Raw genomic sequence first — 115,343 nt, forward strand, 5'->3', positions numbered from 1 at the left:
CGGGATTCACTGACAGCTAGAACAGCACCTATCTCCTTGAGATTTAGTTCTTCGTTATAGTACAGAGAAAGTACCATTTGTTCACGCTCAGGCAAAGCTGAAATTGCATTGGCCAGGGAATCCTGGAAATGCGCTTCCTGTACTTCACCCAAGGGTCCGGAATTGGTTTTATCCGGTAATTCAAAGGCTGAGTCCTCTTGACTGGTCAACTCATCAAAGCTGAACAGACGTGAGCCAGCCGTATCAGCCAAGTATTGGTGATATTCCTGTAGGGATACCCCCATTTCTTCAGCTATTTCCTGCTCTTGCGGCTCTCGGCCGGTACGGGCTTCGATAGCCTTGATCGCATCGGCCACGCGCCGACTATTGCGATGCACCGACCTGGGCGCCCAATCGTGGCGGCGCACTTCATCAAGCATGGCTCCACGAATACGGATGGATGCAAAGGTTTCAAAGCTTGCACCTTTTTCTGCATCAAAGTTTCTTGAAGCTTCAATGAGCCCCATACTGCCGGATTGCATAAGATCATCCAGCTGGACACTTGCCGGTAGGCGTGCCAGTAAATGGTAGGCAATACGTCTGACCAAAGCAGAGTATTTCTCAAGCAAACGGGCATCAGCCAGTTGCTGATTACGTGAGTACAGATCAAGACCCTTGGCAGCAGTCATTTTTCAGCCTGTCTAACCATCATGTTCTTCACTTCGCTCCACATCTCGGGCAAAGCGCCCGACCAGGGTTGAAGGTGTTGCCAGACGAACATCATCTGGTATTTTTTGTCCATTGGTGGTGTAGCTGACCGGTAAGCGCTTTTCAAGAACCAAACCCAAGACTTCGCCAATATTGACGGCCTCATCCAGCTTGGTCAAAACACACCCATTCAAGCCTGCATCCCGATAAGCCTCATAGGTATCAAGCAATACCCTGGACTGGCTAATCGCTGGCAAAACGATAAAACGCCTTATCCTAGCCTGAGCAGAAGCCAACAAACCCAGCTGGCTTTGCAGGTTAGGATCACGCACATTTAGGCCTGCCGTATCAATCAGGATCAACTTTTTATTGCGTAGCGATTTAAGTGTTAAATCCAAGGCATTGTTTTCATCAACGACACGCACGCTAACGCCGAGAATCCTTCCAAAGGTCCGTAGCTGCTCATAGGCAGCAATCCGGTAGCAGTCCGTTGTCACCAGGGCCAAGTCATCAGCACCATGCTTAAGCACGTAGCGCGCAGCCAGCTTACCTAGCGTGGTTGTTTTACCGACGCCTGTTGGGCCGACCAGGGCGACAACCCCACCCTTATCAATAAACTCTTCATCCAGGGTTTGTAGTTCATTTTCCAGGCGCTTAAGCACCAACTGCCAAGCACTTTGGCTGTCCAGATCACCATTCAAGGGGATCAGCTTCATCAGCTTGGCAACATAACTTTGACTAAACCCAGCCTCCAAAAGACGATTACGAACCAGAGCTTCGGTAGGATTTTTCACGCCATCTTTTTCGCGCAACTGTTCTTTCAGTAAATCTCTCAGGCCCTGGATTTCAGACTGCATCGCCTTGATAGCTAACTCTTCAGCATTGGTACTGGTATTCTTTTTGTTGCTCGCTGTCGGCCAGCTATCTTCAGAAGTATAGTGAGTTGCCGCTTCGCGATCACTGTGTCCTTCTTCATTCAAGCCCCACTGGCGTAAACGGGCTTTTTTCTGGAAGGCATTTTCAGTCATGCCTGTATCGAAACGAGCACCCGAAAGAATACGTTGTCTTGCTTCATCCAACTCCTGCTGAAGCGCATCGCCCTGATCAGCCTGCTTAAGCGCTGCCGAGAAGTCTTTAGGCGTTTCATCACCCTCATAATCCAGCGCACAAACGATTTCTACACCGTTATCAACCTTACGATTGGAAACAATAACAGCATCCGCACCCAACTCTTCACGAACTAGACGCATCGCCTGACGGGAGTCTGCCCCGAAAAAGCGCTTTACCCGCATTTTAGAAACCCCTTGGTTTGCACGCTACTTATTGTCCTATGGTTGCTACGATGGTGATTTGTTTATTATCGGGTATTTCCTGGTAAGAAAGCACATGCACATTTTGAATACCATAGCGCACGAATCGAGCCATTACTGGCCTGACCGGTGCTGCTGTTACCAGCACCGCTGGGTTACCCTGCATTTCCTGCTGCTGCGCCACTTCACTCAGTGACTGCTGCAGTTTTTCAGCCATGGCTGGCTCAAGAATAAGCTGATCCGACTCGCCACCCTGTTGCGCAGCCTGCTGAACACTCTTCAACAGCAGTTGCTCCAGTTCCGGCTCCAAAGTTATAACCGCCAAGTGGTCGCTGGGCCCTGTAATAGCCTGAACAATTGAGCGCGACAGCGCAACCCTAACAGCCGTGGTTAATTGAATGGGATCACGTGTGGTGTGAGCCGCCTCAACCAGCGCCTGGGCAATTGACCTGAAATCCTTAACCGGCACTTGCTCGATCAGCAGGTTTTGCAAAACCTTCAACAGCACCGACAGGCTCACACTGTCGGGTATCAATTGCTCAGATAGTTTGGGCGCTGTTTCTCCCAACATATCGAGCATCTTCTGCACATCGTCATGGCCGATCAGCTCATGTGCGTAATCATGCATAATCTGGTTGAGCTGGGTGGCAATAACCGTACTCGCATCGACTACCGTATAACCCAGTGTTTGAGCCTCTTCCCGCTGATTGGGGTTAATCCAGACAGCTTCCAGACCAAAAGCAGGATCTCGTCCCTTAATGCCATTAATGGGCCCATAAACCTGACCAGGGTTAATCGCCATCTCCCTTTCCGGATGAACTTCTGCCTCACCTATCGTAACCCCTTTCAGGATAATGCGATAACTATTGGGTGTAAGATCCAAATTGTCTCGAATATGCACTGAAGGCATTAAAAATCCAAGATCCTGGGAGAGCTTTTTGCGAATTCCCTTAATTCTTCCCAAAAGCTGGCCACCCTGGGTTTTATCAACCAGAGGTATCAGGCGGTAACCTACCTCTAAGCCTAAGAGATCAACAGGCGCAACATCCTGCCAATTCAATTCTTTTTGATCAACCACATCCGGATCAGGGGTCATAGGCATCTGAGTCGCCGCCTGTTCGGCAGCCAGGGACTCCTGCATCTGCTTTTGCTGAATCCGGTGGATCATATAAGCACCACCACCTGCCACACTGGCCAGGCCCAGAAAGGCAACGTGTGGCATGCCGGGCACCAAACCCATAATTACCATAATGGTGGCAGCCACAGCCAAGGCTTTCGGCGTGCCAAACATCTGGGTGGAAACCTGGGTGGATATATTCTGTGAGGAGTTAACCCGCGTAACCATAATCGCGGCAGCAACTGAAAGCATCAAAGAAGGAATCTGCGCTACCAGACCATCACCAATGGTCAAGAGTACGTAGCGCTCGGATGCCGTCGCAAAAGGCAGGCCATGCTGAAGCATCCCGATCAGCAAACCACCGACCATATTGATGACCAGAATCATAATGCCCGCCACCGCATCACCACGGACAAATTTACTGGCACCGTCCATAGAGCCGTAGAAATCTGCTTCAGAAGCGATTTCTTCACGCCGCTTTTTAGCTTCTTCCTGATCAATCAAACCGGCGTTGAGATCGGCATCAATTGCCATCTGCTTACCGGGCATGGCATCCAGCGTAAAGCGTGCACTTACTTCAGAAATACGTCCCGCACCCTTGGTAATAACCACAAAGTTGATGATCATCAGGATCAGGAAGACGATCAAACCAACAACATAGTTACCGCCAATCAGTACCGAGCCAAAGGATTCAATGACCTTACCCGCTGCATCACCACCTTCGTGACCGTTAAGCAGTACGATACGCGTTGAAGCAACGTTCAAAGCCAAGCGCAGCAGCGTGGCAACCAGAAGAATGGTCGGAAAAACTGCAAAGTCCAGTGGCCTCAATGAATAAACAGCGACCAGCAGGATAACGATGGCAAAGGCAATGTTAAAGGTGAAGAAGACATCCAGCAGGAAAACTGGCATAGGCAGAGTCATCATGCCCAAAAGCGAGAGCAGCAATAAAGGAATTGCTATCTGGCTTTGCATGATGCTGCGAAATGCACCTTGAAACTGGGTTCGATCCATTTATCACCTGGTAATTATTAATGCCTTGGGGCCTCAGGGGCACCGACGCAGAAGTATGCCAAGTTCTCCCGGTGAAATAAACTCAAGGTGCTTGCCTTCCTGTGGATAATTGTAATCAATCTGCTTCTGGGTCCAGCTCTTTGGGAACTTTAATAGCAGGCAGCTTGCCTGGCTTCTTGGCTTTACCTGCCTGATACTGTTTCATCTGATAAACCCACGCCAGTACCTGGGCAACAGCCATATACAGCTGCTGAGGTATTTCGCTACCAATTTCAGTAGAGAAGTAGACCGCCCTTGCCAGAGGTGGCATCTGCACAACAGGTATCTCGTAGTAATCGGCGATTTCCCTGATCTTGGCTGCAACCTGTTCCTTGCCCTTGGCCAATACCAAGGGAGCCGAATTCCCCTCTTCATCATACTTTAGAGCCACAGCATAGTGAGTCGGGTTGGTAATCACCACGTCAGCACCTGGAACATCTGACATCATGCGGCGCTGGGCCATTTCCATTTGCATACGTCGAATACGACTTTTTACTTCCGGCTTACCTTCAGTGTTTTTATGCTCATCCTTGACCTCCTGGCGCGTCATTTTTAGCTTCTCACGGTGCTGGTGCAACTGCCAGGGCACATCCAATAACACCACAATAATTAAGGATAGGCTAATTGCCAAAAAAGACCAGATAACCAGGTAGCTACCCTTAGCAATGGCAGGCTCCAGAGCCATGGCACCCAGGGTTGCAAACTCGGCGCTCAGTCCATAAATGATTATAAACGCGGTGACACCCACTAACAGGACTTTAGCGACTGATTTAACAAATTCCATTAACGAATTCTTAGAGAAAATCTTCTTGATCCCGGCTATAGGGTCAAGTTTACTAAATTTAGGCTTTAGGGCCTTGGCAGTGAGGTTCCAGCCACCCACCATCACCTGAGAAATAGCCCCAGCAAAGAAGAGAACGATTAAAAAAGGTAAAAGAGTGCCCAGAGCATACCAAACCGAAGCACCAAAATGCTTGAACATGGCATCATGAGTTATGACATCTTCACGGGTCAGCTCAAAATTATAGGCAAAGATATCCAAGGCTTGGTTCGCCATCCAACTACCAAACACTAGCAACGCCATACCAGCTGAAAGAAGAATCACCGCCGTACTCAATTCTTTCGAGCGGGCCACTTCACCATCACGACGTGATTCTTCTTTACGTTTCGACGTGGGTTCTTCTGTTTTTTCCTGACCGTCCTGATTTTCTGCCATGCCTAAAGCTCCAGCCAGATCCGCATCAAATCAAAGATTTCACGCGCCATACGATCAAAATGAAAAAGATACTCGCTGCTCCAGATCCATAGCTCAATTAAGCCGATAATCATCATGGTTGGAAAACCGATTACAAAGATATTCAGCTGAGGAGAAGCACGGGTAATTACACCTAGAGCCACATTAACAACCAGCTTGGCAATAATAATAGGCAAAGCCATTAGCAAAGCGCCAGCAAAGAGCCAACCACCCTGAATAGCAATCAGCCAGGCATGATCCCTTGTAAAACCTTCAGTACTGACCGGAATCACAGTAAAACTTTCTGCCAGGGTATAGATCACAACCAGGTGCCCACCTACAGCAAGGAACACCAGGTTGGTCATGATCAAGGTGTACTGGCTGAGCACAGTAACATTAATACCACTGGACGGGTCCGCCATTTGGGCCATCCCCATACCTATTTGCATGGCCACCAGTTGGCCAAAAACCACGAAAACCTGAAACAGCAGCTGAACAATAAATCCCAGGCTGGCACCGATCAGAATCTGCTGGGCAACCAGTATCCAGGTTTGCGGGGACAAGCCATCCATCACCGGCATAGGTGGCAACAGAGGCATCAGCATCAAAGTTAGCGCGAAGGCCAGGAGAATTCGGATGGGCGCAGGTACCATATTGGCACTGAAAATAGGTGCCGCCATAAAAAAGGCACCAACACGGAAAAAAGGCCAGAGAAAAGTCCCTATCCAGGCTGTGAGTTCGGCACCTGTCAAAGGCATCAGGCTAACCTATCAAGTAGGGGATATCATTGGCTAGACGCTGAAAGAACTCCATCAGCATACGTAGTATCATTGGACCAGCAACAATCAAGGCCAAAAGTGTTGCCATTAAGCGCGGCAAAAAACTCAGAGTTTGCTCATTAATTTGCGTTGCGGCCTGAAAAATCGCAACCACCAAACCAGCCAGCAAGCTCGGCACCACGGCAATAGCAACGATGGTAATAACAATAAACAGAGCCTCTCGCAGCAAGTCTACGGCAATTTCTGGGGTCATAGCTGCCTCCCGGAATCGCTAATAACCATAACTAGCCGCCAGAGTTCCCATTATCAGGGTCCATCCATCCACGAGCACAAACAACATGATCTTAAAGGGCAGGGAAATGATAATCGGCGACAACATCATCATACCCATAGCCATCAAGATACTGGCAACCACCATATCCAGAATCAGAAAGGGTATAAACAGCATAAAGCCTATCTGAAAGGCTGTTTTCAGCTCACTGGTCATAAAAGCTGGCACCAAAACCACAAAGGGAATGTCGGCTTCTGATTCAAAAACCTCATAACCACCGATGCGGGCGAACATATCCAAGTCCGTTTCCCGGGTTTGCGCGAGCATAAATTCAGTTAGAGGCGCCTTAGCCAGCTCAACCGCTTCCAAAGGGGTGACTTCTTCAGCTAAATAAGGCTGCAAAGCCTCAGCGTTCACCCTTTCCCAAACAGGTGTCATGATAAAAAAGGTCAAAAACAGGGCCAAACCGATGACGATTTGATTGGATGGTGTTTGCTGTAAGCCGAGAGCCTGCCTGAGAATTGCTAAAACAACAATTACTCGGGTAAAGCTGGTCATCATAATCAACATTGCTGGCAGGAAAGTCAGCGCCGTCATTATGGCCAGGACTTGGATGGTCACCGAATAGGTTTCACCGCCCTCATCATTTGGCTGAACTCTCAGTGCTTCAAAAGCGGGAAGCTGGCTGGCTCCCGCATCCAGAGAAAGAAATAACAGCCCCAGCAGGGTAAGTAGAACCCTAGCCCTCATGCTTATTATCCTTGTTGACGTTACCGGAGAAGCCGCCCTTCTTCCACTGATTAAGCAGCTGTGAAAAGCCAGCCTGCCCTTGGCGACTAGCTATATCCAAGGGTTTATCCAATTCATGCAAACAGTTAATTTGGTTAGCGGTAACACCTAGCAATAGCTGCTGTTCGCCAACCTGAACCAACAGTAACCGCTCCCGGTTACTCAAAGGCAGTACAGCCAACACCTTCAAGGCGTTATGGTGACTACCACCTGGCACCAAACGCATGCGCTTGGCCAGCCAGGCTAAAAACAGCATAAGTCCAATAACCACCAGCAGGCCGAGTGTGACCTGAAGCATTGCTGATCCCGTTGCTGTGCCCAGCTGCCGACGCTCAACCTCTGCTAAAAGCGGGCTGCTTAGAAATGCAAAAGGCAGGCAGTAATAAACTGCCCGCCCTAAAAACACCAAGCTTCGCTTACACAGCCTTATCATGGGTTATCTTAACCGCTTAATACGTTCCGACGGGCTGACAACATCCGTTAGACGTATACCAAACTTTTCATTGACCATAACAACTTCGCCGTGAGCAATCAGCGTACCATTCACTTTTACGTCCAAGGGCTCACCAGCCAAACGGTCGAGCTCAATAACCGAGCCTTGGTTTAACTGTAACAGGTTACGTATAGCGATTTCCGTGTTGCCGACTTCCATGGCAATGGTCACGGGAATGTCCATGATCACTTCTAGATTGGGATTGTCGCCCTCAAAGCCAGCTGAATCATCTTCCAGATATTCAAGGGGTGCTGACTGAATATCATCTTCGGTCAGTTCTTCTTCACCGGCTTCAGAAGCGGCCTGCTCTTCCAGGGCGGCACCCCAGTCGTCATCAGCAGAGCCAGCATCATCGCTTGCTGACTGCTCTTCCATAGCTGTTGCCCAGTCGTCGTCAGCTGAAGCCTCATCGTCCAGCGCTGCGGCCCAGTCTTCGTTTTCTTCTGCAGGGTTTTCGTTGTTTTCTTCGTCGCTCATGATTCTTTCCCTTAACAATTACAGCAGACAGGCAGTACGTCTAGCGCACCAACCTGACCTGCTCTTTGATTTTGAGCGCCAGATTTTCACCTGAGCGTCCCATTTTACATTTATAGACAGGCACACCATTAGCCTGCAAAGTAACGTAATCGGGCAAATCAACAGGAATAATATCACCTGCTTCCAGATTAACGATATCACCGAGAGTCAGGTCCTTGTCTACCACCTTCACATTCAAGGGTATTTTGGCTTCCATGATGTCGGCTCTCAGCGCCCTTACCCAGCGCTCATCAATATCATCAACATCCGACTGAACACCAGAATCCAATTCTTCCCTAACCGGCTCTATCATGGAATAGGGAATGGTAATGTGCAAATCACCACCACCGCCATCCAGCTCGATATGGAAGGTGCTGACAACAACAACTTCACTGGGACTGACAATGTTGGCCATCGCTGGGTTAACTTCAAACCCGATGTATTCAAAGTTTAACGGCAAAACAGTGGCCCAGGCTTCTTTTAAATCAATAAAAACCTGTTCCAGGACTTTTTGAACAATTCGAATTTCTGTAGGCGTAAATTCACGTCCTTCGATCTTGGCATGGCGACCATCACCCCCAAAGAAGTTGTCCACCAGCTTGAACACCAGCTTGGCATCCATGACGAACAAAGACGTACCCCTTAAGGGTCTGATCTTTACCAGGTTGAGACTGGTTGGCACATAAAGAGTGTGCACATACTCGCCAAACTTCATGATTTGCACGCCTCCAGAAGCCACATGAGCACTGCGGCGCAGGAGGTTAAAAAGACTAATGCGGGTATAGCGAGCAAAACGCTCATTAATCATTTCAAGCGTTGGCATGCGACCACGAACAATGCGGTCCTGGCTGGTTATGTCATAGCTCTGAACATCACCAGCATTTGCATCACCGTCCGCAGGATCAGGCAGGTCATCGTCATCCACGCCGTGAAGTAGAAGATCAATTTCGTCCTGGGATAGCAGATCCTGAACTGCCATAAGTGACCACCTTAAACTGTCAGTTATTATCTTCTGCTAGCAGCAGTTACTGGAGTACAAAGTCTGTAATCAGCACTTCGTCTATTCTTACACCATCCCGGCTCACTATATCCTGAACAACTTCTGCTGCACTGATTTGCAGTTGAAGCTTACCCTCAGGTGTTTGCAGGGTTTGGTAATCTTGACCGGTGAAAAGGCGGTTCAAGTTATTCTTGATGCGCGGCATATGGGTTTCTATCGACCGAGTGACATCACGACTATCGCCCTTGATAGCCAGAGAGACCTGCAGAAAACGCTGCCGGCGGTCAGAAGAAACCAAGGGAGTTACAAAGGCATCTTCAAAAATATAATAAGAAGCAGTATTCAGCTGGACTTCAGAACGCCCCAGCCCGGTTCTTCTTTCCCCATCTTCATCAGAGTCCCGGTCGAGAAAATAAAGGGTAGCACCAACTGCAAGAGCCAAAAGAATGGCAGCCCCTACAACCGCGCCACCAATCAAAAGCAGTTTTTTGTTCTTGCCGCCTTCATTATCATCTGCCATGCATCTTCTCCGTTTAACTAGGCGTAATAGTCTATCAGACCCAAGGGCTCTTCAAAGTAAGCAATTTTTTCAGCATCCTCTGTTTCTGTTGAGGCCAAGCCCTGCCCCCCACCTGTTCCTTGCTCATCACCCTGCTGATCATCACCCATCGACTCTTCAGAAACCGAGGCATCTACCAGGGACAACCCCTGCTCTTCCAGCATTTCTCTCAAGCGAGGCAAAGCATTTTCCAGCAGATCCCTGGCCTGGGCATTGGGTGACTGCAAAATAACAGAAGCCTGATCACCCTGCATACGAATTTGTATTCTCAAGTTACCTAAATCAGGGGGATCCAGGCGCATTTCCGCCACCTGCATACCTCGCCCTTGCATCATGGTAATACGATTTGATAAGGCTTCTGCATTGGCCTGGGCCGTCGCCTGTGCCATGGAAGGCATAGTTGGCATACTGGCCGCCATTCGTGCTGCTGTCGGCTGGGCGGTAACCGTATTACCCAACCCCTGGCTCGCTGCCTGGATCAGTTGCTGCATGGATTCTCCGCCACCCCGATTGACTGAGGATGAAGAAAGATCGCCTCGGCTCAAGCGGGAAACCAGCGCTTCCAGTCGTTCCTGGCGCTTATTCTGTAGCTCTTCACGGCCTCCGGAAAAATCCCGGCCTTGCTCCTGACTACGCTGACTGGTTTCCTGCAAGCTGATTTCCGGGCGACCAGCTGTTGATCGCTGGTCTGTCGAATTCCCCGCCAACATTTCCAGTTTTAAGCCAGAAGCATCAGAACGCAAAGCACTGATCTGGCGAACATCAACACCCGCTTGTTGGATACTGGCCAACAATTGCTGAACACCCGCATAGAGGTCTTCCAAATCCTTACCCAGATTGCTTGCCAGGTATTCAAGATGCTGCTGTAAATCTTCTGGGAGAAGCTTTTCAAGGCTGGCCAGGTCACCATCAAGAAGTGCCTGTTTCAGTTTTTCCAAATCTTCATCGGATAAACCCTGCAGCCACTGGCTGACATCCTTAAGCAGCTTATCCGCCTGCTCATCACTCAAAGAGGCAAGCAGTTCACTGGTTTTTTCAGGCAGCGGCAATTTTTCGCCACCCTGCGGCAGTTCTTTTCCGTCCAGGCCATCTTTATCCCTAACTGTTCGAGAGTTTGAGGGCTGCTCAGATGAACGTGCATCGGCTACCTGCTGCTTTTCGTTGGTTTTTGAAGTAGATTTCGAAGCAGCCGCTTGCTCATCGGACTTTCTGCGCACATCCAGGCGTTGCTGGGCGCTGTCTCGCTGCTCTTTTGATCGAGTGGCTTCTGAAGACTGCTGATGACGAGTGCCTTGTAGCTGTTTTTCAAAGTCCTGTTTGGATGCTGAAGGAGCAGAGGGCGACTTGTTGAAATCAGCCGGCCTGCTAGGTTGGGTGTCCAGAAAAATATGTAAATTTGCTGGTGAATTCATTGGCTAAGCTCTCGCTGGATGCTAGCCCTGTTTTAATCAAAGGGCAGTCTCGTTCTTGGGTTGCCCTAAAACCATGCAGAAACTGTGCCAGGCTTAAGAATTTCTTGCGTAGCGTGTACTGGTGAACTCATCAGCAAGCTTTTGCTCTTTACGCTCAGCCTCGCGCTCTTCTTCACGGCGCGCCGATTCAATAATCGATTCCAGGCCCTTTACTCTTGCTCGTGTTTTGATCCAGTGTTCCGTCACCTGGTCTTTTTGCCGCTGCAACAACTCTATCTGCTCCTGCTGCTGGATTTGTGCATGCTCCAAGCGCTGGACAAAAGCCTGGTAGCGAAGCACCGCCTGAATATCCATACGTCGGCCCGGCTCATCGCCACAGCGCATCAATTGCAGGTATTCCTTCTCATAGCCTTTCAGCTGTTCTTTGGTTTGCGCTTCCTGCTCAATTTTTTGATTCAAATAACCCAGTGCGCGGCTAGCCTCTTCTGCCTTGCCTTCCGCCAAGCGCAATACAGGTTGCAGACGTTTTTGACGACTCATCACCTTCTCCTAAGCGCCAGTAACTATTGAGAGCGGTTCGTCCTCATGGCTTTGGCCAAGAGCTCAAGACGCTGACTACTGGTCAGAAAATCTTGCTGCTGGTCCAGTGGTTGCTGCAAAAACTCTTTCATGGCGGGCATCAAGCCAATCGCCAAGTCAATTTCCGGATCACTACCCCGAGTATAGGCCCCGACATTAATCAGATCCTTATTTTGTTCATAGCGCGCCATTAGCTGCTTGAAGCGATACACCCGAGCCAAGTGCTCTGGAGTCACTATCTGCGGCATGGCACGACTGATAGAGGCCTCAATATCAATGGCCGGATAATGGCCTTCTTCAGCAAGGCGTCTGGACAGGACGATATGCCCGTCCAAAATCGCCCTGGCCGCATCAGCTATAGGGTCCTGCTGGTCATCACCTTCTGTCAGCACGGTATAAAAGGCGGTAATGGATCCCTTGCCTTTGGCAGCATTACCCGTACGCTCAACCAACTGGGGAATACGTGCAAAAACGGAAGGCGGATAGCCTTTGGTTGCCGGAGGTTCACCCACGGCCAATGAAATTTCACGCTGGGCTTGAGCGTAGCGGGTTAATGAATCCATCAACAAGAGCACATTCTTGCCCTTGTCCCGGTAGTATTCCGCAATACTATGAGTAATTTGTGCAGCTCTAAGACGCATCAGGGGAGCATCATCCGCTGGCGAAGCAACAACAACAGAGCGCGCCATGCCTTCAGGTCCCAGAATCTGCTCAATAAATTCCTTAACCTCCCGGCCCCTTTCACCCACCAAACCCACCACGGTAATGTCGGCCTTGGTAAAGCGGGTCATCATACCCAGAAGAACCGACTTACCCACACCACTGCCTGCAAAAAGACCCAGGCGTTGGCCCTGACCCACTGTTAGCATGGCATTAATAGCCCCCACACCCACATCCAAGGGCGTATCGATCGGGTGGCGTTCCAGAGGGTTGATCACCTTGCCATTAAGGTTGGTTTCTCCTTCAGATGCCAGTGCACCCTTGCCATCCAGAGGCCGCCCATAGCCATCAAGCACCCGACCCAGCAAGCCAAAGCCAACCGGAACCTGAAGGGCACGCTTATTAGGGGTAACTCTGGCTCCCGGCCTTAAGCCCTCAGCACTCTTTAAGGGCATCAGATAAATACGCTCAGCTGCAAAGCCGACAACCTCAGCTTCAACAGGTGTCCCGGAAACACTTTCAATATAACAATAAGAGCCCACCGGCAGGTTGCAGCCTACAGCTTCCAGGGTGAGGCCCACCATGCGTACCAGACGGCCTTCGACCAGGGGCTCATCAGGGCGCAATTGCTGCTGGTAGGATTTAAGACGCTCAGCAAGACTGGAATCAACCATATTTGCCACCCTGGTCATCATCAGTTGAAGCGTCTTGTGGACTGTCTTCGTCTTCTTCGAATTTCAGCAATTCATCCAAGGCTTCTTCAGGATTTCCAGCGGTGGATTCATCCGTTTCAGCCTCTTCAGTACCAGCGTTAGCATCTTCGTCCTGAAAATCCTTTTCCCAGGTGCTTTCCATAACTGCATCAGGATCATCCAGATAGCGCACTTCGTGGACAGATTCAGGAGCCCAAACCTTCTCCTGTTCGGATTCAGGTTCTGGGTTTGGATGTTCTGGGTTTTGCGGTGCTGAAGCGGATGCTTCCTGATTTTCACCCAAGAGCTGCTCAAAAAAGTCATCCTCATCTTCATCAGTCAAGGGTGGCTCAGCTTCAGGCACTGCTTCCTCTTGGTCGACAGTGTTCGCAACTTCCTCAGGAAAGTCTTCGTGCTCTGAAACGTCTTCGTCAGCCAGAGGCTCTTCAGGTGCTGGGGCCGGATCTTGATTCTCTTCCGGCTCAGGGCTTTCATCGGGCTCGGCAGAGGCAGCTTCCTCTTGATTTAACTCTGGAGCCTGGCTTGGTTTGGCAGGAGTAGGCTCTGTGGGTTGCGGCTCCTCGGCTTCAGCTGGAGCTTCGTCTGAAGCCTCGTCCAGGGGTGGTAGATGCCGAGGAGCAGAACCGCGTTGCAAACTAACCTTGGCCACAGGTTCAGTTGGTTTTTGCTCAGCCAGTTCCGGCGCTTTATATTCTTGATGCGGGTAGTCTTCGGGGTCAACACCACCTGCATCCTCTTCAGCATCGGGTGCTCCGGCTTCAACCTCAGGTTCCTGTTCAGGCTCAGGTTCGGGCTGGGTAGGTTCCTGCAGGGGTGCGGCTTCAGGTTCAGCCAAAACATCCCTGGAAAGGGGTGAAAAATCCTGATCAACTTGCTGATAACCCGCATCTAAAAGTGAATCGATAACCTTTTTGTAACGGTTTTCCAGCGTGCAGTCCACCAAACTCTGTAGTGTCTCGACACGCACACCACCGGGAGTAATCTTCGGGTCTGTGACCAAACGATAATCCTCCAGCAGTTCATGCCGGATAGCTTCGACTAGGGGGAGGTCTTCAGGATTAATAAAAATACGCAGGCGTTCATGACCTGACGGTAAGGCAGCAACAGCTTCACGGAGCACTTCACCCAAAAAGTCCCGGTCGATACTGATTTCGCGTCTTAAAAGTGCACGACTGATCAGATCAACCAGTGACAGCAAACCTGCTTCGACATCCTGATCCAGGGCGTTGATGGGCCCTTGCAGCTGTTGAATCAAGCTTTGCAGGCGGGCCAGTTGTTGGTCAATTTCATGCTGTGCCTGCTCTAAACCCTGCTGATAGCCAGCTTCAAGGCCTGCCTGCTGACCTTGAGCTTCACCTTCCTGATAACCTTGAGCACGGCCTTCTGCTGTGCCTGCCGCCTGTCCCTCAGAAAAACCTGCAGCATAGCCTTCGCTGCGAGCCTCTTCACGAATCGCTTGAATTTCTTCTTCAGTCGGTGGGCTAGGTGCCTTTTCTTCCGCTTCGCCTTGCTCTTCTTCTTTAAGCTCATCAAGACGTTGGGCGATGCGCTTACGAACACCGGTGAGATCCGGCATTTCCCAGCGCTCAAAAGGCACCTTCTCATTGGCAGGAATGCGTTTTCTATGGGGCACAAGACGTCCTCAAATTCAAAGGCCGGACTGCCTGCAGCCAACTGCAGTCCCAAAGGGTTTCCTTATAGCATTTCGTCGCCGCCAGATGCCAAATTGATCGTGCCATCTTCTGCCAAGCGTCGAGCAACACCCAGAATTTCTTTCTGAGACGACTCAACTTCACTGACACGGACAGGGCCCTGGGCTTCCAGGTCGTCACGCAGCAATTCGGCGGCACGTTTAGACATATTCTTAAAGATTTTCTCCTGAACCCGAGTTTCGGCACCCTTGAGGGCAAGGGTCAGGGTTTCTGGCTTCACTTCACGCAGCAAGGTCTGTAGATCACGGTCATCCAGGTCAGCCAGGTTGTCAAAGACAAACATGAGGTCTTCAATTTCTTCACCCAAGGCTTCATCAACTTCCTTGATCGCATCCATCAGATCACCTTCAATGGAGCTGTCCAGGTTGTTCATGATATTGGCAACCACCTTAACACCACCCATGCTGGTAGTTTGCGTACCACCCGAGCCAGAGAACTGTTTTTCAAGGATATCATTCAATTCCTGCAGGGCTTGGGGCTGAACTGACTCCAAAGCAGCAACACGCAGGGTGACATCCAAACGGACCTTGGGGTCAAAGAAGCGCAGAATTTCAGCGCCCTGATCAGGGTCCAAATAAGAAAGTACAATGGCCTGAATCTGGGGGTGTTCAAAACGGATAATATCCGCAACAGCACGGGGCTCCATCCATTTCAGCGTGTCCAGACCCGTGGTATTGCCACCCAGCAGAATACGGTCAATCAAACCATTGGCTTTGTCTTCACCCAGGGCTTCGCTCAGCATGCGGCGGATATAGCTGTCCGCACCCACGCCCAGACCTGTCTGCTCACCGACATCTTCAAGAAAGTCGCCCAGCACTTCTTCAACCTGAGCACGACTGACATTCTGCAATTGAGACATCGCCAGACCGATTTTCTGCACTTCTTTAGGACCCATATGCTTGAGTACTTGTGCAGCATCTGTCTCACCCAGAGACATCAGCAGGATAGCCGCCCGTTCCAGCGAGGTCAGGTTTTCAGCATAGAGATCTTCTTCACTCATCACTCACTACCCAATGACGGACTACTTGGGCCACACGGCCAGGGTTCTCAGCAATTAATGCACGTATCGCATTCAGCTGGCGTTCATAAAGGTCACTTGGTGGTGCCAACAGAGGATCGTCGGAAGCACTCAAGGTAACTTGATCATCGGGCAAGCCGCCATCCAGGGGTGCCAGATCATCCATATCTGCATCTTCAAGATCCTTATCGGACTTGGTTGCCAGATTGCGCAGAATAGGTCTAAGCACACCAAAAATAAGGATCAGGATAAAGAGGCCAGCCAAGGCCTGCTTGGCAACATCCCAGAACCAGGGCTGCTCCCAGAAGGGCAGTTCTGGCATTTCATCCAATTCACTTTCCACAAAGGGAGAGTTGATAACGCTAACACTATCTCCCCGAGCGGCGCTGTAGCCTACAGCATTGCGAACCAAAGTCGTGATTCGCTCAATTTCATTTTCATTCCAGGGTTGACGCTCAGCCTGGCCGGTCTCTGGATTACGTTGGATCAGGTCATCAATCACTACCGCAACGGTCATACGGGCGATTCGGCCCGCATCATTACGCGAATAGCTCAGAGTTCTATCCAGCTCAAAGTTGCGGGTTGCCTGAGAGCGGCGATTACTAGTACCACCCGCGCCCTGACCACCACCTTCAGCCTGCTCAGGTGCAAAACCATCCTGAGGCGGTTGATTGGAAAGTGCTCCGGGAATACCCAGAGGTCCAAAGTCACCAACCCGCTCTTCATCAACTGTCTGCTCACTGCGGATCGCCGGCATATCCGGGTTAAACTGCTCAGAGCTTTGCTCTACCTGAGTAAAATCAACATCAACTGAAACCGCCGTCTGGAAACGCCCAGGTCCGGCAATGGGCTCCAGTATGGAGCGAATACGCTCATTCACCCTTTGTTCAACAAGGCGTGTATGCTCCAACTGACGTGCCATCGCCTTGTCACTTTCACTCTCTTCCCGCTGGGAGAGCAGGTTGCCGCGCTGATCAACAATAGTGACATCTTCGAGTGACATCTGAGGCACACTGGAAGCAACCAGACTCATCATTGCCCTGGCTTGAGAAGGATCCAGACTTCGGCCCGGAGTCAGGCTCAAAAAAACCGAAGCGGAAGGTTTGCGCTGATCGCGCATGAATACAGACTGTCGAGGAACCGCCAGGTGAACTCGGGCCTGACGAACACTATCTAAGCTGGATATGGTTCGAGCCAACTCACCTTCAATACTACGTAGATAACGGGCGTTTTCCATGAACTGGCTGGTGCCCAAGCCTTGATCCCGCTCAAGCAACTCGTAACCAACGGTATTGGGTTGGCTAATGTCTGCGCCAGCAATCTTCATTCGCGCTTGATGAATGTCGGCCTCCCTGACCAGCAGAGCGCCAGACGAGGTATCGATCCGATAACCGATGCGGTTTTGTTCAAGAATTTCAACAATAGCAGAAGAGTCCACCTCATTAAGGCTGGACATAAGTGGACGATAGCTATCAGACTGAGACCAGAGAACTACTGCAAAACCCAAAGCAATACTTGCTGCAAAACCAACCAAAAGCGCCATTTGGCGAAGAACATCCAGCTGGTTGAAATTAGAAAGCAAGGCCTCTGCCTTACTGCCACTTTTCAACAACCCGGACTTGCCTTGCTTTTCCCTATCAGCAGCTGGATTGGTGGTAGCACTGCTGGCTTCTGACTTGCTGGATTCGGGTAGTTGTTTTTCTGCCCCGTCATCAGCAGCCACATTGGCAGGCGCATTTTCCATTCAATAACCCCAGTTAATTCCACCCTGAACCGCTCAGGCTCAGATAGGCATCCGCATAATTTCTTGATAAGCACCGACCAACCGGTTTCTTACCTGTGTCATGGCCTCAAAAGACACACTCGACTTCTGGGCAGCAATCATCACATTGGTGATATCCACATTGGGATCACCTAGCTCATAGCGGGTTCTTAGGTCATTTGCCGCTTTCTGGTGTCCGTTAACATTATCTACTGCCTGCTTCAGTAAGCTGGAAAAAGAGGGAACCTCTTTGATATCGGCCGGTTTCTCAACACCCGCAACTCCCGCACCTTCCTGTAGCCCTTTAACCAAAGGGGCACGCTGGGCAAAAGCCGCAGATGCAAAGCTCGAATCTACACCTTGCTGACTGGCCCGTATCTGGGACAGAACACTTGAAATATCAGCGCGCTCAACCATGTCAGGACACCCTCAAATTTATATTTTGTTTAGATGCATTTTTTATGAAAGAATTGAAATGCATCATTTGACATATTTTTGACCTGCTAAGTGCAGGAAAACAATAAGTTAGCCAATTTTAGCCGTCAGTTGACCTACTCTACCTAATTGATAACTCTATGACTACTCCATCATCCTATAATTTAGCTTGAAATACTGCTACTAAATGTTTCAGCAGGTCATTCTGCACTACACTTAATTAAACCAAGCAGCAGTCTCAGTCTTCCTGAAGAAGCCCTAGCTCACGCATTTTAGCCAATTTATAGCGTAGCGTACGTGGACTGATACCCAAGCGCTCAGCAGTTTCTTTTTTACGTCCACCTTCCTGTTCAAGTACATCCAGAATCATTTGAAATTCCTGCTCTTTCAAATCCTCTTTCAAGGCTTCTGTAGTGGTGGCGCGATTATTTTGAGGCTTGGTCTCAAGAACTGCAGCAGGCTCAACAGGGTTATTCCCTTCTATAATAATACTATTCGCTGTCACTTGCTTGCCAGTTGCCATGATTAACGCCCGCTGCATGACATTTTCCAATTCGCGAACATTGCCCGGCCAACTATGTTGCAAAAGCAGGCTCTCGGCCTCCTGACTCAAATCAGGGACCTGATTCACACCCATACGCTGGGCATGCTTGACCATCAGCGCTTTAGCCAGAGGCAGGATATCGCCCTTGCGTTCACGCAGTGGAGGCCAGGCCAGAGGGAAAACATTTAACCGATAATACAAGTCTTCACGAAAACTACCCTGTTGAATACTTTCTTTAAGATTTCTGTTACTTGTTGCCAGAACCCGCACATTCAGCTTCAAGGTTTTACGTGAACCCAAACGCTCAACTTCCTGTTCTTGCAATACCCTAAGCAGCTTGGCTTGAAGCTCCAGAGGCATTTCTGAAACCTCATCAAGCAGAAGTGTGCCCCCATCAGCCTGTTCAAATTTGCCCGGCGTACTGGCATTAGCGCCGGTAAAGGCCCCTTTTTCATAACCAAAAAGAGTAGCTTCCAGCAGGCTTTCAGGAATGGCTGCACAATTGATGGCCACAAAGGGTTTCTTGGCACGCGGGGAATGTAAATGCAGATAGCGCGCCAAAACCTCCTTACCTGTGCCTGATTCGCCGCCAATCATAACGGAAGCATCACTCTTGGCAACACGGCCTGCCAGTTGCAACAGCTCTTTACTGGCAGGGTCCTCAACCAGTGGACCCTCATTGGCAGTTGCAGCCAGCGAATTGACTTCCAGCAAGGGCCTAACCAACTTGACCAGCAGATCCGGCTCAAAAGGCTTAACCAGGTAATCCACAGCACCCTGACGCATGGCTTCAACAGCCTGGCTAACCGAGCCATAGGCAGTCATCAGGATAACCGGCAAGCCTGGATGCTTTTGTCCCAGCTCATCAAGGAGCTGATAACCATCCATAACCGGCATACTGACATCAGAAACCACAACCTTAACGCTTTCTTTTTCCAGCAGTTTGAGGGCATCTCTTCCATTAACAGCGGAGAGATAATCCCAACCCTCAAGGTCTAGGGTATCTTCCAGGGCTTCTCTTAAATCCGCATCATCTTCAACAATCAAAACCTGTGGCATTGACAGTTCTCCAGAACATCTCAGAACCTTCAAGGTTCAGCATTTGCATCCATGGGTAAGGCAATCCAGGCGCGGGTGCCTTCGCCTGGGCGTGATTGCAGCCAAAATTGTCCTTGGTGAGCCTTAACGACGGCCTGAACGATTGCCAGACCCAAGCCGGTACCCTGGGATTTGGTGGTATAAAAGGGTTCCTGCGCTCGATCCACCTGCTCTTGATGAATACCTGGCCCTTCATCGGCCACACAAAGCAGCAGGTGCATGCCCTGATGCCCAGGCAAGTCAGCAACCGTTTCTAAATGCAGGGCAATAGCAGGTGGTGGATCACTGGCTTCAACGGCATTATTAATCAGATTAAGTACAGCGCCAACCAATGAATCCAAGCTGACAACCAACTCACTGGGGGTCAGCCGAAGCTGCCAGTCAAAATGCAGCTGATGCTTTTCAATAACCGGCTGAACAGCTTCCTGCAACGAACCAGCCAGCTCCTCGACGGCCAGCCTTCTTGCCATTCGGGTTTCCCCTTTGGCAAAGATCAGCATATCACGTATTTGTTGATCCATATGCTGCAAACGGCTTTTCAACTTAGTGGCAAATTTTTGCTGCTGATGCTCTTCCAGCCCTTCTTTTTGCAGGTGACCGGCATAAAGCAGGGCTGTTGATAAAGGGGTGCGCAGCTGATGAGCCAGAGAAGCCACCATATGCCCCATGGAGGAGAGGCGTTCATGACGGGCCAGTTGATCTTGCAGACGCCGGGTTTCTGTCAAATCCTGCAATAAAATCAGCTGCCCTCGCTCACCCGACATAGAGCTGATCGACAGACTCACTTTACGACCATCTTTAAGAGAAACCTCGTGTCCATCATCACTACGGGGTGCAAAAGCCCGCTGGACCACCTTCAGCCAGGCAGCACCTCTAAGCGGTTCTCCCAAGAGCTCCAAAGCCACTTCATTGGCCTGACTGACACGCCCCTGCTGGTCCAACATCACGATTCCTGCTGGAATGGCCGCCAAAACATCGGCAAGGGCCTGCTCAGCACCGTGACTTGCTGTTATCTGTTGCTCAGAAACCGTCATTTGTTGCTCTTAACCTAAAAAAATCAAGCCGATTCAAGCAAGAAGTCGCCTGTTTCCGGATGGTGTGTATAACCCAAGCGCCTTACCAGCATTTGATCGGCAAGGGTCAGCTGTTTACCAGGCACCCAAACATCCAAGCCCTTGGCACGTGCGCTGGAAGCTACCAGAGCCATCAAACGGCTACCAACTCCCCTGCGCCGAGTTACTTCTCGAACACAAAGATGACGTAGATACCAAGAATCCTGAGACTGAGTCACCAAAACAGCCCCTATCAAATGGTCGTTAAAAAGAGCGCCTGCAAACCAGCTATCCTGATCTTCAAGCACAGCTTCAACAAACTCAGGCGCCTCCAGAGCCTGATCTTCAAAGCTGCGCCTGAGTGATTCGGCTTCTGAATAAATTTTCTCCAGATCAGCACGCCAATCCGGATGTTCTTCCAGTGCCTGCAGATTGACTTCTACGATTTGAACGGGCATGACATGACCTTTAAAAAATATACGGCCACTTTATTGTAGCCTGCAACTATCATAAGTATAAAAGGCTCTTAACTGCCTTTCTGCGTTGACACTGGTATAATCAAATCATTAAAGACTCGAACCTTATAGGTGTACCCTAGCAATGACGGCAAGAACCGCAAGTGTAACCCGCAACACCCTGGAAACGAAAATTCAGGTTGAAATCAACCTGGATGGTACTGGCACATTTTCCAGTGATTCTGGCATAGGTTTTCTGGACCACATGCTGGATCAAGTCGCTCGGCATGGCCTGATTGATATAGACATCAAGATGACTGGTGACCGCCACATCGACGACCACCACAGTGTTGAAGACCTGGGCATCACTATGGGTCAGGCTTTTGCTCAGGCCGTGGGCGACAAAAAAGGGATCGTTCGCTATGGCCATGCCTATGTTCCGCTGGATGAAGCCTTGTCGCGCGTAGTTATCGACTTTTCCGGACGCCCCGGCCTGTTTATGGACGTGGAATTCACCCGCGCCAGCCTTGGCGGCCTGGACACTCAGCTGTTTTGGGAATTCTTCCAAGGTTTTGTTAACCACGCCCAGGTCACCTTGCATATTGATAACCTGAAAGGCTTCAACGCCCACCACCAGGCCGAAACCATCTTCAAGGCCTTTGGACGCGCCCTGCGCATGGCCTTGTCCCCCGATGAGCGCATGGCCGGGCAAACGCCTTCCACCAAGGGCGTGTTGTAATGACTGAAATCAAGGACAAGGACTCTGCACAGCCTGAAGTTGTCATTATTGATTATGGTATGGGCAATCTGCATTCAGCTCACAAGGCCCTGGAAAAAATGGCAGCCGGCAAGAAAAGCGTCGGCATTTCTTCTGATCCTGACATCATTCGCCAAGCCGAGCGGGTGGTTCTACCCGGTGTGGGTGCGATTCGCGACTGTATGGCCGAAATGCACAAAACTGGACTGGTCCCCATCATTCGCGAAAGTCTGAACAACAAACCCTTTTTGGGTATCTGTGTTGGCTTTCAGGCCCTGATGCAAGCCAGTGAAGAAAACGGCGGCGTGGATTGCCTGGGCCATTTCCGAGGCCAGGTCAAATTCTTTGGTGAAAACCTGCAAGACAGCCAGGGCCAGCGCCTGAAGGTCCCTCACATGGGCTGGAGCCAGGTCACTCCCGAACAAGCTGACCACCCCCTTTGGCAAGGCATCCCCAGTGGCGAACGCTTTTATTTTGTACACAGCTACTATGTCGCTGCCGAACAGCAAGAGCAGATTCTTGCCAGCTGCGACTACGGCCCCGTGACCCTGCATGCCGCCCTGGCTCAAGACAATGTCGCGGCGGTACAATTCCACCCCGAAAAAAGCGCCCAGGCGGGACTCAAGCTTTTGGAAAACTTTTTATTCTGGAAACCCTGACATGCTGATTATTCCCGCAATTGATTTAAAAGATGGCCAGTGCGTACGCCTCAAGCAAGGTCGCATGGAAGACTCCACCAACTATGGTGATGACCCGGTCGAAATGGCTGCACGCTGGGTGAATGAAGGCTGCCGCCGCTTGCATCTGGTTGATCTGAACGGTGCTTTTGACGGTCAACCTGTTAATGGCGAAGCCGTGACGGCTATTGCCCGCGCCAACCCCGGCCTGCCGATTCAAATTGGCGGCGGTATACGCACCGCGCAAACCATCGAGCACTACCTGGAAGCAGGCGTCCAGTGGGTGATTATCGGCACCAAGGCTGTAAAAGAACCGGAATTTGTCACCGAGATGTGCAAACTCTTTCCCGGTCATATTATTGTCGGCCTGGATGCCAAAAACGGCCTGGTGGCTACCGATGGCTGGGCTGAAGTCTCCAACATCAAGGCCACTGACCTGGCCAAGCGTTTTGCCGATGATGGTGTCTCCAGCATTGTTTACACCGACATCAGCCGCGATGGCATGATGCAGGGCGTCAACCTGGAAGCCACTGTCGAACTGGCCCAGCAAGGTGGCCTGCCGGTGATTGCCTCGGGCGGCGTGACCGACCTGGGCGATGTTGAACGCCTGCTGAAGGTCGCCGACCAGGGCATCCTGGGTGCCATCACTGGCCGCGCCATCTACGAAGGCAGCCTCAATCTGGCTGAAGCGCAGAAGCTGGCAGACGATCGATAAGAAATCTCGCACCTTCACGAGCTTCGAGGGTGCAGGCCATTACTTTTCAGGACGCGTAAATACATCCCTGTAAGCTCTGGCAGGAGATGTAGTTCGTGGCTCGCGGCAAGGTTGCCTTGTAAAAGCGAGCTTGATACCCCCGGCTGCTTCTGTCGGGTACCTGGTCTGTCAGGACGCGTGAATACGTCCCTGTAAGCTCTGTCTGCAACCTCCTGTTGCAGACAGCCTGCCAGACCAGCACCCGACACACAGCCTGGAATACTCCAGCGACTAGACGTGCGCTTTAAACTTCAGGAGAAAAAATGGGACTGGCCAAACGTATTATTCCTTGCCTTGATGTCGATAAAGGCCGTGTCGTTAAGGGCGTTAATTTTGTTGGCATCCGTGATGCGGGCAATCCCGTTGAAGTGGCCAAACGCTATAACGACCAGGGCGCCGATGAGATTACCTTTCTGGATATCACCGCCAGTCATGAAGACCGAGGCACCACGGTGGAGATGGTCGAAGAGATTGCCGGTCAGGTATTTATTCCCCTGACTGTGGGCGGTGGTATTCGTAATTGCGAGAACATTCGTACTATGCTGAATGCCGGGGCTGACAAGGTTTCCATTAATACCGCAGCAGTCACTAACCCCGAGTTTGTTCGTGAAGCCGCCGAGCGCTTTGGCAGCCAGTGTATTGTCGTTGCCATTGATGCCAAGAAGGTTTCGGCTGAAGGTGAAGCAGATCGCTGGGAGATTTTCACCCACGGCGGGCGTAAGGCCACTGGCCTGGATGCCGTGGAATGGGCCAAAAAAATGGTTGGCCTGGGTGCCGGTGAGTTGCTACTAACCAGCATGGACAGAGACGGCACTAAAAATGGCTTTGATCTGGGCGTAACCCGTGCCATTTCTGATGCTGTGGCCGTGCCGGTGATCGCTTCCGGCGGCGTGGGCAACCTACAACATCTCGTCGATGGCGTTCAGCAAGGCCAGGCTGATGCCGTACTGGCCGCCAGCATCTTCCATTTTGGTACCTACTCCATCCCTGAAGCCAAGCGTTTTATGGCTGATCAGGGCATTGAAATGCGGCTATAATGCACCTCACTTCTGACAAGGCCAGGGTTTTCCTGGCCCTGACATTACTCTGGCTGCTGGGTCTTTATCTACGCCTGCCGATTCTGGTGATCCCGCCGCTGGCTCCCTTTATCAATGCCGACTTCCAGCTCTCCCAAACACTACTCGGTAGTCTAACGACCTTACCCGTTTTGATGCTGTCCCTGGGGGCACTGATTGGCTCCCTGGCCATCATGCGTCTGGGTGCCCGTAACAGCCTGGCTCTGGCTTTGGCTCTGGTTGCCACCACCTCAGCGGCCCGTGGTCTAACCGATAGCCTGACCCTGCTGATACTCTTAACCCTCTTGATGGGTCTGGGCATTGCCATTATGCAGCCTTCGTTACCGGCTCTACTCCCTCGTTGGCTGGATGGCAAAAAGCTGGCCCTGGGCACAGCTGTCTACATGAATGGCATGCTGATGGGTGAATTTCTGGGGGCTGGGGTGACTCTGCCTGTCCTAATGCCGCTGCTGGAAGGTTCCTGGCGAGCGACTCTGATCGCCTGGTCTTTACCTGCGTTTTTGGTAGTCATCGCTACCTTTTTACCCCGGCAAAGAGAAGACACCTCCAGCCATGATAAGGTGGACGAGGTTCACTGGCTACCCGATTGGAAAGACCCCTTTCTGTGGCGCATTGGCCTGCTGCTGGCCTCCAGTGCCTCTCTGTTCTTTGGAACCAATGCCTATCTGGGTAGCCTTTTGGAAGAACGGGGGGAAATGCAGCGCCTGGAAGCGGCCTTTTTCTGGTTCAATCTCGCTCAGGTCGCCGCTTCTCTGGCAATGCTGGCTCTTGCCGAACGCTGGGTTGCCCGCCGTGGGCCGCTTATCCTTTCAACCCTGTGTAGTCTGCTGGGAATGCTGGGGCTCTTGCTGACCAGTGGCTGGATCAGCCTGGTCTTTGCTTTCCTGCTCAGCTTCTGGGCGGGTATCCTGCTGATACTACTGGTGGCCCTGCCACCGCAACTACTCCCCGGCAAACAGGCAGGCCGCCTGGCTGCCGGCGCCTTCACCCTGGCCTACAGCCTGTCCTTTTTCGTGCCGCTCTTGGGCGGCAGCCTTGCTGACTGGACAGGCCAACCCAGTCACGCCCTCTGGTTATTATTTGTTCTTTCACTGCCCGCCCTCTGGTTAGCCTGGCGTTTTCCCTTGAAACATTAAGCAAGAATCTTCGCTTTTGGCGGCTACTACTTGATTCACATGCCCTGAAAGTGCCTGCAGACCCACTCGAAAAACAATAACCGATATCCAGGTTGGCTAGGGAACCTCTGATTAACGTCACGAGCGCAGGTCAGGGCAGAATTCATTCCAGATGAATCTCTGCACTTCCTACATCCATGTAGGTCACCAACGAAATTGAACGAAAAAGCGGAGTTTACACGGAATAAATGAGCATTTTGAGGCCAATTTCAACGCAGCATCACCTAGCGTAGTAGTTAATCAGGGGCTTCCTAGAGGGTGCCCCGCAAATGCAGCTTATACTCATCCGGATCCAGCAGGACTTCTCTTAGGGTGCGGCCGGGTTTGTATTTCAGGTCATAGGTCAGGATGCGCTCGACCTGTTCACGGGTTTCGGCAGCGATATTCACTCCCAAAGTCACGGAAACAAGCGAACGTGGCGGAAAGGGGTAAAAATACACCTGCTGGCCGTTGCTCATCGTCTTGCAGTCTTTGGCTTCGCTCAGGGGGCGTACCAGTCTTACTTCTTCTTCTGAAGCATATTCGGCAGCCCGGTGAAAAAGAGCTGGAAAGGGCTTCATCGGGTGGTCAGCAGTAGGCCGTTTTTTGCTGTAGACCACTGGCTTGAGCACCTGTTTATTGGTATTGAATTTGGGGTAGTCAGTATTGAATTCCAGCACAATGCCACGATGCTGGTCAGCATAGCGTTCCCAAAGTAGGGGGTTGTCGGCAGTAGTGAAGAAGCGGCAAAAGCCCAAGTCATCATAGGCTTTGGGGTTAGGCAGTGCTGGCGGCTTGCCCTGCTTGCGCTTTTTCATTTGAGCTTCAATTTTGGGGCGTTTTTTAACGGCTTCTTTTTGAAAAGCATCCCAAGTCATCAGCCCTTTCAGTTGGTCAGGCAGGGCTTTAAACTGCCTTTCCAATTCTTTTTGAAACTCGCCCTCACTCACTCCCACCCTTTGCCGTGAAATCATTCGGGCATTCAGTTGCCAAGGATCAGGCTGTTCACTAACAGCCAAGAAATGCAGGCGCGCATGTCGAAGAACGTCGAGCTGCCGAGGTGTTAGATACAAGTAGGCTTTCATGAGTGGCTGGGCATTTCTTCAATCAGGGCGGGCAGGTAAACCTGGAGAAATTTTTCGGGCAGGCGTCGCGGACGATGGCTGGAAAGCGCCACGCAAGCAAAATAGGTTTTGCCACGGAACAGGGTTTTCTTGTCTGAACAACGTTGCAACTGAAAGCGCCTAACCAGGCTATTGCGCTGATCACAGTCAACAATCCAGGTAGCCATTTCCAGCTCATCGCCTTCATAAGCGGGTGCCTGATAGTCCAGCTCGTGACGTACAACGACCATGGCCCGATCCAGGGCTCGATAGTCATCCAGGCTCAACCCCAATTGTTGTGAGTGCTGCCAGCTGACTTTCTCAATAAAACGCAAATATTCAGCATTATTGACATGGCCATAGTGATCTATGGCTTCAGCGGGAATCTTCAACTCAATAACAAAAGGGTCTGGCAAATCCCAGTTCATCTTGTTTACTGCTCAAGGAAGTTTTGGTAGACCTGATCTGTCATCAGGGCATCCCACTCTGTTTGAAACTCAGAGGCCGCGACCTGCAGGCGGTAAACCCAGGTCGTTAACGGCGCTTCATTCAGCACCTCAGGGTCATCATCCAGCAGCTGATTGCACGCAACCAGGGTGCCGCTGACAGGAGCCTGAATCTCAGAAGCCGTTTTAACTGACTCTATAGTGCCAATCACTTCCCCTGCTTGAACTTGTTTACCGGCTTCAGGCAATTCCACATACACAATATCACCCAATGCTTCCTGGGCATGGTTACTGATTCCCACCACTACCAGGTTATCTTTTTCCTGTGCAACCCATTGATGGGTATCACAAAAACGCTGCTCAACTGTCATTATCAGCTTCCCAATTCAGAGATTCAAATTCAGCCTATAGCTACTTTTATCTTTGTAGTGATTTACTTTGCGCTGGATCAGTGCCGCCGCCTCTTCAGGGTGGGCCTCTTCTTCCAGTCCTGAAAAGGGTAACCAAAGCAAACCGGGATAAAGTAGAAAGCCTTTTTCTGTTCGCACGACTCTATGAATGTCTTGCCATAAATAGGTTTGTGGTGGTTTTTGGTCAACCTGAACATCCAGCCCTTCCTCATCAAGAGTGAAGCTCAGGTGGAGTCCATTTTGACCAGAGCGCCTGAAGGCTCTTTTAAACATCCAGACCAAGAGTTGTTTGCGAATGGCAAACCAAAATACACCCAAGGCAACCACGATCAGATCAACCAGCTGAAAACCCTGATCCAACCATTTGATAGCCAAAACACCCGTCAGGGCGATCAAAACTACCCATAGGAATAGCTGGCGACGGTCCTTTTGGGCACCCAGCTGGTAATCATAAAGTGCCGAGCAAAGGAACTGGGTTTCATCCCATTGATAGGTGAACTTCATGCTGCTGCTCCTTGCGTTCCAAGCTTAAAAACCAGGGAAAGGCACCTTGTTAACCGCTACCCAGGCGGTATAAACCAGGAAGACAGCAGCAATAGCCAGGCCCAAAATTTTCTGGCGACGCAAGGCGAAAGCAGCAAAGCCCATATAGCCCACTAGCCCAACGAGCTTGGCGGTGACCCAGGCGCTGTTATAAAACGGCCATTGCGAAAGAAAGTAGCAGAGGCCCAAGGCTGAAATAAGAACCACCAAATCAATCATATGGTGACTGATACGCATCCAGCTCCGGTTAACCCATTGCAGGCCTGCCAGTACGCCGCCACTACGAACAACAAAGAAAAGGACGGTTAGAACAACGGCCAGTAAATGCAAATGCTTAAATGCCATATAACTCATATTATTAGCCTTTTCGGTTGGCAAAATCAGATGCCTAGCTTAACAGAAATCCTTTGATTTCGGCATTAACGCTGGCAAGTCGGACAAAAAACACTGGCCCGCTGGGCAATCTTCACTTCTTTAAGCAGACCCGAGCACTGGCGACACTCTTGCCCAGCACGTCCATAAGCATCCAATTGCTGGGCAAAGTAACCTGGTTTCCCATCACCACCCACAAAATCTCTAAGCGTGGTTCCACCCTGAGTAATTGCAGCAGCCAGTATCTCCTTAATCAGAACCACCAGCGTCTGGTAACGCTTGAATGAAATTTTGCCTGCGGCTCTGCGGGGGTCGATACCCGCCCGGAAAAGGGCTTCGGTTGCGTAGATATTGCCAACGCCAACAACCTGGGCGTTATCCATGATGAAAGCCTTGACTGGAACCTTGCGATTTCTAGAACGCTGGTATAACCCTTCAGCAGTAAAATCCTTATCCAAGGGTTCAGGGCCCAGTTTTTCAAGACGCGGATGCAGCAAGGGGTCGCCCGTGTAATAAAGCAGGAACCCAAAACGCCGGGGATCATGATAACGCAGACAAAGTGGCGGTGAGCTGTCTTCCGGGAGCTGTTCAGGCATCAGTTGGATATGATCATGCTTCTTCCAGGGCTCATCTTCCTGGACTAAACGAAGACTGCCTGACATGCCCAGATGCCAAATCAACCCCTGCTCAAGGAAACCCTGCTCTGCTGCCACCAAAGGCATCAATAAATACTTGGCACGCCTTTGCAGCTGGCCGATTTGTAAACCTTGGATTTGCTCATCCAGATTGGCAGGAACGGGCCACCTCAATCTCGGCTCACGGACCTTGAATGACTTGATTCTACGACCTTCAAGCCAGGGAGCCACTCCTCTACGAGTCGTTTCAACTTCGGGTAATTCAGGCATAAAAAAAGCCCCTGCTTGGTTAGTGCTTAAAAAAGCATTATAACCAAACAGAGGCTCGATGCTGTTTTACTTACTTAGCCGTAACCAGGCAACCCAGCAAACTGCTGTTGAATTTGCTGACCTTGTGTATTCAGGTTAGCAGTCACCGATTCGATAGCATTAAACTGGCGATACAGGCGCTCTTCATAAGAATCCAGGCGATCAATGGTGTCCTGCATCCGATCTTCCAAGCGATCCACTCTGGCGTTCAAACCATCGGTTCGGCTGGGTATAAGACCATCTCGGGTTGAATCCGTCATCCGGGAAGCGGCTTCTTCCAGCCTGGATGCATAACCAAAGTCTTCATCACCAAAAATGCGTGCGACCTCATCAAATTCATTGTCCAGCATTTCGCTGAGACGTTCATCATCAATTTCCAGGTGACCGTCTCTTGGCCCGGTTCCTTCACCTGTGGTATCAACCACCGTTTTGAAGCCCAGATTTAACAGGGTACTGTCATAATCGTTAGGATCACTGCTGGCTGCCGAGCCTATAATGCCTCTCAGCTCTCCTTCCAAAGAACGAATTACGCTTTCTCCGGCGAGTGCACCACCCTCCACTTCGCCGTCATCATTCACCGTGGCGCTTTTGGCTTCATTCAAAAAACTCATCAAATCGTTATAAGCATCACGAAAAGCGTGAATATTCTCTTTAACTGCTTCAGTGTCTCTATCGATCTCCAAAACACCTGAACTGCTGGCATTAGGGTCGTTTAAGGCACCTGGAGTAATATCGATCGTGACCCCGGTAACGACATTTTCGAAGCGGTTACTGCTACTGGTCGCCTCGATACCATCAATCTTAATAACAGCGTCCAGGTCATTCTCAATGGACAAGTCTGCATCCTGAGCAAGAGAACCGGAGTTATTAATGGTTAGCTCATTTTCCTGCCCGGTTTCATCGGCATTAATAATCAAGCGCCCCTGACCATCTCCAGTATTAACGATGTTGGCAGAAACCCCTTCCAGGTCTTCATTGGCGTTAATAGCTGCGCGCAAGTCGTCCAGGGTTCCATCACCTCCAGGAGTGATTTCTACCCCTTCAATCTCTATAGGATCTAGCTCTGCATCCAGAGCAATCTCGTTAGATACCCAACGGTAATTTTGCGCTTCAGATTCAACTTCAATGTTGTAGTTGCCCGAGGTAGCATTGGCCAGATAGTCTGCAGAAGCTGTAAACAGGCCTTCATTACTGGAATCAGCACGCATCTGGTTGTAATTGTTTTCGCCAGTCAAGTCACTCATTGCTGACTGAAAAGCATTGACCTTGCTGGTTAACTGGCCGTAGGCACTGATCTTGGCATCAGCTTCAGCTCTTTGGACCTGCATTCTTTCCAGAGGCTGTGCCCTAGCTTGAACACTGGCTTGAACGATTTCATCGACTGGCAGGCCTGAACCCAGCCCACTAAAGCTAATACCCGACATAACACCACCTAAATCTTTTACCGATGAATTTTGTGCTTACTTACCTCGTCGACTTACCTATTCAGAACTTTAGCCTGGGTTGCACTCAGTTACAAAGGTCGCTAGCTGGCGACCCGAGGCGGCAATTTTTTTCCGCTTTTTTTCAGGCAAAACAAAAAACCCGGGCTGTTTCCAGTCCGGGTTTTTCAGGTAACACCTGGAAGCCAATTACTTGATTTTGGCTTCTTTGTAAGGAACAACCTTACGTACAACTGGATCGTACTTGTTGCGCTCCAGTTTTTCAGGAGTGTTACGCTTGCTTTTCATCGTGGTATAGAAGTGACCGGTGCCGGCACTGGATACCATTTTGATTTTTTCACGCATGATTCCGATTCCTTAGCTAAGGGGCTTAAACTTTTTCGCCACGCTTCTGGAGATCAGCAAGTACTTGCTCAATGCCCAGTTTGTCAATAATGCGCAGGCCCTTGGTGGAAACGCGCAGTTTGACGAAACGCTTTTGAGATTCAACCCAAAAACGGTGAACGTGAAGATTGGGCATAAAACGACGACGCGTTTTACGCTGTGAGTGGGAAACATTGTTTCCGGTCAGCGGCTTTTTACCGGTAACCTGGCAAACCATGGACATTTAGGTGCCTCCAGTCGATCTCAGGGCGCTTGGATTCTGAATAAAAAGGTACGCAGAGCGACCTCGATCAAAGAATCCTTGGATGATGAAAAAATGAAAGGGCGCTTTATACCAAAAAGGCCGCGCACAGACAAGCAATTCTTAAAGCGGGCGCTATTATAGCAGACCTCGGGCAGCAAAGGACACAGGTTCACCATCGCCAATGATTAAGTGATCCAAAACTCTCACTTCAACCAGGGCCAGCGCCTCTTTTAGCCGTCGGGTAATCTGCTCATCAGCACCACTGGGTTCAGCCACACCCGAAGGGTGATTATGCGCCAGTATCACCGCAGCCGCATTGTGCGAGAGCACCAGTTTGACGACTTCCCGCGGATAGACAGAAGCACCATCCAGGGTGCCACGAAAAAGAATTTCAAAGTGCAGGACCCGATGCTGGTTATCCAGCAAGAGCAGTGCAAAAACCTCATGGGGCAGATGACGCAACTGCATTTGCAGATAACGGCCTGCCGCTTCTGGACTGGTTAGCCCCTCACCGCGTTTGATTTCTGCTTCCAAGTGGCGACGCGCCATTTCCAGCACGGCTTGCAATTGAGCATACTTGGCAGCACCCAGGCCCAGATGACTACAAAATTCCCGCTGTCCAGCTGTTAACAGGCGCGGCAGTCCACCAAAAGCATCCAAAAGATGCCGGGCCAAGTCGACCGCACTTTTGCCAGTAACTCCTGTACGTAGAAAAATCGCCAATAACTCTGCATCAGTGAGCGCTTCAGGGCCTTTAGCCAATAGCTTTTCTCTGGGGCGCTCATCGGCTGGCCAATGGTTAATACCCATTTATAACCTCCTTGTTTCTTAGGTTCATTTCTCAGTAAAAGCCGAAACATGGTAAGGTTAGCTTCTTTATTTAGTCGGGTTAATTGATCCATGACAGGTCTGGTCAACAAACGCGTTTTACTGGGAGTCAGCGGCGGTATTGCTGCTTACAAAACAGCTTACTTGGCTCGCCTTTTGGTTAAGGCTGGGGCAGAAGTCCGGGTCGTGATGACCGAGGGCGCTAAAGCCTTTGTACAACCTCTGACCTTCCAGGCACTCACCGGCAATCCAGTGCATGACAGGCTACTGGATGATGAGGCTGAAGCCGGTATGGGGCATATTGAGCTGGCTCGCTGGGCGGATTTGGTTTTTATCGCACCAGCCAGTGCTGACCTCATGGCCCGCCTAGCCAGTGGTATGGCCAATGATCTGCTAACAACCCTTTGCCTGGCCACCCCTGCGCCTGTGCACCTGGCTCCGGCAATGAACCAGGGGATGTGGCAGCATCCGGCAACTCAACGCAACCTAAGCAGCCTCAAAGCTCTGGGTTACCATTTATTGGCACCCGCCGAAGGCGAACAAGCCTGTGGTGATCAGGGGCCAGGTCGCCTTCCTGAGCCCGAAGAGCTCCTTGAACAGATTGCTTTGTTTTTCCAAGCACCAGACCAGCGTTGCAACGCTGAACTGCCCGGGCGTGGTCTTAAGATCACCCTCACGGCAGGCCCCACGCAGGAACCGCTGGACCCTGTGCGCTATCTATCCAATCACAGCTCCGGGAAAATGGGGTTTGCGCTCGCTCAGGCCGCCGCGGAACTGGGAGCAAAAGTTCACCTAATTGCCGGACCGGTTCAACTATCCACACCACCAGGTGTCCAGCGTGTGGATGTAGTGACAGCTCAAGAAATGCTGGAAAGCTGTCAGCAGCTACAAGCACAAACCGATATCTTTATCGCCTGCGCGGCTGTTGCTGACTATCGCGTGGAATCCATTGCTGATCAAAAAATCAAGAAGCAGCCGGGGCAACAGGAAATGCTTTTAAAGCTGGTTGAAAACCCGGATATTCTGGCAACCCTGGCCACCAGTCAGTCATCCCGCCCCTTTTGCGTGGGTTTTGCTGCAGAAACCCAGGCGGTGGAAGACTATGCCCGCCGCAAGCTTGAAAAGAAAAACCTGGACGCCATTATTGCCAATGATGTCAGCGACACCAGGATCGGCTTTGGCAGCGACCATAATCAAGTCACCTTTATCTACCGAGAAAAAGGGGAGTTTTATCAGGAAGCCCTACCCTTAGCGAGCAAGATCGACCTGAGCCGCCAACTGCTACTCAAAATCTTTAAACTCTACTCCAAGCAGGATTTAACCCGTTCATGAACCACCCAAAAATTGCCGTTAAACTTCTCGATTCACGCCTAGGCAAAGAACTTCCCCTCCCAACCTATGCCACTGAAGGCTCAGCTGGCATGGATTTGCGTGCTCTTTTGGATGAACCCTTAACTCTTCAGCCTGGAGACACGCATCTGGTTAGAACCGGCCTGTCCATTCATTTGGCTGATCCAGGCTTGGCCGGGATGATACTTCCCCGTTCCGGGTTGGGTCATAAGCACGGTATCGTTCTCGGCAACCTGGTTGGTTTGATCGATTCCGACTACCAGGGTGAACTAATGATTTCTGTTTGGAACCGGGGCCAGAAAAGCTTCACTCTGGAACCCGGTGAGCGCCTTGCCCAGTACGTTATTGTCCCGGTTATTCAAGCTGAGCTGGAGGTTGTGGAAAACTTTGCTGACAGCAGCCGGGGCGCTGGAGGCTTTGGCAGTTCAGGCCGTCATTAAGCCAAAATAAAGGATTAAGAATGACTGAAGTTCCCGCCTCAATTTTTCGTGCCTACGATATTCGTGGAATAGTCGGCAAAACCCTGACGCCTGAAATTGTCAGACACCTAGGCCTGGCACTCGGCTCAGAAGCCGCTGCACGGGGCGAAACCACCCTGGTGGTTGCCCGAGACGGGCGCATCTCTGGGCCGGAGCTGCTGGAAGCTTTGAAAGAGGGTCTTACAGCAACGGGGCGGGATGTGATTGATATTGGTCAAGTGCCCACCCCGACGCTCTATTTTGCTGCCCACCACCTGCAAGGCACCCAATCTGGAATCATGGTCACGGGCAGTCATAACCCACCCGATTACAATGGCTTTAAATGCATGCTTGCCGGGGAAACACTATCCGGCGCAGCGATCCAGGATTTGTACCGCCGCATCCAGGAAGCCGATTACAAATATGGCCTGGGCTTTATTAAAAAACGCGACCTGGGCGAAGACTATCTTCAGGCTATCCTTTCCCGCACCCAGCTTAAACGTCCTTTAAAAGTCGTGCTTGATGCGGGTAATGGTGTCACTGGTGAACTGGGCCCCAAACTGTTACAGCGCCTGGGCTGCGAAGTCATCCCTTTATTTACTGAAATTGATGGCACCTTTCCCAACCATCACCCAGATCCGGGCAAGCTGGAAAACCTGACTGAGCTGCTAGCGACTGTGAAAGCCGAAAAAGCCGACCTGGGTCTGGGTTTTGATGGTGATGGTGACCGTGTTGGGGTCGTCACCCCTTCAGGCCGACTCGTTTACCCTGACCACCTGATGATGGTTTTTGCCGAAGACCTCTTAGCGCGCAACCCTGGAGCCAAGATCATTTATGATGTCAAATGCACCGGCAAGTTAGGTGAAGTCATCAGCCAGGCAGGCGGTCAACCCGAGATGTACAAAACCGGTCATTCTTTGATCAAAGCCCGGATGAAAGAAACCGGTGCCCTGCTGGGCGGTGAAATGAGCGGGCATATTTTCTTCAAAGAAAACTGGTATGGCTTTGATGATGGCCTCTATGCTGCTGTACGCTTACTAGAGATTTTGGCCCAGCAAGACGAAAATGCGGATGATTTTTTTAACCGTTACCCCCAAAATATCGCCACCCCGGAAATCAACATCCCCGTTACCGATGAAAACAAATTTGCTCTGGTCGAACGCCTGAGCAATGAAGGAGAATTTGGAAACGGCAAGAAAACCACTTTGGATGGCATCCGGGTTGACTACCCTGATGGCTGGGGTCTTTGCAGAGCATCCAATACCACACCCGTACTGGTACTGCGTTTTGAAGGCCATACACAAGAAGCCCTGGAAGGAATAGCCGACCGCTTTCACCAGGCACTACAAAATATTGACCCTTCGTTAACCTTTGATATCTGAATTAGAGCCCAAACCATGACCGCACCTTCATCAGTCAATAGCCCCCAAACCACCGTTAAAGTTCTATCGGAAGCGCTGCCCTATATCCAAAAGTTTTCCGGCAAAACCCTGGTCATCAAATATGGTGGTAACGCCATGACCCAGGACGACCTTATTGACTCCTTCTGCCGTGATGTCGTGCTGCTTAAAGAAGTTGGCATCAACCCCGTTGTTGTCCATGGTGGCGGCCCTCAAATTGGTGACCTCTTGAAGCGTCTCAATATCGAGTCGCGTTTCGTCAATGGTATGCGGGTTACCGACAGCGAAACCATGGATGTGGTGCAAATGGTCCTCGGAGGCCTGGTCAACAAGGAAATCGTCAGCCAAATCAACCTGGCCGGCGGCAAGGCCATCGGCCTAACCGGTAAGGATGGCCAGCTCATCAAGGCCAAAAAACTCAAGGTCAGCCACAAAACACCTGAAATGACCGCCCCGGAAATCATTGATATTGGTCATGTTGGCGAAGTGGAATCCGTGGATACTGCACTTATCGAAATGCTTGCCAGCCGCGACTTTATTCCCGTTATTGCCCCTATAGGGGTTGATGCTCAAGGGGCGTCTTACAACATCAATGCTGATTTGGTTGCGGGCAAAATTGCCGATGCGTTGAAAGCAGAGAAACTGATTCTGCTCACCAATGTTGCTGGCCTGCAAAACAAAGAAGGCAAAGTACTCACCGGTTTGACAACAGCTCAGGTTGACGAGCTGATTGCCGATGGCACCATCTATGGTGGCATGCTACCGAAAATCCGTTGTGCCCTGGATGCCGTTAAGGATGGGGTTCAATCTGCCCATATTATCGATGGTCGCGTACCCCATGCCACTTTGCTGGAAATCTTTACCAATGCCGGTGTCGGTACGCTTATTACCAACCAGATATCCAGTTAACAGGTAGGTTAAACGTGGAAAACCAGTCTTCAACAACACGAAAAAAGAAGTCACAGCGTAAAGACGAAATCCTTCAAGCCCTGGCATTAATGCTGGAGAATCAGGAAAGCAAGATCACGACTGCTTCCCTGGCTAAAAAGGTTGGTGTTTCAGAAGCAGCCCTCTATCGGCATTTTCCCGGCAAAGCCAAGATGTTTGAAGGGCTGATAGAGTTTATTGAAGACAGCCTGTTTACCCGCATCAACCTGATCATCAAAGAACAGAACGCCACCCTGGTTCGCTGTGAGCACCTGTTAACCCTGCTGCTTGGTTTTGCTGAACACAACCCAGGGCTTTGCCGGCTACTCACTGGTGATGCTCTGGTGGGTGAAGATGAAGAACTACGGAATCGCATCACCCGCCTGTTTGACCGGATTGAAAGCCAGATCAAACAGATCCTGCGTGAAACCGAAATCCGTGAAGGCAAGAAAGTAGCCCTTTCAACCACCGCTGCAGCCAGCATGCTCCTGGCCATCGTTGAAGGACGCATCGTCCAATATGTACGCAGCGGCTTTAGACGCCCACCCACCCACGAATGGCCGGTACAGTGGCAGCATCTTGCTGAAGGGCTGGTGGTTTGATCTAGATCAAAAAATTGATTCACTCAAAGAATCTACCTACTATTAGCGATATCTTTTTGGGATCGTCTAGGTAGGGACTGTGCGTCAAGCTATAAAACCGTTAATACTTACTGGCAGTAAGCTGAAAAGCTCAGTACCCCAGGAAACAGAGTTACTCAATCATTTGGTAAAAGCGGTCGCCAAAGGTGAGGTAGCCTATGAGCAACTAATCAACCAACTGCTTCCTGTGCTTCAAGCTCACCACCAACTTCCTACTGAAGCTGCATTACAACTCTCCACTGCTCTCATTGAAATTGAGGAAGCGGCTCTTGCAGAAGACCGGCTACATGCTTTAGTGAGCCAACAGATCACTCCGGCTTTGGCTATTAATGACGCTGGGCAGGTTCTTACAGTTAATCAGCAAGCCAGCCAACTCCTTCAATTAGAAATCGGGGATGGCTTGGCTGCTCTGGGTGTCAGCAAAAAAGACTTTCAGGCATTTCGGCAAAGGCTCAGCCGCGAACCTGGCCCAACACTTATCAAAGTACATACACCAGCCAGCTTACATCAAAAGCAGCCCCTTATTTTAATTGGCAATTATCATGCTGACTATCAGGCCTACCTTCTAGTGGGGCTTCAGCATCAGTGGCCAGCTTCCATTGATCTAGCCTTACAGGAACTCTTTAACCTGACTGCCAGCGAGCGTGAAATTTTAGCCGGTCTTGCCCGCGGCCTTAGCAGCGAACAACTCGCTCAGGAGCGACAACGCTCCCTGGGCACCGTGCGCCAGCAAGTCAAAAGCCTGCTCAATAAAATGGGCGCCAAAAGCCAGTTACAAGTAGCCACTCTTGCTGCTGCCGCTACCAATGCCAGTCGCCAGCAACAAGGCCTTTCGTATCAGCAGCCCTCTAGCGAGACTCACTACCCCTTCCGTATTGGTGAGCTGACCCGCAATGGCCGAAAACTGGGCTGGCGCCGCTTTGGGGACCCTAAAGGCAAAAAAGTTATCTTGCTGCATGGGCCATCTTTTGGTGCAGGTGACTACCTAATCGAGCGTCAACTTGCTTCAGAACAAGGGCTGGATGTCTATGCGTTAGAAAGAGCTGGTTATGGACGCAGCCACCCACCGGCCAAAGATGAAGACCCCCTCGAATGCCAGGTCCAGGATCTACTGGCCTTTATGACTCAGCAACAGTTAAATCAGGTATTAATTCTGGCGCATGAAGTTGCCCTGATTCCGGCATTGGCTGTTGCGTCCCGGTACCCTGAGCGGGTCAGAGGAATTTTGGGTATTTCCTGTGCCCCACCTTTTCGTGAACTGGAACAAATCCAGGTGATGCCTGATCATCAAGGCATCTTTATCCAAGCCGCACGCCATGCACCTTGGGTGGCGAGATTAATGACACGACTCCTGCTCGTTCGAGCCCGCCAACTCGGACCTAATCATTGGACCGATGTCATCTTTCAAGGACTTGAAGCCGAGCAAGAAGTCTTACGTTCACCCCAACACCAAAGCGGTATCATCAGCACCTATAGCTTTTACCTCAACCAGATGGGTGTTGGCTTTGAAGTGGATTTACAAGTCATGCTCAAGGACTGGTCACCGCTACTGCAAAAACTCACCTGCCCCTTACAACTGATTCATGGTGAACTAAATGCCACAACACCGGCAGCCAACTTATCACTCTTCACAGAAATTCAACCTCAAACTCAAATAGACCAAATCGAAAAGGCCGGACTCACCCTGGCACTGTCGCATGCTGAACTCATTTACCAGCGCGCCAGAGCCATGGCATAAAATAGAAAAAAAGCCCACCTTCAAAAGAAGTGGGCAACAAGGAAAAAACCTGAATATTCTGGTTAAGTCTAATCAATACACATAGACGGCACCGGAATCATTCACCGTATCTACGCAGAAAGCATCTTCCGCTGAAGCTGTCACAACTGGGGCACTGCAAGAATCCAAAGGTGCACCGATCACCAGACGTTGACCGTCAGCAGACAAACTAACCGCCTGACCAAAAGCCTGATAGGTGCGGTTATTGGGTTTGCTGACCACTGCAGGTGTGTTTTCAAGCACACGCGGATGGCCCGAAGTGTCAAAGTCCAGCATGACGAAGCCTTCACGAGCGTCTGTAGTGTCATCTGCACTGGCTGTACCCAGAACAGCGAACTTGCCATCATGAGACATGGCCATATTCACACTACCGGTAAATGCAGTGTCTAACTGAAGCGTGCGGTTGGTGACACCAAACAATGCCTGACCACTCAGTTCGCCAGAGCTGTTATTAACACTGACTGGTTCAAGGCTTTCAAACGCAGCGACTTCGGTTTTCTGATCTGAAATCAGTAAGCGCAGGTGCCCGTCATCCGTTCGTTGAATGGCAACGGCTTGCCCAAACTCTTCCGCATTAGTGTCCCCTGATCCACGACGAAGATAGGCTTTTTCTTCACCGTAGACATTGAAAAGATAAGCTGCACCTCTGGGCGTATCACCGGTAAAGGAAAAGCTCTGAACGCCTCCTGCTGGATAGCCTGAGAGAATATTGCTCGTATTATTGCTTTCTGGAGCAGCATCTCCATCTAGTAAAAAGGATACAGTACCTCTTTCACCGGGAGCACCTGCCAGTAGATAGTCACCGTCAGCAGTAATGGCAACACTAGCACCCAAACGGCTTTGTTGGGGCATAATATATGTAAAGCTGTTACCGTCGATGGCACGCGTATCATCTGCTTCATTAGCCTGGCTTGATTTTATTGCAAAAGTTTCAGACCAACCAAGCGGCTCTACACCTGGCTCGAGACAACCAAGAATTTCAGGACGCTGAACCAGCAAGAAAACAGCACCGGACTTCTGCAAGCTGGTGTTGGTCTGCAAGGTTCGATTGGTTTCGAACTGGGTGAAATTAATCTTCCCTTTCCAGGTGCCCCTGTCACCCGGCGCGCCCACAACCAGGCGGCCAATCTCACATGAAAAGTTTCCGCTACTAATGAATGCGCGCTCTGCCATGGCAATGCTTTCACCAAAGCGCTGACCTTCATGCGTATTAAAAGGCTTAACAATTGACTCGGCATCCGTTATCGCTTGAGTATTACCGCGAAGCCGGTAGGTAAACACAGCGCCGGAGTTGGCTACAAAGGGCTCTGGCAAGCCAACACGGTATTCGAGGTCTGCGGCGTAGCTAGGGTCTTCAAGTTGTGAAAAACGGTGGCTCCCATAAGCTGCCCAACTATTACCTGGCATACCCACGGCTAAAATATCGCCACCCGCGTTAGCTTGATTGTTGACGATAGCTAGTGAATACCCAAACTCAGTTCCCGTACCCTGAGCACCACCGGGTGGCGTAATGCGTTTACGTGGAACCCAGCTATTTACCGGTGGGCGATTCCGTTCCCATTCGATGGGGCTCCTGGGGTCAGGCCCTAGAGTTTCGCGGGTATAGATATAAACCGCACCTTTTCCGTTATTCTCACCAGGTGCACCCACTGCCAGCCAGTTTTTCTGGGGAGCAATAGCAATGGAATAACCGTACTTGGCATCCGCAGTGGCTTGAGGGTCATTACCAGTAAAGCCTTTAACCAGGGCAATAGTGCCCGCCCAGTCCGCCAGCTCAGTATGTAAATCCACAATAGCTGAAGGCGCCGAACAACTGGCTGGATTGTTGTCCGGAGTAGCGCCAGGGTCACAAGCATAAGCCTTATAGCGTCCTGTACCTTCACCTAGCTGCTGTAAATGCGCCGAAGCACTAATAGGCTGCATACCAATAGGTGCACTAGTGCGTTGATCAGCTAGAACCTGTAATTGCGCCCACTCCAGCTCGCCTGACTCATTAACTCGCTCTTCAAAGAAAACCAGGTCTTTTCCAAGCGTTGTCATGTACCAAGAAGCCTTGACTACCTGATAACCCAGCTCAACATCATCAAAAGTTGGTGAGGCCAGGTTCTCATTATAAGGTGGGCTAGTGCCCTGATCTCCAGAACCCTGATCATTATCATCGGTACTCTGGTCACCATCCCCAGAACTCTGATCATTATCCCCAGAGCCCTGATCACCATCCCCAGAGCCCTGATCACCATCCCCAGAGCCTTGGTCATCATTATCACCGGTACTTTGATCACCATCCCCCGCGCTCTGGTCACCATCCCCAGTATCTTGCGTGTTGTCTCCCGTCTCGCCAGCAGGCGGGTTTTGTTGCGAGACATTATCAGTAGAACCACTGTCTGAAGACCCGAGACAGGCGGTCAACATCAAACTCAGTAAAAGCAGGCTGAGTAGTTTCAACCCAGCTCTGATTCGCTTTCGTAAATAAATTTTCATTCTTATTTCCTCAGAATTTATTGGCTAGCTTGCAACTGAAGAAAATCTTCTGCTGTGGCATTGCGCACCAAGCGAAAGTTTAAGGTTGTCGTAGGTGCTTGCCCTGTGATGAAGGGCGCATAAGAGAAGCTGTTGGAAGGTGGTTGTACTTCATCAAAAAAACGCACGGTCATAACAGCATTACTATAGTTACCGTCTGGCACTGGCGCTCCAACGGTACTGCTCCATAGCGTGCTGTCGATCGGCTGACCAGCGAAAGCCGCCTCGTTGATTCGGGTGCCACAGCTAAACTGCAGCAAGCTAGACACTTCCTTGACATTAGGCAAACGCCACTCGCTCGACTGGAAGTCACTATTGCTTTGTGCCGCTTGTAAGGCTTGGTGCCAATTCGCTGCTGTAGGTGTGCCCGTGCAGCTGCCGCTCTCAAAACTCATACCACCCAGACAGGGCTGCCAGATGAGGCCGGTACTTTTTTGCAGTACCCAGCCTTGGCTAGAAGTGACATAGTCAGCATCGTTGCTATTACAGGCGGCTAAAGCTGTTTGACCAGCGAAAAGACCAGCAATCATTAACATTAGAGCTTGTTTGTTCATGGCTGCACTCCTTCTGAACCCTTGCTGACCAATCTGGCAAAAGCGCCATCGTGTAACACGACGTCGGGGTGCCTGAAAAACGCACGAGCACTGTAGGTATTGACCAGTGAACCGCGGAAGAAGTCGACTAGGATGTAATTTGGTTCACTGTACTCATTCAAGTAGCTGTCGCTGGTCCAATAGTGGGCATGGCGGATGCGTGATGCGCTAGAAGTCGAGTAATTAAGTAGTCTTGTGTGGGGGAAAAAGTCTCTATCAATACTAAGGTATTGATCAATAACACTGTCAGCACCATGCCAGGTTGTTATGCCATGAGGTTTGTCAAAATCAACCAAGCCGAACAGTTCATTCGCGGTGGGTAAACGCCAGTTAGTTAAACCGCACAGGTTGTCACTGTTAGTTTCTGCAACCAAGTCATGAACATTAGCAGCAGTAACATTTTGATTGGATAAATCACCCCATACATAACGCGTATCTCGATTGGCTGTAGTTTTAACCTCCCAGACCAAACCTGTCAGATTATCGCGCACGCAGCTGTGGGCTGATCCATCAGTCACTGGGTGACCGTTACTATCGAGCTTGGTAAAGTCGAATCCACCCGAGCCTGAGCCCAATTTGGTTGGATTGTCAGCATCACGCCCCACTAAGCTATCCTGCCCAGCAATAACCGTTGCAGCAGTACAGTCAGCCACATCAAAACCGCCTGCAACTCCAGTATGTGGTGCATAACAACGAAGAGCACCGCTATCGTTGAGCTGCCCTGCTGCTGTCCTAATCTGACTGAAGTTGATCACTTCCCCTTCAGCATCTTTAGTCTCAAGTGCTACATAAGTAAGCTCACCAGGCTCTAGAACCAAGGTGCAGGGGCTTTCCTGGCAGCTTGCATCCGGTGCAAGGCGACTACCTGCAGATAAAGGGGCAGCTTCATCGATCAAAGAAGATGAGAAATAAACCTGATAGCTATCGGCTTCCGCAACGCTATCCCACTCCAGAATTAGTTGTTTAGCGAGCGGTGTAGCTTTTAAACCCGCAGTATTGTTCAGCTCAGGTGCTATGCTAGTGTCCTGGTCGTTATCACTGGCATTTTGATCTCCATCACCAGTGCTTTGATCGCCATCATCGGTGTTTTGATCTTCATCGCCCGTATCTTGATTGTTTTCACCAGTATCTCCAGCAGGAGGATCGTTAGTAGTGTTAGCATCACTGGAACCACTATCTGATGACCCCAAACAAGCAGTCAGCAAAAGACTGACCGCAAAGAGGCTGGTTACTTTCAGACCGGCCTTTAATGTATTTCTCAAGTGATCTGTCATCTCTGAGCCCTCAAATTGAAGCTGCTCGCCATCTTGGATCCTGCAGCACCGATGAAGTATGAGGACAGCAAAGAAGTAGCTGCATCTACCATCTGGTATAAAAGCAATTTTATGTGAAGCAGCGCACAAAAAAGCCCCGGGATTTCCGGGGCTGTAATCACGCTAAGATATTTTGCTTTAAGTTTAAAAACGATACCTGGCTCTCAGGTAGACATTAGAGTCCTTTTCAAACTGTCCAAAGAAGCTGTAGTCGTTTTCACCACCAAAGAGATTGCCACCAGCGCTCAGGGTGAGTTCATCCGAGGCGCGATAGCGCACGCTGGGTCTGAGGTAGTAGTCTTCATCACTGGGTGAGACAAAGGCAAACAGCGACCACATCAGATCACCGCGCATCTGGGTGTAGGTCAGGCGGGTGGTCAGCAATTGGCGGTATTCTTCGCCAGCCATTTCTTTCATACCCATGCCAGCCTGCTCCAGACTCGTCCAGGCTGCCTTCTGCTCGTCATGATCCTGGTTCCATTCCAGGTAATACTGCAGACCGACATTCAGGTTGGTAACCAGTTCCCAGTCATAGCCCATCAAAAAACGTACTTCAGAGTTGGGTGTTAGTGCGGCATTAGTGCCCGAGTTGTCATAGTCCCCTGAGTGGTAATAACCAGCTTCAGCATTAAACAAGCCAGGGCCCAGACCCGTACGCAGACTGGCACCATAGACATGCAGTTCAGGGTGCTTTGCTTTGCCACCTTCCATAACTCGACTTAGATCATTGGGTTCCGGCCAGTAACCCCAGTAGCCGTAGAGTTCATACTCGACACCGGCCTGGCGGGTGGCCAGACGCAGCGCCAGCTCACCGTCGTCCGGGAAGCTGTTGGGCTCACGGGCATTATCAGAAATCGGTTGCGCACTCTGACCACCTTCCATGGGGTTAAAGTAGGACAAGCGATCCCCGTCCGGGTAGTTGCCTTCCTTGAATAGCGGGCTCCAGACCAGATCCACCGTCACTTCTTCGCCATACCAGATGGTTCGGATGGCATCAGAAGGGCCTTTCAGATAATCTTCATCCCGCCCAATTAAAAAGGACTGCCAGTCCTTGGGAAAGAGGTCGTTGATAAACAGCAGGTCACCCGTCCCCCAGGTCAATACCTGACGACCGGCACGCACATCGGTTCGTTCACCTACCTCAAAGCTCACCAAGGCTTCGCGTAGTTCAGCGCGAAACTCTTCATCAACGCCATCAGCAACACCGTCCACCTTGAGGCTGTAATCAACAGCTTTCCAGTCACCATCAATATCCAGACGCACGCGGGTTTCGGCCAAGTTGTAGTTCTTGCCGATGCGATCATCCACGACCTTGTTGTCATGGATATGCGCTCCACCAGCGGCTTCAAGAAAACCACCAACCCGAAAAGGCAGGCGAGACTCTTCTTCCTCTTCCCAGTCGTCGCCCCAGTCATCGCCTGAGGCCCAGTCATTGGCCAGAACTGGGGTTGCCACCAGGCTTAACGCCAGGGTGGCAGAACCCAGATACCCGTAAAGTTTTTCAAGATGCATACTTACCTCCTGTCCAACCACTCGCTGGGCGGATTACGCAGACTGCGCTCAGTGAATGCAGAGTCAGGAATGCCTAGGTCATAGCTCACCCCACGGAACTGAACTACGGTATTGCCTCCAGAGTTGAGGTCCTGAACGCGCATCATCATGGGGGTGGGGTAGCCGTCCACCTCCTCTATATTGGCGTTTTCCATAATGCGATAAACTTCGCCACTGGAGTCGGTGTATTCAATCCGCACCGGCAGGAAGGTTTCTTTATCGATCCAGGTCTGGAAGCTGGCAAATTCAACTGAACCAGCATCCTTGGGTGTGGATTTCAGTACATACTGGTCTTCGGTTTCTTCCAGCAGCTCATGGTTGTCATCATTCAGATTACGGCCAGAGATGTCTTCATAGAAGATATGCGCGCCGACAAAACTGGTGCGTTTGTCACCCGGTGCAATACGGCGTACCAGATCCATATCGGGCAGGTAGAGCCAGCGATCATCGTCAGCCGAGGGGTTCTTGTGCACCAGGAATACCGTGTTGCGGTACTCAGATGGGCGACTGAACACCACCAGGTAGTTCTGGCGGTCACTACCCTCAACGTTTTGACGCAGAACCGTGAACTGGCGCGTCTGGGTACGGCCACGACTGTCTTCAATACGCATCCGCGCTTCCGAGCGGCCATCCTGACCGGCATAGTAGGAAGCCTGATTGGCTTTCTCGATAATTTCACTGACTGGTGGTGCTGCCAGCAGCAGACTGCTGCTGAGCATCAGGGTCAAACCACCGGCCAGACCGGTTGCCAGTTGTTTCAGATTCGTTTTCATTTCACGTCCTCCTTTCGAGGCTTTCATTAACTTTTTACTGCTTTACCCAGCACAGCACGCGGTGCCAGGGCGATAAAGGCCGGCAGTGCAAACAGGCTGACCAGGGCCGAAGTTGCCATAATGCTGGCCAGGAAGACACCGACGGTAATGTAGGGCACCAGGGGTGCTGCCAGCAGCGGCAGGAAGCCAATGGCGATGACCACAGCATTGCGTGAAATGGCACGCGCTGGTTCATCAAAGACCTGATCAATGGCTGCTTTCCAGTCACCGCCCACATCTTCCAGGGCCATGCGCAGACGCTGGATAAAGTGGATGGCAAAGTCCACCGAAAGCCCCAGCGATAGCGATGAAAGCACAGCCACAGGCATGTCGTAATCCTTGCCGACCAGACCCATAACACCGTAGATGGCGGCAATAGTGATGGTTAGCGGCAGCATGGCCAGCACACCCAGCAGGACACTGCGGAAGAGGGCGACCATCATGATCAAGACCACAATGAATGCAGAACCCAGAGCCCAGAGCATGCCTTCGACCATTTCACCCTGCCAAACCAGGTTGATATAAGTACCACCGCCCCAGTCCAGCTCTACGCCTTCAGGTGGTGGGTTGCTGGCGACAAAACGATCCACTTCTTCTACCACCTGGCTCATCACCTGGTTGTCGCCGCTGGGCAGCTGCAGCCAGATGCTGGCCTGGGTGAAGTCGCGGGTCACAAAGTTCCAGAGGTCATCCGGGCGTTGTGAGGACTGGAAGCTAAGGATCGTCTGGGCAACCCCATTGGCGCGCTCAGGCAACTGGTAGTCTTCCATCTCACCACTGACCAGTTCACGGTTGATGGTCTTGACCAGATCCGCCAGAGAGTTGGCCTTACCAATCACGCCTGTGGATTCCAGATGTTCTTTCAGCTCATCCATCCAGGCCAGGTGGCCGGGGTTCTGAAAGGCACGAGTGGCACTGCGGCCCGCTTCCACTTGGTCGAGAATCTCTTCCCAGTAGTCCTGCTCATCAAACCCGGCTTCAAACATATGGTCATCAATCAGCATCGCCAGGGTTTCCAGACGATCACCAGGCGAAGCTGCACCTGCCGATTCATCCCAGAGGCTCGCCCAGGTGGAACGCAGCTCCAGGCCTTCGGCCTCGGCTTCATCCAGAGTCAGCTGGATATTGCGACGCAGCTGATCAATCTGACGATCAATGCCGGTCTGCTCCAGGTTGATATAGGCTTCATAGGTGCCGGCAAAACGCTCATTCAAAACCTTATCGGCAACCCGAATGCGGTGATCTTCTTTAAACCACAGGGTTGGGTTGTCGTTGATCTGAATCTGGTTGATGCCGTACACAGACACCGCCAGCACGGCCACGACCAGACCGATGACAATACCCGGCTTGCGCGTCGGGAAGCGACCCATCTTGACCAGCAGACTGCCGTTTTTATTGGCTTCCTGACTGGCTTCTTCTTTCAAGCGGAATTTCTCCGCCATCTTGTCCAGGGTTTCACGCTTCAAGGACACGGTGTAAGCCGGAATAAAGCCCAGGGTCAGAATCAGAGCGATCAATACGCCAAAGGAGATAAAGCCACCAAACACCTGAACCGGCGGAATGGGTGTGGTCAGCAGCGACAGGAAGCCCACTGCGGTGGTCAGCGCAGTAAAGAGCACCGGCTTGAACAGCTTGTCCATGACATCACCCATCACCTCTTTGGGGTCATCACCGGGTCGATAGCGGTCAGCAAAGTTCGACAAGACATGCACCGAAGCCACTACGGCGATTGGCATCAGGAAGATGGGGATCATCGAGCTCATGATGTGCACGGTGTAGCCCATGCCAATCAACAAGCCCATGGTGGAAATGACTGTAGCCATTGCCAACAGCATAGGCGCAACCACCAGCGGCAGACTGCGGAAGAAATACAGCATCGACAGGAAAATCACCAAACCGGCCAGAGGTGCAGAAATTGCCATCTGCAGGAACATTTCAACACCAAAGGTATCCTGAGCGACGGGTTGACCGGTGATATGGAACTCATCGGCAACGCCCAGCTCATCAACCACGGCCTGAATTTCCATGGAAATACGGTAACTGATGTCCTTGCTTTCCAGGGGTACAAATAGCGAAGCAGCCTGACCATCTTCCGACACCAGGGTACCTTGATACATGGGCAGGCGCTCAACCGCAGCGCGAATACGATCCGCTTCTTGCTGAGTCTGAGGTGGCGAAGGAATCAGCCAATCATAGGCAATCGTACCCACACCGGCCTGCTCGACATTATCCACCGCCGCCATGGACATCAGATCGCGCGCAATCACGCCCTCCATGCCTTCGATAGCGCGGGTCAACTCATAGTGAGCCGCCAGGGATTCAGGGTTGAAGACCCCGTGTTCATGCTGAGTGTTAACCTGACCCACAACAATCATATCGTGCAGGCCAAAGCGGTCTCGGATTTCGTTGTGTTTTACCCGATCCGGCTGCTCCGCCGAGAGCATGTTTTCCGGATCGGTATCGATAATGATCTTGGGAATCATCATCCCCAGTGCCAAAACCATCACCAACACACTGGTAAAGACCAGTCGGGTGTGATTCATACACCAGTTTGCCAGTTGCTTACCCATTGTTTACTTTCTCCTCACAAAAAATCTGATACAGGTTTTCAACCAGGCTCTTAGCCCTGGAATCACTGACCCGGTAATACACCTGTTGACCACTTCGCCGACCACTGATTAAGCCCTGACGGCGTAATACCCCAAGCTGTTGCGAAAGGCTGGGCTGTTGAATACCCAGACGCTCTTCTAACTGCCCAACATTCATTTCTTCCTGTATCAACTGACACAGAAGCATCAGCCTTGATTGGTGAGCACAGGCCTGAAGAAAGCAGGAAGCTTCTTTTGCCTGACTACGCATCTTTTCCAGATTCATCGGCACGACCTTTACGTTAAAAACATTACGCTAATTTATAATATACTAATATATAGAATGTCAAGCAGCAAGTTAGATTTCTGAAAACATGAAGCGGCTTCAGTAACTGCGATTTGAGGCCAATTTCAACGCAGTAGTAGCGAGTACACTAGTTAATCAGAAGTTTGCTTAGCCGGGCTGCTGACCCCGGCGATAGGCTCCCGGCGTACTGCCCGTCCATTTTTTGAAGGCTCGGTTGAAACTGGGCAGATCTTCAAAACCCAGTTGCTCGGCCAGACTCACTAAAGACTGCTGACCAGCTGCCAATTCCTGAATGGCTTGGTCACGACGCACCTCGTCCTTGATCGCTTGAAAGCTCGTTCCTTCTTCAGCTAAACGGCGCGACAGGGTTCTGGTGGAAAGATGGAGCGCCTGAGCTGCAACCTGAACGCTATTACCCAGATGATGGCTACTTAAATAGTCACGCACCCGATGCGAAAACAAACGTTCATCGAAGGTTGTAAAAATCCACTCGGCAGGAGCCTGCCTTAAAAAAGCACTCAGGTTTTTTCGCGTCTGACGAATAGGCTTACGAAGTACTTCCCGATCAAAGGAGAGTGCCGTCCAAGGTTGATCAAACTCCACCTCTCCCGGATAAAAATAGAGATATTCAGCACTGTGTTGCGGCCTTGGATAGGCACAGCTGACTTTTTCAGGAAGAATTTTTTCAGATATCAGCCAGGAAGCTATGCCATGAACCAGCTTGAGCATCAGCTCATTAACCAGCACTCTTTCTCCACGCAGTTGAGTTTTCTCAATAAAACAGATGGAGGCATGCTCCCCCTCAATTACCAACTGATAAGAAACATCATCCAACAGCACTCTGAAATACTGACAGTAACGGTGCAGAGCAACATGCAGGCTGGGCGCATCTAAAAGCCCCATGCAGAGAAACTTCAGCGTACCGCCTCGCAAGGGTCGAGAGAAAAAACCGGGTGTTTCATCATCATAAGCATTCACTAACAAGCGATATAGGCATGCAAACTGCTCAACCGTCACTCGACCCGAGGGAGTATCGATCAAAAAAGCAGGAATTGAAGCCTGTTGTAGAAAGTCTCTGCGCTCGTCGTTGTTTAAACCGACTCCCCAAAAGAGGTCAAGCACAAAGTGCATGGGTACGGTCGGTGATTGATAATCCATTTTCTTAAAGCCTCGACCCAATAATTTGGCATGAAATGCTAAAAGTATGGCTGAAAAAACCAAGCATTCACAGAATATTCTATCTAGCATGAACCGCGTAGAGTTTTGTGAGGCCTCATGAATAAAGCGATTTGCTTGCTCTATCCAGAAAAAACAACAAAAATACCCAAAGAGAGTTAACAAAATGACTTTTAAAAAAAACTTCTGCGTGGCAGCAATAGCTAGCCTTTTGATCTCACCTCTTAGCGTTTCAGCCTCTTATACAGACAATGAAATTCGTATCGGCTATCTCGCGGATATGTCTGGCCCCTACCGTGATCCCATTGGGCCTCAAGGCATGGATGCGATTCAAATGGCTATAGATGATATGGGTGGTGCAATCAATGGCGCCAAAATTGTTACCTATAGTGCCGATGACCGTAATAGCCCTGATGTTGGGTCAAGTATCGTTCGCAGTTGGATCGATGAACGCAACGTGGACATGGTCACCGGCTTGGTCGCCTCTTCAGTTACCCTGGCAGCCATTAGACTCCTAGAAGAACACGACCGCCTGGGTTTGGTTAACGGTGCTGTCTCCTCAGCAATCACCAATCAGCACTGTGGCCCCAACCACTTCCATTGGGTCTATGACACCTGGGCCATGTCAAACGGCACAGCTCGTGCCATTACCCAGGAAGGCTACACCGATTGGTTTTTGCTCAGTGCCGATTATTCCTTTGGCCACATGCTGGAAGCTGATGTTGAGCAGGTTGTCGAAAGCAACGGTGGCCAGGTCGTTGGCAAAGTACGCCACCCCTTCCCGACCACTGATTTTGCCTCCTACATGCTTCAAGCCCAATCTTCAGGCGCCCAGGTTATCAGCCTGAATAATGCGGGCACAGATACCACCAATGCGATTCAAACCGCCAGTGAGTTTGGCATTACTCAAGCCGGACAAATTCTTGCTGGCATGGTGCTTTTCAGTAGTGATGTTCGCAGCCTGGGACTAGAGGCTGCTCAAGGCCTGCAGTTCACCAAAGCTTGGTATTACGACATCAACCCAGAAGCCCGTGCCTGGGCGGAACGCTTCCAGGAAAGAACCGGAAGTATGCCCACCATGGTTCACGCAGGCCTTTATTCCAGCACCCTGCATTACTTGCAAGCGGTCAAAGCGGCGGGGACTGATGATACTCAAACCGTTCGCAAGCAAATGATGGAAACACCTGTCGATGATATTTTTGCCCAAAACGCTTATATCCGTGAAGACGGGCGCATGGTGCATGACATGTATCTGGTTCGGGTAAAGTCGCCTGAAGAATCCGCTGATGAAAATGATTTGTTTGAAATAGTCCGCACGATTCCGGCAGAAGAGGCTTTTCGCCCCTTGTCTGAAAGTGTCTGCAAGCTGGTCAACAACTAAGGAGAAGAAGCATGCGTTTAACTTCCCCTCAGTCGAATACGATCAGTGCTGCCCTCAACCGCAGTGCACGCAAGCATGCACCTCGTGAGGCGCTAAGATTTTTAAATCGCACCTGGACTTACCGGCAGCTGAATGCTGCCGTTGATCGGGTTGCAAGCCATTTGCTACAGCAAGGGTTGAAACAAGGTGACCGCCTGGTTGCTTATGGTAAAAACTCCGATGCCTATGTCATCACCTGGCTGGCTTGTTTACGTGCTGGACTAGTGCATGTACCCACTAACTTTGCCTTGAATGCTGAAGAACTGCGCTATGTGCTGGAACAGTCGCGTGCTCAGGGACTAATCAGTGATATCAGCCTGTCGGCAGCGGTGGAGGAAGCCAGCAAAGGCCTACCCTTAAGCTTGCAGGCACACTTTCACAGCAGTGAGCAGCAGGCTTCTGACATCCTGCACATCGCCTTAGGAGATCAATCTGTCGCTGCACCTGAAATCAGTATTCAAGATGATGACTTGGCTCAGCTGCTTTACACCTCGGGTACCACGGCAGCTCCCAAAGCGGCCATGATGACCCATAAGGCACTGATGGCCGAGTATCTTGCCTGTATGGTGGAGCTGGACATCAAGGCTGATGAACCACTACTGGCTGCCTTACCTCTCTACCATTCGGCACAAATGCACGTCTTCCTGATGCCAGCCCTACTTTTGGGCGCCAGCATTCGTTTGATGGAAGCTCCAGTTCCTGACCTCTGCCTACAATGGATTGAAGAAGAAAGCTTGGCTTCTTTCTTTGCACCACCGACTTTCTGGATTGCATTACTGCGCCACCCTGACTTCGACAAGCGCAACCTGAAAAGCTTGAAAAAAGCCTACTATGGCGCATCCATCATGCCGGTACCGGTACTGAAGGAACTTCAAGAACGCCTCCCCGGTGTTGGTCTTTATAACTGTTATGGTCAAAGTGAAATTGCACCCCTAGCCACCGTATTGCGTCCAGAAGAACATGCTGAGCGACCCGCTTCAGCAGGCCGTCCAATTCTGACTGTAGAGACTCGCATCGTCGACCTGGAAATGAAAGACCTGCCTCCAGGTCAGCAGGGTGAAATTGTTCACCGTTCCCCGCAGCTGCTAACTGGCTACTGGGATAAACCCGAAATGACTGAGGAAGCCTTCCAGGGTGGCTGGTTCCATTCTGGCGATGTCGGCTATATGGATGAAGAAGGCTATCTTTACATTGTTGATCGCATCAAAGATGTCATCAATACCGGTGGTGTTGTGGTGGCCAGCCGTGAGGTCGAAGAAGCCTTGTTCACTCATCCTGCCGTTTCTGAAGTCGCTGTCATCGGTTTACCGGATGACAAATGGATTGAAGCCATCACTGCCGTGGTGGTTTTAAAGGAAGAGGTAAACATCAGTGAAGATGAACTCATCCAGCATGCTTCCGAGCTACTGGCACCTTTTAAACGACCGAAAAGAATACTTTTCAGCAAGACTCTCCCCAAAAGCACAGCAGGTAAGATACTCAAACGTCACCTGCGTAAGGAACTACAGGAATGACTGCAACAGACGAAAACACCCAGCTTTTTTATGACATGACTTGCCGCTTTCTGGAACAGGAAGCCGACCCTTTTTACGAGGGCTGGGAAGCCGCGGGGCAAGTACCCCGTGACTTCTGGCTAAAACTGGGCGAAGCAGGGATGCTGGCCATTGACCTGCCGGAAGATTATGGCGGCACAGGTGCCGACTTTGGCATCACCCAAATGGTCATCGAAGAAATATCCCGCCGGGGGTTTGGTGGCTTGGCCAGCGGCTACAACATCCATTCCAATATTGTCATTCCTTACCTGGAACACTTGGCCACTGAGGAACAAAAACAGCACTGGCTTCCTCGTATGGCCAGTGGCGAAGTGATGAGCGCTATTGCCATGACCGAACCCGGTGCCGGCAGTGACCTGGCCGCACTTAAAACCCGTGCTCAAAAGGTTGAGGGTGGCTGGAAGCTGGATGGCTCCAAAATTTTTATCACTAACGGCATGATGGCTGACATGGTCATTGTCTGTGCCAAAACAGATCCTGCTGCGGGTGCCAAGGGCGTCTCTTTATTTTTAGTCGATACGCATTTGCCTGGATTCTCGCGTGGAAAGCCGATTAAAAAAATTGGTCAGCATGCCAGTGATACCGCCGAGCTATTTTTTGATGGCATGCTGCTACCAGAAGATGCTCTTCTGGGGCAGGAAGGTTCAGGTTTTGCCTACCTCATGCAGGAACTGCCGCGCGAACGCCTGGGTGTCGGTTCTCAAGCTCTGGGCTCTATGGAAGGGGCACTTGCCTTGACCTTGGATTATGTTCAGGAGCGCAAGGCTTTTGGTCAACGCATTGCTGATTTTCAAAACACCCGCTTCAAGTTGGCTGAGATACGTGCCCAAATCGATATGGCCCGAGCCTATTTTGACCAGTGTGTGGCCAAGTACCGCCAAGGTCAGATGACCTCTACCGATGCCGCCATCCTAAAGCTACAGCTAAGTGAAATGCAGTGTAAAACCATTGATGAATGTCTGCAGTTATTTGGTGGTTATGGCTACACTCTGGAGTACCCGATTTCGCGTTTTTATGTTGATGCACGCATTCAAACCATCTACGCAGGCACTTCCGAAATCATGAAGGAAGTCATCGCTCGTTCACTTTTAGGTAAATAATTCGAGGTAAGGCAATGCAATTCAAATCCGTCGTTCTAGTTGAAGGACTACGTACCGCCATAGGTGGTTTTGGTGGCAGCCTGTCAGGCCTGACGCCTGAGCAGTTGGGCACAGCCACTGCAAAAGAAGTGATTGCCCGCAGTGGTATTGAGGCTAGCGCCATAGATCATGCGGTCTATGGCCACATCATCACCACTTCACCGCAGGATGCTTACCTAGCCCGTCATATTGCTCTTAACTCAGGACTGAGTGAAAGTTCAGCAGCACTCAACGTCAATCGTCTTTGCGGTTCAGGTCTACAAGCGATTATTTCTGCCGCACAAATGATTGAAGGCGGTGATAGTCGTCTAGCCCTGGCTGGGGGTGCTGAGTCCATGAGTCAGGGTGGGTATCTTTTGCCCTGGGGCCGCAAAGGCTTACGCATGGGTGACGGTTCTGTTGTCGACCTGACTCTGGGCGTACTCAGTGATCCCTTTGGTAGTGGCCACATGGGTATTACAGCGGAAAACATCGCTGCCAAATATGGCTTCAGCCGTGAACAAATTGATAACTTTGCACTGCAGAGCCACCAGAAAGCAGCCAAGGCCATTGAAGAAGGACGCTTTCGTTCACAGCTGGTTCCTCTGAAGGTCAAAAAGGGCCGTGAAGAAGTTGAATTCTCGACCGACGAGCATGTGCGCAGTCAAGCCAGCCTGGATGACTTTTCCAAACTCCGCCCTGCCTTTAAAAAGGATGGTCTGGTCACTGCAGGCAATGCCTCAGGCATCAATGATGGCGCAGCCAGCCTCTTGCTTTGCCATGCAGACGAAGCTGAAAAGCGTGGACTCAAGCCGCGCGCCCGCATTCTGGCCAGTGCTTTTTGTGGTGTTGATCCCAATTTTATGGGCATGGGGCCCGTTGGTGCAGTCAACAAGGCCCTGGAGCAAGCTGGCTTGTCGATCCATGATTTGGATATCATCGAATCCAATGAAGCCTTTGCTGCTCAAGCCATGGCCGTCGCCAAAGAACTGGGCTTCCCAGAAGACAAACTCAACCCCAATGGTGGTGCCGTAGGCATGGGGCATCCCGTCGGTGCAACGGGTGCCATCCTGACCGTCAAAACCCTCCATGAGCTCGAACGCATCAATGGACGCTATGGCCTGATTACTCTTTGTATTGGCGGTGGTCAGGGAATAGCATTGGTCATGGAGCGCTGCAGCTAAGCATTTACTTCCAAAAACAATATCAAGGAGTTGAAGTATGACAGCACAAGTTCGTCCCAAAATTCTACCCGCCACTCCCTCGGCCGTTAATCCGCCTCTGTTGATTGGCGACATCCTGAAATCCGGTGTACGCATGGCGGGAGACAATCCCATTGTTTACCGTGATCTCAGCCGTCACAGTTACAGCGAGTTCCAGGCACGAGTGCATCAACTCGCTCATCTGCTGACCCGTCAGGGGGTCCAGGCTGGCGATGTGGTGGCCGTATTGGATTGGGACAGTCACCGCTATTTGGAATGTTTTTTTGCTATTCCGATGATTGGTGCTGTGCTGCATACTGTCAACGTACGCCTGGCACCAGAGCAGATTCTCTATACCATGGATCATGCCGAAGATGTCTTTGTGCTGAGCCATCAGGAGTTTCTGCCGCTGTTGGAGCCCTTGGCAGAAAAACTACCGCATATTAAAGGCTACCTCTTGTGTCAGGATACTCCTGAAGAGGTCAAAACCTCCTTGCCGTTGGTCGGTGAATATGAAAGTCTACTGGCTGAGCAGCCTCAACATTATGATTTTCCAACCTTTGATGAAAATGCCGTAGCTACGCTGTTTTACACTACTGGCACCACTGGCAACCCCAAGGGCGTATTTTTCACTCATCGGCAACTGGTGTTGCATACCCTGGGTGAAGCTAACATTCTGCAAGCGCCGGGCTTCGACCTGCTCAGTCGTGACAAGGTGTACATGCCGATCACGCCCATGTTCCATGTCCATGCCTGGGGCATTCCTTATACCGCCACCCTGATGGGCTGCACACAGGTTTATCCTGGTCGTTATGAGCCTGAGATGCTGGTTAAGCTGCTGGTCAAAGAAAAAGTGGATTTCTCCCATTGCGTACCCACCTTGCTGAATATGGTGGTGGCTGCGGAAGCAATTAGCTCCGGCAAGGTGAAGCTGGAAGGCTGGAAAGTATTGGTCGGTGGCAGTGCTCTACCTCAGGGACTTGCCAAAAAAGCTTGGGGGTTGGGCATCGACACCCGCACAGCCTATGGCATGTCAGAAACCTGCCCACTGCTCACCGCTGCAGTACTTCCGAAAGATATCAATGATGCAGACTTTGATACCCAGCTGCCCTGGCGCTGTAAAACTGGTGTTGCTGTACCCTTCGTTGACCTTCAAGTCGTCGATGAATCAGGACAGCCACTGCCGCAAGATGGCGAAAGCGTTGGTGAAGTGCGTGTACGCGCCCCTTGGCTGACCCAGGCTTATTACAAAGAAGAAGCTCGCAGTGAAGAGCTTTGGCAGGATGGCTGGCTGCATACAGGTGATGTTGCAACCATTGATGACCGAGGATTTTTGCAGATTCGTGACCGCATCAAGGATGTGATCAAAACTGGGGGTGAATGGCTCTCTTCTCTGGAGCTGGAAAACCTTATCAGCCAATTCCCGGGGATTGCCGAGGTGGCGGTAGTTGGTGTCGCCGATGCTCAGTGGGGTGAACGTCCCGCGGCCCTGGTAGTCGCAACAGATCCGTCCAATCCACCCGAAACCCCAGCCATTCAAGCTCACCTGCAAAAGTTTGTAGACCAGGGAAAAATCAACAAATGGGCCATACCTGAGAAAATTCTGCTGGTGGACGAAATTCCCAAAACCAGCGTTGGTAAGCTTAATAAAAAGGTCATTCGCCAGGAATTGGCTTAGTCGCCTTTTTTGGGAACAACCACCACCTGGGTTCTGGACAGGAGGTCCGGCCAGGTGCGTTTTTCCTTATCAAAATAAATCCAGAGGTAGCCCAATCCAAAGAACAGCCAGGATATCAGCCCACCAGCCAAGCGCAGCAAGGTTTGCTTGAGGTTTACTGGCTGTCCTTGATAGGTCTGCACACGAATTCGCCAAGCCAACATGCCCAGAGTTTGCCCCGTTTTACGCCAAAAGTAACCGTAAAAACCAACTGGCACCAGAAAGACAGCTATCTTAAAGAGAGGGTGTTCATTGGCCTCCCCTCCTGTCAGCGCCACTCCGACAAAGCCCACCAGAATGAACAAAGCAAATAGCAAAAAGAGATCATAAAGAATGGCCGCCAGACGACGAAACAAACCGGCTGGATAAATATCATTCAAGTTACTAAAAATTCTAGGCATCAAACTATCCTGTTTTCTTATCCTGCTTTACGTATCAACCATATACCCCAAACCGCACAAACTGCTGCTGGTATCAATACCGCCAGGGCTGGTGTGAATCCCCAAAGCAAGGCTGAAGGGCCCAGCAAGTCCTGGGCAAATTTTACAGACAAGCCAATGATTATACCGTGAAAAACCCGTGTTCCTGCAGGTACCGAACGCAAGGGCCCAAAAGTAAAGGAGGCCCCCAGGATTACTACAGCAAAGACGGTAACGGGTAGGAGTATTTTCTGCCAAAAAGCCAACCAATAAAAGCCACTGGGCTGCCCCCTGCTTTCCAGATAGCGCCCATAAGTCCATAGCTTTGACGGTGGCAAGTCGCCCGTTGAATAGGCCTGGAGGGCGACAAATTCTGGTTGTATCGGTAAGGGCAGAACCAAGTTGGCATGAGTCACTTCCTGCAACTGATCTTCATTAAAAATCACTTCCCTGGCTTCTTGTAACTGCCAGTCACCATCAATAAATTCGGCTTCTGGCGCGGTCACTCTTTTTTGTAATTGCCAGTCATCACTTAGTTCATAGAGGGTGATGCCCAGCAGGCGACCATCATCCCGCGCGACATTGATTCGATAAAAGGCATTATCTTCTTTGAGCCATAAGTCCCTGGCTGTACTCACGGTAGCGGCCTGGCGGCCTGTTCTATTTTCCCAGCGGTAGGTATCTGCAGTTTGCGCCCAATGAAGCAGGAAAAATTCGCTGACCAGCATTGCCAAAATCAGCAAAACCACAACAGGTCGTGAGGCATGCAGAATCAAGCGTGGGATAGAAACCCCTGCAGCCCGCATAACCGTTAATTCACTGGTGGATGCCAGGCTTCCCAACCCAATTAATACCCCTACCAAAATAGCTACTGGAAGGAATAAATAAATACGTTCTGGTAGCCGGATCAGCAAATATACTGAGGCATTAATCAGGGTGTAGGTATCCGTCAGCCTTTTCAGTTCTTCCAGGAGGGTAAAGATATAATCCAGCCCCACAATAACCAGAAGAACCCCGAGGGTGGCAGTTAGTACCGATCGCGATAAATAGCGTCCTAGCAATCTCATTTTGCAAAGACCCCCCGGCGCCAGCAGAGTAGAACCCCTAACAGCAAAAATACGCCATGAATGGTCCAAAGTCCCGGATAAAGAGGGAACTGCCCTTTGTTAATAGTGCCTTGCAGGGACATCAAACTGGTTAAAAACACCATTTGTAGAAAAAGCACCGGTAAAAGCGCAACAAAGCGCCCCTGCCGCGGATTAACCCGTGTCAAAGGCATTGCTATCAAGACCATAATCAGCACCATCAAAGGCAAACCCAGGCGCCACTGCAGTTCCACAGCAGCGGCTCGCTCACTACTCGCCAGGAGATCAGGCAAGAACAACATTTCCACTTCCTGTTCTATGGTTGGCGGGCGGTGAACACCGATTCTCAAGGCATAGCGTTCAAATTGCAGATCCGTCATTTCCAGGTTTTGATCACCCGGCAACTCATAGCGATGACCTTGTTCCAAAACCAAAAAACGGCTCAGGGTTTCATCAGCAATTTGTTGGAAGCCTCTCTGAGCCAAGGCCAATTCATCTGTCTCACCATCATTTTGAGCAATAAATACCTGCTGTAGGGTTTGCTGATCTTCGCTACTACTGCGTGCAAAAACAGCCTGGCTGCCTAGTTCAATAAACTGACCTGGGGTAATGGATTCAAAACCGGTTCGCTGCTGCTGCTCTTGAATAACCACCTCAGACATTTGTTGGGTCAAAGGCGTAACATAGAGGGTGGCCAGAGTGGTAATACCGGCCACGACCAAAGCCAGCGACAGCACCAGATTTAAAAGTTTGCGCTGGCTTACTCCTGACGACTGAATCACGGACATTTCACTTTCCATGTACAGGCGGCCAAAGGTCAGCATAATTGCCAAAACAAAACTGATGGGGATAATCATCTGAGCCGCATAGGGCATATAAAGCAAGGTTAGTTGGCCCAGAGAATCCAGGGAAAGGCGCCCACTGGCAGCCCGGCCTAGAAAGCGGGCAAAGCGACTGCCGACAATGACGAGCAGCAGCACACTGGACACAGCCAAGGTAGAGGCAAGGATTTCCTTGGCTATATAACGGTAAAGAATCAAGGACAACTCCCTTAATCAGACGATGCAATTCTTGAGTAAAGCCATTATCCTACACCACTGGCTAGCTTGTCTTGCCACACTTGTTTACCGATAACTTTTCCCGGAGTGGTTATGAACTTCAAACTGGTTACCAATTCCCCCGCGCTGACGGAAACCGCCTGCGTTGTCCTGCCCGTACTGCAGGAAGGTAGCCTCACTTTCAGCGGCCAGGCCGTCAACAAGGCCACCGAATCCCTGATCAGCCAGCTACTGGATCGGGGCGACTTTAAGGCAGGTTTAGGCAAAACCTTTCTGATTCCCTTTGCACCCGGCTGTGAAGCTCAAAGAGTTCTTCTGGTGGGCATGGGTAAAGAAGACAAGCTTACGGATGCCAAGTTTCGTAAAGCCTGCCAAGCTGCTTATGATCACCTCTCCCAGCTCAACCTGCATGATGCCTGCTTGGCCTTGGCGGATACCCCACTGCGCAACCGGGATTCAGCCTGGAAGCTTCGCCTTCTTGCTGAAGTTGCAGAAACCAGCTTTTACCGTTTTACTGAATTCAAATCTTCGCCCAGTGACTTTGCAGAACCCGCAGAACTTCTGTTTCATTGGCCCGAAAATCAGGACTCAAGTGATGGTGACCTGGCTCTTCAAGCCGGACAAGCCATCGGCCAGGGTAAAAATCTGGCTCGCACCCTGGGTAACCGTCCAGGCAATGTTTGCACGCCTATGCATTTGGCAGAAACAGCTGAGCAGCTGACCGCCAAAGACTCTGCATTTACGACCCGCATTCTGGATGAAGACCAGATGGCAGAACTGGGTATGAACAGCCTGCTTTCCGTTGGCAAAGGCAGTGCTCAGCCCTCATGCCTTATCGTCGTGGAATACAAGGGCGCAGCCAACCCGGATGACAAGCCGCACGTGCTTCTCGGCAAGGGCATCACCTTCGATACCGGCGGCATCAGCCTCAAACCCGGCGAAGGCATGGATGAGATGAAGTTTGATATGTGTGGCGCAGCCAGCGTTCTTGGCACCCTTGAAGCGGTTCGCCAGCTCAAACCCAAGCTCAACCTGGTGTTTATGATAGCCGCTGCTGAAAACATGCCCTCCAGCACCGCCAGTAAGCCTGGTGACATCTACACTACCCTTTCCGGAAAAACAGTCGAAGTGTTGAATACGGATGCCGAAGGCCGCTTGGTGCTTTGTGATGCACTGACCTACGCCGAACGCTTCAACCCTGCAAGTGTGGTCGATATAGCGACCCTAACGGGTGCCTGCATTATTGCATTGGGCCATCAAGCTACAGGGCTGCTCAGTAACGATGATCAATTGGCTGCTTCTCTGCTTGAAGCAGGCCTGGATGCCGAAGACCGCGCCTGGCAGCTACCCCTGTGGGAAGAGTTCCAGGAGCAACTGGATTCCAATTTTGCCGATATGCAAAACATCGGTGGGCGCCCTGCTGGCACTATCACCGCTGCTTGCTTCCTGTCCCGCTTCGCTGAAAATTTCCGTTGGGCACATTTGGATATCGCTGGCACTGCCTGGCATTCGGGCAAACTTAAGGGTGCAACCGGACGACCTGTTGGGCTACTGGTGCAATACCTCTTGGATCAAGAAGAGCAAACCGCTAAAGCCAAACAGGAAAGCGCTTGATCTAATGACCCAGATAGACTTTTATCTCTTGCCCGAAGGTGAAGTTCAGTCACGGCTGAACTTTGCCTGTCGTCTGGCAGAAACTATTTGGAAAAAGGGGCATAGGTTATATATCCATGTCCCTGATCAGGCCACAGCACAGCAATTGGATGAAAAACTCTGGAGCTTTAAACCTGAAGCCTTCATCCCTCACGGGCTCCTAGGCTGCCAACCGCCTTCGCCTGTAGAAATCGGCTGGCAGGAAGAGCCTGGCGATCATCATGATGTCCTACTCAACCTGGATTTGAAGATTCCCAGCCATTTTTCACGCTTCCAGCGAGTGGCCGAAATCATTGATGATTCCGAAACCATCAAACAACCTAAAAGAGCTGACTGGAAGTTTTACCGGGAAAGAGGCTACCCTATCAAGGCACATGATATGCGCTCTTAAAACTTCCAGGTTGGCATTACAAGGATAAAAAAATGACCCTGCCACCAGCCAGCACTCTATTGAAGGTTTTGCCTGCAGCAGCCCTGATGAGTCTGATCAGTCTGGTCATGTCTTTTTCCTTTGCCGCCATGATGGTGCATAGCAGCCACCCTTCCCTGCTGCCGGACCTGGTCAAGGGCCTCCTCTTTACCGCCACCCTCTCCGCTTTGATTCTGGCCTGGCAAGGCAGCCTTAAGGGACTCATCGCCATTCCCTTGCCCAGTGCGGCCGCCATGTTTGCCGACCTTTTTCAACGCACCCAACCCAGTGCTGAGATGCTCTGGACCCTGCTACTGACAGGCAGCCTGTTAACCGCTCTACTGATGTTATTGCTTGGTTGGCTAAAGCTCAGCAAGCTAGTTCGCTACCTTCCCCTTCCCGTGCTGGCTGGTTTTCTTGCAGGAGTAGGCTGGCTGTTCATCAAGGGAGGCCTGGCCCTGGTGGGTCTGCAAACCCTGACCCTGGACGTTTTAAACAATACAGCACTGTGGATAGGGCTGGGCATTACATTGACACTCTGGCTACTGAAAAACATCATTAAGCCAGCCCATCTTTTACCTCTAGTGACTTTAGTAGGCAGCCTGCTCCTAGTGTTTCTTGCTCCCTTCCTGGATACCCAGAACACTTGGTTTTTTGAACTGGAAGCAGCAGGGCAACTGCCCTTAACAGCCTGGCAGTGGACACAAAACGGCCTGCCTGACATCAATTGGCTGGACCTGTCTTGGGATATCCTCACTACCCTGGCCGTTATTGCCACCTTATCCATGCTCCTTCAAGCTACCTCTATTGAACTGCTTGCCAAGCAGGATTTAGATTTGAACAAAGAGCTCAAAGTTGCTGGCAGTTTTAATATTATCAACGCCCTGGCCGGTGGCAGCCTGGGCTCACTATCACTCAGCCAAACTTCCATGGTTCGACAGATGCAAGCAGCCACACGCCTGACAGGCGTGCTCATGGCCTTGTTTCTAACCCTGGGTTACTTCTTTCATGACTTGCTGATTCAATGGCTACCCCTGCCTTTAGTCGCCGGAATACTGATGTTTCAAGGGGTGCAGTTTGTCCACCAATGGCTGCTTAGTGCCCACAAGCGCTTCCCAAGAAGTGACCAGCTTGTTATTGCCATTATATTTGTAACCATTCTTTTACAAGGGTTTCTGCCTGGGGTTTTGCTAGGACTATTGCTAACCGTTATCTTATTCATTCGCGAATACAGTCGCTTACAAGTTGTTCAGCTTAAAACTAACCTCAAGGGTTTAAGCAGCAATGTTGAGCGCTCACCCAATGAGCAAGAATGGCTGGACCAACAAGCCAATCAGGTGCGTATTTATCAATTAAAAGGCTTTCTGTTTTTTGGGACTGCCAACACCCTAGTTGAAGAAATTCGCCAGGATGTATTGAAAGCTGAAGAACCCATAAAAACCCTACTGCTCGATATGCAAAGAGTGGTCAATGCCGATACCTCAACAGGCAACAGCCTAACCCGGCTCAAACAGTTTTGTGACAAGGCAGGCATTGAGATCCATCTCTCTGCACTCAACAAGGCCCTTGAAAAAAGATTCACTGCTGTTGGCCTGCCCATCAAGGATCACTTCTGGCCCGGCCATCTGCTTTTACATAAAAGCCAGGAAAAGGCTCTGGAGTTTATTGAAAACAAGCTAATTAAAGACTTGCAAAAAGAAAGCCCTGCCAATGCGTACCAACTATTAAAAGAAAAATTAAAATTAAATAATAAGCAAGCTAATCGCCTGGTTGATTATTTTACCCGCATACCCTTCAAAGACAGAGAGTGGATTATTAAACAAGGTATGCAAGACAGCCACCTTTATTTGATATTTACCGGCCAGGTCGAAGTTTTATTGGAAAGACCTGACCAGCCCATGTTGAGACTCAAAAAAATGCGCCCAGGCACACTACTGGGTGAAATGGGTCTCTATACAGGGCAGCCCAGAGCCGCATCAGCCCGCGCCATAGGTGATGTTGAGCTTCTTGCCATCAATGCTGCCAACCTGGAGCTGATGGAAGCCAGAGATCCGGATATGGCCCTCAGCTTTCATCGCCATGTCGTTCAATTGCAATCTGAACGTCTACAGGAAAGTAATCTCCGCCTCAACAATATCCTGCAAAGCTAAAATTAAAAAACCACAAAATATCATATAAACACCATATTTGATTATTTTTGTGATCGGCTTGGCAGTTTTTACCCACCAGGTCATGACACTGATGATTTTGGCTGCTAATCTCTTTTCAGATAAAAGTTGCAGGAAACCACCAAAAGATTAGAAAAAACAAATCTAAGTTTGGAGATAAAGGCATGGCGAGCAAAAATCAGGGTACTTCGGTAGCCCCCAAAGAACGCATCAATATTTCCTACCGCCCCGCAACGGGCGATGCCAAAACCCAAGTTGAACTCCCTTTCAAGGTGCTGATACTGGGTGAATTCAGAACTGGAGACGACCCCCAACCCATCCAGGAAAGACTAAGCCAAAACATCAACCGACAAAACTTCGATGAAGTCATGGCCAGTCAAGGCCTGCAACTCAACTTCAGCATCCCCAACTACCTCAACGAAGCCGAAGAAGAACTGAGTATTGAATTGGCTCCCCAATCCCTCAAGGATCTGGAACCTGACCAACTGGCCCAAAGCATCCCCGAATTGCAAAAAACCCTGGAACTGCGTGAGGCCCTGAAAGCCCTGAAAGGCCCTTTGGGCAATACACCGACCATGCGTAAAACCATCCAGGTGATGCTGGAAGACGCGACCCAGCGCAAAAAGCTGATGAAAGAACTGGGCTTGGATGCAGCACCAAGCGGCAAAAAAGCAGATTCAGCATCCAACGAACAGGAATAAGGGGTAGATCATGAGCGAACAAGTCAAAGAACAACCCTTGGTTGGTGAAATTCTGGAATTCACTCGCCTGAAAGAAGAAGATGCTGGCTATCAACTCGCCCATCAAGGCATAGAGCTCCTGCTCGGCGAACTGCTGAGCAAGGAGGAGCCTATTGCCCGTGTCGACAAATCTCTGGTCGAACAGATGATTGACGAGCTGGATCGCCGCCTGGGTCAGCAAATGGACGCCCTGCTGCACGCTCCAGAGCTTCAGAATCTGGAAAGCACCTGGCGCGGCCTGGATTTTTTGGTCCAGCGCACTGACTTCAACGAAAACATCAAGGTCGAGATTTTTAATACCAGCAAAGAAGAATTGCTCGAAGATTTTGAAGACTCCCCTGAAGTTCACCAGTCAGCGCTATTCAAAACCATCTATACCAAAGAATACGGCCAGTTTGGTGGTGAACCCTACGGTGTTGTTGTCGGTGATTTTGAATTCTCACCTGCAACGCCGGACATTCAACTATTGGAAAGCATGGCAGCCTTATCATCCATGACCCACGCACCCTTTATTTCCGGTACTTCACCTGAGTTCTTTGGCCTGGAAGACTGGTCTGGATTACCCGAAATCAAAGAACTGGAATCCATGTTTGAAGGGCCCCAGTACATCAAGTGGCGCGGCCTACGTGAACAGGAAGACGCTCGTAATCTGGGCCTGACCCTGCCTCGCCTAATGGGCCGCCCCCTCTTTGGTGAAGACAAACCAGTGCGCAGTTTTGTCTATCAGGAAGCTATTGAAAATGACAAGGATTACCTCTGGGTTAATGCCAGCTATGCTTATGCAACCCGCTTGATGGAAAGTTTTGCCCGCTACCGCTGGTGTCCCAATATCATTGGCCCGCAATCCGGTGGTGCAGTGCTTAACCTGCCTATCCATGTCACGGAAATTGAAGGTACTCCGGCAACTCTGGGGCCGATTGAAGTGAGTATTTCTGATCGTAAGGAATATGAGCTTTCCGAGCTGGGCTTTATTCCCCTGACTCAGCGCAAGAATGCCGATAACGCCACCTTCTTCTCATCCAACTCCATTCAAAAACCCAAATACTTTGGTTCTGATCCTGAAGCCAAGGCTGCTGAACTGAACTATCGACTAGGCACCCAACTGCCTTACCTGTTCATCATCAACCGCTTGGCTCACTACATCAAAGTGCTGCAAAGGGAAAATCTGGGCAGCTGGAAAAGCCGCGCCGACCTGGAAGGCGAACTGAATCGCTGGATACGCCAGTATGTTGCTGACCAGGAGAACCCCTCACCAGCAACACGCAGTCAGCGTCCACTTCGTAAAGCTGAAGTTACGGTTACCGAAGTCGACGGTGAAGCCGGTTGGTATCAAGTGGGGCTGGAAGTCACCCCTCACTTCAAATTTATGGGTGCCAATTTCACCCTTTCTTTAACTGGACTTTTAGATAGAGCCTGAGTTGAACCCAGCTCCACTCACTAATCAGAGGATTTTATTATGCCTAACGTCATTTATATGAGTATCGATACCGCCGACGGCGACACCCTCAGCGAAGGTGCATCCAGCCAGGACAGCATCGGTGCCTTTTACAAATCAGGTCATGAAGATGAAATCTTTGTCACTGGCTTTGATCACAAGGTCAGCATCCCTACTGATCGCTTGACCGGCCAGGTAACAGGTAACCGCAAGCATGAGTATCTAAAAGTTCGCAAGCTGATTGATAAAAGCTCGCCATTGCTCTTTCAGTGTCTTGCCGAGCCCAAGCATCTGTCCTGCATTTTGAACTTTTACCGCAGTGCCGACACCGGCAGTGATGGCCAGCCTGTTCACTACTACACCATCGAACTGGAAGGCGCGAAGATCGTTGATATTCGTACCGTCTCTCCAGATTTTCTGGACCCGGCCAATGATGACAAGAATGCCTATGAAGAGGTTTGTCTGACCTACAGCAGCATTACCTGGAATCACGAAGTGGCCTCCAGCACGGCAATAGATAACTGGGCTGGGGAGTAAGCCATCCATGCTGCAAAGGCTGGGATTACTGCTGTTCGCTTTCCTGTTACTGGCGGGCTGTGCCAGCCAGCAGCAGGAAACACCCTGGGCAGGCCATATAGCACCTGACTATGACAATTCAGACCCAGATACGCCCTGGGTCTGGCAGGATGGAGCCAATTATTGGCTGTATCAAGGTAGCCAGCCTGCGCCAGCCAGCCGTTTGGGCTCAGGTGAAGGGGATTTTGAGGCAGCAGGTCTGGTACTGCGGCTGGAAGCGACGGCAGAACTCAACCAGCGCATGGGCCGTCCCCACACGCTGGTTGTCAAGTTACTCCAGGTGGATGATTTGGCCGTTATGGATAGTTACCGTAACTCCTCCTTCCGACTGGCTGACCTGATGAAGGCCGATGCGACTGAGCTGAACAGCAACTTTGTTCGGGAAAACCGGGTCACTCTGGCACCAGGACAAAGCCGAACCCTGAGGATTAATCGAGTCAAGGATGCCAGGCATCTGGTCATCCTGGCTGGCTACTACCAAATGCATCAGGACACCAGTGTCCGGGAACTACCCATTCCCACAGTAGCCAATCGCAATCCTCCGCGTGGTCCCTGGTGGCGTTTCTGGCGACGCTATGACGAGGCACCCGATCAACCCGCCCGCTTGCAGATCTGGGTGGAAATGGGTGAAGAACAGATCAATCACGTCAGAGCACGCGCTTTATAACCGATAACAAAAGGACGGACACCTTGACTAGCAAACCAATCTACTGGCACCAGGGTTTGTTCCTGCAACCACAGCATTTTCAGCACCTGGATAGCCATCATCTAAGCACGCAACATGCCCTGCGCCAGGCGTTGGGATCCTATGTCTGGGGAGTGGCTGCCAGTGATCAGGACAAAGAAGCCCTGGCTGCTGGCAAGGTTTCCTTCCGCCAGTTGAAGGTTCTTTTTCGTGATGGCACCTGGTTTGATTTCCCAGGCAATGCCGATCTTGAAGACCTGATTCTTGATGAAGAAAACTGGCCGGATAGCCGCGAACCTCTGGACATTTATCTGGTGGTCAGTAGTGCCCAGAAATTCCAGGCAGTACAAACCAGCAACAACAGCTTTCAGCGCCAGCTACCCAGGTACCGATTAAATGAAGTGCCCGAGCAACTGCCGGACTACCACCAGCCCGGTGAAGAGGTGGAAACCCCTTTACTGACGCTCTACGGCAAGCTGGTCACCCGCAGTCAGCTCAATGAACTCAGTGGTGTGGAAAGCCTGCCACTCTGTCAGCTGATTCAACAAGATGAACATGTTGAGTTGAATCCGGATTTTCTGCCGCCGGTTCTCACCATGAATGCTCTGCCTGAGCTTTATTTGTGGCTGCAGAATCTGCGTGACGAGTTAGTCTCGCGAGCAACCCAGCTGGAAGACTACAAGCAGTCGCCCACCAGTTACCGTAACTCTGATTTCAATCCAAAAATGATGCGTTATCGCCTGGCTCTGCATGTTCTTTCACGCAGCACCCAAGGCTTCTCACATCTACTGGATCTGAAGCAGGTGCCACCAGAAAGAGTGTATTTGGAAGCCCGCCAGCTGATTGCCGAGCTGAGCTGCTTTTCAGTCAACGCCAATATCCGTGGTGAAATGCCCGGTGCCGGACTCAGATTACCTGATTACGACCACCTGAATTTGGGTCACTGTTTCGGACGTGCCAAACAGCTCGCCATGCGGCTGATGAATGAAATTGCCATCGATTCTGAATCCCTGGCTCGCTTTGAAATCAAGGATGCAGGCCACTACCACCTGGAACTGCCCAAAACCTTCCTGGATCACCAGCAAAAACTCTATCTGGTCTTACGTACTCATCAGGAAAGGGCTGAGTGGCTGGAAGCTTTCCAACGCTATTCCAAACTGGGAACACCTTCCCTGGTGCCAGCCTATCAAGCGCGTGCGCTACCGGGCGTGGAAAAACGTCTCCTGGAAGTGCGCCCTGAAGGCCTGCCGCAAAGACCCAATTCCACCTATTTTTTACTGGAACGCCACAATGAAGCCTGGGCTGCCGTTGAAAAAGAAGGACTACTGGAGCTGGCCTGGCCTGATGCGCCGGAAGATTTAAGCGTCGAGCTGGTCGCCACCAAGGGGTAAGCCATGAGAATGATTGACTGTTTTATTGATGTTCTTGCCTATGTCAAACAACTGCAAAATGACATCCAGGCAGGCCAACAGCCAGACTATGAAAAAACCCGAACCGAGGTTGAAAAGCTATTGGCCGACAAGGCGCTGGTTTATGCCAGCCTGGGCTATCGGCGGGAACACTATGAAAAAGCCCGCTTTGCGGTAATTGCTTTTATTGATGAACTCTTGATGTCATCCAACTGGCAGGAAGCCCGCCAATGGGGCAGTCAGCTATTGCAAAAAAGCTATTACGGCACAGCCAATGCAGGCCAGGAGTTCTTTGAACACTTGAATTCCCTGACCTTGATTGACCCAGCTGACCAGGATGTGCGTGAGGTCTTCTATTACTGCCTGGCTCTGGGCTTCTGTGGACGTTTCTTTGCCCCTGAAGATCGCAGCCGCCTGGATAGCCTGCGTTTGGAAAACTTTGAACTCCTGGCTCAGGGACAAAAACATCCCTGGGACCACCCTGAAACCCTGCTCACTCCCGAAGCCTATCCCCCGGCTGCGGCTGGCAGTCCCCAGTACCGGCGCTTTTCTTATCTTCCTTTATACCTGGGAGCGCCGTTACTGGCTGTTCTGTTGGCCTACGGTCTGATGCGGGTCGAGGTTCTGGCTCTGGCACAAAGGCTGGTTGCACTGATTTAAGCCTCCAGACAAAACAAGAAGGGTTAACCTGTGAAAACGTTTCTGAAAATACTTCTATTTATACTGGTCTGGTCACTGATCACCCTGGCCGCTGCCTTCGGTGCCCTGCTACTGAATCGTCCAGTCGCTTCCGGCATCACGGTTGCTGTCTATCTGTTCCTGATCTGGCTGGCATTCCGGGTCGGCCGTTGGGGCTGGATACGCTGGCGAGCTAGAGCAAGAGCCAAGCGCCTTCTGCAGGAAGGTGAGCCTGAAGCAGCACCGATATCTTCTGCGGAAACCCAAGCCCTGGATGCCAGTTTCAAAGAAGTCATCCGCTACCTGGAAAGCGCACCGGAAGTTGATAAAAACCTGGATCCCCGCTATGCCCTGCCCTGGTATCTGCTGCTGGGTGAAAGGCAACAAACCCGGGACTTGTTGCAAGCCGCGCGTATCCCCCTGCCCACGGATGCAGAAAAAAGACTCAATTCCGCAGCTTCGGCCATCAGCTGGTGGCCCTACAATGACAACCTGCTGGTTCAGGTGTCGCCGCATGTCTTTCAAAACCCTGAGCAACAAAACCCTGAATGGCAGCGATTGCTGAACCTGCTCAGCCAAAAACGTCGTGAAGAACCTATCAATGGCCTATTACTGCCACTGGACTGGCAATGGCTGGAAAATTCCAGCGAAGATGACCTCTTTGAAGAAGGTCTGAAACTGCGTGACCAGTTGGGTCAAATGATGAAAAGCATTCAGACCCGCTTCCCGGTTTACTTTGTCATCACTGGCCTGGAAAAACTGGAAGGCATAGACGACTGGCAGGAGCAGCTCCCTGAGCATCTGAAAGAACAGGCCATAGGTCGACTCAATCAACAACGCCAGGAAGCCGACGACTTTGTTGAACAAAGTATCGTGGAAATGGCAGAGCGCCTTAAGGACTTGAACATCTTTATGCTGCGCGGCGGCAAGATTTCAACCGGTGCTCTGGTTCTGCCGACACGCCTGAATGAATTGGGTAGCCGCCTAAGGCAGTTTGCCAAGGGCGTTTTCCAGGAAAGCATCTTTGAAGAACTGCCCACACTACGTGGTGTCTATCTCGCTTCGACCCTACCCGATAAAGAAGGAAGCCAGCGTCCCCAGGGGCTCTTCTGTCAGCATCTGCTTACCCAAATCCTGGCCAGTGAGCGCAATCAAACTGAAAGAGTTCCGGCAGCGGTCAGAGCCGAAAAGGCCGTTCGCAACCTTTGGATCTCTGGGTATGCCGTGCTCATCTTCGCGGTACTTCTCAGCCTTGCTTATGTCTACCGGCAGGATACCCGCTTCCTTCAGGACATGACGGATCGCTATGCCGGTAATCTGGTGGTACGCAGTGACTTTAACAGCAACCTGGACGTCAACGGTCAGCTGGCTAATCTTAACCAGCAGCTTGAAGAACACAACTTCCTGCCCTGGTTGAACAGCTTTACCAGCACGCCTGACTTTCAAAAGCGCCTGGAAAGAATTCTGCTACAGCGTATTGAGCAAAACCTGATTCAACCACTGGATCGTCAACTTCAGGTCAGTGCCGAGCGTAAACTCTTCGAAGGTCGACTCAGTGGTGATGAACTGGGCCAGGAAATGGCGCGTTTTGTTGGTCAGCTGGTGCGTGAGGTCAACCTGCTACAAGCTCGCCTGGATGGAGCAGGCATGAGTGAGCTGCAATCTCTGCCGCCCGCTTACAGCCAGGCCGATGACCCCAGTCTGGAAGGCCTGGATGTCAGCCAGATGGGTCAGCTGAATCAGCTTTATCTGGAATTCTTGGATCGTCAGCCGGAAGACAGCAAACTTGAAGCACGACTGGAAAACAAGCGCTCCTACCTGCAACGGATTCTGGCCCAGAGCCCGGGTAGCCTTGACTGGTTAATTGATTGGGGCAACCAAGCAGCCATGGAGGCAGAAGTCAGCCTGGGGGAGTTCTGGCGGGGCATCCGCACTGAAGATGACGTGCGAGTACCCGCCGCTTTTACTGCCCAGGGCAAAGAAATGATTGATGACTTCATTAGTCAACTTCTGGCCACTCATGAAGAAGATCTGGAGCTGGATCAGGTCAACCACTTGATTCCTGGTTTCAAGGAAAGTTATCGGGCTCGCTATCTGGAAGCCTGGAAACAGTTTGCCTTGAATTTTCAAAAGGGTGTTGATGTCCTTTCTGGCCCCAACAATTGGCGTGATGCGGTGGACCTTCAAGCAACAACCCGCAATCAACACTTTGCAGTACTCGACAGAATGGCTGAAGAGCTCAAACCCTTTATGGATGATGATGCTCCCGAGTGGGTTTTTCTGATCGAACTGCATCAGGAAATGAAAGCTTTCGGTCCTGATGAAACGGGCGCGGACCGCAGTGGTCTACAGCGTATTGCACTACGTATGATGGGTAAGGCAGGTAAAATCGGTAAAGCACTGGCTAAAGCGGGTAAATCAGCTGCCAAAGCCCAAGCAAAAGCAGGTGGACCCACACGTGATGAACAGGAAATACTGGTCGAAAGAGCCGCCGATATTTTAGGTGAGTATCGTCATAACATTCGTGAAATGACCAAGGAATCTCAAGTGCGTTCCCTGGCTCACCTAAGTATGCTGGATCTCTACGCCAATCCTGACGACCCCAGTCAGGGTCAAACCTCTCTGGCTGAAGGTTATCGCAACCTTCAGGATCTACAGGGCTTGCTGGGTCGCAATACCGATTTTAATGAGCCTTTTTGGGCGGTTTTTCGCGGCCCTTTGAACATGTTTCGTCGCTACAAAGTTCAGGAGTCAGCCTATCAACTCCAGGAGCTTTGGGAAGAAAACTTTCTGGCCGCAACGGACGGTGTACCCCAGGAGCGCATGGCCGACTACCTCTATGGTGATAGTGGCCTACTCTGGGAGTTTTCAGAAGAACACCTAAGCACCTTTGTTAGACGCCGCTATGGCGCAGGTTATCGAGCCAACCTGGCCTTTGGTACCCCCTATCCAGTCAACTCCGAACTCCTGACTTATCTGGCCAAAGCGGATGAGTTTCGCAAGCAAAATCAGGATTATTACTCGGTAATCCTCAGCACCCGCCCGACTTCAGTCAATCCAGGGGCACAACAACTCCCCAGCCGCACACTTTTAGAACTGCAATGTGAAGACGGTGTGCAGGAAGTGGAAAACTTCAATTACCGGGTGGATGCTGAATTCACCTGGACACAGGATTGTGGCACGGTTCGCCTGACTATTCAGGTCGACAGCTATAGTCTGGTTAAGCAATACCGCGGCCCTTACGGCTTCCCTGAGTTCCTGGAAGAATTTCGGGATGGCAGCCGCCGCTTTGAGGTTTCAGAGTTTCCACTGTATGAAGAGCGTCTTGCCGAATGGGATATCCGTTACTTTGATGTCCAGTTTGGCCTCCGCGGGCATGGCAAGGTGATCGATGTGCTCAGTGCCAGCCGTCAGCGACTTCCCCGCACGATTATCCGTTAGGAGCGCCTGATGAAAAAAGCCCTGACTCTGGACCCTTCATTACTTGACTACCAGTTGCCGCCTGGACAGCCCGCACTGCCCTGCCGTCTGTTGGTCATTGCCGACCCTGGCTGTGATAGCAAAGAACCGATGGAGCCCCAGGCCCTGACCTCTATGAATGCCTGGCTGGAACGCCATCAACCACAGGTTTCTTGTCAGCTTTCTGGTACAGACACCCTAACTTTTACTTTCCGTCAGCTGGAAGATTTGCAGCCTGAAGCTCTTTACCAGCAGCTTTGCCAGCAACTGGATAAACCAACAACAGATGATGAATTTAGTCTTCTGACCCGCGAGCAGGAACATCTGGAATTACTCAACCAGGTTTACAAGAACCCTCGCCTGCGCCAGTTAGAGGCAACCTGGCGCAGTCTGGATCGACTGGTTCGCCAAGCTCAAAGCAGCCCAACTACCCAGATTCACCTTCTGGCAATGAGCAGTGAACAACTGCATGACGACCTGGATCAGGAATTAACCACTAGCCAATTATTTGAGTGGGTTTACAGTCAAGAACTGGGGCAATATGGCGGCCAGCCTTTTTCTGCTTTGCTGGTCGATCACTATTGGTCCCCTCATCAGCAGGACCTGGCCAGCCTCAAGCAGTTGGCCCTACTCGGCCAGGTGGCTCACTGCCCGGTTATCAGCAGCCTGGAGCCCAGCTTAATCGGAATGCAGGATTTTACTGACCCGCTGGATCAAGAGCTTCTCGAAAATCTGATTTCCAGCCGCCGCTTTATCAAGCTGCGCCAATTGATGGCCAGCGAAGCCGCGCGTTACCTGACGCTGACTCTACCCAGAGTTCTTTTGCGTGCACCCTATCAGCAACAGCTGGGTAGCGCCTGGTTTCAGGAAAATGGCACCACCCCCAATACCAGCCTGCTTTGGGGACATCCGGGCTACCCGCTGGCCAGCCAGCTACTGCAAAGCTTCCAACAACTGGGTGCCTACACCGGCCTCCTGCACTCCCAAGGCAAGCTGGCACCCACTTTTTCTCAGGTGCAGCTGGGCAGCGGTCAGGTCAGGCAGTCACCCTTGGAGGTCAACTGGTCACCAAACCAAATCAACCAACTGGTCAAACTGGGCTTCAGCCCCTGGCAGCCGGGCGGTGAAGGCGGTCAACAACTCATGCTGGATCGGGCCGTTAGCCTGCATGCCGGCCAAGAACCCAGAGCCAGTCGTCTGACACCGGATAACCAACTGCTATTTTTGATGACTACCTGCCGGGTTGCCCATTACCTAAAACAACTGGTTCGTGAACTTCTGGGTACCAGTGCCAACCTGGAAACACTGGAAGCCCACCTCAATCAATGGTTACAGGGCATTGTCTCTGCACAGGAGCGCCCTGTGGCCGAAGTCCTGCATCGTAAACCTTTTCGCCAGGCTTCTCTGCGCTTGCAGGCAGCAACTCCAACCGAGGCTTCCATGCATCTTGAATTAACACCCCACCTTCGTTATCAGGGTGAAAGCTTCACCCTGAACCTGACTTCACCCCTGGTCGGAGGTGCTCATGGCTAGAGCAGGCTATATGCAAATTATTGGCCAGCAGCAGGGTGAACTCCTGGGCAGCATCTATGATGAACGCTATGGTCAGGGGCTGATCAAGGTATTGGCGCTGACTCATCAACTGGAAAGACCCGGTGCTGGTCAAGGCAGCCTGTTAAGCAGCAGCGTCAATCATCTGCCGATAGAGCTGGTAAAACCCATCGATGCGGCCTCTCCTCTGCTTAACCAGGCCCTTTGTGAGCAGGAAGCCCTGACCGTTACCCTGACCTGGTATCAGCCAGATGAGGAAGGCCAACCCCAGCCCCATTATCAACTGCTGCTGGAAAAAGCCCAGGTGCAATCTCTGACCACCGAGATGCCCGATTGCCGGTTACCTGATAAGGATGGCTGGCATTTTCAGGAGCGTTTGAAACTGGTTTACCAGAGTATTACCTGGCGCTATGGCCCAGGCGGTGAACAGGAATTCCAAACCCTGGCCCGCAGAGGACAAGAATAATGCCACTACTGGATCGCCTTAATCAGCCTCAAAACCCGCCACCCCTGGTTCAGGATATTGCCCTGAACCTGGAACGGGTTCTCAATACCCGCCGGGGCGTAGTTCCCCAGGACGCCGGTCTGGGTTTAATCCATCGACCTGCGGTCAACCTGGCCACGGATGCCCTGATGGCAGACGAGCTGCTTCAGGCCATCAAGACACAAATTGCCCACTATGAACCCCGTTTACTCAGCCAGAGCCTGCAGTTGGAAGTGGCTGGTGAAGATATCTGGTTGACGGCCCGGTTCCAGGGACAACGCCAGCCTCTGCATTGGCAATTGAGCTATCAGACTGACAACTATCTCTCTGTCCTGCCAGGGGACAGCAGCCGTCTTGAAAAGGTAACCCAGCATGTTTGATCGCTACTATCGTCAAGAGCTACAGCAACTTCGCAGCCTGGCCCAGGAGTATGCCGAAAAGGAACCTGAGCTGGCCCGACATCTGGTTCCGGGTAGTGATCCGGATGTTGAACGCCTATTGGAAGGGGTGGCTTTTCTGACCGCCGGCCTTAGAGATCAACTGGACCGTGAAGCACCTCAGTTAACACGCAACCTGCTTGCAGTGACTGCACCGGACAGCCTGCAGCCGCTGGTTTCCAGTTGTCTGGTTGAATTCCTGCCACGCAAAAGTTTGAAAAGCCCTTTACCGCTTCCTGCCGGAACCCCTTTGGGTGGCTCAGGAAAACAGGGTACGCCAGTAACTTTTACCAGCCTGGAGCCTTGCCGGGTTTTACCTCTGAGTGTCACCAGCTGTCATCAGGAAGAAGCCGTACGCGGCCCCACCGGCAAAAAATTTATTATTGAGCTTCAGGCTACCGAGGGTGATCTGGGCGAGCTGCTTGGGGAACATCCACTTAGGCTGCAACTTTCCGGTAACCTGGGGCCTGCCAGCGACCTCTATTGGCTGTTGCTAAAAGCCAGTCCGCAACTGGATGTCTGGATTGATGGTCACTTGCATGCCAGTGAAACCCCAGCAGCCATTCAGCCACGCCCCGCTGTTTTCAGTAAACAGCTGCTACCTGGTGAGGCAGCTCTGGCGCAATACCTGCATGCTCCGGAATCCGCCTTGGGCCTGGAGCTGAACCTTAAATCAATTGAAGAAAGCACCCAGGGCAAAAAACTGGCCCTGCATTTTTGGGTTGATGAAAGCCGCTTGCTGCTTCCTGCTTTTAGTGCCAAAAACCTACACCTGAATTCTGTGCTGGCCAGCAACCAGTTTACCCGCTGGCTGCCTGCTTTTTTACGTAATGATCACCTGATTCAACAGCCGCTTAATCCCAAAGCCCAGCAAGGTGAACATTTGTTGCTACAGGATCTGACTCAGCTGCAAGGCACCTATGAAAACCAGGATAAAAGCCATGACTATCTACCCTACTGGCAGGTCAATCCTCAACAGGAAAAGCAGGCCCATGCTTACCAACTAAACTACAGCTATCATCCGGTATCAGACCTGCCTCAGATTAGCCTTGTGCTGGCCAAGGGTGAAGAAGTCAGCCGTGGGCGCAAGGAAATGCTCAAGGCGCAGGCCCTATGCAACAATGGCCCCAGTGCTTCCGGCCTTTTACCCGGCGACCTCAATCAACACCTGCAGGGCACCCCCGAGCAGCTGGATTTTCGCAACCTGACCACCAGCACCCAATGGAAGCCACCCGCCCTGGATGCTGAAAACGAACGTCAGCAACTGGCGCGCCTGTCCGTACAAAAAAACAATATTTTTGACTATCAAGGACTGATGGCCCGTCTTCAGCATCTATCCGAACAGGTCAGCCCAGATGAAACCCGACAAAATATTAATAATAAAAAGCTCTCGGCCCTGCTGGCCTTGAAAGTTGAAAACCGTGAAAAGCTGTTGCAGCAATCCCTCTACCGTGGGCTGCACCTGCAAATGAAAATCAACGCTGGAGCCTTTAGTAGTCAGGGTGATGCTCTGATCTTTTGTCAGCGCCTGGAAGAATTTTTCAGCCACCAGGCACCCATCAACCATTTCACCGCTTTGGAAGTTCACGAAACCAAAACCGGGGAGGATTACCTATGGCCAGCGAAGCTGGGACCACAGCAGCTCAAATAAGCCGGGAAGCCCAGCGCTACTCGCTGCTGCAACTGGTTCGCTGGATCAAAGCCAGCTATCCAGAGCATCAGCTGCGTCTGCAAGCCTCACTGAAACGGGGTCTGGCTTACCTGGAGGTGGAAAAAGCCTGGTTGGAAGAATCCACCTGGTATATTGAAGTCAACTGGCCCGGACTCTATGGTGGCAGCTCACCCCTGCCTGCTTATATCACCGAGCAACTATTAGCCGTTGCCGAAGAGCCCAGCCAACCGGCCCGAGCTCTGCTGGATCTTTTAAACCAGCGCCTTTATGAGCTACTGCTCACCTGTTTGAACAAAGGCTACCCGGCCATTCGGCACCTAGAGTGGCAGGATAAACGCTGGTTTAACCAGGTTTTTAGCCTGCTAGGCCTGCAGGCACACCAGATGGAAAACCTGCCTGAACCCGCTTGGTTGCTTGCCAACTTCCAACTACTGACCTGCAAACAACGTTCTGCCAGTGGCCTGAATCGCTTGCTGGAAGCCTACCTACCCTCTTGCCCACTGGAAGTAGAACAGTGCTCTCCCAGACGCGTGCAAGTGGATACAGCCTCCCATACCCGCCTGGGGCAAGCCAATGCTGAGCTGGGTACAAGTGCCTGGATGGGCCACAGAATCAATGATCGAACCGGGCGCTTGCGCCTGCACCTGGGGCCCGTCAGCCATAGCTATTACTGTGAGTTCATTAACAACAAGCAGCAGTGGAAGTGTTTGCAGACGCTGATTCAGGTCTACCTGCAAACACCCGTTGAATGTCGACTGGTATTCCATCTGGAAGCACCAGCAAGTCACCAGGATCTGGGGCTGGGGCAAAACAACTGGGGACACCTGGGTAAAAACACCTGGGTAATGACACAAACTACAGGAACGGCTAGCCAACGACTGGAAGCTGAATTACCCCTGATCAATTAACAAGTCGCTGATTAGCAACTTTAAAGAATAAAGACGGAGATCAATCATGCTGAACTTTCGTACCCGTTGGTGGCTGAGCTGGATACTGGTCATCGGTGCCGCCCTGCTGATTATCTACTGGAGTGCCCAGCAGGCCACCCAGAGCCGGGTGATCCGCTTAGCGACCGCTTCAGCAGGGGGCTATTACCATGAGTTTGGCAGCCACCTTAAAGAAATTATCGAACAGCAGGGACGCTATGATGTTGAGCTGATTGAAACCCGAGGCTCGGTTGATAACCGCGGTCGGCTGCTGAAAGATGAAGCCGATATGGCCATCATCATGATCGGCTCAGCAACCCTACAGAACCTGCGCCTGGTCGCCCCCTTGTGGCATGATCACATGCACCTGATTGTTAGACGCGACAGCGACCTGCAAAGCCTGATGGACCTTCCCGGTCGCAATATTACTCTGGGTGTAGAAGGCTCCGGCTATCGTGCCCAAGCCACCATGATGCTGGATCATCTGGGTATCGATCCCGGTGAAATCGGTATGAATGACCTCTATTTCAGCCAGCTGCTGGAAAATGAAGAACTGGAAGGGGCCATAGTCACCACTGGCATGCTTAACCCAGACCTGCGTTCGGTACTGGTGAGCGGTGAATTCCGCCTGGTACCCATCAACCTGGCTGAAGGCTATGCCCTCAACCACAGCCAGATTAACCCCACGCAAATTCCTGCTGGCACCTACCCCAGCGTTCGCGGCCCCTTGCCCGACACCAACTTGAAAACCCTGGGCACTCTGGCCGTACTGGCTTCCCGCACCGATGTACCCGATGCGCTGGTACAAGCAGTGCATCAAGCCCTTTTCTCGGAAGAAATGCGACGCAAGGCACCCACCCTGGTCGATATCAACCCGCTTGAAGACCGGCTGCTGCGTTACACACCTATGCACCCAGCCAGTGAACGCTACTACAACCCTCATGCCGGGCTCGACCAATTCTCACGCAGCCTGGCCTGGCTGAATGAAAATCGCTGGTTGATCCTGGCCTTCTTTGCTGCCGTTGGTGGTGGCTGGTTACAAATCAAACAGCTGCAGAAGATGCGCAGCCAACGCAAAAAATCCAACCTGGAGAGCGGCCTGGAAAAAATCTTCCGCGAAGCTGTGGAGCTGGAAAGATCCCAGAAAGAAGCTAAAGACCTCCGCCTGCTACACCGCTATCTGAATGAAGCGTTGAACCTCAAGCACCAGGCCGTCACCCTCGCTCAAGGCAACCACCTCAATGACTCGGTGCTTTTCCTGACCACCTTACAACAGTGCTCGGATGTACTTCGCCAACTGGAATGGCGACTGGCAGGACTCCAAGTCAATGAAGTTGCCAAACGCCAAGCGGAAGCAGCAACCCACTCCTAAAGTTAACAGGTGAGCAGCATGGCTAACGAAGATACTTATTTTGAATTTTTTGCCCCCGATTCGGAGGCAGAATTTGAAGTAGTCAGTTTCAAAGGGTATGAAGCTCTTGGTAGGCCCTTTCGTTTCAGCCTGGAACTTTTTTGCCTGGATGAATTGAACTTTAAAAAACTCAGAGGCAAACCAGCTAGTTTGCACCTGGTTGCCAAAGGCCGTAGCCGAGATCTCCACGGTGTTATTGCACAAGTAAAAATCCGTGCTCGGCTCGAAGATGGCTACCTGTATCAGCTAACTCTGGTGCCAAGACTAGAACGCTTAAGTCTGATACAAACCAATGAGGTCTATCTTGACCAGCAACTACCCGCCACTCTGACCCAGGTGCTGGAAGAAGGTGAACTGGCTGCCGAAGATTTTGACTTAAGTAAGCTAGGGACTTATCGAGACTGGGAATTTCGCTGCCAGTTTGGGGAAACTCACCTGAATTTCTTACAAAGAATATGCGAACGTGAAGGCATTTATTATTTATTTGATCATCAAAATGACAAAGACAAGATTATATTTCACGACAGTATAGCTTCTCATTTAGATGAGCCGGAAATTCAGTTGAACTATCAACCAGAAACTGGCCTTGAAGACACTCAAGATCTGGGTTTTTTGCAACACTGGACCAGCCAGGGAGAACCTCTGCCACGCAAAATAACCTTAAAAGATTACAGCAGTAACTCACCTTCAGTACAAATCCAGGCCGAAGCTACTGTTGACGACGAAGGTTTTGGGCAAATCTACCGCTACTGTGACAATCTAATTGATAATGATGAGGCAGAAAAAATAGCTGAAGTACGTGCCCAAGAACTCCTGATGCAAGGTGAAATCTTTCAGGGTGAAAGCTGTGAAATCACTCTCCAGCCAGGACTTGCCTTTAGTGTTCAAGGTCACTTCAGATCCATGGACAATGGTGACTTCTATGCCTTTACTCTAGAACATGAAGGCTACAACCCAGGTTTTAACCGGGCTAACGCATCCAAACAACCGACTCCCTATATTAATCGCCTGCGTGCCCTACGAACTGAAGTCCAATTCCGCCCATCCCAAAACACCGAGAAACCCCGTTTTCATGGTGTTCTTAATGCCATTATTGATGCTGAGGATGATGGCCGCTACGCCAATATTGATGACCAAGGGCGCTACAAAGTGATTCTGCCTTTTGACAGGGTACACACACCTGGCCAATGCCAAGCCTCTTGCTGGATTCCCATGATGCAACCTTCTGCAGGTACAGGGGGAGGTATGCACTTCCCCCTGCTGAAGGACACTGAAGTGCTACTCAGTTTTATTGGTGGAGATCCAGATCGCCCAATTATTTCAGGTGCTTTGCCTAATGCGGCCAGACCCAGCAACATCACACGCAACAACAGAACCTGCAATGAGATTCACTCGGCCAGCGGTAACCGCATTGAAATGGAAGATGAGGAAAACAGCTGCCGACTTAAACTCTATTCACCAACCAATAACAGCTACATGCACTTGGGAGCACCCAACCATGATGGAAGCGGCATCACCATAACCACAGATGGAATGTATCGATCCTCTGTCGTGGGTGGCATCCATACACTTGCTTTTGCAAAAGAACATCAAGTGCAAGGTGAGGGAGTAGAAAAATTCATTATAGAAGCCAAAGAAGAAAAGGACAGTGATACGTTTGATGAGCGTAAACTGTTTACCTTTCCAAAATTTGAAAACGATCAACCAGGAAAGCTGACCGATGATGAATTAACTCACGACGATGAGTTCTCAGGCCAGTATCTCGTAAACCGAGTCGCAGGTAGCCTCTATGACTGGCGGGATGGCTCTAGCTACCACTTCTGGAACCCGGCAAGCCCTGTCTTCGAGTTTGGTAACCGGGAAATCAACCGTTACTCGACCCTGCCCTCTGAAAGCCCCGAGCTGTGGGAGCTACCCGAATGTGAAGGTGTCGACTGGAAACCAGAAGCCAGTGTGGTAGAAAAAAACTGGGGTGACCACTTTTTCTATCACCAAGGCAACCGCTTTGAATGGCGTGAAGAGGAGCATGGTCTCTATATTATGGGTCGCTCTTACACAGAAGTTCACCCCGGAAAAACTAGCGCCACACCAGAACTAAACGCTGAGCATAAAAATGATGATCCACCTAACGGTAATGACTGGCTGATACACAAAATTATCGGTAATTCTTACCGCTACATTCACGGTGAAAGAAAAGAAGTAACCAACGGAAAATTTAACGAAGACTTTAAAAATGTATATACCGCAAACTACGCCAAAAATGTAACTATAAAGCATCATGGTGATTACAAAGTTAAATGCCAGGGTGATACAATCGTTGAAACTGATGCCAAGACTGAGATAACAGCTGGAGCAAAAGCAAGCCTGGACTTTGCTACATCTTTATCCTGTAGTTTCTCAAACTCTAATGCGCTTAAATTCTCTGCTGACACCGAAATCAGTTTCGGAGCCAAAGTTGAACTGGGGCTTGCTGGTAAGCTAACTATTGCTTCAGGTGGGGTTGATGTTGAAATCCTCAAAAAATCCCCTAAATTCAAACTAACTAAAAGTGGATTTAAACTAGAGGACACAATAAATGCAGAAAAAGAAAAAATAAAACAAGAGGCAATAAAAAGTGAGATAAGAGCAGTAAAAACCAGCATAGAAGCCACAAAAATAGCCATAAAAAAAACAAAAACTGACTTAAAAAAGGCCTCAATCAGAATAAATACAGTAAAAATTTATTTAATACTCTAATATGCAAATAATTAAACCTCTACAGCTTAGCTGCTTAACCCGCCCGCTGACTTATCAAGGATCACATTATCTAGTCATTTCAGCGCTCTACCCCTTTGATCTGGAAGATCCATCACAGGAGATTTTAGAGCAGGAAATGTGGCTAAGAGCAACCGAAGTCCAGGAAGCACTAATTCTTGATGCGGGATTCCCCAAGCCTTTCGCTGAATTCTTGGTGTACGGCAGTGCTTTTAGTCCTAATAGCCGGCCTGTTCGTCAGTTGGAAGCCTCCATTCAGGTGGGCTCCTTAACAAAACAGCTGCTGGTCCAGGGTGAAAGCTACTGGCAAGGACTGCCAGGTTTTGAAACACCCAGCCAACCCTTTGCATTCACACAAATGCCATTAACCGCAGAAAGCAGTTATGGCGGTGAAGGCTTTATTGAAAACCCCGCAGGCAAGGGACACACCAAGATCAACACGCCGGAGAGAGAAGAGCGCTATCCCTTTCCTTCAGTCCAACTGGTCCAATCACCGCAAACCCGACCAGGAGCAAGCATTAAGCCTGCCTACACGGGCGCAATGGATTGGATGCATCCTAAGCGGCAAGCTCTTGCTGGGAGCTATGGCGAGCCTTATCAAACGAATGCCATGCCCGGCTTACCAGATGACTTTGACTGGACTTTTTTTCAGGAGGCACTACCGGATCAGCGATTTTCTTCCAAAGAGCTGCCCTTGGGTTGTGACTATCAACTGATTAATCTTCACCCGGATTTATCCTATCTCACAGGGAAAGTACCCAACTGGCAAACTAAACTAGTAGTTAGTCAGCAGGAAAAAGAGCCCATTTGTGAAACCTTGCATCCGGAAACACTGCTCTTATTACCTGCACAAAAGCTCGGTATCGTTGTGTATCGCAACCTGATCAAAGTCGCTAGAGATGATGGAAAGGATGTCACTGAGTTGCTACTGGCACTGGAAGATAAACAGCAACCCAAGCCTGCTGACCATTATTTGAAGCAATTGCATCTAAGACAGGACTCAGAAAACGACTGGCTTTACTTACTGAATACTCAGCCACTTCTTCCGGAAGGCTTGATTTGTGGCTTCAAGCAGATGATGGAAGCAGGCGAGATAACTGCAGATGCTTCAGGGGCAGTCGACAATACCGAGGCTTTTGCTGAAAGAAAAGCCCAGGAAGTAGAAACAGAAAAAGAACGCCTCTTAAGTCAGTTGCCAGATAACTTTAGGCCCGAAGAGCCGGTGGTAGAGCCCCACCCCTTAAAAGAAGAAATTAACAAATTGGAAGAAAACCTGAAAAAGGCGCTTCCTGAAAAAGAAAATGGGGATCTGGATATACAAAAGGTAGACCTAAGTCTTCTGGATAAACTGGATGCAGACCTGGATAACATCGCCAAAAAAGTGGATAAAGAATCAACTGCGGCTCTGGTAGCAGAACTGAAAAAGCTTCTGGATAACCCACTGCTGGAAAGCCAGCATGAAATAATTCAATCCAAGCTCAGTAAATTGTTAGACGAAGAGGAAGCACCCCTCTGGCCCAGAGCCGATCTTCGCAGTACTCTTAATGAGCTGAAAGAAAGCCTGGCTAATCAGGAAGCATATTTAAATCAAAATACAGAGCGCTTCTCTGAGTATCGTGATCTAGCCCCAGATATCCAAAAACTTGAAGAGGCTACAAAGGAAGTGAAGGAGCTAGAGCAAAGCCTCGAAACCACAGAGCTGGAAATTCTAGAGCTTTACCGCCAGGTCGCTGAACGCAGCCCCAAAGGCACTTTGGGGTTAACGGAAGAGGAGTTAAGGCTCAAGCGTGAAGCTGTGCTAACCGCTCTGAAGGAGGGGCAACCCCTTCCTACCCGAGACCTGGCCGACCTGGATCTTTCCTACCAAAACCTTGAAGGTGCTGACCTGGAAAACTGCTATATGGAAGGAGTTAACCTTGAAGGCACTCGCCTTAGAGGAGCCAACTTAAAAGGTACCGTCCTGGTTTATTCGACTCTGGAAAAAACCGATTTCACTGAGGCCAACCTACAGGACGCTAACCTCGGGTCTTCTCACATCAGTAATGCTTTTTTTGATGCTGCCAACCTGAATTCAGCCAACTTCAATTTGTCGAGGGTTCACAAAACCTCCTTTAAACAGTCAAGCCTTAAAGAAAGCCAGTGGATGGAGACAGAGGTTAGTCAGAGTAATTTTACTGAGTGTTTGTTTACCGATCTTGCCCTGATAGAGCCCCATTTCATCAACTGTGACTTTTCCAATACCCGTTTTGAAGATTGCAGTTTGATTGACGGTCAACTTCCTGACTGTCAGTTCAATCAGGCTAACCTTGAAGGCATGGTCTTTGTAAACTGCAATCTGGAGTCCGGTTGTTTTGATCATGCGCAAATGGATAACGTGCGCTTTATGGCAGAATGCAGTTTGCAGAATTCTAGTTTTTTGCATGCGTCCTTGCTGATGGCTTCTTTTCGAGAGGCCCATCTGGAAGGCAGCCGCTTTAACCATGCCAACATGAATGCCAGTGATTTTGAGGAAGCTTCTGCCAAAGGCTGCTGCTTTGACTCTTGTCAGTGGAGCCAAGCGAACTTATATGACTGTAATCTCAGCCGCAGCTCGGTACGTAAAGTAAATTTGAGTGAGTCGACCTTAACGCACGCAGACTTAAGTCAGGTCGATTTTACAGGCTCTAACCTCTACGCCTGTAACTTCAACTATGCAACCTATACCAATACCAACTTTGATTTTTGTAATCTGGATCGATCAATTCTAGAGAAGTGGCATCCGTCATGAATCGTAAAGAGCTGGAATACCACATGAAAGAAGGTGGCAGTCTGATGCTGTCCGGAGAGGTGCTTAATGGTGATTATTCAGGAATCGAGTTAAAGGGCGGTATCTTCAGTAAAGTTGATTTTAGCGGCTGTAATCTGGAAGCAGCCAGGTTAACGGAATGCATCTTCATCGAATGCACTTTTAATGCCTCTCAGGCTCAAGCTAGCCATTTAAGGGATTGCAGCTTTGATGCTTGCCGGCTGGAAGCTTGTCTTTTTACACAAGCACACTGGTATGACTGCAACCTGATCAACTGCACAGCCAATAATTCCCGTTTCGACCAGGCCCTTCTGAAAAACTGTTCTTTCATCGAACTTGTGGCCGAGCAGAGCAACTGGAATCATTCCACTCTGGAGGAGTGTAATTTTGTCGAATCTGACTGTAGTGCCAGCAGTTTTGTCGAGGTGAAAGCTTCCGACCTTTCCTTTGTTGAGACCTGCCTGGTATCCAGCAACTGGAAAGGCAGCAGTTGGGACTCAATGAACTTTGTTGAATCAGACCTAAGTAAATCTTTACTAGAGGAAATCCAGGGCTTCAGATGCAACTTAATCGAGTGTACTTTTGCAGAATCCTTTTTTAAAAACTGCCAGCTGGGTTTAATGCTTTTTCATACTGTCGATTTAAAGGGTATTAATTTTTCAGCCACAGGTCTGGAGAATCCTCAGTTTCATGCCTGCGAGCTCAATCAGTGTAATTTTGAGAAGATGAATTTAGCCCAGTCTAACTTTATGGGTAGTCAGCTGTATAAAAGCTCTTTTCTGAAGGCCAATCTTGTTAATGCTAACTTCATTGAAGCCAATGCCAGTTACTGTATATTCAGCCAAGCCAGTATGGATCAAGCACTTTTTATCAAGTCAGATCTCTCCTACTCTGAAATATCACAGGTTACTGCAATCCAGGCACAATTTACCGAAGCTAACCTGGCTGAAGCCTGTTTAGCAGGCAGTGACTTGACCTATGCTGACTTTAGTCATGCCTTACTCAAGAATACGGACTTTCGAGATACCCGGTTACACCGCGCCAACTTACATGAAATTATAGACCCTGGAGCCCTTTGGCAGGGCTCCAGCAAGAGTGAAGCCCTGCCAACCGACCCTGTACGTAAAAAATCTGAAGACCATGCCACAACCAAGAGGTAAGTATGCAACCATTAAAAGCCAACGATGACTTCAACTCATCAACATTGCTAACCGAGGGCAGAGTCCAGAGCAAAAGCGGCGACCTCTGGTTAGTAGTCACTGAGCAAGGCCTTTTTAAAGTACGCAAGGCTTTTTCCTGCCTCCTTGAACCCAAGCTGGGTGATAAGGTTTTGCTACAACTCCCACCCCAGGGAAGCTGCTACCTTTTGGCTATCTTAGAACGGGACCAGGAAGCTGCTGCAGAAATCCATTTTAATCAGGATGTTCACTTTCACTTCAAGGGTAATCGTTGCCAATGGCTAGGCTTAAGTGAACTCAAGTTACAATCTTTAAAAACGGATGTCTTCTCTTCAGAAACCAACTTCTCGGCTAATAAACTAACCACATCCGGAGGTCAAGCAACCCACCGATGGAAGCAGGTTAACTGTCTGGTTGAAGAGTTGATCCATGCAGGCAAACTCTACTTTCAAAGAGTCACTCAATCAGTAAGACGTATTAAAGGGGTTGATCAAAAGGATAGTGAGCAGACACTACATACTGCACGTAAGTCATTAAGAATGCATAGCCAACAAGCAAGCATCACATCCAAGCAGGATATGCGAATTGACAGCAAGCGTATTCATATGGGTTAAGGAGAAAAGCTCATGGTTTTTGCAACAACACAGATGGGTGGGATGAACTTAGCCTTTCCCGATGTTTGCTTAACACCCATTCCATCGCCAGCGGGGCCAATTCCCACGCCCATACCTTATCCCAACACCGCCATGCCGAACACCGCGATACCTTCACAAATGAAGGTATTAACCATGGCCATGTTAAACCACAATATGACAACCATAACACCCATGAGCCAAGGGGATAATGCGGGTACTAACTTGAACCCAGTATCCGGGTTGGTTATGGGGCCACAAAAACAGCTTATGGGGAGTAAAAAAGTCTTTATGGGGGGTATGCCTGCAAATCGTATGCTAGGTACCAGTGCCCAAAATGGGCCGACACCTGGTGCCATGGGTGTCACTCTTGCACCATCACAAACAAAGCTGATGCTCCTGGGTTAATCCCCAAAAACCCTTAGGTAGTCAGGCAGCTGCCGTTGATAGGCTTCCAGTAAGGCTTCGCGGTCGTAGGTGTTTTCTTCCAGTAGCGGGAAAACGCCTTTACCTGCTTCACCCAAGGCTTTGCTATTGCTTCGGCGGGTTTCCAGGTAGCGGCTGACGGGGGCTTCATACATTAGGAAGGGGTAGTCATCCCGGTGGATGCGCGCGCCCTGGGCAAAGGCTTGCAGTTCTTTTTCAGTGAGCCAGATGTGAGCCAAGAGTTCTTCCAACTGATGAATACTTACTGGTTCAGCGGCCAGGTCTTCGCTAATCGCAGGGTGGCTCATTCTGCGTTGGATCTTCTGAGTATCCAGTTTCAAGGGTTGCTGGGAGCCAACCAGTAACAGATCAGCTTCATTCAGGGTGATAGCTGCCAGGCTGTGTGGAAAAACCGACTGGAAGGTCGCTACCACTGAGCGAATGTTGTCGATTTCCATATCGTAGATTTGTATCCACTGGGCAAAAATGCCTTCAGATTTCAGTGAGCGAGCACCCAGCTCGTAATACTCCTGGGTAAAGAGGTTGGCGATGCCAGCGATCCAGGGGTTGGAAGGCTCAGAAATGATGATGTCGTAGCTTGCTGGGTTTAGGTAGATATGCAAGCGACCATCAGTCATTTTGATATCCACCTGAGGCATTTCATGCAGCCTGTGGTTGTAGTCAGCGAACAGCTTAGCACCTTCGACCATAGCGGGTTCTATTTCAACCAGAACCAGTTCTTCAACCTCTGGATGCAAGCTGGCCGACGCCACGGTTACCCCTGTACCCATGCCAATAACAGCAACACTTTCCGGCTTTTCATGCAGCAATAGCGGAAGGTGGGCGCTGAGTTTTTGGGTGGGCATATCCAGGTAGGAAGAACCATCAATCTTGCCATTGGTGGAGATGTATAAATCCTGATTACGACTCAGTTTATCCCTTTCCACGGTAACTGTAGCGGTCAGGCCATCACGGTAGTAAAGCAGTTCCGTTGCTTCTTCCAGAAAATCCTCAAGGGACATTTCTTCGAGCACCCCGCGATAGGCTTCAACATATTCAGAAACACCGCTGGCCATCAAATGCTGTTTCCAGGGTGGCGCCAGATAAACACCCACCAACAGCAGATTTAAAGCCAAAAGGCCGGGCAGGTACCAGAGCTTTTTGATCAGTGGGAACACCACCAGACAGGCAGCAACCAGAAACGCACTGGCCGCGAGAAGCAGACTGGGCATCAGACCTGCCAGGGGAATCAAAACAAAGCCCACCCCCAGAGCACCGACTATGGCGCCCAGGGTATTCCAGAAATAAATATGCCCGGTATTGCGAGCGGCTGCTTCCCGGTGGGTCATCACCAGTTGTAGCGCCAAAGGGAAAAGCATGCCCATTAACCAGGTTGGCAATAAAATAATCAACAGGGATAAAAGAATATTGGTCTGGAATTGTCCCAGTAGGCTGGCCGCTTGACCGGCTTCATAACCTTGAATAAACCAGCCGGGCAAAAGTGCAAACTGGTAGCTGGTCGCGTAGACAGCAACCGCAGCAGCCAGGGACAGGCCAGCGAACCAGTAAACCAGGCCTTTTTTAATCCATTTCAGCAATAATGCTGAAGTCAGCGCACCGGCACCCAGGCCAAGTAGAAAGACAGCCAGAACACTAGTAAAGGCATAAGCCGAAGCACCCAGCACCAAAACCAGCACCCGGGTCCACACCAGCTGACAGGCCAGGCCTGCCGCGCCGGTCAAGGTCACGGCAGCAGCAACCCAGGGCAGGCCTACTCCTGAAGCAGGCATGGGCATATTAGCCGTTGCTGAAGCCCTCGGGTCGGTTTCCAGTCTGGCCTGTGAAAGGCTTTCATAACGGTGGCTGAGGAGCAATACTAGCCCACCCAGGCTTAGATTGCCCAAAGCAACCAGATAGAGGGTCGTTGACATGGGCAGCAGAGGCAAAAAGACAAAACCAGCCAGTAGACAGCCAATTACTGCACCCAGGGTATTCAGCGCATAGAAAAGACCGGTTACCTGCCCTGAGTGTTGGGTATTCTGGGCGGCAAAACGGGCCAAAAAAGGCAGGGTTGCGCCCATCAGCAAAGTGGGAGGTAAAAGTATCAGGATGCTGAGTAACAGTCTGAGAAAACTTAATAGCCAGATATTGTCAGCGGCCTGATGCCCCAGCAGCCCAAACACCGGTAGAAAAAGCTTGAACAACCAAGGACTTAAAAGCACATAGCTGCTAAGCAGAATTTCCAGGAAGCCGTAGGCTTTTAAAGGGCGAAGCAGTTGATCGGCCCAACGACTGGCGAGGTGAGCACCAAGGGCGAGCCCCCCCATAAAAACCGCAACCAGCGTTGCCACAGCCAGGGCATCAGATCCCAGTTCACCACTTAACATACGTGTCCAGGTCACTTCATACACCAGGGCCAAAGCACCTGAGAAGAAGAAGATAAAACCGATGAAGTAAGTGAGGTAGCGAACCAAGGTCCCGTCCCTGCTATTAGTTATTTAAATGTTTTTTTGTTTTACAGGAGTAACAGGGAAGCTTCAAGATCGAAACAAAGAGAAAGGGAAGTGGGTCACATTTTTAAAGCCTCCGGGATGCTGATTGATCCCAGAGGCTAAAGAAGCGGAAGCTGCTGAAGAGCCTAAAACAGGCTTTATTCGCTGGCTTCAGTCAGTTTTTCTTCCAACTCACCCATCAACTGGGTAATGGACTGGGCTGACTTACCGGTTTCATCGGCCAGTTCTTTGACCTGGTCAGCAACCACTGCAAAACCTCGTCCTGCTTCACCGGCCCTGGCTGCTTCAATACTGGCATTCAGGCTGAGCATTTTCAGGGTTTTCAGTACCTGAAGAATTTTCTGGGTTTGGTTGATGATCTGGTTACTGGTCACCCCAACATCTTCCATTTTCTTCTTGCGCTCTATTTCTTGAGCCTTGCGGTCATTAATATCTGCGACTATACCTTCCAGATATTCAACCTGGCCGTTATCACCGTAAACGGCACCACCATGCTCATTCACCCACTGGATGCTGCCATCTGAACGCTTGATACGGTAGTCAACATTCCAATTGGCATTATTTTCCATGCCTTTGGACACGGCTTCATCGACTTTTTTGGTATCATCCTGATGGATCAGCGACATATAGGAAAGACGCTGGTTATTCAGCAGATCTTTTTCGGCGTAACCGGTTACCTTTTTTACCGCCCCCGCCATATTGACCATAGTAAAACTCTGATCGTTGCGGCTGCGGTACAGGAAACCATTCATGCGATTGGCAATGCTTTCGTAGATACGTGCGGTATCTTCAGATCCGGTGAAATCCGTATCCTGCTGATAGTCTTCTGAGCTCATAGCGTGAAGGCCTTCTCTGGTCAAAGAAACTGGGGGGGATCAGGAAATAATTTGTTTCCTGATTTTACACTTAAAATATCATACCAGTAATCAACGCAGGTAAAAGCCCTTTTTCACTTTCCATGACAATCAATAATCAATGGATTTCCCTGGCCCAGTGGCTCGCTGTGATCAGCATGACAGCTGACCATGCCGCCCGTTATCTGATTCCAGGCTTAACTGATTTTTATTGGCTGGCCGCCACTCTTGGGCGTCTGGCTTTTCCCTTTTTTGCAGCCCTGGTTGCCTGGCATGCACTCTTCAATAGCCGCCATTTGGGTCGTTATACCCTGCGTATTCTGATTATCGGTATTTTGGCCCAGCCTGGCTATGCCTGGATGCTCCAGGAGCCTCTCAATCAGGCTTTGCTCAATGTTTGTTTTACACTGGCAGCGGGGTTGATCTTGACCTGGGGATGGTTAGCAGCCTGGAAAATGCATCAACTAGATGGCCGCTTTCTCTATTCCTGGTCTTTTCTAGGCGGCCTTCTACTTGCTTTGCTTGCAGCCTGGTTGCTGGATGCTTGGGTCGACTATGGTTTAGTCGGTATCCTCTTGGTTCCCGCACTGGCGATCAGCTTTCACGCCTATCAACAGCGACAGCAGCCCTGGGGGCAACAACTAGGGGCCTGGGCTCTTTGGTTATTGCCCGGTTTTCTGGTGTTGGGTCTAAATCCGGCGGGCTTACCCACCTTCAGCAGTTATTTTGCACTGCTGTTGCTGCTTCTACTGATTTTGATCAATCGCTACTGGCGATGCTGGCAACTGCCCTTTCCTCGTTGGCTATGGCTCAGTTGGTACCCCTTGCACCTGCTGGTTATTGCAGGGGCTGCCCGCTGGCTTGCCTGAGTTTAGTTTTTCAAATGGCGGCCGCCATTCAGGCGCAGCAGATTGCCCGTCATATAGGGCTGATGGAGCAGATAGTCCAGCGTTTGCCAGAGAACACCAAAACCCGGTTCCATATACAGGGGTGACTTGGACAAAGTCTTATGCCGATAGGCGGCATCATCCCCTTCATTAAAAGCTAAAAGAGCGGGCGCTATGGTGTTGACCTTGATATCCGGTGCCCAACGTGCAGCAAAGGATAAGGACAGACTTTCCAAACCTGCCTTGCTGGCGACATAGGCTGAGTGCTTGGCCGAACCACGGCGTACCACATCATCGGTCAGGTGAACGATATCCGTAGCCTGACCTAGCTCTTTGGCCGCCTTGAGTAGTAAGGGTGCCAATTGATTATTCAGTAAAAAGGGGGCCTGCTGGTGGATCTGGAACATTTTCTGAAACGTTTCTGCGGCCAGCAATCCCTCAGGATCTTCTTCTGGCAAGGGGTCACGTGACCAGTCCGAGGCATTGTGAACAAGTGCCCGCAAACCTGAATAGTCTTCCTTGATTCGACGCGCAAACGCCAAAACGCCAGCATTGGTTGCGAAATCAGCCTGAATGCACTGGGCACCCAGTTTTTGCAAGCGATCGACGCCGGGTTTAGGCGAACGGTAACTGATCACAACCGGCTGTTGGCAGGCCAAAAGCTGTTCCGCTAAATAAAGACCAGCTCTTTGTCCTGCCCCGGTAATCAGCACGGGGTAGGTCGTCGATTCAGTCATAGTCTCTGGGGGCATAGGCATGAGCATCACTTAACAGGGCGCGAGGCGGCATGCCTCGACTTATCATAAAGTCTTCAACAGCATAGACTACTGCCGGAGAGCCACTGATAAAACCTCTTATCTGTGCAGCTGACTCTGGCTCAATAAAATCCATAGCCAGAGACTCAGTTAGGCTGGCATTACGGCCACGCCAGTCGGCATCAGCCAAGTCCACACAGGCAATTAGCTTGAAGTTCTTGTGCTGCTTTTCCCAGGCCAAAGCCTGCTGCAAAGCATAAAGCCCTTCTGGGCTACGCGACCCCCAGTAAAGCGTTAGCGGGGCATTCCAATTTGTCTGGAAGGCAGCTTCCAGCAGAGATTTCATCTGTGCAAAACCGGTTCCTGCCGCAACCAGCAGCAGCGGCTGTTCCGCTTCTGGCAAGACACAAGCACCGGAGGCAAGACGTAGCTTCAGGCGATTGCCTGTCTTCAGTTGCTGTTGTAGAAGTTCAGAAGTTTCACGACCCGGCAGATATTGGATGTGCAGTTCCAACTGCGGCTGTCCGGGCGCAGAAGCAATGGAAAAAGGTGCCCAGCTATCCTCAGTAACCTGAATTTCCAGATACTGGCCTGCCTGATACTGCCAAGGCTGATCCCCTTCAAGAAAGACTTGAAAAACATCTTTGTTGAAGGGTTGAACACTTGTAATCACTGCTTCTTGGATAGTTGAACTCATTGCATTCCTGATAGCTTGTTTTCTTGTATCCGATCTGGCTGCTTAAGCATCCAGTCCCAGTTGATCCCAAAGATCATCGACCCTTTGTTTGACCGCTGAATCCATAATGATGGGCGTTCCCCACTCACGATGCGTTTCACCAGGCCACTTATTGGTTGCATCCATCCCCATCTTGGAGCCCAGTCCTGAAACAGGTGAGGCAAAGTCCAGGTAATCAATCGGGGTGTTTTCAATCATCACCGTATCTCTGGCCGGGTCCATTCTTGTCGTCATGGCCCAGATCACATCCTTCCAGTCACGGGCATTAACATCGTCATCGGTCACTATCACAAACTTGGTGTACATAAACTGGCGCAAAAAGCTCCAAACACCCAGCATCACCCGCTTGGCATGACCCGGATACTGTTTTTTGATAGTGACCACTGCCATTCGATAGGAACAGCCTTCAGGTGGCAGATAAAAATCAACGATTTCCGGAAACTGTTTTTGAAGTATAGGCACAAAAACTTCATTGAGGGCCACACCCAAGATCGCTGGCTCATCGGGTGGTCTGCCGGTATAGGTTGAATGGTAAAGCGCATCCTTACGGCGCGTGATGCGTTCAACAGTAAACACCGGAAACTCATCGACCTCATTGTAGTAACCGGTATGGTCACCAAAAGGACCTTCGGGCGCAGTTTCACCCGGCTCTATGTAGCCTTCCAACACTATTTCAGCCGAGGCAGGAACGCGTAAATCATAGCCAATCGACTTAACCAATTCGGTTTTGGTGCCTCGCAAGAGGCCTGCAAAAGCATACTCAGACAGAGCATCAGGAACCGGAGTTACTGCACCTAAAATAGTTGCCGGGTCAGCGCCTAGAGCAACACACACAGGAAACTTCTTGCCTGGGTTCTCACGGCAGAATTTCTGGAAATCCAGGGCCCCACCACGATGCGCCAACCAACGCATAATCAACTTGTTTTTGCCAATCAGCTGTTGACGATAAATACCCAGATTTTCGCGGCCTTTCTTTTCATTTTGGGTAATCACCAAAGGCCAGGTCACCAGAGGCGCAGCATCCCCCGGCCAGCAGTGCTGAATCGGCAAACTATAGAGATCTACTTCTTCACCTTCTTGAATCACTTCCTGGCAGGGTGCTTTGCTCAGCACCTTGGGGTTCATGGTCAAAACTTTTTTGAAGATAGGTAGCTTTTCCCAGGCATCTTTCATGCCCTTGGGTGGATCTGGCTCTTTAAGAAAAGCCAATAACTTGCCAATTTCGCGCAGGGCCTCAGTTGATTCCGCACCCATGCCCAAAGCCACTCTTTCTGGGGTACCAAACAGATTCGCCAGTACCGGCATGGAGTGACCCTTGGGGTTTTCAAACAGGATCGCCGGACCACCAGCACGCAGAGTACGGTCAGCTATTTCCGTCATCTCAAGATAGGGATCTATCTCTTGAGTCACCCTTTTCAGCAGACCGCGTTCTTCTAGCTGACTGATAAAATCACGTAAATCCTTATATTTCATGGGATTTAAAACCTCTTGATGTGCAAAAGGCAAGCCTTGAGGGCTTGCCTTGCTTTAGATCTGAGGGATCGCGCAGAGGACTGCGCTCCTACACTCACTTGTGGGAGTCCGCTCTGCGGACGATCATCGCGCATGGAGTGCGCTCCCAAAGGACTGCACTCCTACATCCCACATTTATTTCCGCTTCATTGCCTCAAAGAATTCCATATTGGTCTTGGTATCTTTCAGACGATCAATCAGAAATTCGGTGGCAGCCACGTCTTCCATAGGATTAAGAAGTTTACGCAGTATCCACATACGCTGGAGTTCTTCTTCGGTGGCCAGCAGGTCTTCACGACGAGTTCCAGAGCGGCGGATATTGATCGCAGGGTAGATGCGCTTCTCAGCCACTTTGCGATCCAGGTGCACTTCCATGTTACCCGTGCCCTTGAATTCTTCGTAGATCACTTCGTCCATTTTGGAGCCAGTATCAACGAGGGCTGTAGCCATAATGGTCAGACTGCCACCTTCTTCGATATTACGAGCGGCACCGAAAAAGCGCTTGGGTTTTTCCAGGGCATGGGCATCCACACCACCGGTCAACACCTTGCCGGAGCTGGGTACAACGGTATTGTAAGCACGGGCCAGGCGGGTAATGGAGTCGAGAAGAATAACGACATCCAGCTTGTGTTCAACCAGGCGCTTGGCTTTTTCAATCACCATTTCTGCCACCTGAACGTGGCGTGCAGGTGGCTCATCAAAGGTTGAAGCAACCACTTCACCGCGCACGGTGCGCTGCATTTCGGTAACTTCTTCAGGACGCTCATCAATTAGTAGAACGATCAGATGACACTCAGGGTTGTTACGCTTGATGGAGTTGGCCACATTTTGCAGCATCAAGGTTTTACCGGCCTTGGGCGGGGAAACAATCAAACCCCTTTGGCCCTTACCAATAGGTGAAACCAGGTCAATGATTCGAGCCGTCAAGTCTTCACTGGAACCGTTACCGACTTCCATGATCAGGCGATCATCAGGAAAGAGGGGAGTCAGGTTTTCAAAGAGGATTTTGTGTTTGGCGTTGTCAGGGCGGTCAAAATTAATGGAGTCGACTTTCAGAAGGGCAAAATAGCGTTCACCGTCTTTGGGTGGGCGTATTTTTCCGGAAATACTATCGCCCTTGCGTAAATTAAAGCGACGGATTTGACTGGGCGAAACATAGATATCATCCGGTCCGGCCAGGTAGGAAGAATCGGATGATCGCAAAAACCCGAAGCCATCCTGAAGAATTTCCAGAACACCATCGCCGTATATGTCTTCACCGCTTTTTGCATGGCGTTTGAGTACTGCAAAAATGATATCTTGTTTACGCGAGCGGGCGACGTGCTCTATGCCCATCTCGTTGGCGATTTCCATTAACTCGGGGACGGATTTCTGCTTGAGTTCGGTTAGATTCATGGGTTTTGTATTGGTGATCTTGCCAGGAGTAATGTTTCCGTTTAACGGAGTGGATTAATTACCGGACTTGCTCACAAGAGAAGTTGGAATTGAGCCTTCAAGTGCAAGCGACCATTCAGGCTGCGGTTTGCTTAAGCGCAGCCGCTAGGTTTGAATGACCGAAAAATGCTGATGTACTCAGAGCTTGAGGCAGGCCGGGTTTGATGACCTAGTCACAGATTTTTCCAGTGACTTTTGGAAATTACTTTTAGCTAGGCGCCAAGATAGCTTAAGTGCGCAAAGCTGACTTATCTTGCCCTAGTTAAGGCCCGGTACGCAAGCCTTTAATGTAAGAAATTGCCAGTACCGGGCCTAAAAGTTTTAAAGAATCTCGTCAATAAAACTAGTTAGCTGAGTTTTTGACAGGGCACCCACTTTGGTTGCTTCTGTCTTACCACCTTTAAAAATCATCAGAGTGGGAATACCACGAATACCAAATTTTGCAGGGGTGTCTGTATTTTCATCAATGTTCAGCTTGCAGACCTTAAGACGGTCTTCATATTCACTGGCTACTTCCTCAAGAACTGGGGCAATCATCTTGCAGGGGCCACACCATTCAGCCCAGTAATCAACTAGTACCGGCAGCTCAGATTGGAGGACATCTTCCTCAAAACTGGCATCGCTGACATTAACGATATTGGAACTCATCTCTTCACTCCTAAGCGGTATTCAACCAAGTATAGAAACTATCATAGCACCCTCTTGGTGCCACCTGAACCCTGTATAAATATAAAATTCATATTTTTAGTGCTATCTTTACGAACCATAAATTTACGATTCAAGTCTTAAAAGAGCTGATAATTATGGCAGATGCACCTCTTCCCGATGGCTCCACCCTAGCAGCCCTGGATCTGGGTTCCAATAGCTTTCACTTGGTTCTAGCCCGCAAAATCAAGGGTGAAATCAGTTTATTGAAACGCCTCGGCGAAAAGGTACAACTGGCCGCAGGCCTCGATGAGTGCGGCAATTTAAATGAAGAAGCTCAGCTCAGAGGTCTGGAATGCCTCAAGCGTATGGCTCCTTTTGTTCAGGGCCTTAACGAAAACCAAGTTCGGGTTGTAGGCACCAACGCACTCAGAGCCGCCCATAATTCCGATGATTTCATCAGCAGAGCACAGGATTTGTTAGGTCTCCCCATAGAAGTGATTGCAGGCCGTGAAGAAGCCCGACTGATTTACTCAGGCGTAGTCCACACCTCGCCCAAAATTGAAGGTCGCCGCCTGGTGATCGATATTGGCGGTGGCAGTACCGAGTTCATTATCGGTGAAGGCAAGGAACCCGAGCTTTTGGAAAGCCTGCATATGGGCTGTGTCAGCTATAGTCAGCGTTTTTTTCCACAGGGCCAGTTTACCGAAAAAGGCTACCAGCAGGCCCGACTGGCTGCCTTAAGTGAGCTACTGCATATTCAGAAAGCATTTTTGGGCCTGGGCTGGCAACAGGTTCTGGGTAGCTCGGGCACCCTTAAAACCCTGGCACTGGTCATCGGTAAAGGGGAATTTGCTCCTCTGACCCCTCAGAGCCTACGCAGCCTGGAAAAAGACCTGTTCAACAGCAAGTCGACTCAAAGTTGGACGGCTTATGGCATGAAGGAAGACAGAGCCAGAGTCATGCCTGCCGGCTTGGCAATCGCCTCAGCTTTTTTTGAAGCCCTGCAGATTAAAGAAATGCATTTTGCAGATGCGGCTTTGCGTGAAGGCCTGTTATATGAGCTGGCAGGCACTTCTACAGAGCTGGATATTCGCGACAGAACCATCAACTCTCTGCAGGAAAGATTTCAATGCGACCCGCTGCAAAGCAAAAATGTTGCTGACACAGCGATTCATGCTTTGAGGCAGGTTGCCTCCAACTGGGGTTTAGCCCATCCACGTTGGGAAAACAAATTGCGCTGGGCAGCTCAAGTTCATGAGCTGGGGCTGAGTGTTGCTCACACCCAGTATCACAAGCATGGTGCCTACCTGTTGAACTATGCTGACCTGGCAGGCTTTACACGCCAACAACAACAAATTCTTGCTGTTCTGGTACGTACCCACAGACGTAAGTTTCCAAGCCTGGAATTCAGAAAGTTTTCACCGGAACACCAGCTCAAACTGCAACGCCTGGCTCGCCTGCTCCGGTTAGCCGTACTTCTCAATCACAGCCGCCCCGATCAGACCCAACTGGACTTTACCCTGGAAGTTAACAATACCAATAGCCAGGAAACCCTGGCTTTACGCTTTCCTGATGGCTGGCTGGAACAGCAGCCGCTTTTGCTAACCGATTTGGCGCAGGAAGCCAGCTGGCAAGCTGCTGCTGGCTTCGAGCTCACCTACGCCTAGTCAACTTCGGGCCGCATGGCGGGAAACAGCAGCACATCCCGAATGGAGGCCGCATTGGTGAAGAGCATGACCAGGCGATCTATGCCAATGCCTTCACCAGCAGTGGGTGGCAGGCCATACTCTAGAGCACGGATGTAGTCGGCATCGTAGAACATCGCCTCGTCATCACCGGCTTCTTTTTCTGCCACCTGTTCCAGAAAGCGCTCTTTCTGGTCTTCAGCGTCATTCAACTCCGAGAAACCATTGGCAATTTCTCGCCCACCGACGAAAAATTCAAAGCGATCCGTCACTTCAGGATTGGCATCATTGCGGCGTGCCAGGGGTGATACCTCAGCCGGGTATTCAACAATAAAGGTCGGCTGACGCAACTGCTCTTCAGCGACGGCTTCAAAAACCTCGGTCAGAATTCGACCCCAGCCCCAGGAGTCTTTCACCTCCAGCTTCAGGGAACGCGCCACTTCCGCTACGCCTTCACGGCTTTGCAGCTGCTCGGCACTAATGCCCTGACCATACTGGACGATGGCCTGAGTCATGGTCAGACGCTGGAAGGGCTGACCAAAATCATAGTCTTCGCCCTGATAGTGCACCTGGGTGGTGCCCAGCACCTGCTCGGCCAGACTGCGCAGCATTTGTTCGGTCAGATCCATCAACTGGTTGTAATCGGCATAGGCCCAGTAGAATTCCAGCATGGTGAACTCAGGGTTGTGCCGGGTAGATAGCCCTTCATTGCGAAAGTTGCGGTTGATTTCATACACCTGCTCAAAGCCACCCACCACCAGGCGCTTGAGGTAAAGCTCCGGCGCAATGCGAAGGTACATATCCTGATCCAGCGCATTATGATGAGTGATAAAGGGCCGGGCTGTAGCGCCACCAGGGATAGCTTGCAGCATCGGCGTTTCCACTTCCATAAAGCCGCGTTCTTCCATAAACCGGCGAATGCCACTGATGATTTTCGAGCGCATCACGAAGGTATCGCGGGACTCGGGATTCACAATCAGATCGACATAACGCTGGCGGTAGCGCATTTCCTGGTCAGCCAGACCATGAAACTTGTCGGGCAGTGGACGCAAGCTCTTGGTCAGCAGCTGGCTCTTCACGATATGAATATAGAGGTCGCCCTTACCGGATTTGTGGACCGGCCCCTCGGCATAGACCAGATCGCCCAGATCCCAGGTTTTGATATCTTCTTTCTGGGTTTCATCCAGGCCTTTTTTATCGACATAAAGCTGGATCTGCCCACTGACATCCTGAATAACAATAAAGGGGCCGCGCTTGCGCAGAATCCGCCCCGCCACCTTGGCTTGGCGATCCAGGGCTTCCAGCTCTGTCTTTTCCTGGTCGCCCAACTCTTTTTGCAGTTCGGCTGCATAGGCATCCCGGCGCAGATGGTTAGGGAAGGCGTTACCCTGTTCACGACGGGCAGCCAGCTTGGCACGACGCTCGGCAATCAGCTTGTTCTCTTCTTCACTCATTTCTATAGCCCCTGCTTCAAACTGGCTTCAATAAATTTGTTCAGGTCGCCATCAAGGACAGCCTGAGTGTTACGGTTCTCAATTCCAGTACGCAGATCCTTAATGCGCGAATCATCCAGCACATAGGAACGGATTTGACTGCCCCAGCCGATATCCGACTTGGAGTCTTCCAGCTTCTGCTTTTCAGCATTGCGCTTTTGCATTTCCAGCTCATAAAGGCGGGACTTTAGCTGCCGCATGGCAAAGTCCTTGTTCTGATGCTGAGAACGCCCGGCCTGACAAGCCACCACGGTGTTGGTTGGCAGGTGGGTAATGCGTACTGCGGATTCAGTCCGGTTAACGTGCTGACCACCAGCGCCGGAAGCACGATAAACATCAATGCGCAGGTCCGCTGGGTTGATATCCACTTCAAAGCTGTCATCCACTTCCGGGGAGACGAACACCGAAGCAAAGGAGGTATGACGGCGGCCACCAGAATCAAAGGGGCTTTTACGCACCAGGCGATGCACACCGGTTTCGGTTCTCAACCAGCCAAAGGCATAATCACCCTCAACTCGGATGGTTGCTGATTTCAGACCCGCGACCTCCCCTTCGGAAACCTCGACCAATTCTGCCTTGAAACCCTGCTGATCACACCAACGCAAGTACATACGCAGCAGCATTTCTGACCAATCCTGAGCCTCGGTGCCCCCAGAGCCAGCCTGAATATCGACAAAGCAATTGGCCGGGTCCATTTCGCCGGAAAACATGCGACGAAACTCCAGGCTTTCCAGTTGTTTCTGTAAATCCTGTAGATCTGCTTCCGCTTCACTGACGGTGGCTTCATCGTCCTCTACAGCAGCCAGCTCAATAATATCCAGAGCATCCACCAGTCCCTGATCCAGATTTTCCAGGGTGGTGACGATGGTTTCCAGCTGCGAGCGCTCTTTGCCCAAGGCCTGGGCTCTTTCCGGCTCATTCCAAACGTCCGGCTGCTCCAGCTCGCGGGTCACCTCTTCTAAACGGTCTTTCTTGTCGGCATAGTCAAAGATACCCCCTAAGAACGTCTGTACGCTCCTGCATGTCTTTGATCAGGGATACCAGGGGATTAATTTCCAGCATGGGGTCAGCTTCTCCAGCGTGTCGGAAAATTCGGTAAAAAAAGAATAAGCGGCGTATTCTACCCAAGGCAGAGGCGCAACTCCACCTTACCAAGCGGGAACCTGACTGCTATCCTAAGATCCCAAGTAGCCCACTGATCCTTGAACAAGGAAATCATGAAACCTGAACTGACCGCGACTGCTGAGCATATCCGCCTGGCGCTGGGCAACTGCAAAGCCCGCCTAACTGCTGACCAGGCAAACAACCTGAGGGATCAGCTAGCTAGTCAGCTGCGCCTGTATCTTGAGCAGCCTTCATCAGAGGTGAAAAAAAACCAGAAAAAGCTAAGCCGTTTGGAACCTCTGGCTCAAGCCCTGGCCCAGCTGGAAAGCCGCCAACTACAAAGCCTGTTGCTCACCTATCCCAAACACCACCTGGTGGCACTCATTCGCTATGCTCGGGCACAACTCCCCGGTGTCAGTGAACAAATTTTTGCCCAGCTCTCCAAAAGAGCGGCCGATCAAGTATCTGAAGAACTGGCTCTTAGAGGCCCAGTACCTCTGCATCAGCTATTACCCGCATTAGAAGCTCTGGAAGGCCCCTTGAGCAAAGAAGGCCTGCTATTTGGTACCCAGTTAAAAGCACGTGACTACTTACAGCGCCTGGCCCAACTGCCTGCTAATCGCCTTAAGCAGCTATTACAAAAGCTACCGCCCAAAGCCGTCGAACAGCTACTTGCTATCGCCCAGCAACTCGACACCCCGGAAATTGCTGCCTTTTGCAAAGAAGCTTTAAAACCAGGAGCTCAACCACCTGCCAGCAAACTGGATGAAAATCAGATTCGCCTGGTAATGGCTTTGGTGAGCAGAGAGCTTAAAAAACTTAAAGAATCCGATCGGTGGAGTAGCAGCCATGCTTGAAGTCAAAATTAGCGGCCAGCGCCTGGAGCTGCAAGATCAGCTACTTGGCTTGGAGATAGGCCTGCATGAAAGCTTAATGCTTCTGGCAGAGCTGGATGAAATCCTGGAGCTGCCCACCAAGGAAAGCCAACAGCTGCTTCGGCTTTACTACCAGCACTATCTTGGCAGCCTGTTACTCTTGCCCCCACGTGAGCGCCAGTTTTTACTTCAGGAAGCCAGCCTGGAAGCCCTGGCCTGTCTTTTGAAGATGCTCCAGGGCACTGCCAGTGAAGTTCAACTGCGCGCCAACCTTTCTCAGCGGCGCCTACGTCAATTGGAAGAAGAACCCATCTTCCAAGCCAGTCGACCGCCTTCTTCAACGCTACTGAAAGAAACCCTGGGTGGCTTTTTTGAACAACTGGACCAGCGAATCCTGAATGGGGAGTTGCAACTCCCCGATCCGAAAGAACCTAGTTACTAAAGTTGCATTTCCAGACGTTTCAGCGATTCTTCAAAATCCTGCAGGGAACCCATGGCATCGTCTTCATGGTAGGTCAGTGTCAGTACCAGACTTTTACGCTGTTCAACCTGCAGCATATATTGCAACACATGCGTTGAGGGGACACTACCTGCATAGGCAATAATAAAGGCAGGATAGCCTTGGACTTCCTTACCCTCACAACGCTCCAAGCGTACTTCCTTACCAAGAGTTTGACCTAGCAAGCTGGGCAGGGCACCGCAGGTGGCCTTAATTTGGCTGGCTGCCTCCGGAACCTGATCATTGGTTTCAAAAAGGCTCAGATTGTCATAGACACCATTATGAGAGTCTCGGGTATTGAACAAAAGTTCCAGATTGCCCTGACGCACCCTTTCCGCCAAACGCTGCTTCATCAAGGGTGGCAAATCCAGTTTGTCGTCATTCTTGCCTTCAACAGCTGACAGATCCTCTTTGCTGAGTAGCTGCCAAGCCTCAGGTAAATGCAACACCAAACCAAAACCTGTTTCCAGGCGTTTAAGCTCATCCGCCAAGGCTGGCATAGGAACTGCCATCACCACAACAAGTATCCAAAAACGCATCAACTTTATGTAATTCATCGAATTCAAAATAGGAACCTGCGCAAGAAAATTGAAATTCAGGTAAGCTAGACCGCTGAAAAAAGACACACTATAAGCCATTTTTTCCATTCTGACTGCCCAGATTAATCATTATGACCACTTCTATGTCTCCTACGCTGCAACTTGCCTGTGACCTTATCAGCCGCCCTTCAGTGACTCCCGAAGATGCAGGCTGTCTTGAACTCCTTGGCCAGCGCCTTGAAAAACTGGGCTTCACCCTTGAACCCCTCAACTTTGGTGAAGTTCAAAATCTGTGGGCCAGAAAAGGCAACCAAGGCCCTCTTTTGTGTTTTGCAGGTCACACAGATGTTGTTCCCTCCGGCCCTGAAGAGCGCTGGGATACCCCGCCTTTCCAACCCGAAATTGATGCTGAAGGCTATTTGCGTGGTCGCGGCGCAGCCGATATGAAAGGTAGCCTGGCCGCCATGATTACGGCTATTGAAGGCTTTTTGGCTGAGCACCCTGATCACCAGGGTAGCCTTGCCCTGTTGCTGACCAGTGATGAAGAAGGCCCTGCCATCAAGGGTACTGTAAAGGTTGTCGAGCACCTGGAAGCGCGCAATGAAAAGATTGACTGGTGTCTGGTCGGCGAGCCTTCCAGTACCGAACGCCTGGGCGATGTCATCAAGAATGGCCGTCGCGGCTCCCTGGGTGCCCGTCTAGTGGTCAAGGGCAAACAAGGGCATGTTGCCTACCCGCATCTGGCAGCCAACCCTATTCATCTGGCCGCGCCAGCACTGGCTGAACTGACTGCAGAAACCTGGGATGAAGGTAATGCTTTCTTTCCGGCAACCAGCCTGCAAATTTCCAATATTAATGCTGGAACCGGTGCAACCAATGTCATTCCCGGTGAGCTGGAAGTCATTTTCAACTTTCGCTTCTCTACTGAGGTCACTGCCGAACAGCTTCAAGAACGCACCCAGGCTCTTCTGGATCGCCATCAGTTGGATTACCAATTGGACTGGACGCTCAGTGGTCAACCCTTCCTGACCGCTGAGGGTCAACTGGTGGAGGCGGCTCAACAGGCCATTTTAGAAGTCACCGGAAAGCCAACCCAGTTATCGACAGCTGGGGGAACCTCCGATGGGCGCTTTATTGCACCAACTGGTGCTCAGGTAGTCGAGCTGGGCCCCATTAATGCGACCATTCACCAGGTCAATGAGCGTGTTAAAGCGGAAGATTTGAACCAGCTAAGCCAGGTTTATCAAGCTTTGATAACCCGGCTGCTGGCTCAATAAAAACAACCTTAGAAGCGAACGCCTAAGGCAAGACTTAGGCTTCGTGAACGGCTGTCAGCAAGGTCATCGGCAGCCGATTCATCAACTGTCCAGTGTTCCAGCTTAACCCTTGACGTTAGGGTGCGGCCATTATCAAACACATAGTCCAGTCCAACCCAGCCTGCATAGCCGTAACCATCCGCTTGGGTAGGGCTGGCTGTGGTGCCTCCAGAATATCTTTCCCAGCCTTTAACCAGAACACGATACTCACCACCGACGATCAGAAAGCTGGAGTGATCAAAGCGCATACCTATATCCAGCCCAAAAGGCAGATAGGCATACTGCATTCGACTTTTGCCTTCAGGGTTGTCCCTGACTTCTGTTCCCTGCCAGCCAACACCGGTCCAGATTGCCAGATCTCCGCCTGCCGGCAGGGATAGATTCATGGCACCCACCTGGTAAGAAAAGTGGCTATGCAGCACCCGGGCACTTTCATCAGTCGCAGAGGTTTGCTCACTGGAGTCATTGAAAGTACGTCCGAGGCTCAAACGGTGATAGGCAAAGTTTTCGCCAATCACTTCAAAGTCCACATTTAACTGGAAAAGATGGGCATCCAATTGGAAGTCAGCTGCCGAGGATTTGTGGTCCAGGCTCTTGTAGCTGACCGAAGGAGTCAGGAAAACAGCGGTTCCACGCTGGCTGGCTTCGGTCACTGAAGATTCAGACGCGGCAGCTGAAGACTGCGCCCAGACAGGGGTCAGAAAGAACCCCAAGACCAAAAGGCTGGTGAGTTGAGCAATTAATAAACGCTTCACAAAAGCTTCCTTTTCAAAAGGGCTGGCTATCTAGTGCAAGATACCAGCCCATAAGCTGCTTAGCGGTTCAGAACAGAGACATCCTCAGCCTGTAATCCTTTCTCACCTTCTACGGCAGCGAATCTAACTCTTTGGCCTTCACGCAGGGTACGATGCCCTGTACCCCGAATGGAACGAAAGTGAACAAAGACTTCGCCCCCTACATCGCGAATAATGAAGCCAAACCCTTTATTGACATTAAACCATTTGACGACCCCCTCTTCGCGGTCATCATCCATATCATCATCACTTCCCTGGTCCAGGTCATCGGCATCCACCCCGGCAACCTTGAGGCGCAAAAATTCATTGATACTTGCGGCCACCATCAAGAGTACAAAAACCAACAAATAGGTTTTGGCTGCAGCACTGCCTGCATCCGCTCCTTCAGGAGAAACAGCAAGCAACGGCAAGACCAAAGGGGCAATAATCGCAACAACCAAACTAACCAGAATATTTCTTAACAAAGTATTATTAAGCATAAAATTTCTCGAAATCCATCATCTACAGGAATAAAAATAAAAACCTACCCACCCAGTTTCTCTGGTCAAGCAGGTACAAGCATGGCAGGCTTACCTTTATACGCCTACCAAGACCATTATAACCACGTCAGCAGTAAAATGTTTAACCCCAAAAAGTACATAAATCCATGAAAGATCATGAAAAACGACTTATTGCCCTGGAAACCCAGGCCGCTTTTCAGGATGACCTGATCGAAACCCTGAACCAACAGCTAGTTTTGCAGAGCAGGGAACTTCAGCAACTTCAACAACAGGTACAACTTCTTAATCAACGCTTAGCCAATCTTAGGGACGAACAAGAGGATAAACAGCCCGGTCAGGCTGATGAAAAACCACCCCATTATTAAATTGATTTAGTGCGTGGCTCCCTGGCAATTCGGGGAGTCAGGCCTGGATTCCCCGCGCGCCTGCCATTCACTTGGCGTATACAGGTGTAATGCCAGAGCATGAACAGGCCCGGCAAGCTCATCGGCCAGCAGGGCATAAATCTTCTGATGACGCTTAACGGGCATCAGGGACTCAAAGCCTGGGCTGACCAGAGTGACCTTGAAATGGCTTTCCCTACCTGGGGGGCCCTTGTGTTGATCACTTTCATTTTCAATTTGCAGGTATTGCGGTTGCAAGGCTGCAACCAGTTTTTCGCGTATTGCTGCTTCTACTTGTGCCATTATTTATCTCTCTGGGTTGCTAGGAACAAGCCTTAGTGCTCCCGTTCAGGATCACTGGCTTCAACAATAAACTTCTTGATCCTTCGGGTCACCCACCAAACACTACCGACGACAAGCGGCACAGCTATGGCGGTTGCCAAATCCTTGTTCAAAGGTACACCTAGAGGCTCCAGGGCACCAAACAAGTAGCGCAAGAGGCTGATACCATAATAGCTGATCGCAGCGATCGACAAGCCCTCAACCGTTTCCTGCATCCTCAGTTGAAGACGCGAACGGCGGTTCATCGAGGCCAAAAGGCGTCTGTTTTGTTCTTCCAGCTTAAGGTCAACGCGGGTTCGTATTAGATCACCGGCTCTTTCAATGCGTCTGGCCAGATCATCCAGCCTTAAGCTGACAGAGTCGCAGGTATTGGCTGCAGGTGTCAGGCGTCGTCCAAAAAAGGCCGCCAAGGTAAAATTTGGACCCCGCTGGATTTCTTTAAGTTCTTCCAACCGTTTCATCACCAGCTGGTAGTAGGCTTTAGTTGCCGAAAAACGCGACAGGGTATCTGCCCGATGACGCTCTATTTGAGCGGCCATGGCGGTTAGCTGACGCAGCAGGGCCCGCTCCTCATCCAGACCTTCGGTATCTGAAAGCTCTGTGATAATTGCCGCCAACTGCATATCCAAACCACGCACCACGGGGGCCAGTTCCCGCGCAGGCTGAGCACCCAGCAGGGCCATCAAGCGGTAGGTCTCCAGTTCCAAAACACGCAGAATCAAGCGGCCACTTTGGTTGTCATTTAAAGCATGGTTATGCATCAAAATACGTCCAAAGCTATCACCATGCATGCGGAAAGCACTCCAAAGAGTTGCCGCCCCTTCCATCAAACGACCACTAACCAATCGTTGGCCTTCAAAACAATCAGCCAACAATTCCCGGTCGAAGGCTGCTTCATCAGAACTGGCAGCCTCCAGGTGAACACCAACAACTAATTCACCGGGGATTTGTTCTAACCAATCCCTGGGTAACAGGGAAAGCGCTGTTTGAGAAAAGGGCTGACCCTGTCTTCCGGGTCGAATAAAGGTATAGGTTACAAATTCGAGATGCCTCTCCCAGCGCACTTCCAAGTCACCCAGACGCTGATAAAAGCTGTTATCCTTCAAGGCCGGTGGATTAACACCATAGCGATCACAAAGATCAACCAAGTGTTGAAAATCCTTTTCTTTGTCGTTTTCATCCAAGAGAAGCGCCAGGTGCGACACCCGAACGGGTGTCGCTATGACAGGGAAAGGGCGAGCATGTAGCTCTTGATAGAGTGAATTTCTTAACGGATGCATGCGCAGTGACAAGGCACCCGAATTTTGGCTGGTGATCTTGAGTTCAGACACGGTTCCACCCTGAAGCTGAGTTTTTTCAGCATGATGCTATGCCTCAGGGTGAACCGCAAGTCATCAACTCAGTCGTCTGAGTAGTCGATGGGGCGCTTCATTCAAAGAAGAACGCAAAGCCAAATGGGCAAAAGCGGCTAATAAAACACCTCCAGCCAGGGGTGGTAACAGCCAAAACAAGGGCGCCGGCTCCCAGAGTAGATTGAATAACTGGCGAGACAGAAGGCTGTATAGCAGCTCACCCAACAAGGCCGCCAGAATCCCTGCTAAACCGCCCAGCATAAGGAATTCAGCCAATTGCCGACCTGCCAACTTAGCCCTTTGAGCCCCCATGACTTTCAGAAGTGCCTGCTCACGCTGACGGGCATCCAGACTGGCCATCATCAGCGCCCAGGTGACCAGCAAACCGGCAAGTAGAACAAACCCAAGCAGGTACTGAACGCCTAAACTTAGCTGGCGTAAAATGCCTTCTGCCTGCGCCAAAATGGCGCGGACATCCAGGAAGGCAACACCTGGAAACTGACGACTAATTGCGCGCATAAAGCTGCCTTCATCCTCTGGCATGGCAAAGCTGGCCAAGAAGGTATGAGGATGGTTTTCCAGCACTTGGGGCGGGAAGATCACATAAAAATTGGGATTAAAGCTTTCCCAATTCACATCCCGAACACTGGCAATTTCCGTTTCCACGCGGCTACCGGCCAAATTGAAACTAAGTCGGTCACCCAAATCCAGGCCCAGGCGCAGGGCCATTCCTGATTCTACAGAAATCGGTAACACCCCTTCAGGAACAACAACTTCATCCTGCCACCAGTGGCCGGATTCAACACGATTGCCTTCAGGCAGCTGCTCGCTCCAGGTCAAATTGAGTTCGCGCCTGAGGGTGTTGTCGTTTCTGGAAGCCGCAGGCACCTGGCTTTCCGCATCCTCACCATTAATTTGTGTCAACCGCCCTCTTAAGATCGGGTAGAGTTGGCTGTGTTCTAACTCCCAGGTTTCCAGCAAGGCAACAAAGTCTTCACGCTCGTGGGGCTGAATATCCACCGCAAACTGACTGGGGCGCTGCTCGGGTAACTGGGCCTGCCAATCACCAACCAGCTGATCACCGCCGCGCGCCACCAAAAGCACAGCCATAAATGCCAGGGTAAAGGTGCTGAGTTGCAACAGGGTTTCGCCGGGATTACGCCCCAAACGGCGCAAACCCTGACGCCAGCGCCAAGGCAATTGCTGCAAACGGGTCATCAGCAGTTTCAGAAGCAGCCAGCCCAGGCCTGCAACAGCCAGACCGATCAGCATCAAACCAGCCAGAGTCCAGAGGGTTAATAAAAGATCACCTGACAACCAATAACCCAGACCCAGGGTTGCTATCCCCGCCAGGCCATAGGTTAAGGCTGCCGAACCACTGAGCTTCCAAGGCCGGGATTGCAGAACAGCCAGAGGACTGACACGCGCCAGGCTCAACAAGGGCGCCAGTGAAAAGCCCATTAACAACCAAAGAGCCAGGGCAACTGCCGCAACCAGAGGCCAAACACTTGGTGGTGGTAAAGTCAGTGGTAATAAGGGCGCCAAGAGCTCAACCAACCCCAGGTGCGCCGCATAACCCAACAGGCCACCGACCAGACCAGCTGCCAAACCCAGCCAGAACAGCTGCAATAAAAACAGGTTTCTAACTCGGGCGCGGGACTGTCCCAAACAACGCAGTAAAGCCACTTCCTTGGCTTGGCGCTTGGCCTGACGCTGAGAAGCCAAAGCCACGGCCAAAGAAGCCAAGAGCACCGCAACCAAACCGGCCATGCTCAAATAACGACGCCCTTCATCCAAGGCTCTGGCCACTCCTGGGCGGTCTTCCTGCATATCTCTTAAGCGTTGATGAGATTCCAGGCGATCAGGAAGCTCGCTGCGCATCTGATCCAGCACCTGGCTAGTGGCTGTCATCCCCAAATTCCAACGGGCACGACTTAAAGGCCCCAGCAGCGCACTGCCTTCCAAGCTGTTTAGATGAACCAGGGCACGGGGTGAAAAGCTAGCAAAACCACCGCTTTGATCTGGGGTTTCCAGCAAGTAAGCTGTAAATTTCAGCTCCAGATCCCCTACCTCGATCTGATCACCCAGGCTGGCATCCAGGCGCAGTGCCAAACCCGGCTCCAGCCAAACCTCACCCTCTAGAGGCGGCTCAGCCAAGTGAGTCTCACCTGTTGCTGTTTCTATACGGACTTGTCCAAGTAGCGGGTACTGGCTGTCTACAGCGGTAATACTGATCAACAACATGGCCTCATCCAAACTCGCCATACTGGTTAAGCTAACCCGCTGAGACCACTGCAAACCCTGGGCATCCAGGTAGTCCAATAATTCCTGATCGGCTGCTTGGCGACCCGATACCACCAGATCACCGCCTGAAATCCTCGCGGCCTCATGATCCAGAGCTCCCTGCATACGGTCACCCACTACCCCCAAGAGGGTGGCACAGGCCACTGCCAGCATCAGAGCAATCAATAAAACCCGGTATTCGCCTGCTTTAACACCCCGCCAGGCCAAGCGCGCAGCAAGACGCAAATCCTTCATTGGGCAGCTCCTGTCTGCTCATCGGCAAAAAGCTGACCTGCATCCAGGCGCAAGATCCGCTGGCAACGACTCGCCAACTGTTGATCATGAGTGACTAGTATCAAAGTCATCTGTTGATCACTGCTTCCTTGATCCTGATTTAAAGAAAAGAGCAGGTCAGCAATCTTGTGTCCGTTTTCGGCATCCAGGTTACCCGTAGGCTCATCAGCAAAGAGCACTGCCGGACGGGTTGCAAAGGCTCTTGCTATAGCGACCCTTTGCTGCTCACCCCCTGAAAGTTGTGAAGGGTGGTGACTGGCTCTGGGGCTCAAGCCCACTTTTTCCAGCCACAAGAGCGCCTGCTCTTCAGCATCTTTATCGCCGCGCAGTTCAAGCGGCAGCAGCACATTTTCCAGGGCCGTCAATTCAGGCAATAATTGAAAGGACTGAAAAATAAAGCCCACTTCCCGAGCGCGTACCGCAGCTCTTTCATCTTCACCCAAGCTACTGAAGTTTTGGCCCGACCAAAGCAACTCCCCTTCAGTTGGTGTATCCAAGCCTGCCAGCAATGCCAGGAGAGTTGACTTTCCTGCCCCTGAAGGGCCAAGTAACGCCAGGGTTTCACCCCGCTGGATCTGGAAATTCAAATCACGAAGAATCGTCAGATCACCGGTTTGTTGAGCTACTTTATAGCCTAAACTTTTTGCTTCCAGCAGCTTCTGAGAAAGCCTGTCTTTGATTGCGGTAGAATGTGAAGAATCTGAAGTCATTTTGCATCCATGGAGTCGTGGAAAATGTTAGTAATACTCAAAAAAAGTGGTCTTTACTCGTGCCTGCTTGCTCTGCTGTTAGTCTTCAGCTTACCAGCAGCCAGTGATGAAAAGAAAACTCTACTCATTCTCGGTGATAGCCTGAGTGCCGCCTACAATATCCCCGAGTCCAGTGGCTGGGTGAGCCTGTTGGAAGAAAGAATGCACAGCCAAACCCCTGAGTGGCAGGTCGTTAATGCCTCAATTAGCGGAGAAACCACCAGCGGTGGACTCACCCGTCTACCCGACTTGCTACGACAATATCAGCCTGAAATCGTTCTGCTGGAATTGGCAGGAAATGATGGCTTACGTGGATTGCCACCCCAGCGTATAACCAGCAACCTGCAGCAAATGATTGATCTTAGCCAGGAAGCCGGAGCCCAGGTGCTTCTGGCCGGCATTCTTTTGCCCCCCAACTATGGCCGCCGTTATCTGGATGAGTTTGAAAAGATTTTTCCAAGCCTTGCAGAAGGCAATCAATTACCTCTGATTCCTTTCCTACTCAAAGGAGTGGCTGATCAGCCTGAACTCATGCAGGAAGATGCGATACACCCAACAGCCGAAGCCCAACCTGTTATCTTGGAAACGGTCTGGGAAGAGCTGCAGCCATTGCTTGATGCCCATTAAAAACCAAAGGGCTTTGCGTAACCCAGCGTATAGGAACCAACAGCAATTCACTGGGATGCGCCTGCGCTTAACATCTGGTTAAAACACAGTACCAAATGCTTGCAAACGCTCACATCATTGCCTGACTTTCCTGCTAAGATAATTCCAATCTCGGAATTCTGGCAATTGAAGTGAAGAGCAGCCAAGGGAACCCGAGTTCTGGGTCAGAGAAATCCACGGAGGAAAAACCATGCAGTTAACCCGACAAACTGACTATGCTATTCGAGTCATGATGTTTTTGGGCATACAGCAAGATGAAAACCTAGTCACGATCAGTGATATTGCCCAACATTTTGATATTTCGCGCAACCACCTAATGAAAATCGTCCATAAACTGGGCCAAATGGAATACATCCAAACCGTGCGTGGAAAATACGGTGGTCTGCGCTTGGAACGGGATACAAGTTCTGTCAATCTCGGCAAACTGGTCAAGGACTTTGAAACCACCTTGGAAGTTGTTGATTGCCAAAAACTGACCTGCCCTATCGCCGGTGCCTGTGAGCTTAAGCCCGTACTCAGAAAAGCCCAGGAAGCGTTTCTTGGGGTGCTCAATGACTACACCCTGCAAGACCTACTGACCAATCCAGCTGATCTACGTAGCTTGCTAGGTTTGGATACCAGTGAGGAACTACCGCTTCAGGTTATGGCTGTTTCCTAAATATGGACATTTAACCTTAGTAAAAGGGAGTTGCATACAAGCAACTCCCTGTTCTTTGTGCGTAAAGAACTCAGTTCAGATTGAAATTTTAGCCATCAGACTGCATAGTTAAGAAAAGTATTAGACTGACACACGACTAAGGAAACCCATGAAAGCCAAGCCTTTGATCAGTCCCCAGCTTCTTGAACTCGTAGTCAATGAATCTCAGGATGGGATCGTTATCGCCGAACAAGAAGGTGATGAAAACATCCTGATATACGTCAACAAGGGCTTCGAGAAGCTAACCGGCTACACAGCCGATGAAATCCTTTACCAGGATTGCCGCTTTCTACAAGGCAATGATAGCGACCAGCCTGCACTGGACGAGATACGTAAAGCCATCCGTGAAGGCAAACCCTGTCGCCAAACCCTGCGTAACTATCGTAAAGATGGCAGCCTCTTCTGGAATGAGCTCTCGATCACTCCTGTTTATAGTGATGATGATCAACTCACCTACTTTATTGGTGTTCAAAAGGACGTCACAGAACTGGTTCAATTGCGCCAGGAAACCGGCAAGGAATAAATTTTTAAAATTTGCTTGTCAAAAAATTAAAAAGGCTCTATATAGCAGTTGTGGTCAACAACTGGAGTAGCCGGAACCATGGGTCGTGAAGAAGTCGCTTACGATGATGATGACGATTTTGAAGTCGCCGTCAATGATGATGATTATGAGTTGGATGTGGTCAGCAAAGACAGCCTGACCAACAGGGATGGCACCCCTATCGCCAAACGTCGCATGATAGAAGCCCTGCTGGAAGAGCGTCGTCTCAAAAGGCAGTTGGATGATGAATACGACTTTGACGAATAATTCATTTCCCGCATTTTTTAACAAACAAGCCGCCTTTCGAGGCGGCTTGTTTATTTTGGCGTTAATCACTTCACTTAGAAAGGAAGACGCTTGCCATTTAAGCGCACTTCACCGGCTTCCCAAACAAGACTCTGCTGGTCCGCTGACTCATCCTGCAAAAAGGGAGGGATCCCAACCAGAAGCAAAAGATCTGGATTAATCTTGTCAAACAGCAGCTCTACCCGCACGCGGCTGGCAAAATCCTCTTCACTGATTTCACCACTCGTCAAACGATTCAGATAAGACGAGGGCAGGTTACGGCCATCAAAGCGGGCGCTCCCTTCGGCCTTTTGGTTAATTTCAAAAGGAGTAATCAGCTTAACCTGCAAGTGATCCAGAAGAATGGCTGGTGAGCCTTCAAGCAGCTCATTAATCGCGGCGATACCCGGCTGCATGGCCTCTTCATCCAGGTTCTCCCAGTCCGCTTCTTCACTAAAAAATTCCATCAGTTTGGCCATCGGCTGGCCTTTAAAGTCTTGAGTACTCAAGCCTATAGCGGCACTGCCTAAAGAGCGCCCAGCTGAACTTACCTCACCGGTCGACATGTCCAGCTTCAAATCAAAACTTTCTTCGCTGAGTTGTAAATGCTGTGAGGCTTGAGGACGATCAAATCTGACTTCACCCTGAGGCCCAGTAAAATAAATTTCTTCCAGCGCCAAATTCAGATTCCCAGAAATCCAAGGATAGCTGCCTTCCTGTTCCCATTGCAGCAGCAGGTCTTTGAAATCCAGAGTCGAAGGCGTGAATTGTCCGCCACCCAGAGTCAGGGTTTCCGCAAGCAGCTGACCTGTTTGACGACTTGAAGCATAGTGATAACTGGCTTCTAGCTGACCACCCGAAAAGTCGATACTGAAATTCTCATCAGCCACAGCCAAAGCATCCAGATCCATGCGATAGCTGGCTTGATTCCAGTCAGCCCGGCCTTGAAAAGGTAGAGGATCCAAGCCCAATTCAGCCAGCAGATCCAAGGATTCACCAGATTCCTTGTCTTGGCTTTGCAAGCCGGTCAAGCCTTTGAAGGTCACCCAGCCAGGGCGATGACTGGCCTGCCACTCACTGGTAATCAACAGATCAACACGAGCATCCAGTGTAAAGACAAGCGTCATTTCGCCACTGGAACTCAACCAGCCCGACTGGATGTCACTGGCCAAAATTTCAACGCGCGGATCCTTAGCCGCCTGCTCTGCCATCTTGTCCAGCTGGCTGGTAAAACTGCGTCCAGACACAACACTCAGTACCAGCAGGCCCAGAACAAGGGCAACCAAAACGCCGCCGACTAGCTTTTTCATGCGCGCAACTCCTTGATGTTATTGTTATCGACTACCAATTCAAGCTCATGACAAAATAAGCAAAATGCAAAAGAGCACCGGCATAAACCGCTGCCAGCACATCATCAATCATGATGCCAAAACCCCCGGCAACCCGCCGGTCCGCCCAACGTATGGGCCAGGGTTTAATGATGTCAAAAAAGCGAAAAAGAAGAAAACCGGCCAGAGCCCAGCCCAGAGAAACAGGTAATGCCAGCATGGTTAGCCAATAGCCAACAAATTCATCCCAAACAATACCACTGTGATCATGCACACCCAGATCTTCTGAAGTGCGCTCACACAACCAGCAGCCCACCCAAAAAGCCAGACCGACAACCAGGATATAAAGTCCCAGAGGCAAGGTGGCCAAAAGAAAATAAAGAGGAATGGCTGCCAGGGTTCCTACCGTTCCTGGAGCCCAGGGTGAAGCGCCACTACCCAGACCAAAAGCAAGAAAATGAATGGGGTTTTTCCAGACGCTGGCAGGTGCCTTGTTCATGAACCTTCCTGTTGTCCAGAGAAATGATTATAGCCTTCAGGCTCAAGTAGATCGCCTTCAGGGGTTCTTATGCCTGCACCCTTAACCAAGCGACCAATTCGGGTCAGCTGTGGACATAGGTTACGTGCCAGTGGAAAGTCAGCCTCATCCAGCGTCAACAGAAGGGCGTAGTCATCACCGCCATGTAAAGCCGCATCTAGAGCCAGAGTTTTACCCAGGCGCTTAAGCAGCAAGGGGTCTAAAGGAAGCTGCTCAAGATCCAGCTCGGCCGCTACCGCCGAAGAAGCGAGTAGGTGCTGCAAGTCAGCCAGCAAGCCATCAGAAATATCGATAGCTGAAGAAATACTGACCCCTCTGGATAAACCCAAAGCTTCCTGGATGAGTGGCTGGGGCAGCATATAAGCCTTTTCCAACGAATCCCAACTGGCTCTGTCATGGAGCCTTTCCGGCTGCTCGTGGAAGGATCTCAAACCTGCTGCTGCCGAGCCCAAAGAACCCAGTACAGCAATAATTTGGCCTGGCTGGGCACCCGAGCGTCGCCATACATGCTGGCGATCAACCGCACCCTGCACTTGCACACTTAGGGTCAGGGGGCCGCGGGTGGTATCACCACCAATCAGCGGACAAGCCAATTGATCCGCCAGGGCTCCTAAGCCTCGACTGAACTCGGTTAACCAGTTTTCATCGGCATCAGGCAGAGTAATTGCCAGGGTAAACCCCAGGGGACGTGCACCCATGGCGGCCAAATCAGATAGGGCCACCCCCAGACAGCGCCAACCGATTGCCCAGGGATCAGCCTGAGCGGGAAAATGCCGCCCTTCAACAGAGGTGTCTACCGAGATAGCCAGTTGCTCACCCGCTTGCATTTGCAAGAGGGCGCAATCATCACCTGGACCCAGCAGGATTTCAGGAACTTTGGGGCCCAGGCCGGTAAAAAAACGACGA

General features: G+C 50.7%; 108 protein-coding genes (2 of these 108 cut by a window edge). 47 read left to right on the plus strand and 61 right to left on the minus strand.

The annotated features are described in order from the left end of the window. The 21 genes from BM185_RS08415 to BM185_RS08515 all read right to left on the minus strand — a co-directional run. A protein-coding gene (locus BM185_RS08415) for an RNA polymerase sigma factor FliA (RefSeq protein ID WP_091962045.1) crosses the window boundary here: on the minus strand, window positions 1-668 show its 5' portion. 70 nt of this gene lie to the left of the window's left edge; 668 of the gene's 738 nt are visible here — the first part of the coding sequence; it begins with the start codon at window positions 666-668; the stop codon falls past the left edge of the window. A gap of 12 nt (window positions 669-680) precedes the next feature. Next, the gene (flhF, locus tag BM185_RS08420; protein WP_091962047.1) at window positions 681-1,979 is read right to left on the minus strand and encodes a flagellar biosynthesis GTPase FlhF; all 1,299 of its coding nucleotides are present in this window, start codon (window positions 1,977-1,979) and stop codon (window positions 681-683) included. 28 nt (window positions 1,980-2,007) lie between these two features. Next, window positions 2,008-4,128, minus strand: a complete 2,121-nt coding sequence (gene flhA, locus BM185_RS08425; protein WP_091962050.1) for a flagellar biosynthesis protein FlhA — start codon at window positions 4,126-4,128, stop codon at window positions 2,008-2,010. 115 nt (window positions 4,129-4,243) lie between these two features. Beyond that, window positions 4,244-5,383, minus strand: a complete 1,140-nt coding sequence (flhB, locus tag BM185_RS08430) for a flagellar biosynthesis protein FlhB (RefSeq protein ID WP_091962053.1) — start codon at window positions 5,381-5,383, stop codon at window positions 4,244-4,246. Between the two features lie 2 nt (window positions 5,384-5,385). Continuing rightward, window positions 5,386-6,159: a flagellar biosynthetic protein FliR gene (gene fliR / locus BM185_RS08435; RefSeq protein ID WP_091962056.1), complete on the minus strand. Its 774-nt coding sequence runs from the start codon at window positions 6,157-6,159 to the stop codon at window positions 5,386-5,388. Between the two features lie 4 nt (window positions 6,160-6,163). Next, on the minus strand, window positions 6,164-6,433 hold the full coding sequence (fliQ, locus tag BM185_RS08440) for a flagellar biosynthesis protein FliQ (RefSeq protein ID WP_091962059.1): 270 nt from the start codon (window positions 6,431-6,433) through the stop codon (window positions 6,164-6,166). A gap of 18 nt (window positions 6,434-6,451) precedes the next feature. Continuing rightward, complete coding sequence (gene fliP, locus BM185_RS08445; protein WP_091962062.1) at window positions 6,452-7,201, minus strand: flagellar type III secretion system pore protein FliP; 750 nt, start codon at window positions 7,199-7,201, stop codon at window positions 6,452-6,454. Next, window positions 7,191-7,538 carry a flagellar biosynthetic protein FliO gene (gene fliO / locus BM185_RS08450; RefSeq protein ID WP_177203515.1) on the minus strand — a complete coding sequence of 116 codons (348 nt, stop codon included), beginning with the start codon at window positions 7,536-7,538 and terminating at the stop codon, window positions 7,191-7,193. The genes fliP and fliO overlap by 11 nt, the downstream gene beginning before the upstream one ends. Window positions 7,539-7,676: 138 nt before the next feature. After that, a complete protein-coding gene (gene fliN, locus BM185_RS08455; RefSeq protein WP_091962067.1) occupies window positions 7,677-8,210 on the minus strand; it encodes a flagellar motor switch protein FliN in 534 nt (177 codons plus the stop codon). Between the two features lie 40 nt (window positions 8,211-8,250). Continuing rightward, complete coding sequence (gene fliM, locus BM185_RS08460; RefSeq protein ID WP_091962070.1) at window positions 8,251-9,228, minus strand: flagellar motor switch protein FliM; 978 nt, start codon at window positions 9,226-9,228, stop codon at window positions 8,251-8,253. Window positions 9,229-9,274: 46 nt separating this feature from the next. Beyond that, complete coding sequence (locus BM185_RS08465) at window positions 9,275-9,769, minus strand: flagellar basal body-associated FliL family protein (RefSeq protein ID WP_091962072.1); 495 nt, start codon at window positions 9,767-9,769, stop codon at window positions 9,275-9,277. Between the two features lie 17 nt (window positions 9,770-9,786). Beyond that, entirely contained in the window at window positions 9,787-11,220 is a 1,434-nt protein-coding gene (locus BM185_RS08470; RefSeq protein ID WP_091962075.1) for a flagellar hook-length control protein FliK, read from the minus strand. Between the two features lie 93 nt (window positions 11,221-11,313). Further along, window positions 11,314-11,760, minus strand: coding sequence for a flagellar export protein FliJ (fliJ, locus tag BM185_RS08475; protein WP_091962077.1), 447 nt, complete (start codon window positions 11,758-11,760; stop codon window positions 11,314-11,316). A gap of 23 nt (window positions 11,761-11,783) precedes the next feature. Continuing rightward, window positions 11,784-13,133, minus strand: a complete 1,350-nt coding sequence (gene fliI, locus BM185_RS08480; RefSeq protein ID WP_091962080.1) for a flagellar protein export ATPase FliI — start codon at window positions 13,131-13,133, stop codon at window positions 11,784-11,786. Continuing rightward, window positions 13,126-14,805, minus strand: coding sequence for a flagellar assembly protein FliH (locus BM185_RS08485; RefSeq protein ID WP_091962082.1), 1,680 nt, complete (start codon window positions 14,803-14,805; stop codon window positions 13,126-13,128). Before BM185_RS08485 ends, fliI begins: the two co-directional genes overlap by 8 nt. Before the next feature lie 62 nt (window positions 14,806-14,867). Then, entirely contained in the window at window positions 14,868-15,884 is a 1,017-nt protein-coding gene (gene fliG, locus BM185_RS08490; protein ID WP_091962085.1) for a flagellar motor switch protein FliG, read from the minus strand. Then, window positions 15,877-17,646, minus strand: a complete 1,770-nt coding sequence (fliF, locus tag BM185_RS08495) for a flagellar basal-body MS-ring/collar protein FliF (protein ID WP_091962087.1) — start codon at window positions 17,644-17,646, stop codon at window positions 15,877-15,879. Before fliF ends, fliG begins: the two co-directional genes overlap by 8 nt. Window positions 17,647-17,685: 39 nt before the next feature. Then, window positions 17,686-18,081 carry a flagellar hook-basal body complex protein FliE gene (fliE, locus tag BM185_RS08500; protein WP_091962092.1) on the minus strand — a complete coding sequence of 132 codons (396 nt, stop codon included), beginning with the start codon at window positions 18,079-18,081 and terminating at the stop codon, window positions 17,686-17,688. A gap of 256 nt (window positions 18,082-18,337) precedes the next feature. Beyond that, the gene (locus BM185_RS08505) at window positions 18,338-19,702 is read right to left on the minus strand and encodes a sigma-54-dependent transcriptional regulator (protein WP_091962094.1); all 1,365 of its coding nucleotides are present in this window, start codon (window positions 19,700-19,702) and stop codon (window positions 18,338-18,340) included. Window positions 19,703-19,731: 29 nt separating this feature from the next. Further along, window positions 19,732-20,775: a sensor histidine kinase gene (locus tag BM185_RS08510; protein ID WP_091962097.1), complete on the minus strand. Its 1,044-nt coding sequence runs from the start codon at window positions 20,773-20,775 to the stop codon at window positions 19,732-19,734. 23 nt (window positions 20,776-20,798) lie between these two features. Beyond that, complete coding sequence (locus tag BM185_RS08515; RefSeq protein WP_091962101.1) at window positions 20,799-21,251, minus strand: acetyl-CoA sensor PanZ family protein; 453 nt, start codon at window positions 21,249-21,251, stop codon at window positions 20,799-20,801. Between the two features lie 142 nt (window positions 21,252-21,393). On the opposite strand from BM185_RS08515, the gene hisB reads away from it, so the two are divergent. The 5 genes from hisB (at window position 21,394) to BM185_RS08540 (ending at window position 25,648) form a co-directional block, all read left to right on the plus strand. After that, the gene (hisB, locus tag BM185_RS08520; protein ID WP_091962104.1) at window positions 21,394-21,987 is read left to right on the plus strand and encodes an imidazoleglycerol-phosphate dehydratase HisB; all 594 of its coding nucleotides are present in this window, start codon (window positions 21,394-21,396) and stop codon (window positions 21,985-21,987) included. Then, window positions 21,987-22,664: an imidazole glycerol phosphate synthase subunit HisH gene (hisH, locus tag BM185_RS08525; RefSeq protein WP_091962107.1), complete on the plus strand. Its 678-nt coding sequence runs from the start codon at window positions 21,987-21,989 to the stop codon at window positions 22,662-22,664. Before hisB ends, hisH begins: the two co-directional genes overlap by 1 nt. A gap of 1 nt (window position 22,665) precedes the next feature. Beyond that, window positions 22,666-23,397, plus strand: coding sequence for a 1-(5-phosphoribosyl)-5-[(5-phosphoribosylamino)methylideneamino]imidazole-4-carboxamide isomerase (gene hisA / locus BM185_RS08530; protein WP_091962108.1), 732 nt, complete (start codon window positions 22,666-22,668; stop codon window positions 23,395-23,397). 302 nt (window positions 23,398-23,699) lie between these two features. Beyond that, window positions 23,700-24,473 carry an imidazole glycerol phosphate synthase subunit HisF gene (hisF, locus tag BM185_RS08535; RefSeq protein ID WP_091962111.1) on the plus strand — a complete coding sequence of 258 codons (774 nt, stop codon included), beginning with the start codon at window positions 23,700-23,702 and terminating at the stop codon, window positions 24,471-24,473. After that, window positions 24,473-25,648, plus strand: coding sequence for an MFS transporter (locus BM185_RS08540; protein WP_218149420.1), 1,176 nt, complete (start codon window positions 24,473-24,475; stop codon window positions 25,646-25,648). The genes hisF and BM185_RS08540 overlap by 1 nt, the downstream gene beginning before the upstream one ends. A 290-nt stretch (window positions 25,649-25,938) precedes the next feature. On the opposite strand, the gene BM185_RS08545 is transcribed toward BM185_RS08540, so the two are convergent. The 10 genes from BM185_RS08545 to radC form a co-directional block, all read right to left on the minus strand. Then, window positions 25,939-26,751 carry a DUF2971 domain-containing protein gene (locus tag BM185_RS08545; RefSeq protein WP_091962114.1) on the minus strand — a complete coding sequence of 271 codons (813 nt, stop codon included), beginning with the start codon at window positions 26,749-26,751 and terminating at the stop codon, window positions 25,939-25,941. Continuing rightward, window positions 26,748-27,197: an acyl-CoA thioesterase gene (locus tag BM185_RS08550; protein WP_091962117.1), complete on the minus strand. Its 450-nt coding sequence runs from the start codon at window positions 27,195-27,197 to the stop codon at window positions 26,748-26,750. Before BM185_RS08550 ends, BM185_RS08545 begins: the two co-directional genes overlap by 4 nt. 5 nt (window positions 27,198-27,202) lie before the next feature. Beyond that, window positions 27,203-27,586, minus strand: coding sequence for a glycine cleavage system protein GcvH (gene gcvH / locus BM185_RS08555; protein ID WP_091962120.1), 384 nt, complete (start codon window positions 27,584-27,586; stop codon window positions 27,203-27,205). Window positions 27,587-27,601: 15 nt separating this feature from the next. Further along, a complete protein-coding gene (locus BM185_RS08560) occupies window positions 27,602-28,129 on the minus strand; it encodes a hypothetical protein (RefSeq protein ID WP_091962123.1) in 528 nt (175 codons plus the stop codon). 24 nt (window positions 28,130-28,153) lie between these two features. Continuing rightward, on the minus strand, window positions 28,154-28,522 hold the full coding sequence (locus tag BM185_RS08565) for a SirB2 family protein (RefSeq protein WP_091962125.1): 369 nt from the start codon (window positions 28,520-28,522) through the stop codon (window positions 28,154-28,156). 65 nt (window positions 28,523-28,587) lie between these two features. Beyond that, window positions 28,588-29,445, minus strand: coding sequence for a bifunctional DNA-formamidopyrimidine glycosylase/DNA-(apurinic or apyrimidinic site) lyase (gene mutM, locus BM185_RS08570; protein WP_091962128.1), 858 nt, complete (start codon window positions 29,443-29,445; stop codon window positions 28,588-28,590). 74 nt (window positions 29,446-29,519) lie between these two features. Continuing rightward, on the minus strand, window positions 29,520-30,908 hold the full coding sequence (gene fliD / locus BM185_RS08575) for a flagellar filament capping protein FliD (protein WP_091962164.1): 1,389 nt from the start codon (window positions 30,906-30,908) through the stop codon (window positions 29,520-29,522). A 207-nt stretch (window positions 30,909-31,115) separates the two neighbouring features. Further along, on the minus strand, window positions 31,116-31,271 hold the full coding sequence (gene rpmG / locus BM185_RS08580; RefSeq protein ID WP_091962166.1) for a 50S ribosomal protein L33: 156 nt from the start codon (window positions 31,269-31,271) through the stop codon (window positions 31,116-31,118). A 25-nt stretch (window positions 31,272-31,296) separates the two neighbouring features. Beyond that, complete coding sequence (rpmB, locus tag BM185_RS08585) at window positions 31,297-31,533, minus strand: 50S ribosomal protein L28 (RefSeq protein WP_091962169.1); 237 nt, start codon at window positions 31,531-31,533, stop codon at window positions 31,297-31,299. A 156-nt stretch (window positions 31,534-31,689) separates the two neighbouring features. Continuing rightward, on the minus strand, window positions 31,690-32,364 hold the full coding sequence (radC, locus tag BM185_RS08590; RefSeq protein ID WP_091962172.1) for a RadC family protein: 675 nt from the start codon (window positions 32,362-32,364) through the stop codon (window positions 31,690-31,692). Between the two features lie 90 nt (window positions 32,365-32,454). Between radC and coaBC the strand changes: the two genes are divergently transcribed. From coaBC to BM185_RS08620, 6 genes are all read left to right on the plus strand, one after another. Then, the gene (gene coaBC / locus BM185_RS08595) at window positions 32,455-33,714 is read left to right on the plus strand and encodes a bifunctional phosphopantothenoylcysteine decarboxylase/phosphopantothenate--cysteine ligase CoaBC (protein ID WP_091962174.1); all 1,260 of its coding nucleotides are present in this window, start codon (window positions 32,455-32,457) and stop codon (window positions 33,712-33,714) included. Then, a complete protein-coding gene (gene dut, locus BM185_RS08600; protein WP_091962177.1) occupies window positions 33,711-34,172 on the plus strand; it encodes a dUTP diphosphatase in 462 nt (153 codons plus the stop codon). The genes coaBC and dut overlap by 4 nt, the downstream gene beginning before the upstream one ends. Window positions 34,173-34,192: 20 nt before the next feature. Next, window positions 34,193-35,572, plus strand: coding sequence for a phosphomannomutase/phosphoglucomutase (locus BM185_RS08605; protein ID WP_091962180.1), 1,380 nt, complete (start codon window positions 34,193-34,195; stop codon window positions 35,570-35,572). A 15-nt stretch (window positions 35,573-35,587) separates the two neighbouring features. Continuing rightward, complete coding sequence (argB, locus tag BM185_RS08610) at window positions 35,588-36,499, plus strand: acetylglutamate kinase (RefSeq protein WP_091962182.1); 912 nt, start codon at window positions 35,588-35,590, stop codon at window positions 36,497-36,499. Between the two features lie 14 nt (window positions 36,500-36,513). Beyond that, entirely contained in the window at window positions 36,514-37,119 is a 606-nt protein-coding gene (gene slmA, locus BM185_RS08615) for a nucleoid occlusion factor SlmA (protein WP_091962185.1), read from the plus strand. 79 nt (window positions 37,120-37,198) lie between these two features. Next, on the plus strand, window positions 37,199-38,896 hold the full coding sequence (locus BM185_RS08620; protein WP_091962188.1) for an alpha/beta fold hydrolase: 1,698 nt from the start codon (window positions 37,199-37,201) through the stop codon (window positions 38,894-38,896). A 72-nt stretch (window positions 38,897-38,968) separates the two neighbouring features. On the opposite strand, the gene BM185_RS08625 is transcribed toward BM185_RS08620, so the two are convergent. The 8 genes from BM185_RS08625 to BM185_RS08660 all read right to left on the minus strand — a co-directional run bounded on the left by BM185_RS08625 (window position 38,969) and on the right by BM185_RS08660 (window position 49,777). Continuing rightward, on the minus strand, window positions 38,969-41,416 hold the full coding sequence (locus tag BM185_RS08625) for a hypothetical protein (RefSeq protein WP_091962190.1): 2,448 nt from the start codon (window positions 41,414-41,416) through the stop codon (window positions 38,969-38,971). A gap of 17 nt (window positions 41,417-41,433) precedes the next feature. Then, on the minus strand, window positions 41,434-42,009 hold the full coding sequence (locus BM185_RS08630) for an Lcl C-terminal domain-containing protein (RefSeq protein WP_091962193.1): 576 nt from the start codon (window positions 42,007-42,009) through the stop codon (window positions 41,434-41,436). Next, the gene (locus BM185_RS08635; RefSeq protein ID WP_091962196.1) at window positions 42,006-43,322 is read right to left on the minus strand and encodes an Lcl C-terminal domain-containing protein; all 1,317 of its coding nucleotides are present in this window, start codon (window positions 43,320-43,322) and stop codon (window positions 42,006-42,008) included. Before BM185_RS08635 ends, BM185_RS08630 begins: the two co-directional genes overlap by 4 nt. A gap of 183 nt (window positions 43,323-43,505) precedes the next feature. Next, window positions 43,506-44,873, minus strand: coding sequence for a hypothetical protein (locus tag BM185_RS08640; RefSeq protein WP_091962199.1), 1,368 nt, complete (start codon window positions 44,871-44,873; stop codon window positions 43,506-43,508). Window positions 44,874-44,875: 2 nt separating this feature from the next. After that, on the minus strand, window positions 44,876-45,685 hold the full coding sequence (locus tag BM185_RS08645; protein WP_091962201.1) for an outer membrane lipoprotein-sorting protein: 810 nt from the start codon (window positions 45,683-45,685) through the stop codon (window positions 44,876-44,878). Window positions 45,686-45,711: 26 nt separating this feature from the next. Continuing rightward, the gene (locus BM185_RS08650) at window positions 45,712-48,294 is read right to left on the minus strand and encodes an efflux RND transporter permease subunit (protein ID WP_091962204.1); all 2,583 of its coding nucleotides are present in this window, start codon (window positions 48,292-48,294) and stop codon (window positions 45,712-45,714) included. After that, a complete protein-coding gene (locus BM185_RS08655; RefSeq protein WP_091962207.1) occupies window positions 48,287-48,598 on the minus strand; it encodes an ArsR/SmtB family transcription factor in 312 nt (103 codons plus the stop codon). Before BM185_RS08655 ends, BM185_RS08650 begins: the two co-directional genes overlap by 8 nt. 168 nt (window positions 48,599-48,766) lie before the next feature. After that, entirely contained in the window at window positions 48,767-49,777 is a 1,011-nt protein-coding gene (locus BM185_RS08660) for an AraC family transcriptional regulator (protein WP_245751737.1), read from the minus strand. Window positions 49,778-49,961: 184 nt separating this feature from the next. Between BM185_RS08660 and BM185_RS08665 the strand changes: the two genes are divergently transcribed. From BM185_RS08665 to BM185_RS08685, 5 genes are read left to right on the plus strand one after another with little or no spacing between them, the layout of a single operon-like run. After that, window positions 49,962-51,176, plus strand: a complete 1,215-nt coding sequence (locus BM185_RS08665) for an ABC transporter substrate-binding protein (RefSeq protein ID WP_091962209.1) — start codon at window positions 49,962-49,964, stop codon at window positions 51,174-51,176. An 11-nt stretch (window positions 51,177-51,187) separates the two neighbouring features. Further along, window positions 51,188-52,729, plus strand: a complete 1,542-nt coding sequence (locus BM185_RS08670) for a fatty acyl-CoA synthetase (protein ID WP_091962212.1) — start codon at window positions 51,188-51,190, stop codon at window positions 52,727-52,729. Then, window positions 52,726-53,868 carry an acyl-CoA dehydrogenase family protein gene (locus BM185_RS08675; RefSeq protein ID WP_091962214.1) on the plus strand — a complete coding sequence of 381 codons (1,143 nt, stop codon included), beginning with the start codon at window positions 52,726-52,728 and terminating at the stop codon, window positions 53,866-53,868. Before BM185_RS08670 ends, BM185_RS08675 begins: the two co-directional genes overlap by 4 nt. Before the next feature lie 14 nt (window positions 53,869-53,882). Further along, entirely contained in the window at window positions 53,883-55,070 is a 1,188-nt protein-coding gene (bktB, locus tag BM185_RS08680) for a beta-ketothiolase BktB (protein ID WP_091962216.1), read from the plus strand. Between the two features lie 37 nt (window positions 55,071-55,107). Continuing rightward, window positions 55,108-56,766, plus strand: coding sequence for a fatty acid--CoA ligase (locus BM185_RS08685; RefSeq protein ID WP_091962219.1), 1,659 nt, complete (start codon window positions 55,108-55,110; stop codon window positions 56,764-56,766). On the opposite strand, the gene BM185_RS08690 is transcribed toward BM185_RS08685, so the two are convergent. Genes BM185_RS08690 through lptF form a run of 3 tightly spaced genes read right to left on the minus strand, consistent with a single transcriptional unit; the run spans window position 56,763 to window position 59,349 of the window. Next, window positions 56,763-57,206 (minus strand): RDD family protein, encoded by a 444-nt coding sequence (locus tag BM185_RS08690; RefSeq protein ID WP_091962223.1) that lies wholly within the window; start codon window positions 57,204-57,206, stop codon window positions 56,763-56,765. The genes BM185_RS08685 and BM185_RS08690 overlap by 4 nt on opposite strands. A gap of 17 nt (window positions 57,207-57,223) precedes the next feature. Continuing rightward, window positions 57,224-58,291: an LPS export ABC transporter permease LptG gene (lptG, locus tag BM185_RS08695; RefSeq protein WP_091962225.1), complete on the minus strand. Its 1,068-nt coding sequence runs from the start codon at window positions 58,289-58,291 to the stop codon at window positions 57,224-57,226. After that, window positions 58,288-59,349: an LPS export ABC transporter permease LptF gene (lptF, locus tag BM185_RS08700; protein ID WP_177203516.1), complete on the minus strand. Its 1,062-nt coding sequence runs from the start codon at window positions 59,347-59,349 to the stop codon at window positions 58,288-58,290. Before lptF ends, lptG begins: the two co-directional genes overlap by 4 nt. 111 nt (window positions 59,350-59,460) lie before the next feature. Between lptF and BM185_RS08705 the strand changes: the two genes are divergently transcribed. The 21 genes from BM185_RS08705 to BM185_RS08805 all read left to right on the plus strand — a co-directional run bounded on the left by BM185_RS08705 (window position 59,461) and on the right by BM185_RS08805 (window position 86,817). Beyond that, complete coding sequence (locus tag BM185_RS08705; protein ID WP_091962230.1) at window positions 59,461-60,981, plus strand: leucyl aminopeptidase; 1,521 nt, start codon at window positions 59,461-59,463, stop codon at window positions 60,979-60,981. Between the two features lie 4 nt (window positions 60,982-60,985). Continuing rightward, entirely contained in the window at window positions 60,986-61,411 is a 426-nt protein-coding gene (locus tag BM185_RS08710) for a DNA polymerase III subunit chi (protein WP_091962233.1), read from the plus strand. Between the two features lie 32 nt (window positions 61,412-61,443). Then, window positions 61,444-63,579 (plus strand): SulP family inorganic anion transporter, encoded by a 2,136-nt coding sequence (locus BM185_RS08715; protein ID WP_091962236.1) that lies wholly within the window; start codon window positions 61,444-61,446, stop codon window positions 63,577-63,579. Between the two features lie 182 nt (window positions 63,580-63,761). After that, window positions 63,762-64,298: a type VI secretion system contractile sheath small subunit gene (tssB, locus tag BM185_RS08720; protein ID WP_091962239.1), complete on the plus strand. Its 537-nt coding sequence runs from the start codon at window positions 63,762-63,764 to the stop codon at window positions 64,296-64,298. Between the two features lie 10 nt (window positions 64,299-64,308). After that, the gene (gene tssC, locus BM185_RS08725; RefSeq protein ID WP_091962242.1) at window positions 64,309-65,754 is read left to right on the plus strand and encodes a type VI secretion system contractile sheath large subunit; all 1,446 of its coding nucleotides are present in this window, start codon (window positions 64,309-64,311) and stop codon (window positions 65,752-65,754) included. 39 nt (window positions 65,755-65,793) lie between these two features. After that, window positions 65,794-66,309 carry an Hcp family type VI secretion system effector gene (locus BM185_RS08730; RefSeq protein WP_091962245.1) on the plus strand — a complete coding sequence of 172 codons (516 nt, stop codon included), beginning with the start codon at window positions 65,794-65,796 and terminating at the stop codon, window positions 66,307-66,309. Window positions 66,310-66,316: 7 nt separating this feature from the next. After that, window positions 66,317-67,015 carry a type VI secretion system lipoprotein TssJ gene (tssJ, locus tag BM185_RS08735; protein WP_091962248.1) on the plus strand — a complete coding sequence of 233 codons (699 nt, stop codon included), beginning with the start codon at window positions 66,317-66,319 and terminating at the stop codon, window positions 67,013-67,015. Window positions 67,016-67,038: 23 nt separating this feature from the next. Beyond that, window positions 67,039-68,424: a type VI secretion system baseplate subunit TssK gene (gene tssK, locus BM185_RS08740; protein ID WP_177203517.1), complete on the plus strand. Its 1,386-nt coding sequence runs from the start codon at window positions 67,039-67,041 to the stop codon at window positions 68,422-68,424. A gap of 3 nt (window positions 68,425-68,427) precedes the next feature. Continuing rightward, window positions 68,428-69,102 carry a DotU family type IV/VI secretion system protein gene (locus BM185_RS08745; RefSeq protein WP_091962253.1) on the plus strand — a complete coding sequence of 225 codons (675 nt, stop codon included), beginning with the start codon at window positions 68,428-68,430 and terminating at the stop codon, window positions 69,100-69,102. Between the two features lie 30 nt (window positions 69,103-69,132). Next, window positions 69,133-72,561: a type VI secretion protein IcmF/TssM N-terminal domain-containing protein gene (locus tag BM185_RS08750; protein ID WP_091962256.1), complete on the plus strand. Its 3,429-nt coding sequence runs from the start codon at window positions 69,133-69,135 to the stop codon at window positions 72,559-72,561. Between the two features lie 9 nt (window positions 72,562-72,570). Further along, window positions 72,571-74,112, plus strand: a complete 1,542-nt coding sequence (locus tag BM185_RS08755; protein WP_091962259.1) for a type VI secretion system contractile sheath domain-containing protein — start codon at window positions 72,571-72,573, stop codon at window positions 74,110-74,112. After that, on the plus strand, window positions 74,105-74,596 hold the full coding sequence (gene tssD, locus BM185_RS08760; RefSeq protein WP_091962261.1) for a type VI secretion system tube protein TssD: 492 nt from the start codon (window positions 74,105-74,107) through the stop codon (window positions 74,594-74,596). The genes BM185_RS08755 and tssD overlap by 8 nt, the downstream gene beginning before the upstream one ends. Beyond that, complete coding sequence (locus BM185_RS08765) at window positions 74,596-74,994, plus strand: GPW/gp25 family protein (protein WP_091962264.1); 399 nt, start codon at window positions 74,596-74,598, stop codon at window positions 74,992-74,994. The genes tssD and BM185_RS08765 overlap by 1 nt, the downstream gene beginning before the upstream one ends. Continuing rightward, window positions 74,987-76,702, plus strand: coding sequence for a type VI secretion system baseplate subunit TssF (locus BM185_RS08770; RefSeq protein ID WP_091962267.1), 1,716 nt, complete (start codon window positions 74,987-74,989; stop codon window positions 76,700-76,702). Before BM185_RS08765 ends, BM185_RS08770 begins: the two co-directional genes overlap by 8 nt. After that, the gene (gene tssG, locus BM185_RS08775; protein ID WP_091962270.1) at window positions 76,666-77,631 is read left to right on the plus strand and encodes a type VI secretion system baseplate subunit TssG; all 966 of its coding nucleotides are present in this window, start codon (window positions 76,666-76,668) and stop codon (window positions 77,629-77,631) included. Before BM185_RS08770 ends, tssG begins: the two co-directional genes overlap by 37 nt. Before the next feature lie 46 nt (window positions 77,632-77,677). After that, a complete protein-coding gene (locus tag BM185_RS08780) occupies window positions 77,678-79,021 on the plus strand; it encodes a TAXI family TRAP transporter solute-binding subunit (protein ID WP_091962273.1) in 1,344 nt (447 codons plus the stop codon). Window positions 79,022-79,039: 18 nt separating this feature from the next. Beyond that, on the plus strand, window positions 79,040-81,796 hold the full coding sequence (locus tag BM185_RS08785; protein ID WP_091962276.1) for a type VI secretion system Vgr family protein: 2,757 nt from the start codon (window positions 79,040-79,042) through the stop codon (window positions 81,794-81,796). Between the two features lies 1 nt (window position 81,797). Then, window positions 81,798-84,581, plus strand: coding sequence for a DUF2169 family type VI secretion system accessory protein (locus BM185_RS08790; RefSeq protein WP_091962278.1), 2,784 nt, complete (start codon window positions 81,798-81,800; stop codon window positions 84,579-84,581). After that, window positions 84,578-85,759 carry a pentapeptide repeat-containing protein gene (locus BM185_RS08795; protein ID WP_091962281.1) on the plus strand — a complete coding sequence of 394 codons (1,182 nt, stop codon included), beginning with the start codon at window positions 84,578-84,580 and terminating at the stop codon, window positions 85,757-85,759. Before BM185_RS08790 ends, BM185_RS08795 begins: the two co-directional genes overlap by 4 nt. Before the next feature lie 2 nt (window positions 85,760-85,761). Next, a complete protein-coding gene (locus BM185_RS08800; protein ID WP_091962282.1) occupies window positions 85,762-86,391 on the plus strand; it encodes a DUF3540 domain-containing protein in 630 nt (209 codons plus the stop codon). Window positions 86,392-86,403: 12 nt separating this feature from the next. Next, complete coding sequence (locus BM185_RS08805) at window positions 86,404-86,817, plus strand: DUF4150 domain-containing protein (protein ID WP_091962285.1); 414 nt, start codon at window positions 86,404-86,406, stop codon at window positions 86,815-86,817. Here BM185_RS08805 and BM185_RS08810 read toward each other — a convergent pair. Both BM185_RS08810 and BM185_RS14940 read right to left on the minus strand, forming a co-directional pair. Next, window positions 86,814-89,309, minus strand: coding sequence for a fused MFS/spermidine synthase (locus BM185_RS08810; RefSeq protein ID WP_091962287.1), 2,496 nt, complete (start codon window positions 89,307-89,309; stop codon window positions 86,814-86,816). The two genes, BM185_RS08805 and BM185_RS08810, sit on opposite strands and share 4 nt — an antisense overlap. A 176-nt stretch (window positions 89,310-89,485) precedes the next feature. After that, window positions 89,486-90,184, minus strand: a complete 699-nt coding sequence (locus BM185_RS14940; protein WP_091962290.1) for a methyl-accepting chemotaxis protein — start codon at window positions 90,182-90,184, stop codon at window positions 89,486-89,488. Between the two features lie 122 nt (window positions 90,185-90,306). Here BM185_RS14940 and BM185_RS08820 point away from each other — a divergent pair, with 122 nt between their 5' ends. Then, window positions 90,307-91,071: a TraX family protein gene (locus BM185_RS08820; RefSeq protein ID WP_091962293.1), complete on the plus strand. Its 765-nt coding sequence runs from the start codon at window positions 90,307-90,309 to the stop codon at window positions 91,069-91,071. Window positions 91,072-91,073: 2 nt separating this feature from the next. Here the strand turns inward: BM185_RS08820 and folM are convergent, their stop codons facing one another. From folM to trxA, 5 genes are all read right to left on the minus strand, one after another. After that, window positions 91,074-91,847, minus strand: coding sequence for a dihydromonapterin reductase (folM, locus tag BM185_RS08825; protein WP_245751738.1), 774 nt, complete (start codon window positions 91,845-91,847; stop codon window positions 91,074-91,076). After that, window positions 91,819-92,541, minus strand: a complete 723-nt coding sequence (locus BM185_RS08830) for a ferredoxin reductase domain-containing protein (protein WP_091962299.1) — start codon at window positions 92,539-92,541, stop codon at window positions 91,819-91,821. Before BM185_RS08830 ends, folM begins: the two co-directional genes overlap by 29 nt. A gap of 42 nt (window positions 92,542-92,583) precedes the next feature. Beyond that, the gene (gene ubiD, locus BM185_RS08835; protein WP_091962302.1) at window positions 92,584-94,053 is read right to left on the minus strand and encodes a 4-hydroxy-3-polyprenylbenzoate decarboxylase; all 1,470 of its coding nucleotides are present in this window, start codon (window positions 94,051-94,053) and stop codon (window positions 92,584-92,586) included. A 174-nt stretch (window positions 94,054-94,227) separates the two neighbouring features. Further along, window positions 94,228-95,487: a transcription termination factor Rho gene (gene rho / locus BM185_RS08840; protein ID WP_091962305.1), complete on the minus strand. Its 1,260-nt coding sequence runs from the start codon at window positions 95,485-95,487 to the stop codon at window positions 94,228-94,230. Window positions 95,488-95,847: 360 nt separating this feature from the next. Then, window positions 95,848-96,174 (minus strand): thioredoxin TrxA, encoded by a 327-nt coding sequence (gene trxA, locus BM185_RS08845; protein WP_091962308.1) that lies wholly within the window; start codon window positions 96,172-96,174, stop codon window positions 95,848-95,850. Window positions 96,175-96,329: 155 nt separating this feature from the next. On the opposite strand from trxA, the gene BM185_RS08850 reads away from it, so the two are divergent. Next, entirely contained in the window at window positions 96,330-97,841 is a 1,512-nt protein-coding gene (locus BM185_RS08850) for a Ppx/GppA phosphatase family protein (protein ID WP_091962311.1), read from the plus strand. Here the strand turns inward: BM185_RS08850 and lysS are convergent. Together lysS and prfB are read right to left on the minus strand one after the other, a co-directional pair. After that, the gene (lysS, locus tag BM185_RS08855; protein ID WP_091962314.1) at window positions 97,838-99,313 is read right to left on the minus strand and encodes a lysine--tRNA ligase; all 1,476 of its coding nucleotides are present in this window, start codon (window positions 99,311-99,313) and stop codon (window positions 97,838-97,840) included. The genes BM185_RS08850 and lysS overlap by 4 nt on opposite strands. Before the next feature lie 2 nt (window positions 99,314-99,315). Further along, window positions 99,316-100,414 (minus strand): peptide chain release factor 2 gene (gene prfB, locus BM185_RS08860; RefSeq protein WP_143089501.1). Its coding sequence is split into 2 segments (ribosomal slippage): window positions 99,316-100,338 and window positions 100,340-100,414, totalling 1,098 coding nucleotides; the frame shifts between segments, so codons are not numbered across the junction. Window positions 100,415-100,569: 155 nt separating this feature from the next. On the opposite strand from prfB, the gene BM185_RS08865 reads away from it, so the two are divergent. After that, window positions 100,570-101,313, plus strand: a complete 744-nt coding sequence (locus BM185_RS08865) for a FliG C-terminal domain-containing protein (protein ID WP_091962320.1) — start codon at window positions 100,570-100,572, stop codon at window positions 101,311-101,313. Further along, window positions 101,306-101,773, plus strand: coding sequence for a hypothetical protein (locus tag BM185_RS08870; protein ID WP_091962323.1), 468 nt, complete (start codon window positions 101,306-101,308; stop codon window positions 101,771-101,773). The genes BM185_RS08865 and BM185_RS08870 overlap by 8 nt, the downstream gene beginning before the upstream one ends. Here BM185_RS08870 and BM185_RS08875 read toward each other — a convergent pair. Beyond that, window positions 101,770-102,345 carry a hypothetical protein gene (locus tag BM185_RS08875; RefSeq protein ID WP_177203518.1) on the minus strand — a complete coding sequence of 192 codons (576 nt, stop codon included), beginning with the start codon at window positions 102,343-102,345 and terminating at the stop codon, window positions 101,770-101,772. The genes BM185_RS08870 and BM185_RS08875 overlap by 4 nt on opposite strands. A gap of 155 nt (window positions 102,346-102,500) precedes the next feature. Here BM185_RS08875 and dapE point away from each other — a divergent pair, with 155 nt between their 5' ends. Then, window positions 102,501-103,646, plus strand: coding sequence for a succinyl-diaminopimelate desuccinylase (dapE, locus tag BM185_RS08880; protein WP_091962329.1), 1,146 nt, complete (start codon window positions 102,501-102,503; stop codon window positions 103,644-103,646). A gap of 8 nt (window positions 103,647-103,654) precedes the next feature. Here the strand turns inward: dapE and BM185_RS08885 are convergent, their stop codons facing one another. Both BM185_RS08885 and BM185_RS14945 read right to left on the minus strand, forming a co-directional pair. After that, window positions 103,655-104,440 (minus strand): hypothetical protein, encoded by a 786-nt coding sequence (locus BM185_RS08885; RefSeq protein ID WP_091962332.1) that lies wholly within the window; start codon window positions 104,438-104,440, stop codon window positions 103,655-103,657. 59 nt (window positions 104,441-104,499) lie between these two features. Further along, window positions 104,500-104,958 carry a cold-shock protein gene (locus BM185_RS14945; RefSeq protein WP_091962335.1) on the minus strand — a complete coding sequence of 153 codons (459 nt, stop codon included), beginning with the start codon at window positions 104,956-104,958 and terminating at the stop codon, window positions 104,500-104,502. Window positions 104,959-105,125: 167 nt separating this feature from the next. On the opposite strand from BM185_RS14945, the gene BM185_RS08895 reads away from it, so the two are divergent. Further along, a complete protein-coding gene (locus tag BM185_RS08895; protein ID WP_091962338.1) occupies window positions 105,126-105,344 on the plus strand; it encodes a SlyX family protein in 219 nt (72 codons plus the stop codon). A 6-nt stretch (window positions 105,345-105,350) separates the two neighbouring features. Here BM185_RS08895 and BM185_RS08900 read toward each other — a convergent pair whose 3' ends face one another. The 4 genes from BM185_RS08900 to BM185_RS08915 all read right to left on the minus strand — a co-directional run bounded on the left by BM185_RS08900 (window position 105,351) and on the right by BM185_RS08915 (window position 110,343). Next, a complete protein-coding gene (locus BM185_RS08900; protein ID WP_091962342.1) occupies window positions 105,351-105,665 on the minus strand; it encodes a BolA family protein in 315 nt (104 codons plus the stop codon). Window positions 105,666-105,697: 32 nt separating this feature from the next. Beyond that, complete coding sequence (locus BM185_RS08905) at window positions 105,698-107,035, minus strand: DUF3422 family protein (RefSeq protein WP_091962345.1); 1,338 nt, start codon at window positions 107,033-107,035, stop codon at window positions 105,698-105,700. Window positions 107,036-107,098: 63 nt separating this feature from the next. Beyond that, entirely contained in the window at window positions 107,099-109,594 is a 2,496-nt protein-coding gene (locus tag BM185_RS08910) for an ABC transporter permease (protein WP_091962348.1), read from the minus strand. After that, window positions 109,591-110,343: an ABC transporter ATP-binding protein gene (locus tag BM185_RS08915; protein WP_091962351.1), complete on the minus strand. Its 753-nt coding sequence runs from the start codon at window positions 110,341-110,343 to the stop codon at window positions 109,591-109,593. The genes BM185_RS08910 and BM185_RS08915 overlap by 4 nt, the downstream gene beginning before the upstream one ends. A 24-nt stretch (window positions 110,344-110,367) precedes the next feature. Between BM185_RS08915 and BM185_RS08920 the strand changes: the two genes are divergently transcribed. From BM185_RS08920 to BM185_RS08935, 4 genes are all read left to right on the plus strand, one after another. Beyond that, the gene (locus tag BM185_RS08920; protein ID WP_245751739.1) at window positions 110,368-111,009 is read left to right on the plus strand and encodes an arylesterase; all 642 of its coding nucleotides are present in this window, start codon (window positions 110,368-110,370) and stop codon (window positions 111,007-111,009) included. A 229-nt stretch (window positions 111,010-111,238) separates the two neighbouring features. Beyond that, the gene (locus BM185_RS08925) at window positions 111,239-111,706 is read left to right on the plus strand and encodes an RrF2 family transcriptional regulator (RefSeq protein ID WP_091962357.1); all 468 of its coding nucleotides are present in this window, start codon (window positions 111,239-111,241) and stop codon (window positions 111,704-111,706) included. A 148-nt stretch (window positions 111,707-111,854) separates the two neighbouring features. Further along, window positions 111,855-112,268 carry a PAS domain-containing protein gene (locus tag BM185_RS08930; protein WP_091962360.1) on the plus strand — a complete coding sequence of 138 codons (414 nt, stop codon included), beginning with the start codon at window positions 111,855-111,857 and terminating at the stop codon, window positions 112,266-112,268. A 78-nt stretch (window positions 112,269-112,346) separates the two neighbouring features. Continuing rightward, window positions 112,347-112,553 carry a PA3496 family putative envelope integrity protein gene (locus BM185_RS08935; protein ID WP_091962363.1) on the plus strand — a complete coding sequence of 69 codons (207 nt, stop codon included), beginning with the start codon at window positions 112,347-112,349 and terminating at the stop codon, window positions 112,551-112,553. Between the two features lie 74 nt (window positions 112,554-112,627). Here the strand turns inward: BM185_RS08935 and BM185_RS08940 are convergent, their stop codons facing one another. The 3 genes in view from BM185_RS08940 to thiL are tightly spaced (at most 31 nt apart) and all read right to left on the minus strand, a layout consistent with a single transcriptional unit that may run on beyond the window. Beyond that, window positions 112,628-113,881, minus strand: a complete 1,254-nt coding sequence (locus BM185_RS08940) for a DUF945 family protein (protein WP_091962366.1) — start codon at window positions 113,879-113,881, stop codon at window positions 112,628-112,630. Between the two features lie 31 nt (window positions 113,882-113,912). Beyond that, window positions 113,913-114,398 (minus strand): phosphatidylglycerophosphatase A family protein, encoded by a 486-nt coding sequence (locus BM185_RS08945; protein ID WP_091962369.1) that lies wholly within the window; start codon window positions 114,396-114,398, stop codon window positions 113,913-113,915. Next, a protein-coding gene (thiL, locus tag BM185_RS08950; RefSeq protein WP_091962372.1) for a thiamine-phosphate kinase crosses the window boundary here: on the minus strand, window positions 114,395-115,343 show its 3' portion. Its footprint extends 20 nt past the window's final position; the window shows 949 of its 969 coding nt (coding positions 21-969); its start codon lies beyond the right edge, outside the window — the gene reads right to left on this strand; it ends in the stop codon at window positions 114,395-114,397. Before thiL ends, BM185_RS08945 begins: the two co-directional genes overlap by 4 nt.

It is taken from the genome of Marinospirillum celere (assembly GCF_900112235.1).
GTDB lineage: Bacteria > Pseudomonadota > Gammaproteobacteria > Pseudomonadales > Halomonadaceae > Marinospirillum > Marinospirillum celere.

What these genes read in the sequence shown, in the direction of transcription:
- flhF (WP_091962047.1), bottom strand. Translation starts at nt 1,979, where the DNA reads ATGCGGGTAAAGCGCTTTTTCGGGGCAGACTCCCGTCAGGCGATGCGT.
- flhA (WP_091962050.1), bottom strand. Translation starts at nt 4,128, where the DNA reads ATGGATCGAACCCAGTTTCAAGGTGCATTTCGCAGCATCATGCAAAGC.
- flhB (WP_091962053.1), bottom strand. Translation starts at nt 5,383, where the DNA reads ATGGCAGAAAATCAGGACGGTCAGGAAAAAACAGAAGAACCCACGTCG.
- fliR (WP_091962056.1), bottom strand. Translation starts at nt 6,159, where the DNA reads ATGCCTTTGACAGGTGCCGAACTCACAGCCTGGATAGGGACTTTTCTC.
- fliQ (WP_091962059.1), bottom strand. Translation starts at nt 6,433, where the DNA reads ATGACCCCAGAAATTGCCGTAGACTTGCTGCGAGAGGCTCTGTTTATT.
- fliP (WP_091962062.1), bottom strand. Translation starts at nt 7,201, where the DNA reads ATGAGGGCTAGGGTTCTACTTACCCTGCTGGGGCTGTTATTTCTTTCT.
- fliO (WP_177203515.1), bottom strand. Translation starts at nt 7,538, where the DNA reads ATGCTTCAGGTCACACTCGGCCTGCTGGTGGTTATTGGACTTATGCTG.
- fliN (WP_091962067.1), bottom strand. Translation starts at nt 8,210, where the DNA reads ATGAGCGACGAAGAAAACAACGAAAACCCTGCAGAAGAAAACGAAGAC.
- fliM (WP_091962070.1), bottom strand. Translation starts at nt 9,228, where the DNA reads ATGGCAGTTCAGGATCTGCTATCCCAGGACGAAATTGATCTTCTACTT.
- BM185_RS08465 (WP_091962072.1), bottom strand. Translation starts at nt 9,769, where the DNA reads ATGGCAGATGATAATGAAGGCGGCAAGAACAAAAAACTGCTTTTGATT.
- BM185_RS08470 (WP_091962075.1), bottom strand. Translation starts at nt 11,220, where the DNA reads ATGAATTCACCAGCAAATTTACATATTTTTCTGGACACCCAACCTAGC.
- fliJ (WP_091962077.1), bottom strand. Translation starts at nt 11,760, where the DNA reads ATGAGTCGTCAAAAACGTCTGCAACCTGTATTGCGCTTGGCGGAAGGC.
- fliI (WP_091962080.1), bottom strand. Translation starts at nt 13,133, where the DNA reads ATGGTTGATTCCAGTCTTGCTGAGCGTCTTAAATCCTACCAGCAGCAA.
- fliG (WP_091962085.1), bottom strand. Translation starts at nt 15,884, where the DNA reads ATGAGTGAAGAAGATCTCTATGCTGAAAACCTGACCTCGCTGGAACGG.
- fliF (WP_091962087.1), bottom strand. Translation starts at nt 17,646, where the DNA reads ATGGAAAATGCGCCTGCCAATGTGGCTGCTGATGACGGGGCAGAAAAA.
- fliE (WP_091962092.1), bottom strand. Translation starts at nt 18,081, where the DNA reads ATGGTTGAGCGCGCTGATATTTCAAGTGTTCTGTCCCAGATACGGGCC.
- BM185_RS08505 (WP_091962094.1), bottom strand. Translation starts at nt 19,702, where the DNA reads ATGCCACAGGTTTTGATTGTTGAAGATGATGCGGATTTAAGAGAAGCC.
- BM185_RS08510 (WP_091962097.1), bottom strand. Translation starts at nt 20,775, where the DNA reads ATGACGGTTTCTGAGCAACAGATAACAGCAAGTCACGGTGCTGAGCAG.
- BM185_RS08515 (WP_091962101.1), bottom strand. Translation starts at nt 21,251, where the DNA reads ATGCCCGTTCAAATCGTAGAAGTCAATCTGCAGGCACTGGAAGAACAT.
- hisB (WP_091962104.1), top strand. Translation starts at nt 21,394, where the DNA reads ATGACGGCAAGAACCGCAAGTGTAACCCGCAACACCCTGGAAACGAAA.
- hisH (WP_091962107.1), top strand. Translation starts at nt 21,987, where the DNA reads ATGACTGAAATCAAGGACAAGGACTCTGCACAGCCTGAAGTTGTCATT.
- hisA (WP_091962108.1), top strand. Translation starts at nt 22,666, where the DNA reads ATGCTGATTATTCCCGCAATTGATTTAAAAGATGGCCAGTGCGTACGC.
- hisF (WP_091962111.1), top strand. Translation starts at nt 23,700, where the DNA reads ATGGGACTGGCCAAACGTATTATTCCTTGCCTTGATGTCGATAAAGGC.
- BM185_RS08540 (WP_218149420.1), top strand. Translation starts at nt 24,473, where the DNA reads ATGCACCTCACTTCTGACAAGGCCAGGGTTTTCCTGGCCCTGACATTA.
- BM185_RS08545 (WP_091962114.1), bottom strand. Translation starts at nt 26,751, where the DNA reads ATGAAAGCCTACTTGTATCTAACACCTCGGCAGCTCGACGTTCTTCGA.
- BM185_RS08550 (WP_091962117.1), bottom strand. Translation starts at nt 27,197, where the DNA reads ATGAACTGGGATTTGCCAGACCCTTTTGTTATTGAGTTGAAGATTCCC.
- gcvH (WP_091962120.1), bottom strand. Translation starts at nt 27,586, where the DNA reads ATGACAGTTGAGCAGCGTTTTTGTGATACCCATCAATGGGTTGCACAG.
- BM185_RS08560 (WP_091962123.1), bottom strand. Translation starts at nt 28,129, where the DNA reads ATGAAGTTCACCTATCAATGGGATGAAACCCAGTTCCTTTGCTCGGCA.
- BM185_RS08565 (WP_091962125.1), bottom strand. Translation starts at nt 28,522, where the DNA reads ATGAGTTATATGGCATTTAAGCATTTGCATTTACTGGCCGTTGTTCTA.
- mutM (WP_091962128.1), bottom strand. Translation starts at nt 29,445, where the DNA reads ATGCCTGAATTACCCGAAGTTGAAACGACTCGTAGAGGAGTGGCTCCC.
- fliD (WP_091962164.1), bottom strand. Translation starts at nt 30,908, where the DNA reads ATGTCGGGTATTAGCTTTAGTGGGCTGGGTTCAGGCCTGCCAGTCGAT.
- rpmG (WP_091962166.1), bottom strand. Translation starts at nt 31,271, where the DNA reads ATGCGTGAAAAAATCAAAATGGTATCCAGTGCCGGCACCGGTCACTTC.
- rpmB (WP_091962169.1), bottom strand. Translation starts at nt 31,533, where the DNA reads ATGTCCATGGTTTGCCAGGTTACCGGTAAAAAGCCGCTGACCGGAAAC.
- radC (WP_091962172.1), bottom strand. Translation starts at nt 32,364, where the DNA reads ATGGGTATTAACCATTGGCCAGCCGATGAGCGCCCCAGAGAAAAGCTA.
- coaBC (WP_091962174.1), top strand. Translation starts at nt 32,455, where the DNA reads ATGACAGGTCTGGTCAACAAACGCGTTTTACTGGGAGTCAGCGGCGGT.
- dut (WP_091962177.1), top strand. Translation starts at nt 33,711, where the DNA reads ATGAACCACCCAAAAATTGCCGTTAAACTTCTCGATTCACGCCTAGGC.
- BM185_RS08605 (WP_091962180.1), top strand. Translation starts at nt 34,193, where the DNA reads ATGACTGAAGTTCCCGCCTCAATTTTTCGTGCCTACGATATTCGTGGA.
- argB (WP_091962182.1), top strand. Translation starts at nt 35,588, where the DNA reads ATGACCGCACCTTCATCAGTCAATAGCCCCCAAACCACCGTTAAAGTT.
- BM185_RS08625 (WP_091962190.1), bottom strand. Translation starts at nt 41,416, where the DNA reads ATGAAAATTTATTTACGAAAGCGAATCAGAGCTGGGTTGAAACTACTC.
- BM185_RS08630 (WP_091962193.1), bottom strand. Translation starts at nt 42,009, where the DNA reads ATGAACAAACAAGCTCTAATGTTAATGATTGCTGGTCTTTTCGCTGGT.
- BM185_RS08635 (WP_091962196.1), bottom strand. Translation starts at nt 43,322, where the DNA reads ATGACAGATCACTTGAGAAATACATTAAAGGCCGGTCTGAAAGTAACC.
- BM185_RS08640 (WP_091962199.1), bottom strand. Translation starts at nt 44,873, where the DNA reads ATGCATCTTGAAAAACTTTACGGGTATCTGGGTTCTGCCACCCTGGCG.
- BM185_RS08645 (WP_091962201.1), bottom strand. Translation starts at nt 45,685, where the DNA reads ATGAAAACGAATCTGAAACAACTGGCAACCGGTCTGGCCGGTGGTTTG.
- BM185_RS08650 (WP_091962204.1), bottom strand. Translation starts at nt 48,294, where the DNA reads ATGGGTAAGCAACTGGCAAACTGGTGTATGAATCACACCCGACTGGTC.
- BM185_RS08655 (WP_091962207.1), bottom strand. Translation starts at nt 48,598, where the DNA reads ATGAATCTGGAAAAGATGCGTAGTCAGGCAAAAGAAGCTTCCTGCTTT.
- BM185_RS08660 (WP_245751737.1), bottom strand. Translation starts at nt 49,777, where the DNA reads ATGGATTATCAATCACCGACCGTACCCATGCACTTTGTGCTTGACCTC.
- BM185_RS08665 (WP_091962209.1), top strand. Translation starts at nt 49,962, where the DNA reads ATGACTTTTAAAAAAAACTTCTGCGTGGCAGCAATAGCTAGCCTTTTG.
- BM185_RS08670 (WP_091962212.1), top strand. Translation starts at nt 51,188, where the DNA reads ATGCGTTTAACTTCCCCTCAGTCGAATACGATCAGTGCTGCCCTCAAC.
- BM185_RS08675 (WP_091962214.1), top strand. Translation starts at nt 52,726, where the DNA reads ATGACTGCAACAGACGAAAACACCCAGCTTTTTTATGACATGACTTGC.
- bktB (WP_091962216.1), top strand. Translation starts at nt 53,883, where the DNA reads ATGCAATTCAAATCCGTCGTTCTAGTTGAAGGACTACGTACCGCCATA.
- BM185_RS08685 (WP_091962219.1), top strand. Translation starts at nt 55,108, where the DNA reads ATGACAGCACAAGTTCGTCCCAAAATTCTACCCGCCACTCCCTCGGCC.
- BM185_RS08690 (WP_091962223.1), bottom strand. Translation starts at nt 57,206, where the DNA reads ATGCCTAGAATTTTTAGTAACTTGAATGATATTTATCCAGCCGGTTTG.
- lptG (WP_091962225.1), bottom strand. Translation starts at nt 58,291, where the DNA reads ATGAGATTGCTAGGACGCTATTTATCGCGATCGGTACTAACTGCCACC.
- BM185_RS08705 (WP_091962230.1), top strand. Translation starts at nt 59,461, where the DNA reads ATGAACTTCAAACTGGTTACCAATTCCCCCGCGCTGACGGAAACCGCC.
- BM185_RS08710 (WP_091962233.1), top strand. Translation starts at nt 60,986, where the DNA reads ATGACCCAGATAGACTTTTATCTCTTGCCCGAAGGTGAAGTTCAGTCA.
- BM185_RS08715 (WP_091962236.1), top strand. Translation starts at nt 61,444, where the DNA reads ATGACCCTGCCACCAGCCAGCACTCTATTGAAGGTTTTGCCTGCAGCA.
- tssB (WP_091962239.1), top strand. Translation starts at nt 63,762, where the DNA reads ATGGCGAGCAAAAATCAGGGTACTTCGGTAGCCCCCAAAGAACGCATC.
- tssC (WP_091962242.1), top strand. Translation starts at nt 64,309, where the DNA reads ATGAGCGAACAAGTCAAAGAACAACCCTTGGTTGGTGAAATTCTGGAA.
- BM185_RS08730 (WP_091962245.1), top strand. Translation starts at nt 65,794, where the DNA reads ATGCCTAACGTCATTTATATGAGTATCGATACCGCCGACGGCGACACC.
- tssJ (WP_091962248.1), top strand. Translation starts at nt 66,317, where the DNA reads ATGCTGCAAAGGCTGGGATTACTGCTGTTCGCTTTCCTGTTACTGGCG.
- BM185_RS08745 (WP_091962253.1), top strand. Translation starts at nt 68,428, where the DNA reads ATGAGAATGATTGACTGTTTTATTGATGTTCTTGCCTATGTCAAACAA.
- BM185_RS08755 (WP_091962259.1), top strand. Translation starts at nt 72,571, where the DNA reads ATGAAAAAAGCCCTGACTCTGGACCCTTCATTACTTGACTACCAGTTG.
- tssD (WP_091962261.1), top strand. Translation starts at nt 74,105, where the DNA reads ATGGCTAGAGCAGGCTATATGCAAATTATTGGCCAGCAGCAGGGTGAA.
- BM185_RS08765 (WP_091962264.1), top strand. Translation starts at nt 74,596, where the DNA reads ATGCCACTACTGGATCGCCTTAATCAGCCTCAAAACCCGCCACCCCTG.
- BM185_RS08770 (WP_091962267.1), top strand. Translation starts at nt 74,987, where the DNA reads ATGTTTGATCGCTACTATCGTCAAGAGCTACAGCAACTTCGCAGCCTG.
- tssG (WP_091962270.1), top strand. Translation starts at nt 76,666, where the DNA reads ATGGCCAGCGAAGCTGGGACCACAGCAGCTCAAATAAGCCGGGAAGCC.
- BM185_RS08780 (WP_091962273.1), top strand. Translation starts at nt 77,678, where the DNA reads ATGCTGAACTTTCGTACCCGTTGGTGGCTGAGCTGGATACTGGTCATC.
- BM185_RS08785 (WP_091962276.1), top strand. Translation starts at nt 79,040, where the DNA reads ATGGCTAACGAAGATACTTATTTTGAATTTTTTGCCCCCGATTCGGAG.
- BM185_RS08790 (WP_091962278.1), top strand. Translation starts at nt 81,798, where the DNA reads ATGCAAATAATTAAACCTCTACAGCTTAGCTGCTTAACCCGCCCGCTG.
- BM185_RS08795 (WP_091962281.1), top strand. Translation starts at nt 84,578, where the DNA reads ATGAATCGTAAAGAGCTGGAATACCACATGAAAGAAGGTGGCAGTCTG.
- BM185_RS08800 (WP_091962282.1), top strand. Translation starts at nt 85,762, where the DNA reads ATGCAACCATTAAAAGCCAACGATGACTTCAACTCATCAACATTGCTA.
- BM185_RS08805 (WP_091962285.1), top strand. Translation starts at nt 86,404, where the DNA reads ATGGTTTTTGCAACAACACAGATGGGTGGGATGAACTTAGCCTTTCCC.
- BM185_RS14940 (WP_091962290.1), bottom strand. Translation starts at nt 90,184, where the DNA reads ATGAGCTCAGAAGACTATCAGCAGGATACGGATTTCACCGGATCTGAA.
- BM185_RS08820 (WP_091962293.1), top strand. Translation starts at nt 90,307, where the DNA reads ATGACAATCAATAATCAATGGATTTCCCTGGCCCAGTGGCTCGCTGTG.
- folM (WP_245751738.1), bottom strand. Translation starts at nt 91,847, where the DNA reads ATGCCTATGCCCCCAGAGACTATGACTGAATCGACGACCTACCCCGTG.
- BM185_RS08830 (WP_091962299.1), bottom strand. Translation starts at nt 92,541, where the DNA reads ATGAGTTCAACTATCCAAGAAGCAGTGATTACAAGTGTTCAACCCTTC.
- ubiD (WP_091962302.1), bottom strand. Translation starts at nt 94,053, where the DNA reads ATGAAATATAAGGATTTACGTGATTTTATCAGTCAGCTAGAAGAACGC.
- rho (WP_091962305.1), bottom strand. Translation starts at nt 95,487, where the DNA reads ATGAATCTAACCGAACTCAAGCAGAAATCCGTCCCCGAGTTAATGGAA.
- trxA (WP_091962308.1), bottom strand. Translation starts at nt 96,174, where the DNA reads ATGAGTTCCAATATCGTTAATGTCAGCGATGCCAGTTTTGAGGAAGAT.
- BM185_RS08850 (WP_091962311.1), top strand. Translation starts at nt 96,330, where the DNA reads ATGGCAGATGCACCTCTTCCCGATGGCTCCACCCTAGCAGCCCTGGAT.
- lysS (WP_091962314.1), bottom strand. Translation starts at nt 99,313, where the DNA reads ATGAGTGAAGAAGAGAACAAGCTGATTGCCGAGCGTCGTGCCAAGCTG.
- BM185_RS08865 (WP_091962320.1), top strand. Translation starts at nt 100,570, where the DNA reads ATGAAACCTGAACTGACCGCGACTGCTGAGCATATCCGCCTGGCGCTG.
- BM185_RS08870 (WP_091962323.1), top strand. Translation starts at nt 101,306, where the DNA reads ATGCTTGAAGTCAAAATTAGCGGCCAGCGCCTGGAGCTGCAAGATCAG.
- dapE (WP_091962329.1), top strand. Translation starts at nt 102,501, where the DNA reads ATGACCACTTCTATGTCTCCTACGCTGCAACTTGCCTGTGACCTTATC.
- BM185_RS14945 (WP_091962335.1), bottom strand. Translation starts at nt 104,958, where the DNA reads ATGCTTAATAATACTTTGTTAAGAAATATTCTGGTTAGTTTGGTTGTT.
- BM185_RS08895 (WP_091962338.1), top strand. Translation starts at nt 105,126, where the DNA reads ATGAAAGATCATGAAAAACGACTTATTGCCCTGGAAACCCAGGCCGCT.
- BM185_RS08900 (WP_091962342.1), bottom strand. Translation starts at nt 105,665, where the DNA reads ATGGCACAAGTAGAAGCAGCAATACGCGAAAAACTGGTTGCAGCCTTG.
- BM185_RS08910 (WP_091962348.1), bottom strand. Translation starts at nt 109,594, where the DNA reads ATGAAGGATTTGCGTCTTGCTGCGCGCTTGGCCTGGCGGGGTGTTAAA.
- BM185_RS08915 (WP_091962351.1), bottom strand. Translation starts at nt 110,343, where the DNA reads ATGACTTCAGATTCTTCACATTCTACCGCAATCAAAGACAGGCTTTCT.
- BM185_RS08920 (WP_245751739.1), top strand. Translation starts at nt 110,368, where the DNA reads ATGTTAGTAATACTCAAAAAAAGTGGTCTTTACTCGTGCCTGCTTGCT.
- BM185_RS08925 (WP_091962357.1), top strand. Translation starts at nt 111,239, where the DNA reads ATGCAGTTAACCCGACAAACTGACTATGCTATTCGAGTCATGATGTTT.
- BM185_RS08930 (WP_091962360.1), top strand. Translation starts at nt 111,855, where the DNA reads ATGAAAGCCAAGCCTTTGATCAGTCCCCAGCTTCTTGAACTCGTAGTC.
- BM185_RS08935 (WP_091962363.1), top strand. Translation starts at nt 112,347, where the DNA reads ATGGGTCGTGAAGAAGTCGCTTACGATGATGATGACGATTTTGAAGTC.
- BM185_RS08940 (WP_091962366.1), bottom strand. Translation starts at nt 113,881, where the DNA reads ATGAAAAAGCTAGTCGGCGGCGTTTTGGTTGCCCTTGTTCTGGGCCTG.
- BM185_RS08945 (WP_091962369.1), bottom strand. Translation starts at nt 114,398, where the DNA reads ATGAACAAGGCACCTGCCAGCGTCTGGAAAAACCCCATTCATTTTCTT.